The organism is Mucilaginibacter sp. 22184, assembly GCF_052045695.1.
Classification (GTDB): Bacteria; Bacteroidota; Bacteroidia; order Sphingobacteriales; family Sphingobacteriaceae; genus Mucilaginibacter.
Window position 1 is genome coordinate 1 of sequence record NZ_JBQEPI010000004.1, and the last position, 115,343, is coordinate 115,343.

The 115,343-nt window shown below is 42.7% G+C and carries 76 protein-coding genes and 1 pseudogene (1 of these 77 running past the window's edge); 46 read left to right on the forward strand and 31 right to left on the reverse strand.

Annotated features, from left to right (window positions below; translation table 11 throughout):
* On the forward strand, window positions 1-257 hold a 257-nt coding region (locus ACTJKG_RS10055), incomplete at its 5' end, for a hypothetical protein (RefSeq protein WP_440739109.1).
* A 74-nt stretch (window positions 258-331) separates the two neighbouring features.
* Here the strand turns inward: ACTJKG_RS10055 and ACTJKG_RS10060 are convergent.
* Window positions 332-1,111 carry an HNH endonuclease gene (locus ACTJKG_RS10060; protein WP_440739110.1) on the reverse strand — a complete coding sequence of 260 codons (780 nt, stop codon included), beginning with the start codon at window positions 1,109-1,111 and terminating at the stop codon, window positions 332-334.
* A gap of 104 nt (window positions 1,112-1,215) precedes the next feature.
* Here ACTJKG_RS10060 and ACTJKG_RS10065 point away from each other — a divergent pair, with 104 nt between their 5' ends.
* The 8 genes from ACTJKG_RS10065 to ACTJKG_RS10100 all read left to right on the forward strand — a co-directional run bounded on the left by ACTJKG_RS10065 (window position 1,216) and on the right by ACTJKG_RS10100 (window position 12,562).
* Window positions 1,216-2,394, forward strand: coding sequence for a HEPN/Toprim-associated domain-containing protein (locus ACTJKG_RS10065; protein ID WP_440739111.1), 1,179 nt, complete (start codon window positions 1,216-1,218; stop codon window positions 2,392-2,394).
* Window positions 2,395-2,626: 232 nt separating this feature from the next.
* Complete coding sequence (locus ACTJKG_RS10070) at window positions 2,627-3,448, forward strand: type IV toxin-antitoxin system AbiEi family antitoxin domain-containing protein (RefSeq protein WP_440739112.1); 822 nt, start codon at window positions 2,627-2,629, stop codon at window positions 3,446-3,448.
* Complete coding sequence (locus ACTJKG_RS10075; RefSeq protein ID WP_440739113.1) at window positions 3,445-4,248, forward strand: nucleotidyl transferase AbiEii/AbiGii toxin family protein; 804 nt, start codon at window positions 3,445-3,447, stop codon at window positions 4,246-4,248. Before ACTJKG_RS10070 ends, ACTJKG_RS10075 begins: the two co-directional genes overlap by 4 nt.
* Before the next feature lie 777 nt (window positions 4,249-5,025).
* Entirely contained in the window at window positions 5,026-5,256 is a 231-nt protein-coding gene (locus ACTJKG_RS10080) for a hypothetical protein (protein ID WP_440739114.1), read from the forward strand.
* A gap of 806 nt (window positions 5,257-6,062) precedes the next feature.
* A complete protein-coding gene (locus ACTJKG_RS10085) occupies window positions 6,063-9,215 on the forward strand; it encodes a SusC/RagA family TonB-linked outer membrane protein (RefSeq protein ID WP_172336573.1) in 3,153 nt (1,050 codons plus the stop codon).
* 18 nt (window positions 9,216-9,233) lie between these two features.
* Window positions 9,234-10,757 carry a RagB/SusD family nutrient uptake outer membrane protein gene (locus ACTJKG_RS10090; protein ID WP_440739115.1) on the forward strand — a complete coding sequence of 508 codons (1,524 nt, stop codon included), beginning with the start codon at window positions 9,234-9,236 and terminating at the stop codon, window positions 10,755-10,757.
* Window positions 10,758-10,781: 24 nt separating this feature from the next.
* A complete protein-coding gene (locus ACTJKG_RS10095) occupies window positions 10,782-11,483 on the forward strand; it encodes a hypothetical protein (protein WP_172336571.1) in 702 nt (233 codons plus the stop codon).
* A gap of 23 nt (window positions 11,484-11,506) precedes the next feature.
* The gene (locus ACTJKG_RS10100) at window positions 11,507-12,562 is read left to right on the forward strand and encodes a DUF5007 domain-containing protein (protein WP_172336570.1); all 1,056 of its coding nucleotides are present in this window, start codon (window positions 11,507-11,509) and stop codon (window positions 12,560-12,562) included.
* A 254-nt stretch (window positions 12,563-12,816) separates the two neighbouring features.
* Here ACTJKG_RS10100 and ACTJKG_RS10105 read toward each other — a convergent pair whose 3' ends face one another.
* Genes ACTJKG_RS10105 through ACTJKG_RS10115 form a run of 3 tightly spaced genes read right to left on the reverse strand, consistent with a single transcriptional unit; the run spans window position 12,817 to window position 18,251 of the window.
* Window positions 12,817-16,017 carry an error-prone DNA polymerase gene (locus ACTJKG_RS10105; protein ID WP_440739116.1) on the reverse strand — a complete coding sequence of 1,067 codons (3,201 nt, stop codon included), beginning with the start codon at window positions 16,015-16,017 and terminating at the stop codon, window positions 12,817-12,819.
* A gap of 11 nt (window positions 16,018-16,028) precedes the next feature.
* Window positions 16,029-17,525 carry a Y-family DNA polymerase gene (locus ACTJKG_RS10110; RefSeq protein WP_172336568.1) on the reverse strand — a complete coding sequence of 499 codons (1,497 nt, stop codon included), beginning with the start codon at window positions 17,523-17,525 and terminating at the stop codon, window positions 16,029-16,031.
* A 3-nt stretch (window positions 17,526-17,528) separates the two neighbouring features.
* Window positions 17,529-18,251 (reverse strand): ImuA family protein, encoded by a 723-nt coding sequence (locus ACTJKG_RS10115; RefSeq protein ID WP_172336567.1) that lies wholly within the window; start codon window positions 18,249-18,251, stop codon window positions 17,529-17,531.
* Between the two features lie 306 nt (window positions 18,252-18,557).
* On the opposite strand from ACTJKG_RS10115, the gene ACTJKG_RS10120 reads away from it, so the two are divergent.
* Complete coding sequence (locus ACTJKG_RS10120; RefSeq protein WP_172336566.1) at window positions 18,558-19,166, forward strand: alpha-ketoglutarate-dependent dioxygenase AlkB family protein; 609 nt, start codon at window positions 18,558-18,560, stop codon at window positions 19,164-19,166.
* Window positions 19,167-19,380: 214 nt separating this feature from the next.
* On the opposite strand, the gene ACTJKG_RS10125 is transcribed toward ACTJKG_RS10120, so the two are convergent.
* The 9 genes from ACTJKG_RS10125 to ACTJKG_RS10165 form a co-directional block, all read right to left on the reverse strand.
* A complete protein-coding gene (locus ACTJKG_RS10125; protein WP_440739117.1) occupies window positions 19,381-28,833 on the reverse strand; it encodes an amino acid adenylation domain-containing protein in 9,453 nt (3,150 codons plus the stop codon).
* Window positions 28,834-28,870: 37 nt separating this feature from the next.
* Complete coding sequence (locus ACTJKG_RS10130; RefSeq protein ID WP_440739118.1) at window positions 28,871-32,698, reverse strand: condensation domain-containing protein; 3,828 nt, start codon at window positions 32,696-32,698, stop codon at window positions 28,871-28,873.
* On the reverse strand, window positions 32,695-33,771 hold the full coding sequence (locus ACTJKG_RS10135) for an HAD-IIIC family phosphatase (RefSeq protein WP_440739119.1): 1,077 nt from the start codon (window positions 33,769-33,771) through the stop codon (window positions 32,695-32,697). Before ACTJKG_RS10135 ends, ACTJKG_RS10130 begins: the two co-directional genes overlap by 4 nt.
* Window positions 33,772-33,774: 3 nt before the next feature.
* A complete protein-coding gene (locus ACTJKG_RS10140; RefSeq protein ID WP_440739120.1) occupies window positions 33,775-34,743 on the reverse strand; it encodes a 3-oxoacyl-[acyl-carrier-protein] synthase III C-terminal domain-containing protein in 969 nt (322 codons plus the stop codon).
* Window positions 34,744-34,751: 8 nt separating this feature from the next.
* Complete coding sequence (locus tag ACTJKG_RS10145; protein WP_440739121.1) at window positions 34,752-35,900, reverse strand: acyl-CoA dehydrogenase family protein; 1,149 nt, start codon at window positions 35,898-35,900, stop codon at window positions 34,752-34,754.
* 14 nt (window positions 35,901-35,914) lie between these two features.
* The gene (locus tag ACTJKG_RS10150; RefSeq protein ID WP_440739122.1) at window positions 35,915-36,169 is read right to left on the reverse strand and encodes an acyl carrier protein; all 255 of its coding nucleotides are present in this window, start codon (window positions 36,167-36,169) and stop codon (window positions 35,915-35,917) included.
* Between the two features lie 22 nt (window positions 36,170-36,191).
* The gene (locus ACTJKG_RS10155; RefSeq protein WP_440739123.1) at window positions 36,192-37,037 is read right to left on the reverse strand and encodes a 3-hydroxyacyl-CoA dehydrogenase family protein; all 846 of its coding nucleotides are present in this window, start codon (window positions 37,035-37,037) and stop codon (window positions 36,192-36,194) included.
* 21 nt (window positions 37,038-37,058) lie between these two features.
* Window positions 37,059-50,852 (reverse strand): amino acid adenylation domain-containing protein, encoded by a 13,794-nt coding sequence (locus tag ACTJKG_RS10160; RefSeq protein ID WP_440739124.1) that lies wholly within the window; start codon window positions 50,850-50,852, stop codon window positions 37,059-37,061.
* Window positions 50,853-51,070: 218 nt separating this feature from the next.
* Complete coding sequence (locus ACTJKG_RS10165; RefSeq protein WP_440739125.1) at window positions 51,071-51,727, reverse strand: 4'-phosphopantetheinyl transferase family protein; 657 nt, start codon at window positions 51,725-51,727, stop codon at window positions 51,071-51,073.
* Window positions 51,728-52,490: 763 nt separating this feature from the next.
* Here ACTJKG_RS10165 and ACTJKG_RS10170 point away from each other — a divergent pair.
* Entirely contained in the window at window positions 52,491-55,511 is a 3,021-nt protein-coding gene (locus ACTJKG_RS10170; RefSeq protein WP_440739126.1) for a PAS domain-containing sensor histidine kinase, read from the forward strand.
* Window positions 55,512-55,532: 21 nt separating this feature from the next.
* Window positions 55,533-55,892 carry a response regulator gene (locus ACTJKG_RS10175; protein WP_440739127.1) on the forward strand — a complete coding sequence of 120 codons (360 nt, stop codon included), beginning with the start codon at window positions 55,533-55,535 and terminating at the stop codon, window positions 55,890-55,892.
* A 136-nt stretch (window positions 55,893-56,028) separates the two neighbouring features.
* On the opposite strand, the gene ACTJKG_RS10180 is transcribed toward ACTJKG_RS10175, so the two are convergent.
* From ACTJKG_RS10180 to ACTJKG_RS10195, 4 genes and pseudogenes are all read right to left on the reverse strand, one after another.
* Complete coding sequence (locus ACTJKG_RS10180) at window positions 56,029-56,193, reverse strand: PCC domain-containing protein (protein ID WP_371742468.1); 165 nt, start codon at window positions 56,191-56,193, stop codon at window positions 56,029-56,031.
* 20 nt (window positions 56,194-56,213) lie between these two features.
* Window positions 56,214-56,444: pseudogene (locus ACTJKG_RS10185) on the reverse strand (PPC domain-containing DNA-binding protein); the annotation flags it as partial.
* Window positions 56,445-56,543: 99 nt separating this feature from the next.
* The gene (locus ACTJKG_RS10190) at window positions 56,544-57,260 is read right to left on the reverse strand and encodes a DUF3307 domain-containing protein (RefSeq protein ID WP_172336556.1); all 717 of its coding nucleotides are present in this window, start codon (window positions 57,258-57,260) and stop codon (window positions 56,544-56,546) included.
* Window positions 57,260-57,907, reverse strand: coding sequence for a hypothetical protein (locus ACTJKG_RS10195; RefSeq protein ID WP_440739128.1), 648 nt, complete (start codon window positions 57,905-57,907; stop codon window positions 57,260-57,262). The genes ACTJKG_RS10190 and ACTJKG_RS10195 overlap by 1 nt, the downstream gene beginning before the upstream one ends.
* Before the next feature lie 191 nt (window positions 57,908-58,098).
* Between ACTJKG_RS10195 and ACTJKG_RS10200 the strand changes: the two genes are divergently transcribed.
* The 4 genes from ACTJKG_RS10200 to ACTJKG_RS10215 all read left to right on the forward strand — a co-directional run bounded on the left by ACTJKG_RS10200 (window position 58,099) and on the right by ACTJKG_RS10215 (window position 62,097).
* The gene (locus tag ACTJKG_RS10200) at window positions 58,099-58,785 is read left to right on the forward strand and encodes an NUDIX hydrolase (protein WP_172336554.1); all 687 of its coding nucleotides are present in this window, start codon (window positions 58,099-58,101) and stop codon (window positions 58,783-58,785) included.
* Between the two features lie 85 nt (window positions 58,786-58,870).
* Window positions 58,871-59,767, forward strand: a complete 897-nt coding sequence (locus tag ACTJKG_RS10205; RefSeq protein ID WP_172336553.1) for an NUDIX domain-containing protein — start codon at window positions 58,871-58,873, stop codon at window positions 59,765-59,767.
* Between the two features lie 4 nt (window positions 59,768-59,771).
* Window positions 59,772-61,184 carry a nicotinate phosphoribosyltransferase gene (locus tag ACTJKG_RS10210; protein WP_440739129.1) on the forward strand — a complete coding sequence of 471 codons (1,413 nt, stop codon included), beginning with the start codon at window positions 59,772-59,774 and terminating at the stop codon, window positions 61,182-61,184.
* Between the two features lie 7 nt (window positions 61,185-61,191).
* Complete coding sequence (locus tag ACTJKG_RS10215; RefSeq protein ID WP_440739130.1) at window positions 61,192-62,097, forward strand: ribose-phosphate diphosphokinase; 906 nt, start codon at window positions 61,192-61,194, stop codon at window positions 62,095-62,097.
* A gap of 49 nt (window positions 62,098-62,146) precedes the next feature.
* Here ACTJKG_RS10215 and ACTJKG_RS10220 read toward each other — a convergent pair whose 3' ends face one another.
* Window positions 62,147-62,806: an NAD(P)-dependent oxidoreductase gene (locus tag ACTJKG_RS10220; protein ID WP_440739131.1), complete on the reverse strand. Its 660-nt coding sequence runs from the start codon at window positions 62,804-62,806 to the stop codon at window positions 62,147-62,149.
* A gap of 26 nt (window positions 62,807-62,832) precedes the next feature.
* Window positions 62,833-63,309, reverse strand: coding sequence for a hypothetical protein (locus ACTJKG_RS10225; protein ID WP_440739132.1), 477 nt, complete (start codon window positions 63,307-63,309; stop codon window positions 62,833-62,835).
* A gap of 182 nt (window positions 63,310-63,491) precedes the next feature.
* Here ACTJKG_RS10225 and ACTJKG_RS10230 point away from each other — a divergent pair, with 182 nt between their 5' ends.
* From ACTJKG_RS10230 to ACTJKG_RS10350, 25 genes are all read left to right on the forward strand, one after another.
* Entirely contained in the window at window positions 63,492-64,118 is a 627-nt protein-coding gene (locus ACTJKG_RS10230) for a MarR family winged helix-turn-helix transcriptional regulator (protein ID WP_440739133.1), read from the forward strand.
* Window positions 64,119-64,183: 65 nt separating this feature from the next.
* Window positions 64,184-64,978 (forward strand): DUF5995 family protein, encoded by a 795-nt coding sequence (locus ACTJKG_RS10235; protein WP_172336547.1) that lies wholly within the window; start codon window positions 64,184-64,186, stop codon window positions 64,976-64,978.
* 161 nt (window positions 64,979-65,139) lie between these two features.
* Entirely contained in the window at window positions 65,140-66,003 is an 864-nt protein-coding gene (locus tag ACTJKG_RS10240; protein WP_216650621.1) for an alpha/beta fold hydrolase, read from the forward strand.
* Window positions 66,004-66,109: 106 nt separating this feature from the next.
* Window positions 66,110-66,334, forward strand: coding sequence for a DUF4287 domain-containing protein (locus ACTJKG_RS10245; RefSeq protein WP_172336546.1), 225 nt, complete (start codon window positions 66,110-66,112; stop codon window positions 66,332-66,334).
* A 921-nt stretch (window positions 66,335-67,255) separates the two neighbouring features.
* Window positions 67,256-69,124, forward strand: coding sequence for a DNA topoisomerase 3 (locus ACTJKG_RS10250; protein WP_440739134.1), 1,869 nt, complete (start codon window positions 67,256-67,258; stop codon window positions 69,122-69,124).
* A 132-nt stretch (window positions 69,125-69,256) separates the two neighbouring features.
* Window positions 69,257-70,435 carry an alpha/beta hydrolase-fold protein gene (locus tag ACTJKG_RS10255; RefSeq protein WP_440739135.1) on the forward strand — a complete coding sequence of 393 codons (1,179 nt, stop codon included), beginning with the start codon at window positions 69,257-69,259 and terminating at the stop codon, window positions 70,433-70,435.
* A 343-nt stretch (window positions 70,436-70,778) separates the two neighbouring features.
* A complete protein-coding gene (locus ACTJKG_RS10260) occupies window positions 70,779-72,110 on the forward strand; it encodes a hypothetical protein (protein WP_440739136.1) in 1,332 nt (443 codons plus the stop codon).
* A 490-nt stretch (window positions 72,111-72,600) separates the two neighbouring features.
* Window positions 72,601-73,203 (forward strand): phosphatase PAP2 family protein, encoded by a 603-nt coding sequence (locus ACTJKG_RS10265; RefSeq protein ID WP_172334458.1) that lies wholly within the window; start codon window positions 72,601-72,603, stop codon window positions 73,201-73,203.
* A gap of 143 nt (window positions 73,204-73,346) precedes the next feature.
* Window positions 73,347-73,832 (forward strand): hypothetical protein, encoded by a 486-nt coding sequence (locus ACTJKG_RS10270; protein WP_172334459.1) that lies wholly within the window; start codon window positions 73,347-73,349, stop codon window positions 73,830-73,832.
* 21 nt (window positions 73,833-73,853) lie between these two features.
* Window positions 73,854-74,519: a hypothetical protein gene (locus ACTJKG_RS10275; RefSeq protein ID WP_172334460.1), complete on the forward strand. Its 666-nt coding sequence runs from the start codon at window positions 73,854-73,856 to the stop codon at window positions 74,517-74,519.
* Window positions 74,500-75,297, forward strand: coding sequence for a sensor histidine kinase (locus ACTJKG_RS10280; RefSeq protein ID WP_440739137.1), 798 nt, complete (start codon window positions 74,500-74,502; stop codon window positions 75,295-75,297). The genes ACTJKG_RS10275 and ACTJKG_RS10280 overlap by 20 nt, the downstream gene beginning before the upstream one ends.
* A gap of 170 nt (window positions 75,298-75,467) precedes the next feature.
* Window positions 75,468-75,632 (forward strand): hypothetical protein, encoded by a 165-nt coding sequence (locus ACTJKG_RS10285; RefSeq protein ID WP_172334462.1) that lies wholly within the window; start codon window positions 75,468-75,470, stop codon window positions 75,630-75,632.
* Window positions 75,632-75,919 (forward strand): response regulator, encoded by a 288-nt coding sequence (locus ACTJKG_RS10290; protein ID WP_440739334.1) that lies wholly within the window; start codon window positions 75,632-75,634, stop codon window positions 75,917-75,919. The genes ACTJKG_RS10285 and ACTJKG_RS10290 overlap by 1 nt, the downstream gene beginning before the upstream one ends.
* 137 nt (window positions 75,920-76,056) lie before the next feature.
* Entirely contained in the window at window positions 76,057-76,704 is a 648-nt protein-coding gene (locus tag ACTJKG_RS10295) for a response regulator transcription factor (protein ID WP_172334464.1), read from the forward strand.
* Between the two features lie 359 nt (window positions 76,705-77,063).
* The gene (locus tag ACTJKG_RS10300; RefSeq protein WP_440739138.1) at window positions 77,064-77,378 is read left to right on the forward strand and encodes a hypothetical protein; all 315 of its coding nucleotides are present in this window, start codon (window positions 77,064-77,066) and stop codon (window positions 77,376-77,378) included.
* A gap of 69 nt (window positions 77,379-77,447) precedes the next feature.
* Window positions 77,448-77,999, forward strand: a complete 552-nt coding sequence (locus ACTJKG_RS10305) for a hypothetical protein (protein WP_440739139.1) — start codon at window positions 77,448-77,450, stop codon at window positions 77,997-77,999.
* Between the two features lie 7 nt (window positions 78,000-78,006).
* Window positions 78,007-78,828 (forward strand): hypothetical protein, encoded by an 822-nt coding sequence (locus ACTJKG_RS10310; RefSeq protein ID WP_440739140.1) that lies wholly within the window; start codon window positions 78,007-78,009, stop codon window positions 78,826-78,828.
* Complete coding sequence (locus ACTJKG_RS10315; protein WP_172334468.1) at window positions 78,813-79,232, forward strand: thiol-disulfide oxidoreductase DCC family protein; 420 nt, start codon at window positions 78,813-78,815, stop codon at window positions 79,230-79,232. The genes ACTJKG_RS10310 and ACTJKG_RS10315 overlap by 16 nt, the downstream gene beginning before the upstream one ends.
* A 48-nt stretch (window positions 79,233-79,280) precedes the next feature.
* A complete protein-coding gene (locus tag ACTJKG_RS10320) occupies window positions 79,281-80,105 on the forward strand; it encodes a lipase family protein (RefSeq protein WP_440739141.1) in 825 nt (274 codons plus the stop codon).
* Between the two features lie 133 nt (window positions 80,106-80,238).
* Window positions 80,239-81,093, forward strand: coding sequence for a lipase family protein (locus ACTJKG_RS10325; protein ID WP_440739142.1), 855 nt, complete (start codon window positions 80,239-80,241; stop codon window positions 81,091-81,093).
* A 39-nt stretch (window positions 81,094-81,132) separates the two neighbouring features.
* A complete protein-coding gene (locus ACTJKG_RS10330) occupies window positions 81,133-81,981 on the forward strand; it encodes a lipase family protein (protein ID WP_440739143.1) in 849 nt (282 codons plus the stop codon).
* Window positions 81,982-82,125: 144 nt separating this feature from the next.
* Window positions 82,126-82,380 carry a hypothetical protein gene (locus ACTJKG_RS10335; RefSeq protein WP_440739144.1) on the forward strand — a complete coding sequence of 85 codons (255 nt, stop codon included), beginning with the start codon at window positions 82,126-82,128 and terminating at the stop codon, window positions 82,378-82,380.
* 200 nt (window positions 82,381-82,580) lie between these two features.
* Entirely contained in the window at window positions 82,581-83,399 is an 819-nt protein-coding gene (locus tag ACTJKG_RS10340; protein WP_172334473.1) for a helix-turn-helix domain-containing protein, read from the forward strand.
* A gap of 513 nt (window positions 83,400-83,912) precedes the next feature.
* Entirely contained in the window at window positions 83,913-84,293 is a 381-nt protein-coding gene (locus tag ACTJKG_RS10345; protein WP_172334474.1) for a YybH family protein, read from the forward strand.
* A 132-nt stretch (window positions 84,294-84,425) separates the two neighbouring features.
* Window positions 84,426-85,199 carry an isocitrate lyase/PEP mutase family protein gene (locus tag ACTJKG_RS10350; RefSeq protein ID WP_172334475.1) on the forward strand — a complete coding sequence of 258 codons (774 nt, stop codon included), beginning with the start codon at window positions 84,426-84,428 and terminating at the stop codon, window positions 85,197-85,199.
* Window positions 85,200-85,519: 320 nt separating this feature from the next.
* Here ACTJKG_RS10350 and ACTJKG_RS10355 read toward each other — a convergent pair whose 3' ends face one another.
* Window positions 85,520-86,116, reverse strand: coding sequence for an RNA polymerase sigma factor (locus ACTJKG_RS10355; RefSeq protein WP_371742435.1), 597 nt, complete (start codon window positions 86,114-86,116; stop codon window positions 85,520-85,522).
* A 228-nt stretch (window positions 86,117-86,344) separates the two neighbouring features.
* Between ACTJKG_RS10355 and ACTJKG_RS10360 the strand changes: the two genes are divergently transcribed.
* From ACTJKG_RS10360 to ACTJKG_RS10370, 3 genes are all read left to right on the forward strand, one after another.
* A complete protein-coding gene (locus ACTJKG_RS10360) occupies window positions 86,345-87,349 on the forward strand; it encodes a FecR family protein (RefSeq protein WP_440739145.1) in 1,005 nt (334 codons plus the stop codon).
* 289 nt (window positions 87,350-87,638) lie between these two features.
* Entirely contained in the window at window positions 87,639-90,887 is a 3,249-nt protein-coding gene (locus ACTJKG_RS10365) for a SusC/RagA family TonB-linked outer membrane protein (RefSeq protein WP_440739146.1), read from the forward strand.
* Between the two features lie 10 nt (window positions 90,888-90,897).
* Complete coding sequence (locus ACTJKG_RS10370) at window positions 90,898-92,568, forward strand: RagB/SusD family nutrient uptake outer membrane protein (RefSeq protein ID WP_440739147.1); 1,671 nt, start codon at window positions 90,898-90,900, stop codon at window positions 92,566-92,568.
* A 72-nt stretch (window positions 92,569-92,640) separates the two neighbouring features.
* Here the strand turns inward: ACTJKG_RS10370 and ACTJKG_RS10375 are convergent, their stop codons facing one another.
* Window positions 92,641-95,067, reverse strand: a complete 2,427-nt coding sequence (locus tag ACTJKG_RS10375; RefSeq protein WP_440739148.1) for a TonB-dependent receptor domain-containing protein — start codon at window positions 95,065-95,067, stop codon at window positions 92,641-92,643.
* Window positions 95,068-95,291: 224 nt separating this feature from the next.
* On the opposite strand from ACTJKG_RS10375, the gene ACTJKG_RS10380 reads away from it, so the two are divergent.
* Both ACTJKG_RS10380 and ACTJKG_RS10385 read left to right on the forward strand, forming a co-directional pair.
* Window positions 95,292-96,320 (forward strand): aldo/keto reductase, encoded by a 1,029-nt coding sequence (locus ACTJKG_RS10380; protein ID WP_440739149.1) that lies wholly within the window; start codon window positions 95,292-95,294, stop codon window positions 96,318-96,320.
* 65 nt (window positions 96,321-96,385) lie between these two features.
* Window positions 96,386-97,372 carry a 3-keto-disaccharide hydrolase gene (locus ACTJKG_RS10385; protein WP_172334481.1) on the forward strand — a complete coding sequence of 329 codons (987 nt, stop codon included), beginning with the start codon at window positions 96,386-96,388 and terminating at the stop codon, window positions 97,370-97,372.
* A gap of 91 nt (window positions 97,373-97,463) precedes the next feature.
* Here the strand turns inward: ACTJKG_RS10385 and ACTJKG_RS10390 are convergent, their stop codons facing one another.
* The 10 genes from ACTJKG_RS10390 to ACTJKG_RS10435 all read right to left on the reverse strand — a co-directional run.
* On the reverse strand, window positions 97,464-97,868 hold the full coding sequence (locus ACTJKG_RS10390; RefSeq protein ID WP_440739150.1) for a DoxX family protein: 405 nt from the start codon (window positions 97,866-97,868) through the stop codon (window positions 97,464-97,466).
* A gap of 184 nt (window positions 97,869-98,052) precedes the next feature.
* A complete protein-coding gene (locus ACTJKG_RS10395; RefSeq protein ID WP_172334483.1) occupies window positions 98,053-99,573 on the reverse strand; it encodes a glycoside hydrolase in 1,521 nt (506 codons plus the stop codon).
* A gap of 50 nt (window positions 99,574-99,623) precedes the next feature.
* Window positions 99,624-101,078, reverse strand: coding sequence for an RICIN domain-containing protein (locus ACTJKG_RS10400; protein WP_440739151.1), 1,455 nt, complete (start codon window positions 101,076-101,078; stop codon window positions 99,624-99,626).
* Between the two features lie 176 nt (window positions 101,079-101,254).
* Complete coding sequence (locus ACTJKG_RS10405) at window positions 101,255-101,575, reverse strand: hypothetical protein (RefSeq protein WP_440739152.1); 321 nt, start codon at window positions 101,573-101,575, stop codon at window positions 101,255-101,257.
* Between the two features lie 146 nt (window positions 101,576-101,721).
* Window positions 101,722-103,401 (reverse strand): RagB/SusD family nutrient uptake outer membrane protein, encoded by a 1,680-nt coding sequence (locus tag ACTJKG_RS10410; RefSeq protein ID WP_440739153.1) that lies wholly within the window; start codon window positions 103,399-103,401, stop codon window positions 101,722-101,724.
* A gap of 11 nt (window positions 103,402-103,412) precedes the next feature.
* Entirely contained in the window at window positions 103,413-106,631 is a 3,219-nt protein-coding gene (locus tag ACTJKG_RS10415) for a SusC/RagA family TonB-linked outer membrane protein (protein ID WP_216650513.1), read from the reverse strand.
* Window positions 106,632-107,542: 911 nt separating this feature from the next.
* Window positions 107,543-111,724, reverse strand: coding sequence for a hybrid sensor histidine kinase/response regulator transcription factor (locus ACTJKG_RS10420; protein ID WP_440739154.1), 4,182 nt, complete (start codon window positions 111,722-111,724; stop codon window positions 107,543-107,545).
* Between the two features lie 198 nt (window positions 111,725-111,922).
* Window positions 111,923-112,681, reverse strand: coding sequence for a DUF6515 family protein (locus ACTJKG_RS10425; RefSeq protein ID WP_440739155.1), 759 nt, complete (start codon window positions 112,679-112,681; stop codon window positions 111,923-111,925).
* A gap of 203 nt (window positions 112,682-112,884) precedes the next feature.
* On the reverse strand, window positions 112,885-114,114 hold the full coding sequence (locus ACTJKG_RS10430; protein ID WP_440739156.1) for an alkaline phosphatase family protein: 1,230 nt from the start codon (window positions 114,112-114,114) through the stop codon (window positions 112,885-112,887).
* A 62-nt stretch (window positions 114,115-114,176) separates the two neighbouring features.
* Window positions 114,177-115,343 carry the 3' portion of a SusD/RagB family nutrient-binding outer membrane lipoprotein gene (locus tag ACTJKG_RS10435; RefSeq protein ID WP_172334489.1) on the reverse strand. The gene runs 291 nt beyond the window's last position, so only the last 1,167 of its 1,458 coding nucleotides appear in the window; its start codon lies off the right edge, out of view; the stop codon is at window positions 114,177-114,179.

Sequence of the window (115,343 nt, forward strand, 5' to 3'; positions counted from 1 at the left end):
GACAAAAACATCCGCTCCCAGGAGCCTATCTGTACAACAACTTTACTCTCTTTCAAACCCTAACTCAGAGGGGTCACTTTAGATTGGCGAAGAGGGGTCAATATCATTGGTATATCCACAGAAAGAACAAGAAACTGAAAAATCATCATTTTGCCTACATGTGGGATATTTTGAATAATAAAACCCCATTGGGCGAACAGGCAAAAAAATATGTCAGAATGAATCTTGACTTTCTAAAAAGAATGGGTTTTAAATAAGGAGAATTGCCGTCGCCGAAACCGGCGTTTTAAGATTGCGACAAGTAAATACCAGAAAGTAATCAGGGAACAGCTTATATCCGTTCCCATTTTTTGAATTTTTTGTTCATTTTCGCCCTCAACTCCGCTATCGTTAAGGTTATACCTTTTTTCCGGTGGATCATCCGGTGACAGTTCGGACATAAGACAATCAGATCGGTTTCAGGATTGATGAGTTTTTTCACACCGCCTGACTCGGATATTGGTACAAGATGATGAACCTCGGCAAAATCCCTGCCCCACTCACCATAGGTTTCTCCAAAATTGAAATTGCATACGCCGCAACTGTAACCGTGGATCTTAAAAGCATCGTTCCGGTTTTTAAGACTTCTTTCATACCTGACTGAAATAAAAACCTTTTTTCCACCTTCAGTCCTGGAGGTTTTTTCCTCACCGGATTCCATATTCTGGATAGCAGCCAAGTCATCAATTATCTCCTGCCTGTTCAGGGTTTCCGGATCTGAAAATCGACTAATCATTTTCCATACATCCGCCCTGCCCGTTTTGTCCAGTGTTTTAAACACAGAGGAAGCAACCGGATTGAGCATGTTAGGTTTCCCATTCTTAGCAAGCCAGCCAACTCTTTTCGAATCTTTCAGGTGGCTGTCAAAAGCATCTCTTGCATTTTTCAAACTGTGTTCAAAGGATTCAATGGTCCGTCCACCCCCAAGGGACTCATAAAACATCCTGTAGGCTGCATTCCATTTGGCGGTGTTTAATTCGGCAGGTGGGGTGGTGGTGTTTTTACCTTCATCCTGCCCAAATTTGGAGAAGAAAAAAGCAACCATCCAGAATTCTTTTGATCTGGCAATCATAATTATTCAGGTCAGTTAAATAATATTATTCAGGTTTTAATGACCGGCAATTTAACTTATTATTTAATACCTCTACCTTTGATTTTTCCATAACCGGCATTATTATGAAAGACGAATATTTTTCACTCGGAATAGGTTTATTTGAAATAGACTGGCCCAAAAATATCATGAATACCAGCCATGATTTTTCAAATTTATTTACACCGGCGGATTATAAAGATATTACTTACTACACGGAAGACTGGGACGTGCTTTTACCTGTAAAAGCTAAGGGTTATGGAAAAAAGGTAAAAGAAGTTATTCCCCGGCTGAATATGCTGGGTTACAGTTTTCAGAATTTAGCCGGCTATCTGGAGGGCTATATCAGCGAAATCCCTGACTATCTCGAATTACCGCAGGTTGACTGGGATAAATTCCTCCGGTTACTCTCAGGACTGGATATAAAAAAGATAAAATGGCTGAAACACGAAGGAGATGCAGATCCCGGTGAATTTTTGCAGCGTCGTATTCTGCCCATTCCGCAGCTGACAAAAATGGCAGCAGTCCTGGGCACCACCCGAAAAGATGATCTGATGATCTTCGAGCAGATTGATCCCTTCATCATTCTGGCAGCAGTTGCACACAATCCGCTCAACCATGAGCTTGAGCTGGAATGGCGTTATGACGGGGAATTGGGCAGCGGGCTTTCGGTTAATGAAAAATACCTTATCGTTACAGAAGGGAAGACTGACACCCGGATACTGAAAAAGGCCGTAGAAATTTTATACCCCGATCTGAGTGACTTCTTTGACTTCATAGAAATGAATGACGATTACCCCTTTGCGGGTGCAGGAAATCTGGCCAACTTTTTTAAAGGGCTTTTAAAAGTCAGGACAGGAAGGCAGATGGTTTTTTTATTTGATAATGATCCAGCCGGCAGATTTGAATACGGCAGATTGCAAAAACTTAAATACCCGGCAAATTTCAAGTTGCTTCTGTTACCTGATCTCGCTGATTTCGACAATTTCAAAACCGTAGACGACGCGGGTTCGCAGTATGAAAATATTAATGGTTCAGCGGTAGCCATTGAATTGTTTTTAGATCTTAGTTATAAAACGGCTGGAGAACCTTTTGTTGAATGGGGCGGACAACACACTACGACCCGCGAAAGGCAGGGTGCGCTCGCTGATAAAAATAAATATGTACAACTTTTTTCAAAACTGAAAAAAGAAGATTTTCACTCCTATAACTTTTCTAAACTCAAAAACCTGACAGATTTAATTATCGGAATACTTACTTCTTAACTTTATCCGAATAAATTTTTATCCGGTAGCCGTAAAGGCTTACGGGCTGTTGAAAAATGTTTATTTCATGCCCTTTTTACCATTTTCGCCATTTATATATATGTTTTATATCACAATAACCAGGTTATACCTGGTTATATACCTATAAAACGTATGTTTTAACGTAAATTTTCTTTAATTTATTATATATATTTTGTATCATTACAACCAGGTCAAACCTGGTTATAACGATATGAAACATAAATATATTTCCACACAATCCAGTGAATTGCTTACTTATTTCAACGGTAAACGGAAAAATTATTTTTTATATAAAGAAGCGTTTCAGGCATTGCCTGATTCAAAAGAAAGTACAGTACAGGAGTTGCTGAGTGATATGACGAAGCGCGGCCTTCTGATGCGTCTGAAATCCGAAGTCTATTATATCATTCCATATGATCAGGATGCGGCCACTTTTATGCCCGACTGGCACCTTATCCCTGAAGCAATTTTTCCGGATACCAGACACTATATAGGCTACTATTCAGCGCTTCAGATTCATAACCTGATTACCCAGCCGTCACTGAAAGAGCAAGTCGTTGTTGCCAGACAGATACGGCCTGCAACGATATCGATCAAAGACATCACGTTTCAGTTTATCTACCATAATCCTTCGCATTTCTTCGGATTTAAAAAGAAATGGATTGATAATTTTCATAAAGTATTATGTTCTGATCTGGAAAAGACGATTATTGATTGTTTATTTAAACCCGGCTACGCCGGCGGCATCTCGGAGGTCGCCCGCGCATTACATGCCTCCCGCACTGAACTGAATTATGTCAGGCTGCTGGAATATGCCCGAAAATTCGGATCGCAGGCAGTAATTAAACGGCTCGGATTTCTTATAGAATTACTGGACATGTCGAATGAAATCGTTCCTCAGCTTGCAAAGGAACGGACTGCATCTGTCATTCCCCTTGACCCGGAGCTGCTAAAAGAGGGCAAAATAAACAGCCGATGGAGCACTCTGATAAACCTCGACACTGAAACTATTAAATCCGCTATCTACACATGATCAGGCCGGGTGAAATACAGCAGAAAGCCCGTGAGGTAAAGGTACGGGATCAGCAGATTGAGAAAGATTATATTCTTTCCTGGATATTATGGGGCATCTCTCAGCATGAAGAACTTTCCAAAGCAATAGCTTTTAAGGGTGGAACAGTCCTGAAGAAGGTTTATTTTGACAATTATCGATTTTCGGAGGATCTGGATTTTACGTTACTCGACGGCAGCGCAAAAAATGAAAAAATTTTCGCCTGGTTCAGCGAAAGCTTTGAACTCGTCCGGGAAGAAACTAATATACCGCTGACCATTATTGATAATAATGAACACGAAGACGGAGGGATAAATTTTTATATAGGGTATGTCGGCCCGCTCGGTGGGCAAGGGGCCAACAAAAAAGTCAAAGTGGATATTTCGCGTAGTGAAAAACTACAATTTGCGCCGGAGATAATGCCGGTTTATCTTGGTTACAGTGACCAGGAAGACTATAAATTGCTGTGCTATCCGCTGGAGGAAGTACTGGTAGAGAAACTGAGAACAATAATGCAGCGGATGCAGGCGAGGGATTTTTACGACATCTGGTATCTGCTTGAACATCATGATATGGAAGTAATGCACTTACTAAACGAATTCCGTGCAAAATGTGCTGATAAAGGCATTAACTCATCCGAATTTCCCAAACGGCTTGCCGAACGCCTGCCTCAGTATAAAAGCCGCTGGACATCTGCCATGAGTGAACAAATTCATGACCTGCCGGATTTCGATCAGACCGTCAGGGAAGTTATTCGCCATCTAAAAAAGGTACAATTTTAACGGTTTGGGAACTAACAGGGTGACAACAAAACGCGAAAATTTATACTGAGGATTAGGTTTTTGTTGTAAAAACAATTCGTATATTTGGATAACAAACGTTCTCATTCAACATCAAATTGATCTAAAGAATTCGGTATACGTCGAGGTATACTTCTTAAATTTTATTACCTAACATACTGATAACAAGAGCTTTATCCAGCAGGGGTTCCATCCCCAGCGGGATCACAAAGACCACCCAACAGGTCGATCGCTTTGAAAAAAGAGCCTCTTGAAAAAGAGGCTCTTTTTTGTTTAAACGCGATTTTTGAGCTAAAAATCAACTTTTTTCAAAGTCACAGCTCCTCTTTTAAAAAAAATTCAATGTAAGTTAGTTCAATGTAATTCAAAGTAATCGGTGACCTTTTCATTCTTCCGAAATTAGGTCACCGAATTTGTACGAGCGACGTGTACCGGTTTGATTTTCAGTTTAAAAACCTATGGTTTCATTTTTTAAACAAAACTCATGAAAGTAAATGAAGATCATGAAATATGTAAAAACTTTGAAGCAAATTATTGACCGTACTATCGAAATTTGAAGACTTATTAAATAGTTATTTCCTTCAGACAATCCTGCTCATATTAATTTACCCTCCGTTGCATATTGCGCCGATGAGTTGCACTTGTCAGCTAATTATTTTGGCGATTTAATCAAAACAGAAAAATGTGTATAGGAGTATATTCAGAACAAAATCATTGATATTTCTAAAAACAAGATTTCCGACAGCAATAAAACGATCAATGAAATTGAGTTTGAATTGGGTTTTAAACGATGTTAATGAGATTAAGCCATTAACGCTTTACTATGATAAAATAAATATAGTTGATGATGCTACGTATTCACCAAGTTTCGATAACCCAGCCATCTCTTTTGAAAATACATTTTTACCATCAAAAAAATCAGCACGCTATAAAACATTTCTGGTCCGAGTTTATTTAGATATCCCGGCTGAGCATCGAATTGGTCCTTAATGAATGTTCAGCTAATTTACACCTGTCTTATATGATGCAGTATAGCCGTATTTTGATATACTTTTGGTTCAATGTACAGTAAGTATACATAAGGATTCTGATATTTGAGCATTATTGAAACTTCTTTTTATAAGATATAGAAAGTCTAATATGATTGGAGATTCCGCGTTGATAGATCATCACATTCTACGCTTTTTGATAACCAACAAAACATTAAAGACAATCTTTGGCAGACTAATAAGTAATTACTTAAAATGATCAATTTTCAACAGAATAATTTGATCTGATTTTCAGAACAAAGTAATCTTAAGTTCCAGAACCTCCAATTAAATTACCAAAGAGTACATTTTAACAGTTTTCCTTCCATTAATTTATGTTCAATTGTGCGTTTGCAATAGCTTAACTGCCCAAATTTCTTAGTCGCAAACGTTTGTGTCAAACTTACTTAAAGTTTTACGAAATTTTGGATATCAAACTGTTATAGGCCATGGTTGAACGACAAAATTGATATTTTATTGTATCAAAAAGGCCGGTAACAAAAATAATATATGTCCATAGCCCGCAATCGTTTGTGTTTAGATATTTCTCCTAATTGAAATTAACTCCACATACATTAGGATTAACCTAAGCTTAACCAAAAGGGTAAAGCTATAGTTAACCGCGATCACACGTCAACTTCAAAAATCATGAATAGGCTAAGGACATCTAAATAGATGCACAGTGTCGCTTTATAATTCATTACTAAAATCTCATGAAAATATTTAATCAAACTTCAATTAACCAAATCACTACTCAACTAATTAATTATGAATGTAAAACGCTACAAAAAATCCTATGGAGTAAAGTGGGTACTTTTGATGGCTCTCCTGCTATCATTTACAACCGCCTTAGCGCAGGTTAAGGTAACCGGAAAGGTAACTGATCAAAATGGCCCATTACCGGGTGTCACCGTACAAATAAAAACCAAGCCCGGTACTGGAACAATTACAAATGTGGATGGTGAGTATCATTTAACCGCATCCGATAATGATATCCTGGTGTTCCGGATGGTCGGTTATCAAATAAAAGAGCTACCCTTAAATGGAAAAACCCAGCTAAATGTAAAACTGGTTGGATCAGAAAGCGGTCTTAATGAAGTTATTGTTACCGGATATAAAAATATTGACCGCCGTAAAAACACTTCGGCCATATCAAGCATAACCAGTAAGGATATTGAAAATTTGCCTGCAGCTAGTCTGGATGTTTTGTTACAGGGAAAACTATCTGGCGTTAACGTTCAGAACTTTAGCGGACAGCCGGGTGTAAAAACATCACTTGTGGTGCGGGGAAATACAAAAATTTCAGCTTCAGCTTCCGGGTTCGACGGCGATAATTTGTATAGCAATCCGCTATACGTGATAGATGGAGTCCCGATCTCTGACGATGAGGTTAGAGCATTTGATCAAACAGGTACAAATTTCCTTGCAAGCCTGAACCCCAATGATGTAGAATCGGTGGATATATTGAAAGACGCGGCAGCAGCGGCCCTTTATGGCTCAAGAGCGGCAAATGGAGTGGTATTAATTAAAACTAAAAGAGGTAAAGTAGGTGCTCCTCGCTTTAGTTTCAACACGTACCAGGGTATTACGCCCAGACCCAGCAAAGTATCAACATTGATTGGTGCAGCTGAACGCAGCCAAAAACTTGACCTGATATACAATTATGGGAATGCCACCCAAATACGGGACAATATCCCCCAAATGCTTACCGATAGCTTAAATCCCGCATTTAATAACCATAATGATTACCAGGGGCTTTTTTATCAAACTGGCTCCATTCATAACTATGACATCTCCGCGTCAGGAGGGTCAGAAGCGGTAAATTACCGTATTGGAACCGGATTATATGACGAAAAGGGTGTAGTTATTAATACCGGGTACCGGAGGTATTCGTTAAACAGTAATGTGGGCATCAACTTTTCTAAATCGCTGGAATTGCTTACCAGTATCAGGGCATCAACAGGCAAAAGATTAGCAGGTAAAGGAGGTGGCTATCGTGATGTTTTCGCTATAAACCCCATCAGTATGCCCTCCTCCTTATTGCAAATGAGCGAGCAGGACCTGAAAAGTGTGGTCGATCCCTACTCTTTTCAACGCAATGATAATATCAATACAGATATCAGCGCTAATGGAGAACTGCGCTATAGTTTCTTAAACGATTTCAGGTTCAGTACCCGTGCAGCGGTAAATTATTCTACGCAAAAAAATGATTATGCCTCCCCTTCTACTTTAAATACGGATGGATTGGCTTACGCCAGGTCAAACTATAGTCAATACACCAAATATGTGTTTACCAATAACCTGCTCTGGATAAAAACCATAGCCAAAAAGCATAATGTAAATATTACTGCGGTTCAAGAGTTTGAAAGCCGGCGCAATGAAGCTATTTATTTAGAGGGTGTTGGAATACCCAATGATAATATACAGGTGGTAAAGGGAGTAAGCAATACCAACTTAAAAGGCTCTTCTGATCTTTCTACTTACTCCAAGCTATCCTTCCTGGGTGCTGTTCATTATGATTTTGAAAATAAATATTTACTAGATGGTGTTTGGCGGGCCGATGCTTCATCAAGATTCGGAAAGAACAACAAATGGGGTTATTTTCCATCTGTATCAGTAGGCTGGTTAGCATCTGAAGAAGAATTTATAAAAAAGATCAGCTGGATAAATGAGTTAAAAGTACGGGGAAGCTGGGGCCGCGCAGGCGACGAAAGCAGTATAGGAGATGAAGACCGTTACAATGCCTATATAGCAGGAAATGCGAATTATCCCGGGTCAAGCGCAACCACATATGGTGGAGGTACTGCAATAATCCCTAACTATAACGGCATAACTAATGATAATATCAGCTGGGAAAGATCAGAAGAATGGAATATTGGGGTTGACGCGGCATTATTCAGGGGCAGGTTAAATTTTTCGATAGATGCCTATACCCGGAATACCACGGGGCAAATGCTGCGGATCACTATTCCGGAATATACCGGTTATACCAGCACTTTTACAAATGCCGCCGGGGTACGTAACTCGGGTCTGGAGTTTACCTTTAACGGGAAAATACTTTCAGAAAAGAGTGCTTTTCAATGGAACCCATCAATAAATATCTCTTTTAACAGAAACAAAGTAACCGCCTTACCTAACGGCAACCGCGATCTGTACTACGACAGAGCGGTTTATATTGTTGGCAAGCCTTTAAATATGTTTTATGGTTATATTGTTGATGGTGTAATTAATTCACCAAGCGACCTGATCGTTAATCCATATACTGGCGCGGTAGGTGCTACCAAATGGGGAACCCTAAAACTAGGTTACCCAAAATGGCGGGATGTTAACGGCGATTATTACATATCTGATAATATTGGCCAAAATGACGTTACTTTTTTTGGTGACCCCAATCCCTTCGTAACCGGTGGTTTTACAAACTACTTTAGCTATAAAGGTTTTTCTGTACAAATTTTGACCACATTCACTTTTGGGCGCGATATCATTAACAATACACTGGCGCAACGTCTTTCAAACGGTTTGTTTTACGGAAACCCTAAGGATTTTGCCAAGGCATCAATAACTGATATCAGCAAATATAATTACTGGCGCCAGCCGGGCGATAATGCTACCCTGCCAGCTTTAAATCCCTTTATGGGCTTGTATGCGTGGCGCTCCGGACAATCCATATTTAAAGAACCAGGATGGTATGTACGTATCAAGAATATTAACCTGGGCTACCGGTTTAACGCGCAAAACAATAAGTGGATGCAGCGTGCCAAGATCACAAGCTTAAGGTTATACAGCACCATTGACAATGTGCATATGTTTCAAAAATTCACAGGCATTGATGCGGAACGCGTTGACGGACAGGGCTATGATTACGGAGATGGTTATCCATTACCAACCAAGTACACTTTTGGCTTACAGATAGAATTTTAACTTATTGACTTACAGATCATGAAATATTATAGCATACATAAAACCATAGTTTTTACACTGCTCCTGCTTGTTTTAACAGGATCTACCTTTTCCTGTAAAAAAGCGCTGGAGAATAAACTGACCAATGATACTTATGCCGATACTTTTTGGAAATCAGCAGGCGACGTAAACGGGGCTCTATTGGGCGCATATGGCCTGTTCAGAAAAAGCATGAACCAAAATAGCTGCTTTTTTATATGGGGTGATGCGCCGGTTGGCCTCTTCAATTCAGATGAAGGTTCAAACTTAAACAGGGTATATTTAGAAGGATTTTTTGGGGTACCCTACCGCGAAGAAGGCGCCCATAACTGGACCAACTGGTACAGGGTTGTTGATGTAAGTAACCTGGTTATTGAACATGTCACTAAAATGCCCGACGATAAATTTACAGGTGATCAGAAGAAGCTGTTTTTAGGCGAGGCCTATTTTCTGCGCGCCCTATCCTATTTTTACATGACCAGGGTGTGGGGCGATTTACCCTTGCAGCTTACTGCCACCACTACTGCCGATCAGGCAAAATATATTGGAAGAACGGATGCCGCCACTATATTAAAACAAATTATTGCCGACGCGCAAAAAGCATCATCGCTACTTAGCTGGGAAAGTTTGACTAATTATGCACGGCGCAGGGCAAGTAAAGGCGCTGCACTGGCATTACTGGCGCATGCCACGGCCTGGCAAAATGACTACGCTAATACGGTACGCTATACAGATTCATTGATCAGCAGGACCGATCTGCTTCATTTGCAGCCTCGGGGTTCCATACGGCTGGTGTTTAAAAATACCGATGAGCCCGAAAATATTTTTGTCATCTCTTCAAAAAATTCAGAAAATGAGGCAAGTGAATGGACAGAGTTTTCATTTTCGGCAACTATTGCTTTTATCACGGTTAGTAATGGTTACATCGCAAATATGCCTATGAGTGTACCTCAGTATTATCCCCCAAAATCAAAGATAGATATCTTATATGGGGCCGATACTACTGATACCCGTAAAGGTGAATTTTTTAAAGCAAGCCCTTTTGGTGATATAAATAAGCCTTCGTTGGTTAAATACTCCGATATAGCTTATCAAAACCCTTCAACCAAGTCCGATCCGCGTTCTGAAAGCAATTTGATCGTATTCAGACTGGCCGATATGATCTTATTAAAAGCCGAAGCTTTAAATGCGCTAAGCAGAGATGGAGAGGCCCTTACATCTGTAAATACGGTAAGGGCCAGGGCCGGTGCAGCTCCTTTAGCAAGTTCAGGGTTGGCACTGAAAAAAAACATTCTGGAAGAGAGACAGCGGGAGCTAATCGGAGAGGGCCATAATTATTTTGATATCATAAGGAACAGTTTTCAAATGGATAAAGGCGGTCCTAATTATTTTACTCAATTAACACCTTGGGCAATGTCTGTTGAGCGGTTTAAACAAAAAGGGTACCTGTGGCCAATTCACAATAGTATTTTAAATGCCAACCGCTTAATTAATCAGAATCCATGGTGGATGGGAAAATATTAATTCAATACTCAAAACTAACACAACATGAAAAAAATGATATATATACCTATTGCCTCACTTATAATGATGCTGGCGATCAATTCCTGTAAAAAGGATCCTGTTATTGATGGAGGCCTTTCCGTTGCAAAGGTAAATATGAGCACTTATGACTTTCTGAAATCAAACAACAAGAATATGTTTGATACCACATTACTGATCATTGATAAAGCCGGGATGAAAGATATAATCAATGGACCGGGTACCTTCTTTGTTCCGGATGATTATTCCATTGCTAATTATTTATCGTCTAAACAAACCGAAATACGAAAAATTGATGAAAGGAATAATTTCACACTTGATACCTTATTTAAGTATTACTCAGCCCAAATGCTTAAAGATTCTATGGGCATTTATTTCTTCCCGACCAAACTTTCCAGGGATGAACTTTCTGCAACCGGGGCCTTGTATCAAACCAGTACACCTAATATCAAATTGATGATTTCATTAGAGGAGAATGCTGACGATTACCAAGTGGGAGGTGTTATATCAACCAAACCAAAATACATTTATTTAACAAAAATCAGGGGAGAAAAGGACCTGGTAAACAGTAATGGAACTGCCTCTGATCCGTCAGGCAATCCACAAAAACTGGATATTAAGGTTTTATGCCAAACAACCGGTATTATAACCAATAATGGTATTGTGCATGTATTATCCAACCAGCACATCTGGACATTTAAACAATAATTTCTCTTTAATTCTTAAATATAATGAAGAAATATATAAAACTATTAAACCTGGTACTGTTTGCGGTAGCCGGTATATTAAGCTGTAAAAAAACAGCCCCTGGTTTTTTAAGTGACAATGTGCGCTATTCTGCTGACCCTCTTGTAGTTAACCAGGGCGTATTCCTCATTTCAAACGGAATAATACCAGATAACTCTACTCCGCCTTTTAAAATCACTTTATTAAACGTACGTAATATGACCACGGGTGCAAGAGAAGAAACCTTTTTTAAGGAATACGATGTACCTGTTTGGAAAACAGCTTATGATCCGATAACTGACACAACCTTAGATCTGATCAACAAAAAAAGGGCCTTTGAAAAGAAAGTTCCATTCTCTGTTTTGGAAAAAAGTGGACAATTCCTGTTTACACAAGCAACAGAGAACGTGCCTCCGGGTCAATACCTGATTGATATAAAAATTGAAAACCCGCATGGTACTAAAACTTATATGGGGGTATGCAAGGTGATTCTCAATCCTATTGTACAATATGAATATGTGAATACACCTTATTTTATTGCCCTGCCTGCAAATAGTGAAACAGGTATACGATTTGCATATGACGATCAATGGATTGATGCAGACAAAGGACAATCAACAACCATTACACTTAATATTAAAAGAGTTGCGGCGAGCCCAAATCAGATAGTTTTAAAAGTTCTGGATAAAAATGGGGCCGTTTTCCCGGGCGCTGCATTGGAAAGAAGGCCCAGCGGTAACAGCTTTTTAAAAACCCTATCAACATTTGCTTATAAAACAACGGTAACCGATACCGCGGTATTATATGATTATGCGCAAACAAGATTTCCTGATGTCTATTGGGATTCACAAAGCAATGGATTGAACTGCTATTACCGCATATATGATAAATACATTGCCTCAATCGATACTGCCGACAGTAAAAATTGGAATCCTCCGGGTCAAATTCCTTATGGTACCTGGAATAAACAACCTGTTAAACTAAATATCAGATTTAACACTAAAATAAATCAGCCGGGTAAGTACATCTATGAGCTACGGTTAAAGGCTACAAAAAAGTAAATTACAAAATGATAAGGGTGCCTTTAACCGGGCACCCTTTCATACAGAGGCTAGGTGTTCAAAGTATTCCCGCTCATAGGTGCATTCACTCGCGCAAACACATTACTTATACTTCAATCACTTGCAGCCAATCAGTATAGTTACAAATAATAACAGCTAATCGATACGGGAACTCCCAAGGTCCGGCACTCTTCGGAAGTTATCGTCAACAGTTGTATAGAACAGCGTATTTATAAATGCTCACCTTTTCCGGTTTAATGAAAATTTCGACCTTTATGAAAAGCACCTTCGGTAGTTATCGCCGGAGCCTTGAAGCGCCCATCATAATTGATAGGCTGGGTAGTCTCGTCACTACGCATCAGGGTTTGCGGCAGATCGATTTCGGTTAAACTACGCAACAAGATAGTTAGATTAAAACATTGGCGTACAACCAGGTGAGTTACCCCATCAGCTATTTGGAGTTTACCCGCCACCATTAATAATTTAGACTGGATGATCTCCTTACGATATTGATCAAACAACGTCTGCCAGACCACCAGGTTAGCCGAGCCCGTTTCATCTTCAAGTGTCATAAACAGTATACCCTTAGCTGTTCCCGGCCTTTGCCGAACGGTAATTAATCCTGCGAGTCGTACAAAATCACCGTCTTTATACCGCACCAAATCCCTTATTCTTACATTATGCAGATTGCTTAACTGTTTCCGCAATAACCCTACCGGATGATGTTTTAAGGAAAGTCCTGTCGAAATATAATCCTGCACCACATGTTCCCCGCGTGTCAGCAGCGGTAAGGGAACTTTATCCTCCAGCGCTGTTTCTGAAACCTGCCCATCAAATAAGCCAACAGGCCGGTCAGCCAGGGCAGATACTTCCCAAAGTGCCATACGGCGGTCTGCGCCAATGGAGCGGAATGCATCGGCGTCGGCCAGTTTTTCCAAAGCGGCTTCCGGCACACCCACCGCCCGTAATTGGTCAACATGCCGGTAACCCGCTTTACGCATACCTACCAATAACATCATATCCTCTTCCCGTAATCCTTTAACCTGTCTGAAACCCAGACGAACGGCATGGTATTTACTACCCTTACTTTCCAGGGTATTATCCCATTCGGAAAAGTTGATATCTACGGGTAAGACCTGCACCTGATGATTGCGGGCATCCTGTACAATCTGCGCCGGTTGATAAAACCCCATCGGTTGGCTATTGAGTAGCGCCGCGCAAAATACGTCCGGGTAATAACACTTCAACCAGGAGGAGATATAAACTAACAAAGCGAAGGAAGCAGCATGACTTTCAGGAAAACCATACCCTTCAAAGCCCTGCAGCTGCTTAAATATCCTCCGAGAGAAATCCTCTTCGTAGCCCCTCGCCATCATACCCTCCACCAATTTCTTTTCATATAAATGCAGCTTGCCATTGGCTTTAAAAGAAGCCATACTACGACGCAGCTGATCAGCCTCGGCTGGCGTAAAACCTCCGGCTACAATGGCTATCTCCATCGCCTGCTCCTGAAAAAGCGGAACACCCAGCGTACGTTTTAAAATTTCTTCCAATTCTGGTTTAGGATATTCTGGTAACTCTTCTTTGTTACGCCGCCGCAGGTATGGATGCACCATATCGCCTTGAATAGGCCCAGGCCGCACGATGGCGACTTCGATCACCAGGTCATAGAACTCCCGCGGCTTAAGGCGGGGAAGCATAGACATCTGCGCACGGCTTTCGATCTGAAACACGCCAATCGTATCTGCCCGGCAGATCATATCGTAAACCAGGGGATCATCCTGTGGTACGTTAGCTAAAGTAAGTTTACGGCTGTAATGCTTTAATACCAGGTCAAATGCCTTACGGATCATAGTCAGCATCCCCAAACCCAACACATCAACCTTCAGGATCTGCAGGTCCTCCAGATCATCTTTGTTCCATTCCACTTGCGTCCTGTTCTCCATCCGGGCATTGAGGACAGGACAAAGGTCAGATAAACGTCCTTCAGTGATCACAAACCCACCTGTATGCTGGCCTAATTGCCGGGGAAAGCCAATCAGTTCACTAGTAAGCTGCAATACTTTCAGTATCAGTGGATCTTTGGGGTTCAGTCCCTGCTCACGAAGCCGGTTTTCATCAAAACCTTCTTCGCTGAAACTCCAGATCGTTCCGCCAATACGTTTGATGGTATCCTCCGATAAGCCCATGGCTTTCCCCACATCGCGTATGGCGCCCTTATGTCTTTCCTGCGTAACCGTCGCTACGATAGCTGCCCGGTCCCGCCCGTAATCGTTATAGATAAACTGGATAATTTCTTCCCGCCGTTCATGCTCAAAGTCTACATCGATATCGGGCCATTCATCACGCGCATCCGACATAAAACGGGAGAACAGTAAGCGGGATTTGGCCGGATTTACCGCTGTAATACCCAAACAAAAACAAACCGTAGAATTCGCGGCCGAACCTCGTCCCTGGTGTAGGATACCCAGATCTTCTGCTTCCTGGGTGTAATGATACACGCGCAGGAAATACCAGGCCAGCCGGCGTTTCTCAATAAAGTCTAGTTCAAACGCGATCTGTTGTCTATGTTTTTCAGGAACAGGTTCCCCAAACCGTTCTTTAGCGCCGTCCCAGGTCAGTTTAGCCAGCCGCTGTTGTGAACTTAGCCCTTCTACTACCTGGTCCTCCGGCGTGATATATTTGAGTTCATCCAATGAAAAATTGCAGGCATCCGAGATCACACGGGTATTTTCCAGCGCCTGTGGATAAACCCGGAATAAGCGGGTGATTTCTTGCTTTTCCTTCAAAAAGCGCTCTGCATTGGGATACAATTTAAAGCCTGCTGTATGGATAGTACATTTTTTGCGGATGCAAGTCAACACATCCTGTAACTCCCGCCGCGCCGGAGTATGATAAAACACATCACCGGTAGCCACCAGGGGTACACCTGTTTCCGCCAGTCGGAATAGCCGTTTGGCATCCTGCCCCTGGTAATTAAAAGAAGCGGCCAAATACAGGGATCCACCAAAATGTTTCCTGTATTCTGACAAATCAGCCAGAAAGCCGGCATCCAGTTCAAAATTACTATTTAAGCTGTCCGGTGGTACCACCACCCATAAAATACCCTCACGGTATTGATAGATATCAGCTTTATACAATTCACATTGTCCTTTTTCTGTCCGCAGGTTGCCCAATGTTAATAATGCAGACAACCGGCCGTAAGCTGCTATATCAGTGGGATAAGCCAGTAAACTGGCGCCATCCATCAAATCCAGCCGACTGGCGGGAATAAAACGGATACCGGCTGCTTTCGCCGCCACATGCGCCCGAACGATGCCAGCCAATGAGTTCCGGTCGGTAACCGCGATAGCCGAATAGCCTAGAACTGCTGCCTGTTCTATCAATTCATGCGGGTGCGAACCTCCGCGCAGGAAGCTAAAATTCGAGGTAACCTGTAATTCCGCATAAATCATGTTTATTCATTTTAAGCAAAATAGCCATGTAAATACCATTGCGCATCACCACCATCATAATGTCCCGAGCGGAACAGCCAGTAACGCTGCCCTTCACTGTCTTCTACCACATAATAATCCCGGTGCTCTCCGCTGTCCTGCCACCATTCCCTCCCTATCCGTTCCGGGCCATCGGCTTTGGTGATACTATGCCTTTTGCCTTTATGAATAAACCATTTGGGAGGATTGTCCGGCACCAGCGCCATCACCTCAATCATTTCGGGTGGCGTCAGTAAGCGCATGGGCCGCATTTGCCTGGGCCAGGCAATTTGCGGCTCTTCGGTTATGGAGGTGGCTAATCTGACGGAGCGTTCCGGCCAGTAATGTTCCGCAGGTAAAAATCGCTGGATGGCCTGCGCACCTATTCGGCAAGCTACCCGGTCAAGCAATTCCACCAATGCCGTATCTGCCAGGCCTTTATCCAAAGCCCAGAGCTGCTCCTGCGGGGCATCCATTTCTTCTACTTGAGGTACCTCCAGCACAAACAGCTCGATTCCCAAGGCCGGCTCAATCCTGGCGACCTGCAGCTGAAACAGTTTTAACAAATGCGAAACGCTGTGCGAGCCACGGTTTGTACTGATATCCGTTTGAACCATTTTACCATCAACCCGGACACACTTCAGCACGGCCTTGCGCACGCCTTTACCTTCCGCCTTTAGGCGCTGACAGATCTCGGTCAATAATTTTTCGATAGCGATCTCAATACCCGACGCGTTACGGATCGGCTCCAGGCAAGGTAGCCGTTCGACATAAGGTACTGGTGGCACCAACGGATTCAGGTATTCATCTGCCCTGCCCAGGGCCTGATCCAATCTTAACAACAAACTTTTTCCAAAACGCCGCCTCAAAGCCGAAACCGGCAAGTCCAGTAAGGGTCCGATGGTACGGAAACCTAATTTTTGCAGCCGTTCCAATATTTCAGGCTCTAATCGTAATGCTGCGGAAGGCAAACCAGCTATCGCTCTTCCCTGCATTTCGGACAGAACGATTGGTGAAACCCGTGCAAACCGCGATACAGCCCAGGCTGCACCGGCCGTGTCGGCAATTGCCGCACGCGCATCAAAGCCCGCATTGCGCAGTTTCAAAATCACCTCTTTCAGGTAACCACGTTCATCTTCCCAAAGATGGGTACAGCCTGAAATATCCAGTAGTAATCCGTCCGGCAGATCAACAGAAACGATGGGTGTATAACGAATACACCATAAACCCAGCAGTCGTAATAATTTAGCGGCTTTCCCGGGAGTGTCATCAACGGCCAACAACTCAGGAACCGCGGCCCGCGCGTCCGCTACCGCCATGCCCCGGAAAGCACCTTGTTGCTCCGCCAAAGGACTGACCCCGGTAATAACCATCCGGTTCTTGACCGGCGTAACCAATACGAAGGGCAATTCTTTTAACTCAGGCCGACGGAGCGCCAACCAGTCCGTCAGTAAATGCCGGAACCAGATTGCCATAAAACGTTTTTGCATCGCTCACCCCACCTGCCTTTCTGCTAAAACCATATTTTCTTCAATTGTATTAAATCGCCCGTTTTTCCATTCCAGTACCCAGCTTCCAGTTTGCCCATTACGTACTTTTAAAAGTTCTACCCGCCAACGCAAAAAACCCACGCCGGGCAAGCCATTCAAATCAGCGCTGGGCAGGGGCTTCACCCGCCAGCGTGCAGCACAGGCTGTTGAACCCAATTGATCGGCGGCATTACGCAGCACAAAACCCGATACCCGGCTTTGTTCCACCGCCAGCTGCAACCGCCGCGACTGCTTGAAGTTCAATTCGCGAACCTCACAGATCACCGCTTTCAGTCCTGAACATTTCAACGCTTCTTCCATCACCCAAAGCGCCTCCTTATCTTTAGTCAGACTGATAAAGATGACACGGTCTGGTTCTACGCCGAAGATCGTCAGCGCAGGCGCGAACAAATGCCTGGCCCTGCCGATCCAGACACTCACCCCGCCCTGCCTCAGCAGAACGGATAAAATACCCGTCACTAAACCACCTCCAGCCGCGGCCTGCTCGCTGCTGCCGCAAACTAACTCATGCACCGCCCCCATTGGGAACACACCATTGGGAAAGGCCGCTTCGACGGGACCCAAACCGACCAGATCGCCCGCTCCCACCGATGGCGGTTTATAACCTTCCCATTGCAAAATATCTTTCTGCAGCCTTTCGATCAGCTCTTTTTTCGCGACGTACATATCCTGTAATTTGGAACAACAAAGCTATGCTAATATTTTTAGCATTTCATAGAAAACTTTTATATTTGTTTTATGAATGCCCGGATTACCCGAAAACGACAGCCTGATCAGTCGGTCATGCCCTTTTCGAATATGCCATGTGTCAATACGATCCTGATGTATCATTTATATATGACTTATGACAATGGTTCCTGGGTAGAATTTATTAGAGAAACAGGCTCACCAGGCCTTATGATAACCATGGATTGATCGTCAAAGAACGCAGATAGCAATCCGGCAAATCTATTTAATACAGTATGGGGTTTTATGGAACAGTTGAGTTTTTTTACTGAGGCAGGTCAGAGTAAGGGGCTGCCTGATGAATTATTGGAATACAGGGCAGGGTTTATTGATCCGATCGCCAGCGACGAACTGCTGCAAAAGTTCATTACGGAAATACCCTGGAAGCAAAGTAGGCAAAAAATGTGGGATAAGGAGTATCTCACACCTAGGTTAACTTCCTGGCATGGGGATGTAGGTACTGATTATTCGGTATCAGGGAGAATTTCCAATCCCAATCCCTGGACACCGGAGCTCCGTTATATTAAATCATTAGTCGAACCATTAGCTGGCATTCAGTTTAACAGTGTGTTGTTAAATTATTATCGCGATGGTAATGATTCCGTAGCCTGGCATAGCGACCGGGAAAGCGTTTTAGGAAAGCATCCTATTATTGCCTCCGTAAGTTTCGGGCAGGTGCGCAGCTTTGACATCCGAAACAAGACAGATCATGCCGAGCATTATTCCGTAAGGCTGGAGCATGGCTCTTTCCTGCTGATGAAAGCCGGTTTACAGGAACAATGGGAACATCGTATCGCTAAATCAATTAAACCAATGAAGGCACGCATCAATTTAACTTTTAGAGTAGTGATCTGAGATCTTAATTATATTTACCGTATGAACGAACTGCTTAACAGAAAGAGCCTCTGCGCATATATTCCCCTAATTGTCGGTATCTTATAATCTTAAATTATTTCACTGTTACGTATTCGTAACGCATTTGATCTTGCATCACCATGGTTATGTACAAAGGGTTGTAAAGCGACCTGATTATCCCAAACCAGGGAGCAGGCCGCTGTTATTTTTCTGCTCAATATTTATACTCTAACCGAACCAACTGCATTATTTCCTGAAGATGTGCTGCATTGGCAGATACATAGTCGGGGTTCAACATTACAGGGTGCGCTCCTTTACCCTGATAAATTAAATAACCATTATGAGTACTGTCTTCCCAGTTCCTGTTTTTGGAGGCGGTATCAAGCGTTTCCTCACACTTGACCTGATGGATCCGTGTGTTGATCAATCCTTCATCCATTTTATCATTCATGAATTTCGAATAATTAAACATTTTGTCCAGCGCTCTTTCCCGAATCGTTTTAAGATATTCTCCATCTATCCCAAACATCGACAGATCAATATTCTGCAATTGCAGATCGGCTGAACTTTTCAGTTCCTCATCTGTTTTATTATCCGCATCCCATCGTTTATAGCTATCAATTAAAATCAGGTCTGATACTTCCAGTTCTTTTGTTTCCAGGTATTTAGCTACTTCAAAAGCAAAATTACCGCCTACGGAATAACCCAGTAAAACAAAAGGTTGATTGGGCTGCAGTTCATTCATTATTTGAAGATATTGTTCCATTCTGTCGTCGCGTTCTATAAAATGAAAACAGCATAGCGTATAGTCTGGCAGGTAGTCTGCAAGAACAGTATATAAAAAAGAATACCCAATAAATGGCGGGAAGCAAAAGATAATCTGTTGGCATCCAGGGTTTATTACAGAATAAGGCAATTCCTCTTCCATTTTGTCGAGTGCTTCGCTTACCCGGATGTGTTCCGCCAGTTCTTTTACAGAGGCATATTTAAAAGCAGTTGCCAGGGGAAGATCAATATTTAATTCCCGTTTAACCTTGTTTAATACCTGGATCAGTTTAATAGAATTGCCACCCAGTTCAAAAAAATTATCAGATACTCCGATACGATCCACATTTAAAACGTCTTCCCAAATGCTTACCAGGCTTTTTTGAATAGCGCCAATCGCCTCTTCATAGATGCGTACGGGCATAAATTGATTTGGGGCCAATGACTCTAATGCTTTTCTATCTATCTTACCGCTGCTTGTAAGAGGTATAGCAGGCAGATGAATACAAAAGTCGGGTATCATATAATTGGGCAGGTAGTTGGCAAGGAAAGCCTTTAATTCTGCGTTATGATGCTCTTTGTCGGCATTATAGAAAACAACCAGTTGCTTTTCCCTGTTGGCTTCGGTCAAAATAGCGGCTGCCATTTTAACTCCCTCCAATTTGAGTAAGGTATTTTCAATCTCACCTAACTCAACACGATAGCCTCTTAATTTTACCTGGTTATCCATCCGTCCTATATACTCGATACGGCCATCCGGTAACCACCGGCCCAGATCTCCTGTTTTATAAATCCGATCAGCCGAAAACCGCGGATCCCTGAAAAACTTTTCAGCAGTTAGCCCTTCATTATTAAAATAACCCCGCCCAACACCCGGGCCCGAAATGCATATCTCTCCCGGGATATTTATGGGTTGCAGATTGCCATGTGGGCTTAAAATGAGGATCTGTTCGTCGACCAAAGGTTTACCAATGGTGATCCTATCGTTTATTATTTCTGCCGCGGTGCTCCAGATACAGGTTTCTGTAGGACCGTAAACATTGAATATCCGGGTTTTATCAAAGTTTTTCAGCGTTTGGAATAGCTCCATAGGCATAGCCTCGCCGCCAATTAACAAAGTTTTAATGCCCGATATAAATCCAGTCCCGAGGGTATGCTGCAAGAGTAAAAAACGGGAAGGAGTTAATTGTAACACATTTATTTGCTGCTGTTTGATCAGGTGGCCTATCTTTTCAAAATCGTTAACCTCCATATCATCTGCAAGCACCACGCTTACCCCTGCAAGCAAGCTGCATAATATTTCCAGTACAGCAATATCAAAAGTGATATTGGTAACAGCCAGAATTTTATCACCAGGTATTATCCCGAAAACGGGTTCAAGATTTTGTGTAAACGAAACCACATTGCCTTGTTCTATCATCACTCCTTTTGGAGCGCCCGTTGAACCCGAAGTATAGGTTATATAAGCCAGATCCGAAGAGGTGATCGCAACATCGTTGATCTGAAAATGACCTGCCTCTACTTTTTCTTTAAGAGTGTTAAATACGGGTATATCATAATCCGATTGCTGATCAGTAACGATCAAACTGCACTCACTGTTATCAAGGATATAATTGATGCGTTGTTGCGGAAAAAATGGGTCAATTGGAATATAAGCGCCCCCTGCTTTTAGTATGGCCAGCAAGGTTACCGGCAGGTTTAATGTCCGTTGTAACATAACGGCCACTTTGCTGCCTGCTTTTATGGTATAAGTATTTTGCAAATGAGCGGCTAATGCCGAAGCCCGCTGATCCAGTTCTTCAAATGTTAAATGCTCATTAGCTGTTTCTATGGCAATGCGTGTTTTATATCGCAATACCTGATCACTCCACAAGCCATGAATGGTTTGGGGTGTACTTTTACCGGCGATGCCGCCGAATTGGGTTAATACCCGTGTCTCTTGTTGATCAGGCAAACGAATCTGCTGTAAAGGAATTTCCGGGTTTACTAAAACCTGATTTATAATATTGATAAAGTGTACGGCCAATCGCTGTATATGGGCTGCGGTAAACAAGGCGGTATTATAATTAATCAGGAACCGGATATTTTCCTGTAGTTGAATAGTTTCAAATGTAAGATCAAATTTGGCAACGGCAACATTTAACGGATAAGCACTAAACTTTAATTCCTGCTCTTCGGGCTCTGGTTTAGGGCCCATAAATAAAAACATGGTATCAAATAATGGGTTGCGGCTGGTGTCTCTTTTCAATTGAAGAGATTCAACCAGCTCCTCAAATGGATAATCCTGGTTTTCATAGGCAGCCAGCGCATTTTCTTTTACATCGTTAAGGAATGTTTCAAATTTTTTTTCGGCTTCAGGGTAATTTCTGAGTGCCAATGTGTTTACAAACATACCCATCAGTGGTTCCAGATCGGCATGGGTACGACCCGCTACCGGAGAACCAACAATGATATCTTCCTGCGAGGTATATTTTGAAAGCAGAATATTATATACCGCAAGCATAAACATATTAAGGGTAACCTTTTTTTCGCTGATAAAAGCAGATATGCGCCCTACGGTATTGATATCAAGGTCAAACTGATAGTTCCTTCCTTCAAAGGTTTGAACTAATGGACGGGGGAAATCAGCAGGCAGATCCAACTGAGGCAGGGCACCTTCAAATTGCTTCTTCCAGAAATGTTTTTGTTGTTCAATAGCAGCGGTATTAAAAAATGATTGCTGCCAAGCTGCATAGTCTTTATATTGTATAATAAGTTCAGGAAATTGGTGGCCATAATATATCTGCCATAATTCGCTGAAAAAGATATCTAATGAAACCCCATCAGCAATAATATGGTGCATATCAAACATCACCAGATGTCTGTCGTCAGATACTTTAACTACCTGCGCCCGGAATAAGGGAGCCTGGTCAAGCTCAAATTTCCTGATGAAGCTTTTGACCAATTCTTCAGCATCTTCTTCAATACCTTGCATATACTTTAACCGAAAAACAATCTCGTCATGCACAATTTGCACCGGTTCATCATTCACCATACGGAATGAGGTTCTTAAAGTTTCGTGCCTGTTTACTAGGATTTGAAAACTATGTTCCAGTTTTTGCACATTAAGGTCACCCTCAACCCAAAATGCGGCGTACATGTTATAGCTTATTTCAGCTCCCTGAAAATGGCTCATCACAAAGATCCTTTTCTGGGCTGATGAAAGAGGGTAATGTGGCTGTTTGGCTATTGGGTTAATCGAAATGAACCGTAAGCCCGATGCGCTGCTTAGATATCCAGCCAACGTTTTTACTGTGGGGTTATTGAAAACATCTTTTAAGGAAACCTCTATATGAAATGCCTTTTGTATCCGTGAAACCAGTACCAGCGCCTTTAAGGAATGTCCGCCTGATTCAAAGAAATTTTGAGTTATGCCCATTTCATCTACTTCCAGCACATCTTTCCATATCTTCAATAGTGCTTCTTCCATTTCACTTTCGGGGGCAACCATAGCTGCATCTGTAACTGATGCAATTGGCTGTGGCAATGCCTTTTTATCGATTTTGCCGTTATTGGTGAGCGAAAAGCGATCCATTTGGATCAAATAGGCCGGTATCATGAATGAAGGCAACCGGGCTGTTAAAAATGCTTTTAGCTCAACAATATTAATGGATTGGGGGGATGTAAAATAAGCTGCTAAAGCTTGGGTTCCGGACTTACTTTCTATAACAACGGTTACTGCTTCTTTGATGTCCGGGTGATCAAGCAGTATGACTTCTATTTCGCCCGGTTCTATGCGGTAGCCGTTAATTTTCAGCTGTTCATCCTTGCGTCCATAAAAGATCATATTACCATCGGGCTGCCACTTGCCCATATCCCCGGATCTGTATATCCGTTCATTTGAAAGCGAGGCTACGGTACAGAATTTTTGGTCAGTGAGTTCCGGCTGATTCGAATAACCGGTAGCCAGGCCTGCACCAGCAATACATATCTCGCCCATGATGCCCGGTGGGCAAAGCTGGTTGTCATTATCCAGCAGATAGATCCTGGTATTATCAATAGGTTTACCGATAGGTACCGTTGTAAATGGATCTTGCGGATCAAATGGATAGATCATACAGCCCACTGTGGCTTCGGTTGGCCCGTATTCGTTAAAGAGGGTGATTTCACCGCCGAACTTTTGATAGATATCTGCAGATATCCGGCTATCCAGAGTCTCGCCGCCCACTATCAATGCTCTGAGCCTGTTATTAGGTTGCCTGGGAAAAGGTTCTATATTGTTCAGGATATTTAAATGCGCGGGGGTGAGTTTTATAACATCAACCCGGTTATCGGCAATGACCTTTTCAATCAGTAAGCCTTCTTCCCCCCCGTTGTAAATCACAATTTCATTACCGGTGCTCAAGGGCATAAATATCGAGGTTAAGGTAAGATCAAATGAAAGGGAAGTAAACAAAGGCATAGCGCCAGGTTGTCCTTTCAGATAATATGAATTGGCCCAGCTGATATAGTTTACGATGGAACCATGGTCAATCATAACCCCTTTGGGTTTTCCGGTTGATCCAGAGGTGTAGATGATATAGGCATGGTCATTTGCAGAAACCTTAGGCAATTCAGGATTTTTACTGATCAGTTTTGTATTTGGATCTATTATCCTGATTTGTTTTTTTGCGATCAGTGCGGCTACAGGTTCGGTAATATCCGTGGTTTGCAAAAGATAAGCGCAGGCAGTGTCTTCCAGCACAAAAGCTATACGTTCAAGTGGATAGTTGGGATCAACCGGTAAGTACACGCCACCGGCCTTTAATATGGCCAGTAGGTTAATGATCAATTGCTCATTTCGTGTTGCAAGCACGGCAACCACGTCTCCTTTTTGTAAACCGCTGTTTATTAAAATAACGGCCAACTCATTTGATTTTTTATTTAACTCCGTATATGAGGAGGTATAACCATTACAAGAAACGGCGATAGCATCTGGTACTATGGCAGCCTGTTCTTCAAACATTTGATGAATGGTATGGTAGGTAACCGCCTTTTGCGTGTTGTTAATTGCAGATAACAGCTGCTTTTGGTCACTGTTATCCATTAAACAAATGCTGCCAATAGATTTTCCGGGCGACTGGACTGCTTCTGTTAAAATATGAAGATAATGCCTGCCCATTTGTTCGATGGTTGATCTTTTAAACAGGTCTTTGGAAAAGTTAAAAGCCACTATCAATTCGTCACCGGCTTCCTGTACCTCTACGGAAAGATCAAACTTGGCGCCGCTATTATTGATATTTAGGGCCTTTACAATAAATCCGGGCATTTGTAGTTCCTCCAAGCCAATGTTCTGATAGGCAAACAGGGTATCAAAAAGGGGATTTCGGTTAGGCGTTCTTTCTGCCTCAATACTTTCTATTATTTCCTCCAAAGGATATAACTGATTATCCAGGGCCTTAAAAAAGCTGTCTTTAAGCTGAAGCAATAAATCAGCGAATGACCATTCCGGCTCTAACTGGTTTCTTATCGGAAGGGGGTTCACAAACATGCCAATGATGCTATCAAGATCAGGATGTACGCGTCCGGCCACGGGTGTGCCCACTATTATATTCTTTTGTCCGGAATATTTATACAGCAGTATTTTATACGCGGCAAAAGTTAGCAGAAAAAGCGTGCTTGCCTGGTCATTAGCCGTTTTTCGCAAAGTAGATACCTTGGCTTTATCAATAGTAAAGAAAACATTTTCCCCATCAAACGTTGGTTCGTTTGGCCGCGGATAGTCGGAAGGAAATTCGGCAGATTTCTGCTTGTCGGCAAAAGTATTAAGCCAGTAATTTTTTTGCTGTTCAAAGGCCGATGTTTTCCGGTACTGGTCAAGCCAGTAAGCGTAATCTTTATATTGAATTTTTAACGGCGACAACGATTGTCCTCGGTGCACATTAGCAAATTCAGTTAAAAACAAGCCTATGGACATGCCATCGGATATGATATGGTGCATATCCATAAGCAGAACGAACTCGTCAACCGCTTTCTGTATAAAAAATGCCCTTAACAGTGGCGCATGGCTCAAATCAAAGTGACGGATCAGATTGAGTATCTGCCGCTCAGGATTGTTATCAACGGCTTGTATGACTGATAGTTCAAACGGAACTTCTTTGTATATTTCCTGAACAACAGCCCCATCAATAACCGTAAAGCTGGTTCTGAATGCTTCCTGGTGTTCGATGATCTCTTTAAAAACTTTTTCAAGCTTGTTTACATCAACAGTACCCTTAAACTCGAATGCCAGGGGCATATTGTAATTGGTTACTTCTTTATTTAAAAGATAACTCAGGTATAATCTTCTTTGAGCCGATGAGGCAGGATAGCGATCTGACACCGGAGCCTGATGGATCTGAAATTGAACCGATCTTTCTGCTTTTTCAATATATGCGGCGAGGCGTTTGATGGACCCACAGGTAAATATTTGCCTGAAGGGAACTTCTACATGAAACTCCTGCAGAATAATGGAAATAAGCCTGGCCACTTTCAAGGAATGACCACCTAATTCAAAAAAGTTTTCATGCACACCAATTCGGCGAACATTTAACAGTTCTTGCCATATGGATACCAGTTTCTCTTCTGTCTCGTTGGAGGATAAGTCATGGGCCCCAATAACTTTTTCCACACTTTCCGGGCGGGGTAGTTTTCTCCTGTCGGTTTTTCCATTGGCGGTAACGGGAATCTGTTCAATGGCCACAAACCGGGGAGGCACCATATACTCGGGTAACAGTTTTGATAAATAACTTCGAAGTTCGGATGTCGCGACTTCTGATAATGGCACAAAATAGGCGCATAAATATTTGCTTCCCATCTCATCGTCAAAGGCGCATACAACAGCTTCTTTTATTTGGGGATGGTTTACCAGAACAGATTCTATTTCGCCAAGTTCTACCCGATAGCCGCGTATCTTGACCTGGTTATCTTTTCGGCCAATAAAAATGATATTGCCTTCCGGCGTCCATTTAGCTAAATCGCCGGTTTTAAACATTTTTTCGCCCTTGTGAAAAGGATCATCTATAAATTTGAGCGTATTTAATTCACTGTTATTTAGATAACCGTGCGATACGCCATCCCCTGCAACACACACCTCCCCCGGTACCCCTGCCGGAAGGGGTTCAAGGGCATTATTCAATATGTATATCCGGTAATTGGGAATGGGAGTTCCGATAGAAACATTTTCACCTACAGGGATTTGTGGTTTATAATTTAATGCGCTGCAGATAACGGTTGTTTCTGTTGGCCCGTAGGCATTAACAATATCAATGTCCTTTATTAATGTACAGTAATCATAAAGCAAAGTATCCTTAATGGCTTCAACGCCAACAAATAATTTATTGAGTTTAATTGCAGAACCAAAGGGCTTTAAATCACGATGAAGATCTTTTAATAATACAGGAGGTACATAAGCAAACGTAATGTTTTCCTGTACAATAAAAGTGGCCAGTTTGGTGGTATCAAAAAGATATTCCGTATCCAGGATAACCAGTGTTGATCCGCTTGTTAAGGCCATATAGATCTCGCCCACGCTTGCGTCAAAGGCAATATTGGCCAGGGTCAGGCAGCGGTCATTTGTATTAAAGCCGGTGGCATATAAGTTTTTGAATGCCAGCACCAGGTTAACAAAGCCCTTGTGCAAAATAGTAATGCCTTTCGGCCTGCCGGTTGAGCCTGATGTGTAGATGATGTACGCCCGATCGTCGGGCGTATTTTTTATACTAAAATCAGCAACAGCTGTTGAGCCGGCTATATCATCCAACAGAATGATCTTATTTGCATGATCGACAAATAACTGGGGTTTTGAGGCCAGCACGTCTTTGGTGGTCAGGATGGTTTGAGCGGAGCTATCTTTCAAAATATAATCAATGCGTTCATCGGGAATATCTGCATCAATAGGTAAATAAGCAGCACCCGCTTTTAACACACCCAGCATTCCGGTGATCATATGTTCCGACCGGTTGCAGATCAATGCTACTACGTTATTGGTTTGAATGCCGTTGTCCCTTAATAGCTTGGCCAGCTGTAATGACCGTGATTGCAATCCTTGATAGGATATCTCAGTTCCGTTGAACCGAATTGCTGTTTGCTCCGGATTTTGCAATACCTGTTTTTCAAACATTTCTATAACAGACATATCCCTCTCTGCAAATTCGACCTCGGTACTATTGAACGTTTTTAGAATATTTCGCCTTTCATCTGTAGATAAAAGCGGAACTACGGCTATTTCTTCTGTGGGATTGTTGGCTATAAAAAACACAATATGCATCAGATGATTGCCCAGTTGGGAAATAAACCAATCAGCATAATTACCAGTGTATCCGATCTTTATTTCAAATGATTCGCCCGTTTTGTCAATAGCAAAGGAAAGCCTTGATTGTTCTTCAAATTCATTTTTACCGGTAAAAGGGATATAAGTAAATGAACAATTAAACAATGAAGATGTTGAGCCGTTATTGATGCTGAATTTTTCTTTGAACTTTTCAAAGGGATATATTTTATGATGGTTGGCTTCTTTTAGTTCCTTTTGTAAAGTAGAAAGTAAATGCCTGATATCGGCCTTTGCATCAATGTTCGTCTCTAAAAACAACGGGGCTATTATCGCTGACTCACCTGCCAATACAGGCGCCGGGCTTGCTATCAGCACATGTGCAGCATCTGTATATTGATGAATAAGAATATTTAATGCAGCAAGTAAAAACACATAGATTCCGGCATCCTTATCGTTACTTATTTTTTTTAAGATAGCAGCTGTTTCCCCGGGAAGTATGAACGACTGAAAATGTCTGGCCTGAGTGGAGCCAAGCATTGTTGTAGCTGCAATTTCTGAAGGTTCATATCGTCCGGTTTTTTCCAGCCAATAATCAATTGCAATTTTATGTTGGAGGGCGTTATCGTTATTCATTTCGGTAGATGGCGTTAGGGGGCTTTTTTAAATTCATTTAAAAATTGAACGAAATATCCAGATCATCAGGCTCGCTAACCATATCAGCGGCTATTTTAACAGATAGTTCATCAATTGTTTTATCAGGGCCTGCAAAAACACTATGCAATAAGGCGATGAATCTTTCTTTCATCAGCAAAATACTTTCTGCCTCAAACAGCGCAGTGTTATATTCAATTTTTACGGGCCAATTGTCTCTGCTTTCATTGATTTCCATCAGCAGATCAAATTGCGCTATCCCGGTATTGATGGGGTGGTCGGTGATGGTTACCTTATCCAGTCTGATCTCTGGTGAAGCAATATTCTGAAGTACGAACATCACATCGAATAATGAATTTCGTGAAGGGTCTTTTTTCAGGTTCAGTTTCTCAACCAATAAAACAAAAGGATAATCCTGATGCTCATACGCATTTAATGCGCCGGTTTTTACCTCATCCAGAAACTGTACAAATGTTTTTTCTTTGGCCGGGTTATTTCTTAATACCAGGGTATTTACAAACATGCCTACAACATTGTCCAGGCCATTATGTGAGCGGCCGGCAATAGGCGAACCTACCACAATATCTTCCTGATACGTGTATTTATATAGCAGGATATTATAAACCGCCAGTAAAAACATAAATGGCGTTACACCTGCTGCGGACGACATGGTCTGGATGTTTTTTACCTCATCGGCAGAAAGTTCGAAAAGTAATTTATCACCGTTAAAGGATTGGGTAGCTGGCCGGGGTTTGTCGGTTTGTAATTCTAATACTGGCACTCCTGTAGCAAACTGTTGCAGCCAAAACTGCTCATGCTGCCGCATAAAACCGTTTGCAAATAATTCCTGCTGCCATACCACAAAATCCTTGTATTGGATCTTCAATTCCGGGAGTTCCTCATGGTGATAAAGCTTCACCAATTCAGAGGTGATAACGGCGGATGAAACACCATCTGAAATAATGTGATGAATATCCAGCAGCAATAAATACTTGTTGGGTTTAATGGTTAACAGACCGACCCGAAGCAAGGGCGCTTGTGTCAGATCAAATGGTTGAAGAAACGCTTTGAATGCTTCATTCAGATCTCCGCTGCCCGTGACCGTTTGTATAGAGAAGGTAACTTCCTGATGCACCATTTGTACAGGCTGGGCATTTTCCTCGTGAAAGCTGGTTCGCATGCTTTCGTGTCGGCTGATCAATGTACGGAAAGCATTTTCTAATCGATCCACATCAAGTTGGCCTTCGAGCATCAGCGCAGTTGGCAAATTATAGGCCGTTGTATCCTCACTCATCTGGGCTATCAGCCATAAGCGTAGTTGTGCTTCGGATAAAGGATAATAAGCCTGTACAGGGGCGGGTTGTATTTCCTGATAAGACGCCTTTTGCGTACCATTAGCTATGAGCTCTTCTACACCCTTGGCCAGGCTCTTTACAGTAGCAAAAGTGAAAATATCTTTAAATACCAGCTTAATTCCAAACTCTTTTTCAATGATGGAAATAACTTTAGTTGCCATTAAAGAATGGCCACCCAGTTTAAAGAAATCGTCATCCAGGGAAAGCTCTTCCAGTTTTAAGGCATCTATCCAGATAGCTGCAATCCGTTTCTCCATAGCCGACCATCCCTCGTGAATAACAGCCTGATTTTTCTGAATGTTGATGGTGGTTTCAGGTTCTGTTTCAGAAATATGTTTTGGCACATCAAGAGAATCAAAATTTTCCGGTTTTAAAGGTTCTTTTAACCAACACCTTATTTTTTCAAAATGATAATAAGGCAAGGCCACTTTCTTGCTATTTGCTGGAGTGTAACAGGCATTCCAGTTGATAGGGAATTGTAACAAATACAGCGCTTGTATGATTTCGAGCGGGGAGTTTTCCAGATGAATAACGGAGTAAAGAAATTCTTTATCCGGATAATTTAACTGAAGCAAACCTCCCGATAAAGCACCTATTGGACCTAATTCAACAAATGCTACTTTACCGTCCTCTGCCTCCCTTTCAACCAGACTGATGAGTCTTTTATCCATGTCATTGGCCAGCGGTTCATCATCAGTGCATTGTTTGATGGCATCTTCCAGCGATAGTTCATTCAAAATGGTTGCTACTACCAGATCCCCTGTTCCAATGCCTAACAAATTCTCGGTGGTTATTCCCATTTTTTCTAAAAACCGGAACAATGCATATTGAAGTACAAACCGGTTGATAGCAGCATTTGCGACGGTGTAGTGTACTGCACATTCCTTAATGTATCTATTTAATTCGGGATGATTGTTTGACAGGGTTGTTAAAAGCAGATCACTTATGATAGAGTCACCGGAGAATATAAAGATCAATTTTTTTAGCGGTTTCCCTGCGATGATTTCCGGCCGTGTTTTAATTTTTTGGACTAATTCTTCCCGTGAAGAAGCAAGTATAGAAACCCGGTGTTGATAATGTTTGCGCCCCGTATTCAGCGTATAACTGATATCGGCCAATGCCTTATCCTCATTTTGGATCACATATTTTGAAAAGTCATCCAGATAAGCATTTAAACTATTGGCCGACTTTGCCGAGAAATTGAAAAGAAGCTCTCCGGGAAGATTATTTTTTAAATGAATAGCTGGTGCCTCCTCTAACAATACATGACAATTGGTTCCGCTAAGGCCGAAGGAACTTACACCCACTTTTCTCGGAAATGGAGCATCCCAGGTTTTATAGCCGGTATTAATATAGGTAACCGAGTTTTTAAAATCGATAAATGGGTTGGGTTTTTCAAAATGAACCGAGGGATATAGTTCCTGATATTGAAGGGATAATACCGCCTTGATTAAACCAGAAATACCGGCGGCTCCACCGGTATGCCCAATATTGCTTTTAATAGAAGATACTGCACAAAAATGTTTGTTGCCGGTAATGCCTTTGAATGCCTGGTCTATCCCGGCAATTTCAATGGGATCGCCCAATTTGGTACCACTACCATGGGCTTCTATATAGGTGATCGTAGCCGGATCGACCTTGCTCTTTTTCCATGCTTTTTGAATAACCTCGGCCTGGGCCTGGCTGCTGGGAGCAGTCAAACTTCCGGATAGCTGCGCATCCTGGTTCACTGCTGATCCTTTGATAACGGCATAAATAATATCATTATCTATCAGTGCTTTATCCAGCGGTTTTAATAGCACGCAACCTACAGCTTCGCCCGCTCCGGAGCCATCTGCATCAGCCGAAAAGCTCCTGGTTTTACCATCGGCCGACATGATCCCCAGATCAACAGTTCCGTTTTTTTCATCAGGGAATAAAATAAACCGAACACCGCATGCCAAAGCATAATCTGCATCGCCCATAAAAAGCTCATTGCAAGCCATGTGCACAGCCACCAGAGAGGATGAACAGGCCGTATCCACCATGGCAGCACTGCCTCTTAAATTAAAGAAACGGGATATCCTGCCTGCGGTAGTGGCGCTGGTTGTTCCGGTTACCAATGTGGGATCAAAGCGCTCGGCCAGTTGATAATAGTCCTGTACAGTGTCTCCTATGAACACAGCGGTTTCCGAGCCATTAAAAAAGTCAATATCATAACCGGCACTTTCCATGGCTTCATAAACAACCTCCATCAGTATGCGCTGGTGTGGGTCCATATTTTCGGCTTCGCCTTTTGAGATGTTGAAAAATTTATGATCAAATTTGTCTATATCTTCTATAAAGCCAATTCCCATAAACTCTTTGTTTAAGGTGATGGAGGTCGCCGATTTTCTTTCAAAAGAGATCAGCCGTACGCTGTCCTTCCCCTGAATCAGATTTTGCCGAAACTCAGTTAAATTATTGGCTTCCGGAAACCTTCCTGAAATGCCTATGATCGCGATATCTTTCATTTTCCTATGGTAACTTTTGTATACTCGGGGTATGCGATAAAATCAGTTAAAGGATGCACCAACAGCACACCACCATTCTCCAGCTTTCCCGCTTCTGCAAATCCTGCAAACTTGTAGGTAACGTACATCAGCCGGTTCCTGTCGGTTGGTAAAAACTCAGCGTGTAATTTTTTTTCGTTTTCTTTAGCCAGGTTCATGATGTAGTTTAACAATACACCACCTACGCCCCTTGACATTACCCTGCACGACATCAGTAGTAATTTCAACGTCCATATATCATTTTCACAGGCTACCATGGCTACGCCTATTTTGCCGTATGAGCCATATTTGTCTGTCAGTTCGGCCACAAAAAGATGATGATTTGCCGACTTGATCAATTGCTCCAGTTCGTCATAGGTATAGGCATAACCCGTGGCATTTAACTGATTGGTGCGCAGGGTGAGCTCCTCCACTCTCCGCAAGTCGTTTATTGATGCCGGTTGGATCAGAAAATCAAGCTGTAAGGATTCTAAAAACTGCCGATTGTTACCAATCTCCTGCTCTTCCTGGTTACGGATATCATCATCCTGATACATTTTACGACGCAAGGCCGATTCTTCAGTGATAAAACGAGGTTTAAACATCTCAGGAATGTTATCGATTTGATCAATGTCAAGGCAGGTAACCTGATCATAAACAAAGGATACTTCATCTCTTTCAAAAGGCTGGTCGTCTATAAATGCAATGGCATCCATGCCGATGTTCAGCTTTTCTTTTATTTTACCGATCGCATTTGATTTTAAGCCCCAGCCAATTTGCGGATACAAAAAGTACTCCCTGATACCGAAGCTTTCCAGCATATGAATAGCATCCTCAGGGTTGTTTTTACTGGCGATGGAATTGATGATGCCCCAGCTATCCAATGTTTTAATGATATCAACAATGCCCTGGCGCAATTCAAGCCGGTCGCCTTCCAAAAGAATGCCATGCCATATGGTATGGTCAAGATCCCATACCACGCATTTGATCACCTTCTTTTTCGGTGTTTTTTTTAATTCGGCTACTTCGCTTTTCATAATTGTTTTTTCATCCATATTTTAAACCTCCATTAACAAAGTGCTCCATGCGGCTACCGGACTGTTGTTCATGATCAATATCTTTTCCCCTTTTTGAAATATTCCCGATTCCATACCGGTTTGATAGTTCAGAAAAATATCCCCGGCTCCCAGGTGCCCATACTGGGTAAGATTCATAGCGCATATCGGGGAAATCCGGATATCAAAGGCCGATTGATAATATTCATATGCTCTTGATGAGATATTCTGTAACATAAAATGGCTGATGTCCTGTACCGAAAGTCCGTTGCGTTTTAAGATAGAATCGTTGATCTCCTTGAAGCGATTTTTACTTTCAATGGCCAGTTCAAAGCCATACTTTCTGATATCGCTGCACTCTTCTTTATATTGATCAAAGCTTTTACCACGATATTCCAGTTTAAACAGGTCCCAGTAATGCCCGTTTGTCTCTATATGCAGGTCTGTGATCTGGTGGTCATCTGTTCTGGAAATCAATGCTGCTACGCCACCGTCGCCCATAATGGTAACCGGGTAACGAAAACGGTAATTGGAAAATAACTTATTGCCATAACAGATCAGCACATTTGTGGCTTTACGGTTGGCAATCAAAAAATCTTTAGCAAGTTTTAAGGCCATCGAGCTATCTGCGCAACCCAGGTTGGATATGGCAAAGCTAAGTGCCTTATGTGCTTTGATATCATATTGTAAACGGGTTGCTTCTGAGCTGATAAAATGCTCGGGCATCCGGCTTTGTAAATAAATGATCAGGTCAATAGATGAGGCTTCTGTTCCGGTTTCCTGTAAGAGTTTTTCGCAGGCGCCTTTGGCTAATTCATAGCTGGTAATATCCCCGGAATCATAAATAGTATTTATGCCGCAGGTGTTAAAATAAGCCAACTCACTCTCGCTCAGTGATTCCTTTTCCTGTAGCGTATTGATGGGCAACGGAGTGCCGGGTGTATATGTTTTGATAGATTGAATGCCTGTCATGCTGTTGATTATAAAATGGAGCTTAAACTTGCTATGCCATGATCGGCAATGAGTATCTGTTGAATCTCTGTTGAGCCTTCAATAATTTCCATAATGCGGGCATCACGGAAATAGCGCTGGATAGAAAGACTGTCATGACACCCTATGGCACCATGTAACTGTACCGCGTCTGCTGCAATAGTATTAGCTATTCGTGATGCATAATATTTAGCTACATTGGTTTGTATAATGCTATCCGGATCTTTTTTATCACGCAGATAACCGGCATTGCGGCACAAAAGACTGGCTGCTTTTACTTCGATTATCATATTGGTGATTTTTTGCTTAATGAGTTGATGATCTTTCAAAAGGTGACCAAACTGGCTTCGTGTTTTAGTGTAATGGATACTGTCTTCGAGACAAGCCCTGGCTATACCTAATGAGCCGCAAGCCACACTATACCGCCCGTTATCCAAAGCGGTACTTACTATTTGCTGTAATCCCCAACCAATTTTGCCCAATATGTTTTCGGCAGGCACCTCGCAGTTTTTTAAGTATATTTCACCTAACATCGAAGCCCGGGTTCCTAAAATTCCATCCAAGGGCTTTATGGTTAGGCCGGGCGTATCACGGTCTACTACGAATGCGGTTATGCCATTTATCCCTTGTGCAATGATCACAAACAAATCTGCTATCTGCGAAAAGGTGATCCATTTTTTATGACCGTTCAATACATAGCCCGAACCTTGCTCCTGGTATGCTGTTTTGATGCTTGCCGCATCGCTGCCTGCTTCAGGTTCTGACAGGCCGAAAGCCGCCAGTTTTGTGCCGCTGGCAAGCAAGGGTAACCATTTTTCTTTTTGTGCTTTTGTTCCCCAGCGAAGTATGGTTTCGGCGGTGAGCGAGGAGTGTACGGTTATTAAACTCCGTGTTGATGAACAGGCCCGGCCTATTTCTTCATTCAGAATGCCATAGCTGATCTGATCTATCCCCCGCCCACCGAATTGCGCCGGGATGGTAGCTCCGAGATAACCGCTTGCGCCAAGTTTTTGAATAAGCTCCTGGGGAATAAAACCCTGCTTATCATATTCATTAGCCTGATGGAGCAATTCCTTATCCACAAAGGCTTTAAATTCAGCTTTTAGTTCTTTTTGTATGGCGGTTAGTTCCAGATCCATGAGTCAGGATATTATTAGTTTTTCTTTTTTTGAATAAACTGTTCCAGGTTATTCAATGTGCTGAAGTTGTTCAGGTTTAGGTCTTCATTTTCAACGGTTATGTTGAATGTGTTTTCCAGAAACACCACCAGTTCAAGAGCGAACAGCGAGTTGACAAGGCCAAGTTTAAAAATGTCGTCCTCGTTGGTAAAACTTACTTCAGAGCCTATCCTTTTTTGAAGAAAATCCCTGATCGTTGATTTGGTGTTTGTTTGGGCTGATGATGTCATTTTTTAGATTTTTTGGATGTATTTAGTTGTATTTATAAAAGCCTTCGCCACTTTTTCTGCCATGCAAGCCGGCATCGACCATTTTGGTAAGTAGGGGTGCCGGTCGGAATTTGGTATCGTTATAACTGCTTAACAATACATGAAGGGTATACAGAATAGTATCCAGCCCGATCAGGTCGGCTGTTTCCAGCGGTCCCATTTTATGACCAAAGCATTCCCTGAATATCTTGTCGATGTCTGCTGCTCCCGCTACGCCATCCTGTAAGGCAAAAACAGCTTCATTTACGGTGAGCATCAGCACCCGGTTGGAAATAAATCCCGGCATATCATTTACTACAACGCCGGTCATATTAACGGCTTGTAAAAGCTCTTGCGTGGCATCAATGGTTTCAGAAGTAGTGTGATATCCTTTAATCACTTCAACGGTGGGCTTTAGATGCACCGGATTCATAAAATGAATACCCATTACATTTTGCGGATGCTTTAAAAAGGAGGCCAACCGAGTTATAGACACCGCCGACGTATTTACAGCCAACAAAGCATGATCGGCTATATGCGCCTTTATTTTCTGGTACAGCGTTTCTTTGAGCGTTATATTTTCGGTAATGTTTTCAATAATGAAATCTGCTGTGGAAAGGGTAGAGAGATCTGATGTAAAAGTTATCTTATCCAACACATTGACATTGCTTGTTGATTTGTGCAACATTTTGTCAAGGCGTTCAATATTCCGGATGTTTTTTCTGGCATTTTCCAGGGCGCTGTCGGCAATATCAATCAGTGTAATGTTATAGTTATACTTTGCAAATTGATAGGATACGCCCTGTCCCATTACGCCGGCACCTATTATCGCGATGTTTTTGATGATCATTATTGATTTTATTTTTAGGGGTTAAAACTCTACTCTTCTTGCTTTTTTGGTGTTTTCTATACTATTTACATGATTTTTTAACATGACAGAAGCCTGCTCCCGGATGGTGGGTTTATCAAACAGATCATTTACTTTTAAGACCTCCCCCATCGAATCTTTGACCAATCTGAGCATATTGATCACTTTCAGGCTGTTGCCACCGAGTTCAAAAAAGTTGTCGATAACGCTTATGCGATCAAGTTCCAATACGGTTTTCCAGATCTCCAATAACGTTCTTTCGGCCGCATTGGCCGGCACCACCAATTCATGATTAAGCGATTTGGTTTCTGTATCAGGCATTGGAAGTGCGTTACGATCAATTTTTTCGCTTTTGGTTAATGGGAAGCGTTCCAACGTAATAAAGTGAGCCGGTATCATGTAAACTGGCAATTCCCTGCTCAGGTAAGTGCGGTATTCTGTCGATGGTAAACGTTGAGTACTGACAATGTAGGCACAAAGAAACTTGTTTCCGCTGTTGTCTGTTTTATCTATGACCAGTACCTGCTTTACTTCGGGATGAGCCATCAGCTTTGCTTCTATCTCACCCAGTTCTATCCGGAAGCCACGGATCTTTACCTGTTGGTCTTTTCTCCCGATGAAATCGATATTTCCGTCGGGCAGCCATTTAACTAGGTCGCCGGTTTTGTATAGTTTTTGTCCGGGTTCAAACGGGTTGTCAATAAATTTTTCTTTGGTTAATTCGGAATTGTTCAAATAGCCCCTAGCCAGTCCTACTCCTGCAATGCAAAGCTCTCCCGGCACACCCACCGGCTGCAGTTTCATGTATTCATTTACCACATAAAGGCGTACATTATGAATAGGTTTGCCAATCGGCACGTTACCACCTGGCATATTTGCTAAGGTGTATGGATAACAGGCGCTAACTATAGCAGCTTCGGTAGGGCCATAGCTATTTACGATTTGCAAATCCCTCTTCAGACCGGCATAATCACGCAAAATATCATCCTTTACAGATTCGGCGCCTACATCTAATTTATTGAGGTGCAATGTCTCTTTGTTTTTTAAAACCTGGTAAAGCGGGCGAAGCAAAGATGGTGGAACAAAGCTGAAGGTAACCTGTTTTTCAACCAGGATATCTGCCAAAGTATGAACATCATATACATCTTTCCGGGGAACGATAACCAGCTTAGCGCCAAAGGCCAATGGAATAAATATTTCCAATACACTGGCATCAAATGAAACGGAACTGAAAGCAGTACAGATATCATTACTGCTAAACCCGTTGTTATATATTGCTGCGTTAGAAAAAATGAAATTATATAACGACCGGTGTTCGATCTGTACCCCTTTGGGTTTACCGGTTGAGCCGGAGGTGTATATCACATAAGCAACGTCACTAGGCGATCGGTCGACACGTTTTACTGCTTCGGACGATCCATGTAAATCATCCAGGAAAAGTTGATTAACAGCGGATGGAAGATTTTGGCTTAGCTCGCTTTGAGTGATCACTAAAACGGCAGCGCTGTCTTCCAGCATGTATTTAATTCGATCCTGCGGATAATCCGGGTCAATAGGCAAATAGGCCGCTCCTGACCGGAGGATAGCGAGAATGCCGGCTATCATATCAACAGAGCGATCAGTATATAGTCCCACTATTTTATCCGGGGCGCAGCCTTTACTAATTAAAATATCCGCCAGCTGAATTACGCGTTCACCCAAAATCTTGTAAGTGATGGTATCAGCCCCTGCTTCAACGGCTACGTTATCAGGATAACGGGCAGCGATCTCCTCAAACAGATCATACATATGTCTGGCGTCCTCAATTTTAGGGCCACCGGTTTGATAATTAAACTGATGAATGAGCTGCTCTTTTTCTTCTGCGGTAACTAATTCAATGTCTTTTAACTTGATGTGAGGATTGATGACGATCTGTTCCAGTACCTGGTTGAAATGCAGGGCCAGTCTTTTTATGGTTTGCGGCTTGAAGAGCGTGGTAGCGTATTCTATGACGGCGAAAAGACTGCCTTGCTCCTCTTCCACTATTTCTAATGACAGATCCATTTTGGCGACATGCTGCGGCGCCGGGATATTTTTTAAACGAAGGTCGGCTACTTGTAACTCCTTGATATTGTCTGTACGGTAAGTGAATAGGTGATCAAAAAGCGGGTTACGGCTCACGTCGCGTTTGATCTCCAGGTCGTCAAGCAATTGCTCGAACGGATAATCCTGATTTTCCAATGATTTTAAGACGTTTTCTTTTACTTCAAGTACGAAGTCTGTAAAGCTTTTATCACCGGCCGGAAAGTTTCGTAAAGGAAGCGTGTTCACAAACATGCCGATCAGATCCTGAACATCAGCATGGGAACGACCGGAAACCGGGGTACCAACAATGATGTCCTCCTGGCTACTATACTTGGAAAGAAGGACATTATAGGCGGCCAGCATCACCATGAAGGGGGTTGCGCCGTTTGCCTTACAGATGTTCTTTATATCCGCAATAAGTTGTTCAGGGATCTGAAAACTAAACACATCCCCTGCATATGATTTGGTAAGTGGCCGGTTAAAGTCGGCCGACATATTTACAGGTTGTATCTCGTCTGCAAATTGCGATTGCCAGAATGCTTTTTGCGCACCTGCACCTGCCGAGGATAGCCAGTTTTTTTGCCAAACCGCAAAATCCTTATACTGTATGTTTAATGGAGATAACGCCTCCCCACTATACATAGCAGAAAGCTCACGAATGAAATTATCTACAGAAACTCCATCCGCGATGATATGATGCATATCGATCATGAAAAAATTTTGTCCGGAATTTGTTGTTAACAAGCTCGCCCTTATTAAAGGAGCTTTGGAAAGATCAAAAGGCTCGATAAATGTGTTGATAGCAGTTGTAAGCGCGTCATCGTCGCCATTAATGAGCGCCACATCAAAATGGATATCCCCCTTTATCTTCCGCACTACCTCCTTGTTTTCGATAACAAAACAGGTTCTCAAAATTTCATGTCTGTTCGTGATGGCTAATACTGCCTGCCGGAATTTTTCGATGTCGATATTGCCATCAATGGCATATACTCCCGGAACGTTGTAAGAGACGCCGGAGTTATCGATCTGATTCAGGATAAACAACCTCTTTTCTGATGATGATGCCGGATAGCTCAATTGTACCGGTGCCTGCTCAATGGTATGGTACAATGACTGGGTTCCATCGCTGATCAATGCAGCCAGGTCGCGGAAATAAGGCGTAGTAAATATATTTTTGATGGATACCTCTACCTGAAAATGTTTATGGATAAGAGCTACTAACTGAGCCGCCTTTAACGACTGCCCCCCCAGCTCAAAAAAATGATCATTTAAACCCACCCGTGATACGTTCAATACTTTCAGCCAAAGTTCGGCCAGTTTTTGTTCTACTGCGGTCACAGGGGCTTCATAAACTGCAGCGGATTGATCTGTTCCTTCAGGTAGCGGCAGGCGCTTTCTGTCGATTTTTCCATTGCCTGTCAAAGGAAAACTTTCCATGATCACAAAAAAGGCCGGGATCATGTAGTCGGGGAGAAAAGTCGCCAGGTGCTTTCTTAATTCAATACTCATCAGCGGCCCGCTTTTTACGATATAGGCGCATAAATATTTAGTACCGGTATCATCGTCTTTGTCAATAACAAGTGTATCATTTACTTGCTGGTGCAACAATAACTTGTTTTCTATCTCGCCAAGCTCAATCCTGAAACCGCGTATTTTTACCTGGTGATCTATACGGCCCAGGTATTCAAAATCGCCGTTGGGAAGCATTTTGGCCAGATCGCCGGTACGGTACAATTTTTCACCGGAAATGTAAGGATGGTCAATAAATCGCTCCGTGGTTAACTCAGGCCGGTTAAGATAGCCCCGGGCCAGACCGGCGCCGCTAACATGGAGTTCTCCGGCTACGCCTCCAGGAACCAGCTTGGCATCACGATCCAATATCACCAATGAAAGCGTTGGGATCGGTTTGCCGATGTTACTGGTGTTGCGCGCAATTTCCCGGCTGGTTATTTCTTTATAAGTTACATGTACCGTAGTTTCGGTAATGCCGTACATATTGATCAGCCTGCAATTTGGATATCTTTCATTCCAAGGCTTTAACTTTCCGGGCTTTAAGGCCTCACCACCGAATATCACATAGCGTATATCGATAGCTGATTCGGGTTGATCCATCTCTTCCTCGATAATATTATAAAAAGAGCCGGGTGTTTGGTTCAGTATGGTGACTCTTTGATCTTTCAATAGGCGCAAGAACTCTTTGGGGCTTTGTGCTACGATTTTTGGAACAATAACCAGCTTGCCTCCAAACAATAAAGCGCCGTACATTTCCCAAACAGAAAAATCAAAACAATAGGAATGGAAAAGTGTCCAGGTATCTTTTTCTGTAAAATCAAATAGATTTTTATCGTTGAATAACAACCGTACCACATTCCGGTGTTCGATCATAACTCCCTTGGGCTTGCCCGTAGAGCCCGATGTATAAATGATGTACGCCAGATCATCCGGCATAACCGTAACGCCAGTATAAGACCCGAAACTTTCTAACCGATCTATTTGTATGATCGTACCATTGTAATTAAAAACGGAGTTAATGGCCGAATGGGTGATCAGTACAGGGGCTGTACTATCATCCAGCATATATTGGATACGCTCCGCCGGGTAATCGGGGTCGATCGGCAGATAAGCACCACCGGCTTTCAGGATACCCAGCAGAGCTACGATGATCTCCGGGCCCCTATCCAGAAGAACGGCAATGATGGGATTTTTTGCCGATGGTAAAGCAGATCGTATGGCGGCGGCAACGCAGTCAGCTTCTGTATGGAGTTCTGAATAACTGATCTCCTGCCCATTCCACACTAACGCCGTTTTTTGGAGAAACCTGGAAACCTGTTCTTCAAATAGCTGATGCAGGCATTTATCCGCAGGGTAATTAGCAGCGGTATTGTTAAGATTGGTCAGGATCTGTTTTTCCTCTGCGGGTGTAAGGATGTTGATCTCGCCAATGGTTTTGTTAAGATTGGGCATGATCTCCCCGAGCAGATGCTCATAATGATCAAGGAGCTGCGAAGCGGTATGATCACTGAAAAGATCGGTGCTGTACTCCAGTATCAGATCAATTCCCTTATCGGTTTTAGTAGCCTGTAAAAGCAGGTCGAACTTACTGCTTTCATCAATATTGCTGATCGGTTCAAAACGGGCATCCCCCAGGCGAAGCTCTGCTTGCTCTTCATGAAAAAAGGAAAACATGACATCAAACAAAGGGTTGCGGCTCATGTCCCTCTTGATATCCAGTTTATCAATCAGCAACTCAAACGGGTAATCCTGATTTTTCAGAGCTTCAATACTGGTTTGTTTTACCCCGGCTAAAAAATCTTTAAAAACTTTACCGCCCGAAATGGATGATCTTAGGGCAAGCGTATTTACAAACATACCCAGTGTATGATCCAGCTCGGCCCGGGTACGCCCGGCTACGGGTGTACCCACAACAATATCCTCGTTACCCGAATATTTATAAAGCAGAACCTTAAATATAGTTAACAGTAATTGGTTAATGGTATACCCCGATTGATTACTCATTTTTTCCAGGTCGGCGCAAATAGCATCGGCCAATTGGCGGTATTTTTTCCTGCCACGGAAGGCCTTTAGGGTTGGCCTTGCAAAATCTGTTTCCAGGTTGAGCACCGGCACTTCATCTGAAAATCGTTCCAGCCAATATTTTTCCTGTTCTTTTATTGTTTCGGATGTCAGGAACTGATTTTGCCATACCGCAAAGTCTTTATACTGGATATGAGGGATTTCCGGTTTTTCGCCGTTATACAGCCTGATCAATTCCCCAGTCAATAAATTTGCAGAAACACCATCCGAAATAATATGGTGCATATCCAGCAGGAACAGTTTTCGCTGATCTTCAAAATCATATAAATGGGTACGCAGTAAGGGTGGTGCAGACAGGTCAAAAGTTTGCACAAAGGAGCTGATGATACGATCTATATCTCTATCAGATGGGGTTGTGCGTTCGATCCTAAAAGACACCTGATCTTTAACGATCTGTACTGGCTCCCCATCCCGCATGGTAAAAGCCGTTCTTAATATCTCATGTCGCGCAATCAGATCAATAAAACATTGTTCTAACCTATCCGCATCGATATCTCCCTGTATCCAGAAAGCATTGGGCAAGTTATAACTATTTTCTGAGCCCTCTATCTGATGCAGGAGGTATAATCTTTTTTGGGAAGACGATAAAGGATAATAACTTTTGCCCTGTACTGGTTTGATCAGTTCCCGGGTTTCCTTTTGTTGCCGGTCAATATATGCTGCTTGAGCCTGTATAGTTGGGTTGTTAAAGAAAATATTCAATGGCAGGCTAACCTGAAAGGCCTTGAATATGCGGGCAACGGCATTGGTGGCTTTTAAGGAATGACCACCCAATGTAAAAAAGCTATCCTTTGTACCGATATGAATTCTTTTTAAAATATCCTGCCATATGGCCAATAGTAAATGCTCCGTTTCGGTTTCCGGGGTATCCGTTACCTGGATATCACCATCTATATATGCCAATGGATCGGGCAATGCTTTCTTGTCGATCTTACCATTGGGTGTTAAAGGGAGCTTATCGAGCAAAATAAAATGTGCAGGCACCATGTACTCCGGCAAATGCTGCTTTATACTCCCCTTTAGATTGGTAATAGGATTGCCCGTTTTGCTGGTATACCAGCCTATCAATTCTTTCTCGTTTTCGGTTCCGTGAATTGTAACGATCGCCTCCTTTATACCTGGTTGTGATAAAACAATACTTTCAATTTCCTGTAGCTCGATACGGTAACCGCGTAGTTTTACCTGGTCGTCTTTACGACCCGCAAATTCGAGGTTGCCATCGGGAAGCCAGCGTACTACGTCTCCTGTTTTATAAATTCTTTGATGATCATGGGGGGCTGTTATAAATTTTTCGGCTGTTAAAACCTCTTTACCTAAGTATCCGCGCGCAATGCCATCGCCTCCTATCAGCAACTCCCCAGGTACACCAATTGGCACCATTTGCTGTGTGCTGTTACAAACCCGGTAGGTATAATTTTCAAGCGGTTTGCCAATAGGCGTATTGCCTGATGTGGGCAATGCATCTGCGCTGGCCTCATAAAAACCCGAATCAATACAAGCCTCGGTAACACCATAGCTGTTGATGACCCTGATCGCTGGGGCATACCTTTCTACCAGCTTTCTGAAGTGAGCTATAGGGCAGATATCTGAGCCCAGGATCAGTAATTTTAAAAAGCTGATGTCTTTGCTGTGCGCATCAATATAATCCATCAGCGGTATGATCAAAGCGGGTGTAGATTCCAAGATATTTACCTGGTGTTCATGGATAAGTTCATATAATGATGCTGGCTCCAAACGGGTCTCCGACGGACTAATAACCAGTTTGCCGCCGTTGGTGAGTGCCCGTATAACATCGCCGGTAAATACGTCAAAGGAAAAGCTCGCCATTTGTAGCAGCGACACCTTAAACGTGTTTAAGCCATACGCCTGTGTCCAGGCACGGGCTATGTTATTCAGGGACTGATGCTCAACCATTACCCCCTTGGGTTGCCCGGTTGTTCCCGAAGTATAGATGACGTAGGCGAGCTGGTGCGGTTTCACCGGTCTTTTTTCAGGGAGACGATCTGCCTTGATATCTTCAATGATGACCACTTTTGTGTCAGCGTCTGATCGTTCCTGCCATGTGGCATGTGTTAATAATACGGACGCTTTACTGTCGCTTAATAGGTAAGCTATTCGTTCCTGTGGATACTCATGATCAATGGGTAAATATGCGGCGCCTGCTTTTAAAACACCCAGTAACGCTATGATCATCCACGCCGAGCGCTCCACCATTATGGCAACAATATCTTCGTTTACAATACCCAGCTTTTGCAGATGTGCCGCCACCATATCTGATCGGGCATCGAGATCAGCATAACTTATTGTTTTATTCCGGAAAACAATGGCTGTGTTATCAGGGTGTACCCTAACCTGATCTTCAAAAAGCTCCAGAATATTCTTCTCTGCTTTTTGACCGGCGTGGTGACCAAAAGCTTTGAGTTCTGACAACTCATCGGCAATTAAAAACTGAATCCTGTTTAGCGGAAGGTCATCATGTATAATTTGTGTTAAAATATGGCGGATACGCGCCAGGAAATTCGTTCCGTTAAAAATGCGTTCATTATAATCGAGCTTGAGTTCAAATGTATCCGGCATTTCGGCAATCCTTAGCTCCAATTGATTATCCATCAGGTGGTAAACCTGTTGCAGCGGACTTATAGCCGACTGTGTGTCCGGTGCGCTGAAATATTGGTAATTATAAAAGAACGATAACTTTTCGTCGCCAATAATACGGTTTTGTAGAGACAGGGAAATATGCTGAAACTCGTTAGCAGAGTTTTTTTGTTGTTTCAGATATTGACATAGCTCAGGAAATGAAAGCGTGTTTTTAACGATGTCATGTTCAATAAGCAATGGGAAACAATGAGATAAGCTCCCAATCATAGCTGATTGCCGTCTGCTGCGGCCGGCCAGGTTTTCGCGGATGCAGAAATCATGATCGGCATTACAGTAATATCTGACAAGCAATGCATAGATCGCCTTAAAAAAAAGCGGCGGTCTTAGTTTATGATTACTGCAATAATTGCTAATCTGCAGCATTTCATCATCGGAAAGATACAGTACATCTGATACGATCTGGTCATCTGCTGCCAATGCCCCCGCGTAAGATAAGGGCTGCGTATTTGATAATTGTTGTTGCCAGAATTGTTCGGTTACATGGGTGTCAAATTTGGTTAGATGATTAAAAACATATTCCCGATAAGGAACTATCGGCTGAATTTCAAAAGCTTTCTCTGCTTTAATCAAATGGTATTCCGCATCTATTTTTTCAACCAGCAATTTGAACGAAACGCCATCCGTGAAAATATGATGCGCGCTTGTTGCCGTTATAAAATGCTGTTCATTTATTTTGAATAAATAATGCTTGAAAAAAGGTTTGTTCAGATCCTGGTTATCATCGCAGTATTTTTTTACCAACAGATTAAGATCATCAATTTTTTGATCGCTCACATCAAAAAAATCAAAGCTGATTTCGGCTTCTTTTTTTACTCCCTGAAATACTTCGGTATCCTTAATGATCAGAGCGGAGCGTAAACTATCCTCCCGCTTTGTTACCCTTTCAATGGCCCTTTTCCAATCGTTTTCATCAATATAACCTGGGATCTCAAAGTAAGCCAATAGGCGTAAACCACCACCCTGCGGATCAAGTACGCTGGTTAAATAAATATCGCGCTGAGATGTTGTAAGCGGATAGGTTGATTCAAATACGGCCCCGGAAACGTCCAGGTGGTCAAAAAGTTCCGGCTCGTTGCCAAATGAAAGTGCATAATGATCAATATTACTTGCTGTATTGGCGGTCACCTGTGTGGCCAGGTTATCAAAATACCGGCCTATAAGTTTGATATAACTGCTGGCAAACAAGCTGGTATCATATAGTATCCGGAGTTCTAAACCCTGTTCACTGGTGTCAAAGCTAAAGATGATATTGAACTTGGTTACATTATAAACATCGTTTAACAAATCGAGGATAGGATCTGTTGTGCTGAAAATATCATTGCTGCTTTGCAGTTTTTGGTCATCCACAGAGATCATCACATCAAACAGCGCGTTTGTTTCCGGTTGAACCAATTCAACAACTTTATCAAATGGCAGCAATTGATTTTCCAATCCTTCCAAGGCCGTGGCTTTAGCCTGTTGCAGAAACGCAGCAAAAGTTTCATGCCCTTCAACCTGGTCATATAACGCAAGTGTGTTGATCAACAAGCCTGCTATTTTTTCCGTTTCCTCTTTTGTTCGGCCGGATACGGCAGTACCAATGATAATGTCGCGTTGCCTGGTAAGCTTAAAGAGCAGAATTTTCAATAAGACCTGTAGAATTATAAACAGGGTACTTCCTGATTGCTCTGCAATTTGTTTGAGCCCGTGTTTTATCTCAGGCGAATAATTGACCGTATAAATGGCACCTTCTTTTTGCCCCTCCGTATTATTACCGGCGTAGCGGGCCAAAGAAAACGGTTGAGTGTTTTTCAGTTTGTTTTGCCAGTAGCTTTTTTGTTTTTCGCCTTCCGGCCCATCAATCATTTTCTGAAGCCATGCGGCATAATCTTTATATTGAAATTGTTGGGCGTTGTTGATCGGTTTTCCCTGAATCAGCAATTGATAGCTTTCCGTTAGTTCGTCAAGTAATAACTGTGTAGTCCAGCCATCGGCAATAATATGGTGAAGGGTGAATACCACAAGTGATTTTTCATTACTCAAATACGCCAGACTAACCCTGAAAAGAGGTCCGTTTACCAGGTCAAACCGGGTATGCAGGTGTAAGGCTAACAGATTAGCAACCTGGTTATTTATATCTTTATTAAAATGACTGATCTCAATTTGGGGCTTTATTTCTGCTTGTATGTTTTGATATGGAAGCCCGCCAATTTCCGTAAAAGAGGTACGCAAAGCTTCATGCTTGTTAATAAGGGCATCAAATGCTTTTTGTAATGCGTTAAAATCAAGCTTGTTTTTTACTATAAAGGCGAGCGGGATATTGTAAAGTATTTCATGTCCACTGAGTTGCGAAGTAAGCCAGATGCCATTTTGCGATGGCGATAAGGGATAATGATCACGCTGGGGAACCTTTACAAATTCGGTCAAAACTGTTTTTTGTCCGGCATCGATCAGTCGCGCCACATCTTTTAACACAGGTGATTGAAAAACCGCTTTAAATACCAGCTTAATACCCGTTTGTTTATACACCCTGTTGATAAACCGGCCAACCTTTAAACTATGGCCACCCAACTGAAAAAAGTCGTCTGTGGTGCTGATTTGTTCAACAGCAAGTAATTCCTGCCAGATGGCAGAAACCAAAACCTCGCTTGGAGTTGCCGGTTTTACAAATTCTTTGGTTGATCCCGATACGATATTACTTAACAACGCCTTTTTATCTATCTTGCCATTTATAGTAAGCGGAATTTGGGGTACAATAAAAAGCCTGTCGGGAATCATGTAATGCGGGAGGCTCTTTTTCAAAAAGGCATGCAATGCGTCAGCTGTCACATCACTTAGTGTAACGATAAAGGCATACAAACTCTTTTCGTTTTCAGGAGATTCGTTTATCACAACAGCAACGTTTTGTACCGCCGCATGAAGTTTTAAAGCTACTTCAATCTCTCCGGGCTCAATCCGGTGCCCCCTTATCTTTACCTGATCGTCTTTTCTTCCTGAATATTCGATGTTGCCATCGGCCAGCCACCTACCAATATCTCCAGTTCTGTATAACAGTTTACCCTGTTCAAAAGGCGATGGGATAAACTTTTCGGCAGTTAACTCCGGGTTATTCAGATAGCCCCTGGCCAAACCTATTCCCGTAAAGAAAATTTCGCCGGGAACGCCGTATGGCAATAATTGCAGATTGTTATCCAGTATAAATGCCTGTATATTACTGATGGGCTTGCCAATAGGCACATTGATATTTGTATTATCTGTTTCTTTATAAAGGGTAACACATATAGAGCATTCTGTCGGACCATAACCATTGTAATATTCCTGATCGTCGCGGAGTTGTAATTCTTCCCGGGGGATTGCGGCTTCCCCGGCAGTAATTAATACTCGGACCTTTGACAAACATGCCTTGTTCAAATTTCGGAGGTAAGAAGGAGGCAATACTAATACATCGATGCTGTTTTCCTTAATGAAGGTAGCAAAGCTGTTAAAATCAGCAATAATATCTTTTGATACCGGGAATAAGGCTGCCCCTGAAAATAAGGTCATGAAAATATCCAGCACCGAAACATCAAACGATAAGGAGGCAAATTGCAAACATCGTTCTGTTGGTTGAATATGAAACGCCCTCATATAATCGAGCACGATATTCACCACGCCTTCATGTTTAACCACTACGCCTTTGGGTTTACCGGTGGAGCCACTTGTGTAAATTATATAGCAAGGATCAGTCAGGCCATGGAGCGGTAAAAGATCAGTTTTACTTTCAGTAAGGTATTCCTGTTGATCCACAAATAAAGTTTTGCCTTTGAATGAGAGAATCCCGGTATCACTTTGAGCGAGTAATAAGGAGGCTCCTGAATCTTCCAGCATGTATAGTTTCCTGTCTTCGGGATAAGCGGGGTCGATTGGCAGGTAGGCTGCACCCGATTTCAGTATGCCCAAAATAGTGATGATAGCCCTGTTTGATTTTGGAATACTGAACGCGATAATCTGCCCCGATGATACTTTAAATTGATTGCGCAGGTAATGTGCCAAAGCGTTTGATTGCTTATTCAATTCAGCATAGCTCAGTTTTTCACCCTCAAATTCCAGGGCCAGGTTGTTACCATAGTCTTTGACTGCCTTTTCAAATTGTGCTGTTAATGTACCGGGGGATATTTTGGTTACAGGCCCGGGCCTGAGTAATAAAGCTTTTGTTTGTTCCGGAATGATCTGCACTAACCCGATAGCCTGTTCCGGATTGTTGATCAGGGTTTCTAATAAAAAAAGGAATTGTTCTAAAAATTGTTCGATGTAAAACCCATCCCAATGAATGGAGTTAAAGTCAAGATCAATATAAATATGCTCATCATCAGCGTTTTCTCGTACTGCAACGGCGAGTGACATTTTTTTTGCATTGCATTGTAAATCAATTATTTCTGTCACATATCCGTTAAAAAGAATATCCTTCGCTTGTTTTTCAACAGACAAGGAAATAGCAAATAAGGCAGAGGGATCGGAGCCCGCAGCTTTTACTATATTTAAGATCTCACCCGCCGGGAATTGCTGATGTGCAGTAGTTTCTGAAAGCACATTTTTAATGAAGGAAAGCAGCTCAGTAAAAGTAGTTGTAGCTCCGTAATCCATTCGCACCGGCAAGGTGCGGTAAAAACAACCCAATGTGTTTTTAAATGCGGGATTATCAAACAAAGAGGCCCCTATAACCAGATCGGTTATTTGGTTTATCCTGGCGAAATAAGTATAAAGTAAACCAAGAAAAAAGTGAAACGTGGTGACTCCCTGCTGTGCGGTCAAGTGCTGTAATTTTTTATAATAAGGCCTGCTGATAGACAACTGCTTTCTTATGTTCTGAGATTGAACCTGGTCTTTTTTTTGATCCCGGATACCTACTGAAATGGCTTTGGGAGCGGCTGAAAATTTTGCTGTCCAGTATTTTTTATCCTGCTCAAACTTCACCGAATTGAAGTAATCCTGTTCTTCCTGAATATACGCAGTATAAGATGCCGTTGTTATTTCTGCAATACGCTCATCCCTGATCAGTGACTCATATATAGAGGCCAGTTTGCTAATCATCAGGCCAACGCTATAAGCATCAGCGATAAGTTGATGGATCTGCAGATACCAGTAATATTCGTTATCAGCCTTTTTAAGTAATACGAAGGAATAGAACTCATTTTTTGCAAACGACAAGGGTTGGTAGGACTTTTCAATCATCCAGGCCATGCAAAACTGTTCGCTGTTTTCCCGACCTGAAAAATCCTGAAAATTTAAATTGAAAGCTACGCCAACTGCCCGGATGCGGACATGCAGTATACCCTCCACTTCGCAAAACTCGGAGCGTAGTACATCATTCTGTGCTATAAGTATATTTATAGCCCGTTCAAATAAAGTTGTATCAATATTTCCCTTAATGCGCACCCCTATATTGATATTATATGAGTTGGCATCAGGAAACAGTTTTTGATCAAACCAAATGATTTTCTGGTTAGACGGAATGGGGAACATAACAGGTATCGATGTAATCGGTTATATTAAATCATTAACTTTATTGAGTACAACTCCCGTGCATATCGTTGTTCAACGAGGGTTTGCTCAGATTAACAGGCATCCAGGCAGAAATAAATTCCTGTTTAAACTTTATCGGTCACGGTATCTTATCCAGCGGTTTCATTTTATGAATTTTAGTTAATTGAGTAATATTCAAATGAGTATTTAATATCACCTCAGCACATTAAACCTTCATCTATAAATTCGGGAATCAGCTTGTCTTTTTGAATTTCGTAGGGCCTGGTTGTAGTAGCCATTATACAGCAATATGTCGGATCGATCTCTATTTCAGTTAAGAAAAACAGCTCCTGCCGGTATAACCAAACACCTTTGTGCAGTATTTCAAAACCGGTCATATCACGTTGTATGCCCAGGCCTTTTGCTTTTAAAATGGCCTCTTTGGCTGTCCATATTTTAAAAAACTCAAAATTTTTGCGCTGCGACTTTTTAACATAGGCGAGCTCGCTTGGCGATAACGCACATGAAAGTTTATCAGGATCGATCTCTACAATTTTTTCAATATCAATCCCGATCTGCTGCTCGTTGGCCACGGCGCAAACAACATAATCGCCGGAATGACTAATGTTGAATGATACACCGGCGCCATTAAGTAATGGTTTGCCATTTGCCGAATAAGTAAACGCTGACAGATTCTTTTCGACGCCCTCAAATTCGTTAAGCGACTGAAATAAAAGCAACTTACCCAACAGTGATGCCTGTTTGTCTTTTAACCGGTAAAAACTTTCAATTTTCTGCCTTTCCTGATCCGGTATTATAGAAAACAGGTATGCTATTGCCGCTGCTGACAGCTGGGCCCTGTTTTCAGCATACATCAATTTAATCATATACAATTTTCTTCTGTATTCATAGAGAATCCCTAATAGTTTGTCGGTACCTATATCTCTTAAAAGCTCATCAATAATTGTTTTGATCAACTTGGGCGCATACAATATTTTTATACTTCATAGTGTCAGATGTTATGAATGGTTTGTTTTAGTCAGAATGATCGGCATAGTCAGTTGCAAACAGGTTATCTCATAGCTTTAAAAGCCGGCGGCAGGATTCAGATAATCTCTTTTTTTAATGCAGTTAATAGAAAAAGCGGTTTTAGTAAAGGTTAAGTATTGAAAAAATATCTTCGCTTTAGCTTTCCTTCTTTTTATAAAAGTGAAACTTATTTACGTATTGAGCAATCCGTGTTTTCACTGAATTTGATACCGTGAAAACACAGGTTGTTAACGTTCGCTCATTCGCATAATTAAGTACCTTCTTTAATACCATGTTTCCATTTCTATCTTTATATTCTTTCACTATCTTTTCAGCATCGTAATGGGTGATCTTTCCTAACCGGGTAAAAGGTATTCCCGTTATCGCAAAGGGTCTGCAATTTACCGTATGAAATAGTTTAAGTTTAGTCTGTATTTCTATTAAGATAAAAAAGGCACCTTAAAAAACACCCGGTTCGATTGATTTATCCTCAAATACTTCCCGCAAATCATTTAACATTATCAATATGATGAGATGATACTGTGACATAACCCTGAACCAAATTTTTCAGCTCAAACTATTTGTTGTTTTTGGGGTTTTAAACTATCGATGACTTCGCTATCCAATCAGCTCCATCCTTCAACACGATCTATTGCAGAACGCGATGGACGTTTTCGCGCCTTGGTCACTGCTATTTCTGATATAGTTTATGTAATGAGTCCGGATTGGCGTGTTATGTATCAATTAGATGGCCGCGGCTTTTTACCCGATACACCAGAGCCGAGCGATGACTGGATGCAAAAATATATTTTAGCAGATGACATGGCCATCGTGCAGGCCGCTATTGTGGATGCCATTGAAAACAAAAGGATGTTTCAGCTTGAACATCGTGTATTGCGCGCGGATGGTTCACCTGGCTGGACTTTATCAAGAGCCGTACCTATTCTAAACGAAGAAGGCGAAATCATTGAATGGTTTGGAGCCGCCAGTGACATCACTGAGCGCCATCAGATACAAGAAGAGCTGCGTACGAGTATCGATCATGCGGAACAACAAAAACGTTTATACGAAACGATCACCAGCAGCACACCTGACCTGATCTATGTCTTCGACCTGAGTTACCGCTTTACTTATGTTAATCGGGCATTGCTCAATATGTGGGGCAAGACCTGGGATACGGCCATCGGCAAAGGGCTTCGTGAAAACGGTTATGAAGAATGGCATGCCCAAATGCATGAAAGGGAGATCGACCACATCAGGCTAACTAAACAACCAATCCGCGGCGAGGTCTCTTTCCCCCATGTTGAATTGGGAAGCCGTATTTATGATTATATCTTAACCCCTGTTCTAAATGAGGAAGGCGAGGTTACTGCCATTGCAGGCACCACGCGCGATATTACCGATATCCGCAAGGCCGAGGCCAAATCACTGGCGCTTAATCAGGAATTGAATGCTGCCCAGGACCAATTAAACTTTGCCCTGACAGCTGCGGGCATTGGTACCTGGGATTTGAATATTGCCACACAAGTAGTTCTTTGGGACGATCGCTGCCGGGAATTATTTGGTTTCCCACCGGATTGCGAAACAAGATACCGTGAAGTATTGCGATACATACATGATGACGACCGCCGTCGCATCGACAAGGCGGTACAAGCAGCGTTGGAACCGAATTCGAATGGTTATTATGATGTACGTTACCGCACCGTCGGTGCGACAGACAAACGTCTGCGCTGGGTGCACTGCAAGGGCCGGGCATTTTTTGACGCAGAGAATCAGCCTTACCGCTTTGCAGGAACTGTGCAGGACGTAACCGATGAGGTTATCGCCAGGCGACGAGAACAGCAACTGCTTAGCCTGGTCAGTCATAACAGTGATCACATGTCCATTGCAGATATGGAAGGGCGGATGATCTATATGAATGAATCTGCAAAGCAACTTTTAGGTGTAGATCCAGATGAAGATTACACGCTGCTCCATACGAAAGACTTTTATGAGCCAAAAGAGCTGGTCCGCATACAGCATTTACTCTTGCCGGGCATCGATCCGGAAAAAAGCTGGAAAGGCATCACCCGGCTGAAAAACAAAACCACCGGCGAGGTAATTCCCTGCGAGGTAAGCTATATGCAGGTCACCGATCCAGATACCGGCGAGGTGATCGGGCACGGAGCAACGGTAAGAGATCTTCGTCCGGAGCTCAAAGCACGCGCTGAACTACAACGCCTGGCAACTATGGTAGATGTTAGCGAAGATTTTTCCAACTACTGCGATACTGAAGGCCGGACGCTTTACCTGAATCAGTCAGGTAAAGAATTGATCAGTTTGAATGAACATGAATTTAAGGATGTGCCGCTATATGATTATCATAGCGAGGCCTCTAATCACCTTATCCGCCAAACCGTGATCCCCACCATCTACCAGGAAGGTCGTTGGTCGGGGCGTTTGGAACTGGTGAATCAAAAAACCGGCGAAATCATCCCGATCCATAAACAGATGTACCTCATCCGGGAAGATATCACCAATGAGCCGGTGGCCATCGCTGGTATCGCCCGTGACCTTCGTCCTGAAATCCAGGCGCGGGAGGCTTTAAATAAAGTCATCCGAGAGATGGCCTTTCTGGCAGATGCTATCCCGGCAGTAGTTTGGACAAGCACGCCCGAAGGACAATTGGATTACGTCAACAAGCGTTGGCATGACCTGCACCCGGGACAGAAAGATAACCCATTGGGTGATGCCTGGTTAAGCAATTTACATCCAGATGATGCGCAACGTGCCCAAATAGCCTGGACACAGGCGATCAATACTGGTGAACCCTATCATATTGAGTTTCGTATACGTGAAGGAGAAGAATATCGATGGTATCTTGTTCAGGCTTTACCGCTGCATGATGATGAAGGCAGGATCGTCAAATGGTATGGTACGAATACAGATATCCAGTTCCAGAAAGAATTACAGGCGCAAAAGGACAATTTCCTGGGCGTGGCCAGTCATGAGCTAAAAACCCCCGTTACCAGCATCAAGGCTTATGCGCAGGTTCTCGAGCGGATTTTTCAAAATAATGGTGACGCAAAAAGCGCCGAACTTGTCGGTAAAATGGATCGGCAGATCAACCGCCTGAACAGTCTTATCAGCGACCTGCTGGATGTGACCAAGATTAACAGCGGCCGGATGCAATTCAATGAATCAGTCTTTTCCTTCAGCGAACTTGTCGCGGAGATGGTGGAGGATATCCAGCGTACGGCGGTCAACCATATCATTAAGCGGGAGCTGAATTTTGATGGTGAAATTACGGGCGATCGGGACCGGCTGGGTCAGGTGATTACAAACCTTCTCACTAACGCGATCAAATATTCACCAGACTCGGGCCGCATTATGGTTTACACACATCGGGAAAATAACGAAATCCAGTTATTTGTCCAAGATTTTGGCATAGGGATCAGCCCGGAAAAGCAGGACAAAGTATTCGAACAGTTTTATCGGGTCAGCGGGACGCGCGAGCACACGTTTCCAGGTCTGGGACTGGGACTTTACATCTCAGCCGAAATTGTCCATCGTATGGGTGGCCGTATCTGGGTAAACTCTACGGAAGGCAAAGGATCGACCTTTTGTGTCGCGTTGCCTGTAACTAATTGATCAATTAAAAAAAGCGAGATATTGAAACGAATTTTATTAGCAGATGATGATGAAGGAATTGTAGACGCCACCATAATGATGCTGGAAATGGAAAATTATGAGGTGATGCCCACTCTGTCCGGGCAGCGTGTAATTGAATTGGCCCGGCAACAAATACCGGACCTGATCGTCATGGATATCTGGATGTCGGGCATCGATGGACGCGACGTTTGCCGTGCATTGAAAAACATACCGGCATTAAAAAATATTCCCGTATTGATGATCTCCGCCAGCCGGGAAACCCGACAATCCGCGCTGGATGCCGGTGCTGCCGATTTCATCGAAAAACCCTTTGATATAGATCACCTCCTCAATAAAGTGGGTATACTCATGGCGAGTTAACAGGAACGATAATTGAATATTTCGTACATCACCCTAAAGATTCGCTATGAAATATCTGAAAATCATGACAGAAATAACCAGGTTTCCATACATTCAGATGAGCAGTATGCGGACCGCTGAACAAGTCAGCATGTTTTTATACTTTTATTAAGGGAATACAAAAGTTCTTATCCATTTCCCGTTTCAGGTGAGCCGGGACTTCTGTGATTATAACTTCCAGTGTCGGGTGAATAATACTCTCAAGTAAATGCCCTCCATGGGCGGCACCATCGCATTTGCCGAGTACGGCATTAGCATGAATCTGTGCCGGTCTTTGTACATAGAGATATCGCCGGTAATGCTAAACACTTCCATTTGTTCATTAAAATCGATTTTCTCATGGTCCTTTTTCTCAAAGTTGAAAAAACCGACCGTAGTTTCACTGAACGCACCGATAAAAGTAAAGGAAGCGGCGGGTAGTTTTTGTTTGGTAGCGAATGTTTTCAGACAGGCCATGACCTCATCATCCGTTTCGAGTATTAGTGCGAAAGTTTGCTGAGGATTATTGTTCAATAGTTTTCAATTTCGCCAACAAAATACGATCCCATCGAGATCACAAAGAGCCTCACAAATGTGAGGCTCTTTGTATTTATAGCATGTTTAACCCGCCAATCAGGCCTTTAAAATATAGCTCACTATTACCCCAACAATTGCGGCCGATGAAAAACTAATCAAAGTGCCTACCAAAATATATTCCGTTTTCTTTTGCTCCCGGTCATCCTTATCACCAAAACGCAATATAGATTTAGCCGCCATTAAAAAACCTAAAGCGGTATATTGATTACTTATAATAAATGTCAATATCAAAACCCGTTCACATCTACCAATCCACATACCGGCTTTGCTCAATCCTCCGGCATTCATGCCGGCCTCTCTTTGCCATTTTTCTGTTGCTTTACCAATAGCGATTCCCAACGGGCCAATTACCAAATAATAGGACAATATTAATATCCAGAAATGCGATGAGTTTAAGTACTTAATTGCCCATTCCACTATCACATGGCTATTAAAATAAACAGTTATCCAGATCAGAAAAATAACAGCCAGGTGCAGTAACTGATCAAACAAAAAATAAATAAAGTTATTAAGACGATGACTTTTCCAGATATCTATCGCCAAATGACTCACCATTACAATCAATGGGATATACCACTTGCTCCAATCCCACAAAAGCACATAGGTTAATATGGTTATTACCAACACATGGTAATACATTTGCGGCGCTTTTCCCTTTTTCCTTTCTTTAGCTTTCACCCAACCCTGGGGCTGAAACAGAAAATCACCCAATAGATGCGCCAATAGTAACCGTAATAAAATACCCAATTCCATTATGTAAAATATTGCTTGTTTAGTTCACTATTTATATAACTGATGCCCTTTTCAACTTCCTTCCACCTTGCTGCTCTTAAACTTTTGGCAACAGCAGGCTGACTCATTTTTAGCGCCTTCGCTATTTTGTCCTGCGTGCTATCTTCTATACTTAATAACTGATATATAGTTTCCGCCTGGCTTATCGTCCAACCCTTTATAATCAGGTTAATATACATTAGTATCACCTGGTAGGTATTAGTTTTAGCCTCATCAAATATAGTGAGCCTCATGATCTCCTCTTTATCCATCTTATCAAAGTTTCTCCCCGAAAGATGAAACGCTTCTCCATCAGAATCCAGAACATTTTTACCAAGATACGCTATTTCACCAATTCCAATCGAAAGCCTGGTACCTAAACGGGTAAGACTATCTTTTCCAGAATTCAGCCTAAACCAACATATCAATCGGATACATTTGTTTAAAACCTCATTGATATCATCTACTATAAATTGATAACTATCGCCCCTAAATATCGCCGCATCCGAGGGGTGCTTAACCATCGATCTTAATAGGTGCTCGGTATCGCTAACTAATTTACCACGTTTTTGATCTGATAACCTGGTAAAGTTTTTAATATCCCCCGTAACCACTCCATATATCTTCATAATTCTAATATTAGCATATACTAAATTATAACTAATTTTAGTTATATCAAAATATAATAACCTTTTTTAGTTATAATTATAAAAAACAACCAAATTAAGTTATATTAAACAATTATAACTTCTCAGGCAAAGTCCCAATATAAGCCCCAGGCTACGCTTGATTGCTTTACGCATATTGATAACTTTGTAACATGTCAGCCTCTCAAAACATTAAGGTAGCCGTTGACGCGGTTGTATTTGGATATACTTCAAAAGAAGGATTATCGGTACTATTGATCAAGCGAAATATCAAACCCTATAAAGACAACTGGGCCTTACCAGGCGGATTGGTTAGCGATAATGAATCGCTCGAAGACGCCATTCAGCGCGAACTAAAGGAAGAAACAGGTATCAGCATCAATTACCTGGAACAACTATATAGCTTTGGCAAACCAGATCGCGATCCGCGCAACAGGGTAATATCCATTACGTATTATGGCCTGGTAAAACCGGATGCATTTGAAATTAAAGCCGATACCGACGCCAGCGATGTGGCTTGGTTCAATATCAAAAACCTGCCTCCTTTGGCTTTTGATCATGACCAGATAGTTAATGTGGCCCATGACCGCCTTAAAAGCAAAATGCTTTACCAACCCGTGGGTTTTGAGCTACTGGAAGAAAAGTTCCCTTTTTCTGAACTGGAAAAATTATATATGGCCGTTCTCGACCGCCCAATCGACCGTCGTAATTTCAAAAAAAAGATCAGCAAATTTGGTTTCCTGGAAGAAACCAATGAAAAGCAAGCGCTCGATGGTGCTGGCCGGCCAGGAAATCTCTTCCGTTTTAACGAAAAGAAATACTACCAGCTGCAAAAACAAGGCATCAACTTTGAAGTTTAAACACTCAGGATTAAATAAAAAGTAAAAAATAATTTGCGTATTAAAAACGCATATTTATATTTGCGTATAATTAACGCAATTAGTTATGAAAACAGGAGTAATAATAGCACGTTTCCAAACCCCATATTTACATGAGGGGCATCGCCAGTTAATAAAACAGGTAAGTGATAACCATAACAAATTGATCATCCTGCTGGGTGTTAGTCCGGTAGCTGGTAGTCGCAAAAACCCTTATGATTATCATACCCGAGAAAAAATGATCAAAAAGGATTATCCCGAGATCATTGTATTACCGGTAAGCGATCATCCGAGCGACAGGGTTTGGTCCGAGACATTGGATAATCTATTAAAAAGTGTTTTCCCATCAGAGCATTTTTGCTTGTATGGCAGCAGAGACAGCTTTATTCCCTATTACTCAGGCAGGTTTGAAACCGTAGAGTTACCTGAACATGGCGATTATAATGCCACCGAACTTCGTAAACAATACGCCGATAAAGTATTTGATTCCAATGACTTTCGGGCAGGTATATTATACGCCTACTATAATCAATATACTAAGGTTTACCCTACGGTTGATATAGCCATGTTTCGCAATGACAAAACCGAAATACTGCTTGGCAAAAAAGCGGTTAACAACAAATGGCGCTTTATCGGCGGTTTCTCAGACCCGGAAGATGCCGACTATGAAAGCGCGGCCAAACGCGAGCTAATGGAGGAATGCGGCAAAATGGAAATCACTGAAATGACCTACGAAACTTCCCGCAAAATAAACGATTGGCGCTACCGCAACGAAGCCGACAAGATCATAACCCTATTATTCAGCTGCGATTACATAGCTGGCTCGCCAGCAGCACAGGATGATATTATCGACCTTAACTGGTTTAATATATCCGATCTGCCGCAGATGCTTACCGATGGATTTATCAGCGATGAGCACCATGAGTTATTTACCTTCATCATCAACAAATACCTAAAACACTAAAGCCATGAAACGTGAAAATCTGATTCTTCTGGCCGACGCATATAAATACGCCCACCATAAATTTTACTACCCCGGCACCACTCAAATATACAGTTACCTGGAAAGCCGCGGCGGACTTTTTGACGAAACCATTTTTTTTGGTTTACAATATTTTCTAAAAGAATACATTCAAGGACAAGCATTTACACAACAGGATATTGATGAAGCCGATGGCTTTTTACAACAGGTGTTTAGCCGGGGTGATGTATTTAACCGTGCCAAATTTCAATACATCCTGGATAAATATAACGGCCATCTGCCCATCAAAATAAAGGCAGTAGCAGAGGGTACAGCCGTACCCACCGGCAATGTATTGATGACTATCGAAAACACCGACCCGGAATGTTACTGGCTCACCAACTTTTTAGAAACCTTGCTCATGCAGGTATGGTATCCATGCACTGTAGCCACGCTAAGCAACCAAATCAGGAAAGTGATCACTCAATACTTCCAGGAAACCGCTACCGACGGCACGGAAGCAGGTATTGATTTTGTACTGAACGATTTCGGTTTCCGGGGTGTGAGCAGCGTAGAGAGCGCCAAACTAGGTGGAGCCGCACATCTCATCAACTTCAGCGGAAGCGATAACCTGGCCGGCAGCAGTATGGCCATCAGTTATTATGATGCTCAAAAAGTTTATGGATTGAGTATCCCAGCAACTGAACACAGCATTTGTACCCTGCTGGGTAAAGAGGGTGAGCTGGAGGTTTTCAGGCATGTATTGAAAAGCTTCCCTACGGGTACTATTGCCTGCGTGTCTGACAGCTACAACATTTTCAGGGCTTGCGAGGAATACTGGGGTACAGAACTGCGTGACGAGATCCTGAACCGTGAGGGCACGCTGGTTATCCGTCCTGATAGCGGCGATCCAATTAGGACCTTGCAGGAGATATTTGAAATACTTTTTTGCAAATTCGGATACACCGTTAATGCCAAAGGTTACAAAGTTTTACCCCCACAATTGCGGGTAATCCAGGGTGATGGTGTTAATTACGCCGAGATCAAAAACATTTACAAAACACTAAAAGAAAACGGCATCAGCGCCGAAAACCTGGTATTGGGCATGGGTGGAGCCTTATTGCAAAAAGTTGACCGCGACACCCAAAAATTCGCCCTCAAATGCAGCAGCGCCGTAATCAATGGTAAAGAAGTGGCTGTAGAAAAAAGTCCGACTGAAATGGATGCACAGGGCAACATTACCGAAAGCTACAAAAAAAGCAAGGGCGGCCGTTTAAAACTGGTAAAAATAAACGGCACATTTAAAACCGTTAAAGAACAAGAACATACCGACCTCAACGATCATCTGCAAACTATTTTTGAGAATGGCAACCTAATAAATACTATTACTTTTGAGCAGGTAAGAGCAAATGCCAATTGATATATCCATGAAGAAGTTACTATTTAATATAACCGACTACGACTACCTGGCCGAAAGAGTATTAACTTCCGGCTTGTTTGAAAAAGGCGAACTGGAAGTAAGCCATTTTACCGATGGAGAACGCTATCAGCGCATCATCTGCAATGTAGAAAATCGCGATGTGGTACTGCTTGGTGGTACCGTATCTGACCAGGCTACGCTTGAACTGTATGACCTGGCATCATCATTGGTAAGCTATGGCGCTAACTCACTAACCCTGGTAATACCCTACTTTGGCTACTCAACCATGGAACGCGCGGTATTAAGCGGCGAAATTGTAACCGCCAAAACCAGGGCAAGGCTTTTATCATGCATCCCCCGCTCTAATCGGGGTAATAAAGTTTTATTGTTCGATCTTCATTCCGAAGGTATCCAATACTATTTTGAACACGGCTTGTATCCTGTGCACGTTTACTGCAAAGATATCGTAATAGCCGCAGCCCGTGAATATGGTGGCAACAATTTTGTAATGGCCAGCACCGATGCAGGCCGCGCCAAATGGGTGGAGTCGCTGGCCAACGATATGGGCGTAAACGCGGCCTTTATCCTCAAACGCAGACTCAAGGGCGATCATACCGAAGTGAGCGCCATCAACGCAGATGTATCGGGCAAAACCGTGATCATTTACGACGATATGATCCGCTCTGGCGGCAGTATCATCAACGCCGCGCAAACCTATAAAAATGCCGGTGCAGGCGACATCTACGTGATCACCACGCACGGGCTTTTTGTGAACGACGGTATCAACAAGCTCAAAAATTCCGGACTGATTAAGAAATTGATCTGTACCGACTCACACGTCAATACCCAATACATTGCTGATGATTTCACTGAGATACGAAGTATAGCGGGACTCATCAGTTCCAATCTATAAAGCTTAGCAGAGACGCGAATATGCGTCTCTGCAACCTATGACCATTACATCAATAAGCTATTTCAACTGTAGTTCTGATAATTGCAGGGTTATTGATGTTGTGAACAACAAAATGTGCCACATCTGCACGCGATATTTTCAGGCAGTTCTTTAGCCAGTCATTAATAGCCGTACGGTAATGCCCTGTTGCCCGTTGATCACTGAGCTGAGGGGGCCTGATGATCGTCCATTTTGCCTCGCTTGCTTTAACAATGATCTCCATCCGGTGCAGATCGGCATACATATATTTTAAGAGTTTCTGGATAATGTATTTGGCTATAAATTGAACAAAGCGCGGTATTACCGGACTTATTTCAATAGCCGAGGCCGATATAAAGAAAGCCCGTTTAACTCCCACATTTTCCATCGCGTGCAAAAGGTTCGCGTTTCCCTCAGAGTACAAAGTAGTAGGTTTATCACCAAACATTCCTCCCTTAACACCAATGGCCGATACAACAGCATCTTTGTCTATAAGGTATTTTTCAAATGTGCCGGGTTTCAGCAGATCGCCCTGAACCACCTCCAGGTTCGGGTGCTTGAGCGGCAGGTTAGCCCGGTTGCGAACCAGGGCGGTAACGCGGTGCCCCGCATCCAGGGCCAATTCAACGCATTGCCTGCCAATGCCGCCATTAGCTCCTATAATCAATAATTTGTACAGTTGATTTTCCATTCAGATATGGGTGGTTGTTTTGATGATCAGTTGAATTTAAATACACTCAGAAAAACGATGAGCAAAAAAAGACATAATTGCAGCAGGAAAAAGCGGTTTAACCGCTCCCGCAAAACAAATGCTTCCGCTATCAGTATGGCGCCCGAATTGGCTACTGCGTTTCTGAGTTTGGTTCCTTGTCGACGGCCGGTAAGTATCCCGTTAAGTATCAGAATAATCACCAGGCCAAATTTTATCCTGAACCATAGCTGTTCGCCAAAAACACCATGAGTTATAGCCATCATGCCTATACCCGTTAGTACAAGCAGGGCCGCTCCAATACCAATCAACCTGGATGAATTGGAGGTTGATTCCATCAATCCGGCAGGGTTAGAATTGCCCTGGTCAATTTGTTTCCAAAAGGTTTTAAATACCGAGTAATCAACAACGGTGGTACCGGCCATCATAACCAGGCCCGAAAGATGCAGCACAAGCAAAGTTTGAAGAAGGATCTGTAAGTTCATAAAAATGAGTTAAGTTTTAATGATAAAACCAGAAAACAAATACGATCAGTTGAATAGATGCTTAGTTCAAAATACTTTCTTTTGGTTGTATTTTGAAATCAAATTTATACCTTTTAGCACTAATAAAGATAAAATATTATGCCATTTTTATGTAAATTTGCTACCAAAAGGAAGTAATTACATTGAATAAGACGGTAGAATTAGTTAAGCTATGGGGCGCCTATGAGGAGCAAAACCCAAATGCTACATTAGATAATTTTTTCAGACATCAACTATCGCTGATCGCAACAGCACCCGAAAAAACCGATCAGCCTGAAAAACTAATACCGGACATCAATGGCCGCCTGATGATCCTGCTGCGGAGGATAGCGAAATACCACATCACTTACTCCAACAAAGCGCTGGAAGGCACCGGCTTTGACCAGATAGAAGAATTTGGCCTGCTGGTGACCATTTATAACGAGGTAAACCCCATCAAATCCGAAGCTATTTATAACAACATCATTGAGCTTTCAAGCGGTACCAATATGCTTAACCGCCTCAAAAAAAGGGGGCTGGTAAGTGAGTACGCCGATACCGAAGATAAACGTGTAAAAAGGCTCCAGGTAACCGAAAAAGGCAAGCAAGCCTTAATGGTAGCCAAGGACAAAGTACAGCGGGTAGCCAGGATGATGACACACGGTTTATCAGACGAAGACAAGCAAATGTGCATCCAACTGCTTACCCCAGCCAATGATCGCTTCAACGGTATGTTCCAGAAACAAAAGAGCAAATCATTTGACGAAATATTTAAGGAGATGACCTCCTGATATAGCATTGGAGTTTAGCGGGTATTGTTTAACTTTATGGCAGTACCACTTAAACCTGAACATCTATGCCCGCCAACACCATTAATGAGGTCATTAACGCCCTGCAAACCATTATTACCGATAGTATTGCCACCAACAACCGTTTAGGATACTTCGCTGCGTTGTATTATAAAGTTACTGCCGCCGTGCGCGATGGTATTGCTAAAGGCCAGTTTGAAAATGGCCCCCGCATGGAAAGATTCGACGTCATTTTTGCCAACCGTTATTTGAATGCGCTGGACGCATGGAAAAAAAAGAAGCCCCTGAGCGATTCCTGGCGAGTAGCTTTTGAAACCGCCGAAAGATCATCACCCCTTGTATTACAACAATTACTACTAGGGATGAATGCCCATATCAACCTCGACCTGGGTATTGCCGCGGTTGAAGTATCCAATGGCAATATGGATGGTGTACAAAAGGATTTTGACGCTATCAATACCATTATTTCGGCGTTAACTTACGAGGTGATCAGCGAAATCAACCGCATATCGCCCCTTATTTCTTTACTGGGCCTGCACTCCTCCAATTATTCTATCATTATCCAGTTTAGTATTAGTAATGCTCGCGATGGCGCCTGGTGCTTTGCCGAGGACCTGCTCGGCAAAACAGGCTCTGCTTATACCGATTGCATCAACGCCCGCGATAAAACCATTACCCAATTGGGCGTTGGACTTGCCCATGCCACCGGACTTATGCGCATTACCCTTTGGCTCATCCATGTTTTTGAATGGAAAAATCCGGCAAAGATCATTAAGGAACTGCATGAGTATCAGAAAGAAAAAATAACCGTAAACCCTGTTACAACAGCCCCTGCCGTGTAAGCTATCTTGCTTTCATTGTAGCAATTCCGTAGTTTTATTGATCTATTACAGTAGTATTCTGGTTAGTATTCTCATTTGTCGCAAAGAGCCCTTTAATTGTCGGATATGCCCATTTAGCAATCAGATTAGTGGCTGTACATTTGGATATGAAATTTACAACGATGAAGAACGCAATCAGTAATAAACTCACTCACATCCCATTAATGATTATGGCCATGATGACAGCCGGCAGCGCCACACAAGCCCAAACAATAGCACCAGGTAAATACGCCAACGTAAACGGCATCAAAATGTATTATGAGATACACGGGACCGGGAAACCACTGGTATTGATACATGGTGGTGGTTCAACCCTGAGCACATCTTTTGCCCGCATCATCCCTATACTGTCCAAAACTCACCAGGTAATTGCTGTCGAAATGCAGGCCCACGGTCATACCAGCGATCGCGACGCTCCTGAAACTTTTACCCAGGATGCCGATGACGTTGCCGAACTGCTACGCCAGCTTAACATTACCAAAACCGATGTACTTGGTTTCAGCAATGGCGGCCAAACAACGCTTGAAATAGCCTTGAGGCATCCCAAACTGGTCGACAGGCTCATCATAGCTTCGGCGTTTTATAGCCGCGATGCCGTACCGGCAGCTTTCTGGGAAGGTTTCAAAAACCCAAAATACAGCGATATGCCGCAGATTTACAAGGACGAGTACCTGAAAATAGGCAACCAGGCTGGGCTCACTAATATGTTTAATAAAGACGTTCAGCGTATGAGCGTTTTTAAAGGCTGGACCAAAGAACAAATAGCATCTATCCAGGCACCAACCCTGGTAGTCATCGGCGATCATGATCTGGCCACTCCTGAGCACGCCGCCGAAATGTCCCGCCTTTTACCTCACGGTCAGCTGGCTATATTGCCGGGGCACCATGGCGAGTATTTTGGCGAAGCCTTTTTCCCGAACGCCAGCAACAAAAAGGTCGAAAGTTTTAGCATGATAGTTGAGGATTTCCTTACAACATCTAATTAAGGAAATATTGAACACCAAACAGGGAATACTGAATAATGAAGTAAAAAATCGGTGTTGGGCATTTAAAATACAAAATTAAACCACTCTAAATCAAAGCTATAACAACATGTCATTTCAAGGATACCTGACCACCATCAAAGCCAAGACCGGCAAAGATGCCGCGGATTTCAGAAAACTGGCCGAAGAAAAAGGCTTTACCAAAAACGGCGAGCTCAAAGCCAAAGCCGGCGATATTACCAACTGGCTTAAAGCTGATTTTGAGCTGGGCCACGGTCATGCCATGGCCATCTACGCATTGCTCAAAGGCATCAAGAACGAGAGCAGCCAATAAAACGGCGACCAACATATACATCCTGCCACCATGCCCGTTTTTTCACGGGCATTTTTGTTGCTGAAAAACTTTTTAAACCTTAAATTTTAACACTTTTCTGGCCAAAAACGCGGTAAAAACGGGTCAAAATTCACTCAAAAACATCGATTTTAACACTTTTTAACAAATTTCAACGCGATTTTGAGCTGTTTTAAAAACTTTAAAAAGTATTAATTTATTGGCTTTCAAATAAACACATACAGATCGATTTTTGGGCCTAATTTCCCTTAATCAAGCAGCCCGGTTTTCTCTTCTTTTTGGGAAGAAAGAACCGGGCTGAGTATAGGTATAAAGATACCGAAAATTGGGGAGAATAAAAAATCAACTCTAAGGTCATGCCGAATTTATTTCGGCATCCCATAAGCCTGAGGGATCCTGAAACAAGTTCAGGATGACGGATTTAATTATTGAATTAGTGAGTTAGTGAATTATTGAATTGGGTTTTAATTAAACAAGTCTCCTTTTTCTTCCCAGTCAGCAGATAAGCTTCGGGCGAAAGCGGGCAGAACAATGCTGGGTGATGCGGCTGTAAGGGCATTGCGAACCTTACCTGAAGCGCGGGATAATGAGCGAACGTAGTGGAGGTAAGGTTTAGCAGCCCGCGGTTCTGTCCGGTTTGCGCGGCAAAGGTTATGAGCGCAAAGAAGCATTTCTGCTGAAGCGTTTTTGGTTACTTTTGTCGCGACAAAAGTGACTGGCTCTCCCGCAGCCAAGAGCGGGTATACGCCATGTCCTTAAGCTCTACAAATCGGGGATTGCCACGCTATCGCTCGCAATGACGTAATATAGAGATTAAGCTCCCATTTTTCCACATTCATTGTACCAACCGCCCCATTTATCTAACTTTCACCCCTCAAATTAATTTTGAGCGCCATCCTGTACATGAAAGTTATCATTGCCGAAAAACCATCCGTAGCCCGCGAAATTGCCAAAGTATTTGGCGCTACCACCAAAAAGGATGGGTATATGGAAGGCAAGGGTTATACCTTTACCTGGGCTTTTGGTCACCTTTTGCAGCTGGCCCCCCCGCAGGAGTACGGCTTTTACGGCTGGAGCGTTCAAAACCTGCCTATGCTGCCGCCCAAGTTTAAGCTCAGCATCCGCAAAGTTAAAACCAAGGATGGCATTGTTGATGATCCATCGGTAAAAAAACAATTAGATACCATCAAGGCCCTGTTTGACGAAGCTACCGAGATCATCGTAGCAACGGATGCCGGGCGCGAAGGTGAGCTCATCTTCCGCTACATTTATTATTACCTCAAATGCAAGAAGCCTTTTAAAAGGCTCTGGATCTCATCGCAAACAGATGAAGCGATTAAAGAGGGTTTCCGCAACCTGAAACCTGGCTCTGATTATGATACCCTGTTCAATTCGGCACATTGCCGCTCGCAGTCGGATTGGCTGGTGGGCATGAACGCCACGCAGGCGCTCAGTATTTCGGCCGGTACAAGGGCCGTGCTTTCGCTGGGCAGGGTGCAAACGCCTACACTGGCCATGATCTGCTCGCGATACCTCGAAAACAAGAACTTTGTGCCGCAACTGTATTACCAGGTGAGCATCCAGGTAGATAAGGACGGCCAGATCTTCAGGGCCATATCTACCGAAAGCTTTAAAACCACCGAAGAGGCCCAGGCCGTGGTGGATAAGGTGGAGGATGTGCCCTCGGGTTTCCCTAATGGTGGGCACATTGTAAGTGTGGAGGCCAAACCCCGCAAGGAACCACCGCCGCTGCTGCACGATTTGAGCAGCCTGCAGCAGGAAGCCAATAAACGCAAAGGTTTTACGGCCGATCAAACGCTTGGTCTGCTGCAAACGCTATATGAGGGCAAGCTGGTTACCTATCCGCGTACCGGCAGCCGCTATATTGGCGATGATGTATTTGCCACCGTACCGGCATTGATCGAAAAATTTAACGAACACCCCGAGTTTGGCAAACAGGCTGCTTTTTTGGCTACCGTAAAACTCAACAAACGCAGCGTGAACGCCAAAAAGGTAACGGATCACCACGCTATACTGCCTACCGGCGAAAAGCCATACCAACTCTCGGGCGATCTGCAGGCCATTTACGACCTGGTGGCCGCACGTATGCTGGAGGCCTTTCACCAGGAATGTATCAAGGAGATCACCAAGATCACCGTACAGTCGGGCTCGTTGTTTACCGCCAGCGGCACGGTGATCAGCTCGGCAGGCTGGCGATCAGTGCTGAACGACCCTGACGAGGAAAAGAAGGACGAAGAAAACGCGAGTCTGCCCAAAGTACAACAGGACGAGCGCCTGCCTATCCCCGAAAAAGCATTATTGGAGAAACAAACCAAGCCCAAACCACTGTACAACGAAGCATCGCTGTTAAAAGCGCTGGAAACCGCGGGTAAGGAAATTGAGGACGAAGAGCTGCGCTACGCCATGAAGGATAGCGGCCTGGGTACACCTGCCACCCGTGCATCCATCATCGAAACCCTCATCAAACGCGATTACATCACCCGCGAAAAAAAGAACCTGGTTCCTACAACAACCGGGCTCAGCGTATACAACGTAGTTAAAGATCAAAAAATAGCCCAGGCCGAACTGACCGGCAACTGGGAAAAACGGTTGGAAGAGATCCGCTCCGGTGCTTCTGTTGATGATTTTCAACAGGAGATCAAAACCTATACCCGCAACATTACCCAGGAACTGCTGCAAGCCGGCAAAAGCCTGATGGCGGCTCGCAAAGAAGTCGCCCCGACCCAGCCTGCTCCAAGGGAGAATGCATAAGAAAACCTGAGCTCCTCTATGCAGTCGCTCGGCTCCAGCCGAGTGACTGCGGATAACGTGATGTTTTTACTTTTTATGATCGACAAACAATTACCCCTAATTTTTATTTTCTTTGTTTAAAGTATATTAATAATGATACCCTGTTATAAACCCATCCGCATCACATTTATCCTGTTTCTGCTATTGATCTGTAGTAAAAACCTATTTGCCCAAATAGACAGTGTTACGGTGAATAACGACAAAACAGTGGTATTAACCTCCAAAGCATTAGGCGAGAAACGGGGCATCTGGATACACTTGCCTGCCGATTATAACACTACCTCAACTACCTACCCTGTGTTATATCTGCTTGATGGCGACAGTCATTTTAAATACGTTTCGGAGGCGGTTGAATTTCTGTCGGATTACGACCGTAACCGGATGCCGCAAATGATTGTAGTGGCTATTTTAAATGTGGATCGCACCCGCGATTTTACGCCCATTCATTCCCTGCTTTTTGATGGCAAAGTAGATACTACAAGGATGGGCAAAACAGGCGGTGGACCTAAATTTCTGCAATTCATCAAGAACGAGCTGGTGCCTTATATCGACAAAAATTATCGTACCGAGCCTTATCGTATCCTTTCGGCACACTCTTTAGGCGGCATATTTGCCCTCTATGCCAAGGAGGCCGCTCCCGATCTTTTTCAGGCCAATATTTTGATCAGTCCGGCAATTTACGGTGGCAATACAAAAATTCTGACCGATTTTGCTCCGTTCCTGCAAAGTCACCAGCAGTTGAAGGGAAAAACCTTTATTACCATCGGGAACGAGGACAGGCAAAAGGTAGATTCGCTGATGCTGGTATTAAAAACCACCGCCCCAGCCTCCTTTACCTGGAAATTTGAGCAGTACCCTGAAGAAAACCATTTTTCGGTTACCTATAAAAGCGTTTATGATGGACTGCGCTTCATTTATAAAAACTGGTTTATTGACTATTACAGCAATGTTAAAATGTCCATGGCAGATATAAATAGCCATTTCGGCAGGTTATCCGACGAGTTTGGCTATACGATGAGCCCGAGCGAAGGTTTCCTGAACAGCTGCGGTTACCAGCAATTGAATTTAAAAAACATAGAAGAAGCCATTGACATATTTAAGGAAAATACACAAAGGCACCCCACATCTTTCAATACCTATGATAGCCTGGGCGAAGCTTATATGAAACATGGTGATAAAGCCCTGGCTATCAAAAACTACAAAAAATCGATCGAACTGAACCCTAACAACACTGGCGGAAAAGAGATGTTAAAGCAGCTGGAGGGTAAATAGTTGATGAAACGACAGCTATCTTAAAAAGGGTGTCATACTGATGTTTTTCAAGTTCCCTCCCCACGGGAGGGGTGCGGTTGGTTGTGCAGTGGCAGGGAGGGGTTTATGCGAGCGACAGATTTACGACACGACGAAACCCCTTCCTCCCCTTCCCGAGGGAAGGAATCGCACACGCCCCGACTTTTAAAATAAAGCAAAATCTTCGCACTCGTTCAGCTATTTTTCAGTTGCCAATTGCCCGGGTAAGTCGCTTTATCTTGTGTTAGTATGTTACCAATTGGGTATTCCCCCTAATTTTGAGTTTCTTTGTTCAAAGCAAATGCAGGCTATTCAGTAATTAAAAATGGAAGCAACCAAACCAATTGCCGTTAATGGCCTGTTCAAAAACAAAAGTTGGGGAAGCATTACCTTTTTTATCATCGTTATCCTTTTGCTTTTGCCCAATCTTTTTACACCCTTAAGATTAAATACCGATGGCATCCGGTACCTGAAAATCATAGAATATCTTACTGGCAACCTCGGCCCCAACAGTGATGCCGCTCATGATTTTTTCCCGCATGGATACCCTCTATTCTTATTAGCACTTAGCAGGCTGCATCTGTTAAGCCCGCTATCCATCACTTTGATCAATATGGTATCGATGCTGCTGGCGTCATACCTGTTGGCCATACTTCTGAAAATAGAAAATCGCCTGGTTTTTATGGCACTAACCATGCTCTCGGCCATCAATGTAAAACAATTTACGCTACCTATAGCGGATGAACTTTTTACCCTGCTGTTTTTAGCCAGTATTTACCTGTGGACAAGCGTTTTTAAAAAACACTGGTTGTACATTATTCCCGCATTAGCCGCAACCCTGGTTAGTTTATATGTGCGCACAGCAGGCATAGCATTGGTTATAGGAATATTACTATACCTGGTTTATTTAAATAAGGGCATATTATTCGGACAAAAAAAATTACTGTGGATATGGTTGTGCAGCGTTATTATTGTCCTGGCTGCTTTTGTATCTCAACTTCCGCTGATTGAAAAAAGAGTGGCTTATATCCGTCAGCTAAACCTGGGCATGATGGCTCATCACCCGGCATCCATATTTGACCGCCTGGCCATACATTTTAAAGAGCTTGGCGAAATCATGACCAACATACCATACAGTAAGCTATCAACGGTAATAAATCCTGCCGCGAGCAACTATTTATTGATAGCGACAGGTTTGCTGATGTGTTTTATCCTTTACAAAGTAGTTGTAAACCGCCAATTAGTGAATACTCCTGCATTTTGGGTATTTACGGTTTACCTGTTGATGATTTTTCTTTGGCCCTTTTATGACGCGCGTTTTTTTACACCGTTAGTCCCCATACTCATTTACTCGGTATTTTGTTACTTCGGCAGCATGCTTAAACCGGTATATATCAAATATGGTTATGCCTGCATTTTTGTGTTGTTCGGATTTTTGAGCCTTGTCTATTCCGCTGCCTTATCATTAAGTAATACGTTTTTTTTAAAACATTATGGCTCCGATGCATCATTAACAGATAAATACAGGATACATTTTAGCAAGCAGCAAAAAAACACACCCAACCCGCCACATTATAGTATCGATACAGATGAGGTTCTGTTTTTGTTAGAAAAATATGATGGCAAACCCTTGCTACCGAAGATTGATGGCAATTAAATGCGGTGTTATCAATTAAATGATTAAAAACCGTCGTCTTAAAACCGGATATATAATGGTCTTAGCAAAAATGCCGGCGTTAACCAACCATGTGGATGGTTTAAAAAATGAATAAAATTGAACAAATGGCATTTTTTGCCATTTGATTTCTACTAAATCGTTATAGTTGGTAATTTTTTTATCAAAAAGATAATTACCGCCTATTGTACTATAAATTTTTTTTATATACTTGCGCCATCTATAAGGTAAGCATCCTGCTTACTTATTGTGATAAGGTTTAGGTTGAAAGTCCCCGGCGGCGAGCGCTTTGGGGACTTTCGTTTTAAACAGTGTTTCAAAAATATTGCATACATACTTTACGGGTATTATCTCAGTGTTAAGTTTTAACTTATCTTGATAAATATTAACACCGGGGCCTAATAATGCCTTAAACTCCCTACATTTGAAATAAGTATCCTATATTTATGGTAATACTAAACCTGCTATACCTATGACGCTGGTCTTAAAAACGTATCTTTTTTATTTCCTTTTATTATTCAGTTTATTATTTAGTATCTCATCACGGGCGCAATCGGGCCTTCAGCAACTGGACGATCGGATCATGATCGATCTGCAAGATCACCGCACACCAGAGCAAACCGGTGTATTCATGTTCCTGTCGCGCACACATTTATATGGTGATATTGGCGTTCCTGTAGGCTTGCTGGCGGCAGGTGTGATCAGCAATGATAAACAAATGCGGCAAAACTCTTTATATGTGGCCAGCAGTACGGCATTATCGGCCGGGCTCACGTATTTGATCAAACACATTGTTAAGAGGCCGCGCCCTTTTATACAAAATATTAATATTGTGCCGGTTTACCGGGCGGGCAGTACCTCTTTTCCCTCGGGGCATACGTCCAGCAGTTTTGCTACTGCTACTGCCCTTTCCAGGGCTTATCCAAAGTGGTATGTGATTGCGCCCGCATTTTTGTGGGCGGGCTCGGTAAGTTATTCGCGTATGTACCTCGGAGTACATTACCCTACCGATGTTGCAGCAGGAGCCGCTTTGGGCGTGGGATCGACTTTTATGTTGCAATCGTTAAAAAAATAACACCCAGTTACAAGAAATTTAACCATAAAGCAACAACACCATTGCCAACTACGTAGAAATACGGTATAAAAAATTCAGGTACTTATACGCTTACCCACTTCAATGCCATCCTATAAATTTGTTATATAAAACTAAACACTACTATGGACGAGATTCAAACTCTAAAATTTTTCTGGTTAAAATACGAGACCAGCGCCATCCGGAATATGATAGCTAACTCCCCCGGTATTGATAATTTTGTGTTCTCTTATTTTTTTTCCAGCACTACCGATGATAGTAAACCACTGCAGTTGATCGCATACGGACATATGTCGCCGGCCAATCAATACAGCAGCTATTATGATACATTGGAAGATTATAACAACAACGCTTTAGAGTTGAGCGGTCCGCTTGTTATGAGTAATAACGTAATATCACTTGCTGCTATGCTATTGCTTATCGATACCACTGACCCCGATGGCGATAAACCAGATTACCTGGTATTTATACCGGATGTTAACGATAGCCATCATGTTTATTATGATGTTGACCGTTATAAGAGAACCGGCTCAGGTGATATCGTATTGCCTGGTAACCCGGTAACCGATCCGATCAACACGAATCCGTCTCCACCCGCAACCTTTAACTAAACTACCTGACCATATTCCCGAATGTTTAAAGTATTTCAGATCGTTATTGACTGGTCAGAAGTTTGGGCGCTCTTAATACCTATATCCTTATTACTATTTAGAAAACAGCCGGCTTTACTTAAGCCGGTTGTTTTTTACGTTTGTATAGCGCTTTTTATTAACCTGGCCATCGACTTAACCTGGAAGATCCGGACCATTTTACCTGCCAAATACAATTCCAATAACTATCTGTACAATCTGCATTCCATTATACGTTTCTTTTTATTCAGCACATTTTTTATACGGCTAAAACAACCCTTTTTAACAACTATAAAAAAAATTATTCCGTTTTGTTTCCTGGCCTTTGTGATCATCAATTTTTGTTTTTACGAAAACTTTTTTGATTACTGGAAACTAAGCAGCCGCCTGCTATCGGTTGAGGCCATTTTGCTTTTGTTTTACACCTTACAATACTATTTATTTAAGATAAATGACAGTCCGGAGGTTAACATTTTTAATTCCGACTTCTGGATAGTTACCGGTTTAGGCATTTATGTTACTATTAATTTCTTTATATTTCTTTTATACAACGAGTTAACCATACGTATGGAGCATTTTGCCATTAGCTTATGGAATGCGCATAACATTTCGTACGTAATTTTTAACTTGTTTATAGCCAAAGGTTTTTATGAATCAAGGGAGCACTGATATTCGATTGTTACTGGTAGTGGGGATTGCCGCCATGTTGATGCTTTTTATAAGCCTGTTACTCATTTTTATATTTACGCAACGTAAAAAACTACAGTTTCAAAATGAGCTGCAGGCTATGCAAAACGCGCAGAAAAACCAGCTGATAGAAGCGGCTGTAAGAAGCGAAGAAATTGAACGCCACCGCATTGCCGAAGAACTGCATGACGAGGTAGGTGCCATACTCGGGGCATCAAGCCTCCATTTTAACAGTGTCAGGATAGAAGACCCCGACGAAAGCAATCAAGGCATTTATCAAAAAGGCAAAGATCTGCTTGACGAGGGCATCAACAAAATCAGGGGCTTGTCGCACAGTCTGCATTCCAACATATTGCAGGAGTTTGGTTTAAATGAGGCCCTGAGCCACTTTTGCGGTAAAATATCTCATGAATCTGTTGTTGAGATCAGCGTAACCCTCGATCCCAGTTACCCAACCCAGGTAGGGCAAAATGACATCAGCATTTACCGCATAGTACAGGAGCTTATCAACAATATAAATAAACACGCCAAAGCCACAAAAATATTTGTGCGCTCTATTTATTTAAATAAAACGTTGATGATTACCTTAACACATAACGGGAAGGGGCTTACACAATCGCATTTTGAGGAACTTCGGTTTAAAAAAGATGGTCTGGGCTTAAAAAATATACAAAACCGGATAATTCTGCTCAAAGCCGATCTTAAGTTTTCCCATCATGCCGGAGGGTATGCTATCGATATTTCCGTACCGGTCGACTAGAATAAACCTTTAGTTAATCAGATTAGTCTTTTTTTTAATCATTGCAAAAAAAAGTATTCAGACTATTCATTTTTTTAATTAAAAGCGCAAATACAGCGTTTACAGCCGTTAATAACATTCCATGCTTTTTTTTCGTAAAAGTTTAATTATTTTTACGGCATACCCCTATTATGATGCCCAAAATAAAAATAGCCATAGCTGATGATTATACTATATTCAGAGATGGGCTAAAAGTAGGATTTGATCAGGATGAAAATCTGGAGGTTGTACTTGAAGCAGAGAATGGCGAAGAGCTGCTGGAGCAAATAAACTTATACAACCAGATGTTATTTTGATGGATCTGAAAATGCCCATTATGGGTGGAATAGAAGCCACCAGGTATATACGCAAAAAATATAAGCACATTAAAATATTAATAGTAACCATGTATGATGAGGCCAGGTTTATTATACACCTGATGGAAAACGGAGCCAATGGCTACCTGCTTAAAAATGCCGAATCAAAAGAGATACGCAGGGCCATTTATCTGGTTCATGAGGATGGATATTATTTTAATGATATTGTAAGCAAAGCGTTGTTAAAAAAATTGACATCATTATCCCGGTCAATTCATTTAAACTAGCTGATTATTATTAAAATAACATTTTTTAACCTTATTAAACATACCTGATATAATACCGGCATACAGCTCTCGGAATATTTTTTTTACTATTTTTTACAGAAAATTAATTATTTTTAAGGCCTTCAACCTAAACAATAATGCAAAAAATAAAAGTAGCTATAGCCGATGATTATGCCATATTCAGAGATGGGTTAAAAGTAGGCCTTAACCGGGATAAAAACCTGGAAGTAGTACTTGAAGCAGATAATGGCGAAGAATTATTACAACAGATTGAACTTATACAACCTGATGTTATTTTAATGGACCTGAAGATGCCCATTATGGATGGCATGGAAGCTACCCGGCACATTCGCAAAAAATATGATAACATTAAAATTCTGATCGTAACCATGTACGATGAGGCCAAGTTTATCATCCACCTGATGGAAAACGGCGCCAACGGCTACCTGCTCAAAAATGCCGACCCCAAGGAGATCCGCAAGGCTATCTACTCTGTTCATGAAGATGGTTATTACTTTAACGATATTGTTAACAAGGCCTTATTAAAAAAGCTGGTGATCAAAGGCAATGTTAAACCATCATTTAACCAGGACATTGAATTTTCTGAACGCGAACTGGATGTTTTGAAAATGATATGTAACGAAAAAACGGCTACAGAAATAGGTACAGAGCTATTTTTAAGCCCGCGCTCTGTTGAAGGCATCAGGCAACGCATTATTGAAAAGGTTGGTGTGCGTAACACGGCCGGCCTGGTGATGTTTGCCGTTAAAAATGGTGTGATATAACACCTTCTGTTATTCCAATAATTTTCATCACAAAATACATTTAGGCGGTTATGCTCCTGTAACCGCTTTAATTTACCTGCGTTTTTGCCGCATTTTCCGAAGTATTAATCTAGTAATCCTATAGTTTTTAAAGTTTAATCCTATCCAAAACAGGCTATTTCAGGCTAAAAAAGACAACTATCTGCAAAACAGGCCATTGCTTACAACTTATAATACTACGTGAAAATACCCGATATCACGAATAAGTATTTCTACTGTGGCAAAACGCGCCGCCGCTCCCGTACTTTATGTTGTGCAATGAAGCTTCAAAGAAGGCACAAAAATTAAATTATTTACATCTAATCAAAAAAAACAACAAAATGGCAAAGTTAAGTTTAACCCAGGCAGAATTAGCTGCCCTTGACGCATTAATCGCTGAATTAAAAGGCGAAAACAAAACAGTAGAAGCAGAAGTTGGTTCAGCTGCATTTATCGCTGCTATAGCCAGAACAGCTGTTGCAGCTACTAAAGTAGCTGTTAAAGCAACTCCGGTTGTTGCTGATGTTGCCCAGGTAGCTACAGCTATTATTGGCGCTAATGCAGCTAACGACGAAGTTAGCAAATCACTGGATGCTCATGCAAAAGAAGGTTTATCATTAGATAAGCTAATTGAGCTTCGTAAAAAATTCAACTAATTAAAACCTATAAAGGAGAGCATCGGCCAATGCTCTCCTTTCTTTTTTAATCATTAAATAAATAACATTATGATGGCAAAATTAGATGCAGCTGTTATCTATGAAACCATAGTAACAGTTTTCCTGGCCTTTTGGTTTTTGATAACCATCGTTTGCCAGTTTAGAGATAGCGTATTATCAAACTTTTTTAAACATAAGGTAGATATATTCGGTTTGATCCCCTTATGGACATTTTTTGCCCCGCATCCTGGTAAAAGGGATTATCACCTGCTGTATCGTGATAAAATTACCGAAGATAGCTATAGTGAATGGCACGAGATCGACATCACCGAAGAACGCAGCTTTTGGTCGTGGTTATGGAACCCCGAAAAGCGCGACAAAAAAATATTATCAGATGTAGTGCAAAGCCTGGTAACCATGATACCGCTTTACCGCAAAGAAGAGCTGGGCCTTAACCTGCTCATGTTTTCGATGCCCTATATCATTGTATTACACGCTGTAAGTCAGCGTCAAAAAGAGTCAAATGAAGTTTCCCGTCAGTTTATGCTGGCCGAAACATCGGGCTACCAAAAAGAAACAGATCCCGCCCTGGTATTACTATCCGTTTTTCACCAAATATAAAACTGCCATGATATCATTTAACAATACCACACAGCTTATACTCCTTATCCTGAGCGTTGGCGTATTCATATCGGCCCTGGAGTATATTAAAAAAATTCAGGTGTTTTCATCAAATGGTTTGCTCTCGTGGAACGTGATGCAGCTCAGATGGACACAACAAGAGCAAAAACCAATATTAAAACCGCTTTCCAAATTATTTAACGAACGCGGACTGGCAACCTTATTTATTATCCGTTGCCTGCTCCTCATCTCCCTTTTATTTTACCCGCTGCAATCAACCATGGGTTGGGTACTACTAAGCTTGTTGGGGTTAAGCTTGCTGATGAGTTCGCTGATCACCTATTACGGCAGCGACGGATCTGACCAGATGACCATTCTAATTGTTATTACTCTGGTTGCATGCAATTTGCCGGGCCTCGGTACACCCAAACTTGCCGAAATTGGCTTGTGGTTTATCGGCCTGCAAGCCTGCCTGTCATACACCGTAGCGGGTATTGCCAAACTGGTATCGGCCGAGTGGCGCGCCGGAACAGCCGTTAAGGACGTATTTTCGACAAAAACCTATGGCTCCAAGAAAGCTACCCTATTTCTTCAAAAGTATCCGGCGGCTAATGGCTTTCTGTGCGGGAACGTGATGATCATGGAAACCTTATTTCCGCTGTGCTTGTTTTTACCCTGGCAGTATGCGATGATCTTCCTGATATGGGGTTTTACATTCCATTTCCTTACCGCGCTTATTATGGGTCTTAATTCCTTTTTCTGGGCATTTATGGCTACTTATCCGGCGCTTTACTTTATTAATCATCAAATGCCATGGCACCTGTTTTAGATAACCGTAAGGATATCATTCTGTTTGATGGGGTGTGCAATTTCTGCAACAGCTATATCAACTATGTAATAGCCCATGATAAGGCCGACAGGTTTGCATTTGCCCCCTTACAGAGCTATACGGCGGTACGCATGGCGGCCAGGTTTGGGATTGATTTCCAGGAATTGAACAGCGTTGTGGTGATCCATGGCGATGAGGTTTATACCGAAGCCGCCGCCGTGATCCATATTATTAAAAAACTGAGTAGCATTTGGCTGCCGCTGGCCTACCTGGCCCAACTGGTACCCACATCCATCGGCAACCGGATCTACCGGTCATTCGCGCAGAAACGGTACAATTTGTTTGGGCAGTCGGCAACCTGTATGGTGCCTACTGCACAGGTAAAACATAAATTTTTAAGCTAGATACACCTATTATTTAAATCATCAACCACCATTAAAATTCATTTAAGTATGAAAGATCAAAACGCCAGTGTGCAATCAGATGCATATGAGTATGCATGGAAATTTTTAAAAGTAGCAATTGAATTTCATAAAGATCCTAAAAACGCAGATATATTGAGTCCTACACAGAATCAATATACAAACTTCCCGGCAGGGTATAAATTAGTAGCAAACATCGTGATGAACGATACTATATATGCCAATTTACCCATTCCAGCTTATTATGGTTTTATAGCTGCTGAAACTGCTAACAGTAAGAACATTGTTGTTGCTATCCGTGGAACTCAAACCAATCTGGAATGGGACATCGATGCCAAAACCGCGCTTGTAGATTTGCAACCTGAAAACCCAAAGGCAGGCAAAGTAGAAAAGGGCTTTTTAAAACTATACAACAGTCTCCAACTTTGGGCTCCGGGAACGAATGTTGAGACTAATCTGGGGAACCTAGGATACAATAATATAACCATGATTGGCCACAGCTTGGGATCGGGCATAGTAACTTTATATGGCGCGCACCTGGCTGCAGTTAAAAAAAGCAATGTAATTATTCATACCCTGGCTTCGCCACACGTCGGCAATAAGGATTTTGTTGATTATTACAGCTCTGTTGTCAAAGACAGCAACAGTCATCGCTTTTACAACATACTGGATAAAGTTCCTAACCAGCCTCAAGATAAAGATCAAAATTATAAGCACGTTCCGGGAGGCTATCCGCTTAAGCCTGATTTCCATGTAAACAATACCGACAAATGCAACCATTCGTTTGATACCTATTTGTATCTGCTGGAGGGCAATTCTAAAACAGCCATATTGGATCTGGAATGTCGTGCTTAATAAGATCTACATAAATTAAAAACAACACATGATAAGCTGACAGATCTGCTTTGCACGCGGTGGCAAATTATACCACCACGCGCATGGCAGAACTGCACAATAAGAAAATCACTTCTATCAAAAAAATTAAACCATGAAAAATCAAAACCTTAGCGCTACCATACCACCAAGCGCGCTCCAGTATGGCTTTTTTGTAAAAGCAGCCATTGACGTTTATACCCTTTATCCAACGGTACTAAGCCCTACCCAGGATCAATACCCAAGCTTTCCGAGTGGGTACACCTTATTAGCCAACATCCAGATGAACGATTTTTTCGGGACCGATAAAACCACCGTTTATTTTGGTTTTATAGCCGTTGATAATGCCAACCCAACAAGCATCGTTGTTGCCATCCGCGGAACAAAAAGCATCATGGAATGGTGGGATGATTTCCAGGTTTTACCAACACCCTGCCCATTTGCACCCAACTCGGGTAAAGTAGAAAGTGGCTTTTTAGAGCTTTATAGCAGCCTCCAGGTTTCTACTCCGGGAAGTACAGGCAACACCATTGCCCTGAGGGAAACCGTACTTACAGGCCTAAATAGCGAATTTGACCTGGGTAAATACAAACAGGTAACCATGGTTGGTCATAGCCTGGGATCGAGCCTGGCAACTTTATATGGTGTAGACATGGCTGCCAAAAACCCAGACAAGGCAGTATCCATTTACACCTTCGCCTCGCCATGTGTTGGTGATCAGGATTTTGTTAATTATTACAATACCATCATTCACGAAAGCTACCGAATTTACAACGAACCGGATATCGTTCCTAAATCGTTGTTATTACTGGGCTATAGCCACGTTCCAGTAGGTATCGAGGTAAACTCTCTGCTATTTCCATGGATAAAACAAACCATAGGCTGCTTCCATTCATTGGGCACCTATTTATTCCTGGTGGGTGGCCAGGCAAGCCTTGTAGGTGCTCCATGCACAGTTACTGCACCATAACAACTACATTAATAATGTAACAGCACAAAAATTTCAACCATGAAAAATCAAAAATTTGGCGTTATGCCCCCATCCGCTTTGGATTATGGGTATTTTGTAAAGGCCGCTTATGACGTTTACAATGCTTTGCCTGATGTATTGAGCCCTACCCAGGATCAGTATCCTGAATTCCCGAGCGGCTATCGTTTGCTTTTCAACATCCAGATGAGCAATTTCTTCGGACCTGTCTTAAAGCCGGTTTATTTTGGATTTGCCGCTATCAACCTGTCAAACCCCTCCAGCATTGTTATTGCCATACGCGGTACTATAGGCTGGATGGAATGGTGGGACAACCTGCATGCCTATCCGGTGCCATGCCCGTTTGCACCTAACTCAGGTAATGTTGTAGCAGGCTTTTTAGATCTGTATAACAGTTTGCAGATCCTGATACCCGGGGCCTCGTCATCTGAAAAAGCCATCGCCTTGAGCGAAACCGTGGTTCCGGGTTTGAAAAGCGTATTTAACCTGGACAATTATACCCAGGTAACCGTAGCCGGACACAGCCTTGGAGCAAGCCTGGCAACTTTATATGGGTTACATATGGCAGCTGCTAATAACAAACGGTCGGTTGCTATTTATACCTACGCGTCGCCATGTACCGGCAATGCCGATTTTGTAAAATATTACAATACCGTTATTTCTGAAAGCTACCGTATTTATAACGAGCCCGACGTGGTGCCTAAAATTTTGCTATGGCTGGGATATAGTGCCGTACCTGTAGGTTTCGAGCTCAATTCTTTGCTCGATCCGAACGTAAAACAATCTATAGGGTGCTACCATTACCTCACCACTTATCTATACCTGTTAGGCGCGCCGGCCAATATTCTGGGTACCTGCGCAACAACCTAAGCCCTTAATTTATCTATATATAATACCTACCCGTGAAAAGCAAAAGCCCGTAAATGGAAACATTTATGGGCTTTGTTATTAACACACAATTCATGATGGCTTAAACCTGAGTTTGCAGTGTAATGCTATTATTAGATCAAAAAGATGCGTATCTCCTTCCCCAAAAAAATGTTCCAGCATTTTTATACCTGTCCGCTTGATCTGTTGGAAGAAGAACTATCCCGTTCATCTATCCGGATGAAGTTGCAGGAAGGCCCTAAAACCGACCAGGACCGCGCACTGTATCAAAACGAGCTTGACCGCCTGAGCGTGCTGAAATACATCAACCAGTTACGTAAAGGCAAGCTAAGCCGTGAAGACTTTGGCCAGAAGGTGGAATTGGCTGATAACCCAGCGTAAAAGATTCCAAAATTTCCAAACACTTCCGTTTTATACAATTCCGTCGGTTTTATTCTTCATTTATTTGTATTGCTTATTTAAAAGTTAACTGAATGTAATAAGACATGTATTTAACAGTCAAACAGTTATTTTGCTTAACTTTATAATAGATTGTTTGGGACAGATAAATCATCCTTCGGGATATATTGCATAAACAATAGATGATATTTAAAGAATTTGCACCGGCCGAGCGGCTTAAGCCATATATTAAATGCTTGTATTTTTACGAGTCGGATTCGGCTGTGAACTATGACGATATCGTATTCCCAAGCGGTAATACTGAAATAATTTTTAACCTGGGGCAAGGCCATTGGCAGGCCAAAAAGGATGGCGCTTTTTATACCACCCCTCCTATTGAGCTCTGGGGACAGATCACCAAACCATTATCCATCAAATCAATTGGCCAAAATACCATGATGGGTGTACGCTTCTATCCCCACTCGGCCGCTTATTTTTTTAATGAAAGCGTTGCCGAATTTAACAACGAGGTTGTTGATGCCACCGACCTGATGGGAGCCTCCTTAAAAACCCTTTATGCCCGCCTGCTCGACCTTAACGATCTGGACAAAAGATTAGCTCTAATAGAAGAGTATTTATGGAGCAGATTGGTTCTGTTTGAAAAAAAGCACAGCAAGATCAACTTCATTGGCCAAATTGTGCATAGTTTATATAAAGGCAATTCCGGCAACGAAAAAATAGAGGATATCTCCTATCGTAACAATATATCGGCACGTTACCTCAATATGTTGTTTTCGCAATACACCGGGCTGCCGCCTAAATTATTCTGCAAAATAAACCGCTTTCAGCACAGCCTGAACCTGGTGAATAACAACGGACAAAACCTAACCAATATAGCCTATGAGTCGGGGTATTTTGACCAGTCGCACTTTATAAGGGAATTTAAATCGTTCACGGGTATAACACCCAATTCTTTTGCCGCGCAGGCATCGCCTATTAACCAGGTACTGGCTGGTAATTAATATTCATTTGCTATTTGATAGTCGGGCTTCCCATCCACAAGAAAGGTATGGTAAACTCGTGCAATGACAGAATTAAGTTTAAAAGCATGGGATATGCGCGATTCTCTCCATTTGGAAAGAGTAGAGCGGGGTTTTATACAGGCTATCTGACGAATATCTATTCCGTTCCCACTGCATGACGTCATTATTTAGGAATACTCCGTAGGAGTAAAAGCTTTGTAGCAAACAAATAATAAGCATTTAACATGCCGTAGGTATGCAACCTGAGTATAGTACCTACGGCACTGAGTGTGAATTGGCTTTTTCCTACAAAGCTTTAACCCCGATAGGGTTTGCAAAATCGCTTGCTTAATAACATTATCCCTTTCCAGTGAAGGAACGGCACAATCAATATCTTTCAATTTAATGGTTTCTGAAGTTCATTCTAAAAAGCATTCATTGCCGATTTGTACAATTTCCGGGGCTCAGCACCTCATAATTTTGTATCAAACAACAATTAAAAAATCAACAAAAATGAAATTAGCAAAAAACCCAGAAGAAGTGCACGCTACATTGGCGAACGCTTTTAACACCGGAGATGTAAACACTGTATTAAGTATGTATGATGTTAGCGGCATTATTGTACCTGAACCAGGCAAACCTGTTTCGGGAAAACAAAACTTTGAAGAAGCCATCAAAGGCATATTATCCATTAAAGGTACAATGGATATCAAAACCGTTTACTGCATCCAAACCGGCGATACGGCTTTGGGCCGCTCTGAATGGAGCATTACCGATAATGGCGAGGTTAAAATAAGCGCCAAAGGAATTGAAGTAATGAAACAACAAGCTGACGGCAGCTGGAAAATTTTATTCGACCATGCCTTCGGCGCCGAAACTGATCTTGTAGCCTGATATCAGCAGCAATTACAAAAAAGGCCGGCAAATTTGCCGGCCTTTTTTGTTTTAATGATAGCACTTCCGATTTGTACAATTTCCGGATAGCCAGCTACCCTAAATTTGTATCAACAACAATAAAATAAGATCATGAAAAATAAATTTGAAGCCTTTGTAGCCCTTCATCAGCAAGCAGAACCGCTATTAATAGGCAACGCCTGGAATGTACAAAGTGCCAGGGTATTTGAGCAAAAAAATTTTAAAGCGATAGCCACATCCAGTTTATCTGTAGCAGAAACTTTGGGTTATGAGGACGGGCAGGATATGCCTTTTGAGGATTACCTGTTTGTAGCGAAACATATCGCGGCATCGGTATCACTACCTTTCTCTGTCGACCTGGAAGGCGGTTATGGTGATACTCCGGAGCAGATAGCCGGTAATATCATTCAGTTATACAATTCGGGTGTATCGGGTATCAATATCGAGGACTCGGTGGTGGTTAAGGGACAAAGAAGTATTGAGAAAGCGGAAATCTTTGCCGAAAAACTCAGGCAGATATGCGCGCTGTTACATGCCGAAAACATAAAGATGTTTATCAATGTCCGGTCCGATTCATTTCTGCTCGGTTTGTCCAATGCTTTAGAAGATGCGCTAAACCGGATAAGCCAATATCAAAATACGGGCGTGCATGGTTTATTTTTCCCCTGCGTAAGCCAGGTATCCGACATGCAAAAGCTTACCCAAAGCTCAAAGCTGCCCATTAATGTGATGTGCGTGCCGGGTCTGCCCAATTTTAAGCAGTTACAAAGCGCCGGTGTAAAAAGGATAAGCATAGGGCCATTTTTGAACAAAGCGATATATCAAAAAATGGGCACTGGCATTGATCAAATGGTTGAGGAAGGTAGTTTTGACAGCCTTTTTTAACCAATGCTTAAAAGCTGGTAAGTCCCGCCAAACCCTCCCCAAGGGAGAGTAATAGCCCATCATTGGCGGTTATTCTCAAACGGGTGTTATACTGATCTCCGTCGAAGCATGGTGGGCAGGCCTTTGTGCTCTACCCTTCGACGGAGCAGGGTGACAGCCCCCTTTTGGGGTTATTTTGTTAAAAAAGTGGGTTTACATGGTTTACACTTTTCATGGTTAACATTGATTTATACAATTGATTATCAACTAAATATGAAAAAAATACAATCAATTTGTGTAAACCCACTTTTTTACTCATTTAAGTACCCCTCGCGTACTGTTTAATTCATATAGTATATGGATAAGCACAATAGCATAAAATACCCCACATCTGATTGTGCAAACTGGCCTTTCAGATTTTTGAGCGCGGCAACCAAATGGTTTTTTACCGTGTTCCTGGATATCTGCAGGCGCTCAGCTATCTGCTCATAGGAAAGCCCCTCTTCCCTGCTCAGCCTAAAAACTAATTGTTGCTGTGGAGGTAAATTATTCAACGCCGATGCTGCAAATTCCTGTAAACTATTTAGTGTGATCTGCTCTTCGGCTTCATTATGCAATTCGGTTATAGATGCCCACAAACGTTCCAGGCCCTCTTTTGACGCGGCTGTTTTTTTGATAGAGTTAAGCGTTAACCGGCGACCAATGGTAAACAGGTAAGGGCCTATAGGATACTCTTCTTTTAACTTTTCGCGGTTTATCCAAAGACTTAAAAACGATTCCTGCACCATCTCTTCACTTTGCTCTTTACTTTTTAAAAACCGGTAAGTAAAATTATAAAGCCGTTTACCATATATGTTGTACAATTCGCGAAAAGCTGCCTGATCTGAGTTTTTCAGACGGCTTACATAGTTCGCGGCAGGGGTCTCCAATAGCTTCACAAAATCGGGTTGATGGGTCTACGATAAATCAAATCTAAAAAATATTAGCAATAAACTATATATAATAAAAACGGCTTTTTAAGCTAATGTAAAACGTTTTTTCTTTATGCCATGAATTTAGGGATACCTGCAATAAATAAAAAAATATTTTTTTGAAATCGCACTAGTCCTTAAGCAATCTCTGGTTGTATTACGCCATATATTACCCCTCTGATATTAGCTAATACTATGAATAATAAAAGCATCAATAACCTGCTTAAACAATACCTCAATAACACCATCACTAAAGATGACCTGGAGCAGCTGATGCATTACATTTCTCAGGCATCAACAGATGATGACCTTTCGCGATCAATGAAAGAACAATGGGAATTGGACGAAAACAGTTACCCGTTTGATGATCTGCAAAATGAACTTCTCTATCAAAAAATAGTGGCCGATCCCCGGTTTAGCGGTGATGGGTCTACTACTCCTAAGCCTGTTTTTCCATTCAGGCGGTTTATTTCCATAGCCGCCGGTTTATTACTTTTTTTAGGGATAGGCTTTGCTGGCTACCGTTATTTAAAGCCCGCCGCTCACCCACAAGAGATAGCTTACGAAGAGAAAATAGTCCCCTTCGGTCAAAAGATACAGATACAACTGGCTGACGGTACCGTTGTTTGGATCAACTCGGGCAGCAAACTAAGATTCCCAGCAAAATTTACCGGGGAAAAAAGAGAACTGTACCTGGACGGCGAAGCTTATTTTGATGTAGCGCATGACCCATCAAGGCCTTTTATTATTCATACGGGCAAAGTGGCCACGCAGGTATTGGGCACCGCCTTTGATATTAAAGCTTACGGATCAAATGAATTTGATGTAACAGTAGCACGCGGCAAAGTAAGCGTAGGGCTTATAGATCAGCAATTAGGCGTATTAACCGCCCAGGAGGGTTTAAGTTATAACAGCATCAGTAAACTATCAAAAAAATACCCGGTAACGCTCTCTAAATTAAGATGGATGTTCGGCGATCTCATTTTTGATAATATGAAGATGAGCGATGCCGTGGAAACCCTGCAGAGATGGTATGATGTTAAAATAACATTGACCGATCCGCAGATCCGCTCGCGCCGGTTTAGCGCCTCGTTTTTAAAACACGAACATATAGGCCAGGTGTTAGACGTGCTGAGCGCAATAGCGCATTTTACCTATAAGCAGCAAGGGAAAAACTTTATTATCCAAAAACAACAATAATCCAATAATTAACCATACCCCATTAACCTAAATAGCAGAAAAGCATGAAAAAAACCTAACTCCCACCAAGCCGCCGCTTACCAATGGCGCACTTTTATAAAAAAACCGCTGTGGCGCCAACCACAACGGCTTTTAGTTGATAGCAGAGCTGATATCTCTGCTTATCTGATTGAGTTTAAACAAGTTTGTGAACCGCTTAAATCAAAGTAAAATTATGAAATTTTTACTGTTAAAATTTTTTTCTCCTCCCCAAAGGGATTCTTTATCAATCTCAATTTTCCTAAATGTCATGAGGTATACCACCGTAACCTTAACTGTTTTGACTATTTGCTGCAGCACATTGCTGGCCAGTGAAATAAAAGGGCAAACTATAAGGGATATTAATGTTAACCTGGGTGTTAACAATAACAACCTGGAATACGCGATAAAGCAAATTGAAAAGCAAACAGATTTTCGGTTTGCCTTTAAGCGTAGTGAAATGAAAGATTATAAGCACATCGTACTATCTAAGGCAACCCGCACGGTAGAAGAAACGCTTTTGTTATTACTTAGCCGTACCGACTTGATGTACAAGCAATGGAATAACTACATCTTATTGGTACCTAAACCGGCACCGGTCAGCAAACTACCAGGAGCCAAGGCTCCGGTAGTGGCCGATGATATTACGGTAAGAGGAAAGGTAACCGATAAGACAACCGGCGAACCACTTATCGGTGTATCTATCCGGGTAAAAGGCGGTACTCTGGGCGTGGTGACGGATGCCAGTGGTTCTTATAGTATTTTAGTACCTGATAATGGTATACTGGTAGCCTCCTATATTGGTTATCAAACTGCAGAAGTTCCTGTTAATAAAGGCCGTCTGCTCAACATATCGCTACAACCCGCAGCCAATAACCTCAATGAGATCGTAGTAGTAGGTTATGGCTCGCAAAAGAAAGGCGAGATCACATCGGCCACAGCCCATACCGATACAGCCGATTTCAGGCAGAGCGGTTCGCGCAACGCGCTTGATCTGATACAAGGTAAAGTTGCAGGCTTACAAATTACCCGTACAGGCGGCTCAAACCCTAACTCAGGTGTGGCCATACAATTGCGGGGTGTGGTAACCGTAACCGGCGATTCGGGTCCGCTGATTGTAATTGATGGTATACCAGGCGGTAACCTTGATCTTTTACAACAGGACGATATTGAATCAATAGACGTATTGAAAGACGGATCTGGTGCCGCCATTTATGGTACAAGCGCCAATGCAGGTGTAATTTTGGTAACTACCAAAAAAGGAAAAGCAGGTCCGCCACAATATGCTTATTCCAACTACTTCAGAAGGGAGTACCTGTCTAAGCGCCCAGATTTTTTAACCGCGGCCGAATTTAGGGATAAGATCAATTCGAAACAGCTTGATGCTACCGATTATGGTCATACCTCCGATTTTTTTAACGACCTGGTACATAAAAATAACCTGTCGCAAAATCACAACTTTTCGTTGATGGGCGGAACCGACAAGACCAGCTATCGTGCCAGTCTCAATTATCGTAACCTGGAGGGCTTTGCCAAACAAAATGATCGCAGGGAATACACCCTTCGTTTAAATGTTAACCAAAAAGGCCTTAAAGACCGTTTAACTACACAAATAAACCTGGTTACCAACTTTAACAATGCCAATTTATTGGGCGGCGGCGGTTGGGAAGATCAGTTGAGCAAAAACCCTACACTATCTAACTATAATCCCGACGGCAGCTTTTATTTTGAAAACACCAGTACCAACCAGCTTGCCCGTTTAATGCAGGAAACCAATAAGCGTAAACAGCAAACTACCGCTGCCGACGCCAAAATGGATCTGCAGATTATTGATGGCTTAAAAGCTTCAATTTTTGGTTCGGTACAACGCGACAGCTATATTGATGGCGCCTACCGCGATCTGAAAAGTGAGTTTTCCATTGAGAATGATGTTTATAAAAATGGAGGTTATGCATCAAGGGCAACTGCTTTAAACCAGAACTTTGCAGTTGAGCCTACCATTCAGTATAACCGTACGTTTGCGCATGACCAAACCCTTACCGCCATATTTGGTTATAGTTACCGCTATAATGTTAGCGAAGGTCTTAACGCCAATAACTATGGTTTTGTAAACGACATTTTTGAAGAAAACAACCTCGGCGCCGGTAACCAACTATCTGCCGGTAAAGCAGGCATGGGCAGCTATAAGAACGATAATAAACTGATTGCCTTTTTTGGCAGGGTAAACTATTCGTTTCAAGATAAATACCTGGCTCAATTTATATTACGTAAAGAAGGCTCATCCAGATTTGGCGCCAACCACAAATGGGGTTATTTCCCGGCTGCTTCTGCCGGTTGGGCGGTTACGCGGGAGGATTTCATGAAGAATGTAAACTTCGTTAATTACCTTAAACTAAGGGTTGGTTATGGTATTACCGGTAACTCGGGCTTTAGTAATTATGCCTCACTGGTTACGCTTGGTACAGGTGGTATCTATCGCTTCCCCGATGGTGAATATCGCCAAACCTATGGCCCAGACCGTAACCCTAACCCCGATTTGCGTTATGAGAAAAAGAAAGAGCTGAACATCGGTGCCGACTTTACTATTTTTAACAACCGTATTACCGGTGCTATAGATGTGTACAACCGTAAAACACAGGATCTGCTGGATACCTATGTAACACCACAGCCTCCGTTCATCCGTTCAAGTATCTATGCCAACGTGGGTACCATATCGGCCAAGGGTATTGAGTTATCATTAAGTTTTGCTGCCATCAAAAACAAAAACTTTAAATGGAACATGGACTTAGCCGCCAGCACTACCAAAAATACGCTGGATTCCTATTCTAATTCTATTTACAAACAGGAGTATAAAACCTTTGGCGACATAGGTGGCTTTGGAGCTCTGGGTGATGCTATCCGTACATACGAAGGAGGTAAGCTTGGCGAATTCTGGGGTAAACGCTTCGCCGGCTTTGATGCTGATGGTAAATGGCTGTTTTACAAACGCGACGGCTCAAAAGTACATAACGACCAGATCAATAACTCCTTTGATCGTAACGTTACGGATTATGCGCCTATTGGTAATGCCATACCCAAATATTACGCATCATGGACCAATACTTTTAATTACAAAGGCTTTGACCTGAGGGTGTTTTTAAGGGGCAAGTTTGACTACGACATCCTGAATACTACCGCTATATCCTACGGTAACAAGGTAAGCAAAAGCAACCTGTTAAGAACTGCCTTTACCAAGTATTCCCAAATCAATGATACCTATATGTACTCTGATTACTACCTGGAAAGCGGATCATTTGTAAAGCTTGACGAGGTAACGTTTGGTTATACTTTTAAGTTAAAAACCAATTACATACGTAATCTGCGTGTTTATGTATCCGGGCAAAACCTGGCTACCATGACCAAATACACCGGTAACGACCCAGATTTTATTGCTGATACCGGCTTAGGCCCAGGTATTGACGGCCGTGGCCCGTACCCAAGCACCCGTACTTTTTTACTTGGATTAAATGTTGGTTTCTAATCTGTATAACATGAAAAAATTAAATTATCTGATAAAATACAGTTTGCTGATAACTGTATTGATATGCGGGAATGCTTGTACGAAGCTTGATGAAAAAGCTTATGACACCCTGCTCACAAACAACTTTTATAATAATAAGAACGAAGTTCTTTCGGCTGTTTTGCGGCCATACACCCATGCCAATGCCTGGGTTACCCCATCGGGCCAGGATGGCTGGTGGCGCCCCAGCGAACTCTCGGCCGATCAGCTTGCCTGGCCAACTAAAGGCCGCCACGGCGAAGATGGCGGTAAGTGGAAAAGGCTGCACTACCATACCTGGACCAATGACGAAGGTGGAATAAACAACGCCTGGTCATTAATGTACTGGGGCATGGGCCTGTGTAATGACCCAATCGAGAACATTACTAAATTAGACCTGAACCGATTGGGCATCACTCAAGCAGAAAAAGATGCTTATATAGCCGAACTAAAACTGCTCCGTGCTTTTCACTACTTAAAACTGATGGACCTGTTTGGCAACATACCTATTGTAACCCAGGTAGGTATACCTGCAAAACCCCCAACCGCAGCGCGCAAAGATGTTTTTGCCTTTGTTGAAAAAGAGATCAAAGACAATATTGATAAAGCACCCAAACTTTCGCGCGATATGCTTGGCCGGATGACACAGGCCGGTGGATATGCCATGCTGGTAGAATTATACCTCAATGCCGAAAAATGGTCGGGCACACCCAGATGGGACGATTGTATAGCTGCCGCTAATAAATTGATCAATGGCGAAGCCGGCGGTCAGAATGGCGCCATGGCCCTTGACCCAAATATCAATGATCAATTTAAACCTACAAATGATCAGTCGAAAGAGGTTATTTTTTCTATCACGTATGAATTCCAGAAGGCTAATTTCCAACCCTCGTGGACAGGTGAGTTTTATCACTTCCAGCAGCAATTCATCTACGGTGGCAGCCGTAACGGTAACGACGGTGTTGTTTTAATACCTGGTGTATATACCACATTTGATGATAAGGACCTCCGGAAAAAAGGATGGTTGCTACAAGGCCCAATGCTCCGTTTTGACAACAATCAACCGGTAATAGCAACGGGTGGTAATGAGTATGATGGTCAGCCCCTTGTATTTGTAGATAATATACGTAAAAACAAAGTTGCCGCGCAAAACGGCACCGATCCTAACGCTTTACCATCTACCATGAGCGAAGGTGAAGAAAACAGTGGTGTACGGTTCAATAAATATAAACTGGGTAACCAGGTAGCCGGTTTTGGTGGTATAGCGCCAGATCCTAACTATAACAACACCGACTGGAACATTTACCGCTTAACCTGGATATACTTTGCCAAAGCCGAAGCTATTATGCGTAAAAATGGCGGTGCAGCCACAGCCGAAGCCGTGCAATTGATCAATGATTGTAAAAAACGGGCTTATAACCCTGCCGACTGGGCAGCCGTTGCTTACACACCCACTACTTTAACGCTTAACGAGCTACTGGCAGAAAGAGGCAGGGAGTTTATTTTTGAAGGTTTCCGCAGGGATGACCTGATCCGCTTTGGTAAGTTTATCACTGCAAGCTGGTGGGATCATCAGCCCAGCAATTCCAACAAAGAGTTGTTCCCTATACCACAACAACAAAGAGCGCTTAATTCGGCGCTGACACAAAACCCGGGTTATTAATAAAACCTCCATAAAAAAAGCGCGATCGGTAATCGATCGCGCTTTTTTTATGGATATACCTTTCTTACTTAGTTAAAACTTATATGCCAGGCTTAAAGTAAAATTTCTTTGCGCTTGCGGGGTTATTGAGTATGTGCCAACATAATACTGTTTGTTGGTAATGTTGTTTAAGTTAAACGTAACCCTATAGCTATCGGCGGTATAAAATAAACTGGTGTTGATCAGTACATAACTTGGCAGGTAAAATATACCGGTTACACTGTTATCTATTGTTTTTTGTTCGCTGGCATAGTTACCGCCAACACCAAAACCAAAGTTTTTTAAATTCCCCCTGGTAAATTTGTAGGTAGCCCAAAAATTGGCCATATCCGGAGCACCCTGGCCGCCTGGAGTTCTGCCGGGTTGATTATAAAAATCATCGGCAAAACCTTTTACTATTTTGATGGAGTTGTGGCTGTACGCCGCTATAAGATTTAATCCAGGGGCCGGATTAGCATTCACATCCAATTCAAAACCTTTACTGCTTACTGTACCACCTTGCAGGTAAGCATTTGGATTATCCGGATTGGGATATACCCTGTCAGAAACCCGGATATCATAGTATGACGCGATAACATTTAACTTATCTGAAAGCAGGTTGGTTTTTACACCAGCCTCCCACTGGTTAGCATGTTCTGGTTTAAATGATTGCGTACCGTTTGGATCCCCATCTTTAGTGTAACTGGCTCTCGGATCTACATTGACAAACGCGTTCATATAGTTGGCAAAAATCGAAACCTTATCCATAACCGGCTGATAAACCAATCCAAATTTTGGCGACAGATATGTTTGATTGTAGTTTGTAGTGTTGTCGCCGCCGGCACTCTTTGATACATAATGATCAACCCTTAAACTGGCCATACCAGCTAAAGCGGGTGTAAAATTAATTACGTCCGAAACATAAGCGCTGTAGGCACTATTGGTAACATTGGTTCTGCTCCCGGGCTTGGTTGCCAAAATATTATCAACCAGGGCTTGGGACAGATATACAGGAGGTATGGTATCCGTTTTCCCAGGAACAGGGTATGCCACTTCGCCGCTTTGCGGTGTTACATGCCTCACTAAAGCGTATCCCGATCCATTACTAATGGCATTACGACTAAAATAATCTAAGCCGATCAGTAAACGGTTCCGCATGTTGCCTACCTTGAAATCACCATTAAAGTTTTGCTGCACATCGGTTGTACTGGTGGTTTGCTGGTCTTTATGAAAGGTTTGCCCAAAATACTGATCAGTTGGTACCGCGTCCTCATAAATATAGTTGTAGTAACCATTTGATTTTACCGTTGAGCGCGAAAGCACCGTTTGTGATGTCCACTGATTGGATATTTTATATAGCATTTGCGCCTGTAAATTAAACCTGGGGTTTTTCATCGTCAGATCATTGCTCATGAATGATTCGTTGTAATTCAGGTTTAAATCCTTCACATTTTTAAAAGGCAATGGGCTATACCTGTCCGATGGATAAAAAATCGGTGCTACAGCCCTTTCTTCCTGAAATATCTCTGTCAGCACATGAAAGGAAAGCTTATCATTCACTTCATACACCAATGACGGCGCAATAAAAAAAGATTTTTGAAAGCCCGCGTTCTGAAAATTATTCTGGTCGGTATATGCCGTATTTACCCGCAATGCTATTTTTTCTGTTTTGCTCAATGGGGTGTTCACATCCGCGCTTACCCGGTTTAGGCCAAAGCTGCCCAAGTTATAGGTAATCTCGCCACCGGTTGTAAAATAGGGCTTTTTGGTGATGGTATTGATCAAACCACCATAGTTTAAATACGCCCCGCCGAACAAAGTACCCGACGGACCTTTGATCACTTGTACCTCTTCCACATCGGCCAAATCAAGATCGCCGTTGGTTATGCCAGGTAAACCATTGATTAATACTGCCTGGGCTTGAAAACCGCGTATCGCAAAAAAGGTAGCACCATCACCACCCCTGCCTGTTGATCCCCAGGTTTTCATAACTCCCGGTACATTCCGCAACGCGTCATCATAAGAGGTAATGCCCTGTTGTTTTATAATTTCTGACGAAACCGAGTTATAAACCTGCGGGTTCTCCAGGTTCTTTAAGGGCATTTTGGCCACAATAGCGTTTACCTTATTTGTTTTTTTTGTTGAAATTACAATCTCCTGCAACTGGGTGGAGTTTTCTTTCAAAATGAAGTTAACAATTAGAGTTTCACCTGACCGTGTCTCAATTGTTTGTTCCTTTTTCTCCAATCCTACAAAAGATGCCACTACCGTATATGATCCCGGTGTTACCCGTTTAATCTGGTAACGTCCGTTTCCATCGGTTAAAGTTGCTTTGTTAGTACCTTTTATAGCTATGCTCACCAGGTCGGCTGGTTTTCCGTCGGCTGTTTTCACAGAGCCGGTAATGGTTGCCGTCTGTGCTAATAAGGTTAGCGAAGGCAGCAGGAGCAAGATTAAAGAATAAGTAAGTTTTTTTATCATAGTTGGTGTTATTGATATGTGGCAAAAGTATCGTTTAAATCGCTCCCAAACAATATTGCTTATGTCGGTTCTGTACCAGAATTTGGGATTCATTTTTTAGTGTATCGGCATACTTCTTACAGATGATATTTTTTGCGTATAAGGTTAGTTTTCACCTATATAATAAAATACATTTTTAATAAATTAGGCCGTCTTTTAATACCAAAAACCAAACCGTTAAACCTATGAAATATGGCAAATTAGGCAATACAGGCCTTATTGTATCGAAACTATCTTTTGGAGCTATGACTTTCGGCGACGATCCCTCGATCTCATCCATCTATAAAGTTAATGAGCAAACCGCGCAGGAAATGGTTGATAAGGCACTAAATGCTGGTATCAACTTTTTTGATACCGCTGACGGCTACGCCGGCGGACAATCAGAAATTATGCTGGGAAAAGTGCTCGCCGCACACCGTAAAAATGTGATTATTGCCACTAAAGCCGGTTTCAGAACCGGCGATCCCATCACTCAGGCCGGCTTATCCAAAAGGCATCTTTTGTTTTCATGCGAAAAAAGCTTAAAGCAGCTAAACACCGACTATATCGACCTTTATATTTTGCATAAGGAAGATCCCTTTACCCCATTAGAAGAAACCCTCGAAGCGCTTAACAGCCTGGTTGTGGCCGGTAAAGTAAGGTACGTTGGTTTCTCTAACTGGTCGGCCTGGCGATCGGCCCTGGCTTACCAGATGCAAAAAGATAATGGATGGGAGCCTTTTTGCAATGGCCAAATGAATTACTCCTTAGTAGGGCGTGATGTGGAGCATGATATTGTTCCGTTTATGGAATACGCTAAGATAGGGATGACGGTTTGGAGCCCGCTTGCCAGTGGCTTTTTAAGCGGTAAATACACCCGTGAAAATTTGAAAGACCCCGAAAACCGCCTTTCAGGGTTCGACCTGCTGCCATTTGATAAGGAATTTGGCTTTAAAGTAGTAGATGCCCTAAAAGTTATTGCCGCTGAACACCAGGCCAGTGTAGCCCAGGTGGCACTGGCCTGGCTGCTAACCAAGCCAGTTGTATCAAGCATCATCGTGGGCGCCAGTAAAATGCATCAATTGGAAGATAACCTGCAGGCTATTGACCTGGAACTTAAACAAGCGGAAATAGATTTATTGAATGACCTAACAAAACCAACAATTATGTATCCTCATTGGTTTAATCAACAATTGATAGATCCTAAACACCAGGAAATATTCGCGCGGCATTAATTTTTAATTGCCGGATATTGCCTGCTTTGATCAAATATTGAATGTTAGTTTGTAATTTAGAGATTATGAAAAATCCACCAGTTTTAAACCACAAGGGAATTTTCCGTTTTATACGGGTACAGATCATTTTGTCATTGTTCGTTTTTTTGGCGATCAGTGCTTCAGCTGCTTCATTAAAAAAAGCTGCTGATCCGGCAGTCATCGGGCGATGGGACATAACGATAGACAAAGCGGGTAAAAGTCTGCCGTCATGGTTGGAGGTGCAAAAATCCGGCACACACATCCTCATTGGCCGTTTTACCTATGCTTTTGGAAGCGCCAGACCTATATCAGAAATTAAACCGCATGATGGTAAGTACAGCTTCTCTATTCCACCTCAATGGGAAGAAGGAAACCGGAATATGGACTTTGAATTTGAGCTCAAGGGCGAGGAATTAGTAGGCACCATGGTGTATACCGATGGGGTAACCTATCATTTTACCGGGGTACGGGCGCCATCATTAATAAGAGCCAAAGACCCTGTTTGGGGTACACCCATCAAATTGTTTAATGGTAAGGATACCAAAGGCTGGCACACCGATGGCAAAAACCAGTGGACTGTAGAGTCGGGCATTTTGCGCAGCCTGCACTCCGGCGCCAACCTCATCACCGATAAAACTTTTAACGATTTTAAATTGCATATCGAATTCCGCTACCAAAAAGGCAGCAACAGCGGTGTTTACCTGAGGGGCAGATACGAAGTGCAGGTGATGGATGTTAAAACCGGCGAACCTGAACCTATAAACAACCAGTTCAGCGCTATTTACGGCTTCCTGCCCCCAAACAAAATGATGGCGAAGGACGCGGGACAATGGCAATCATACGATATTACACTGGTAGGCAGGTTGGTTACTATAGTAGCTAACGGCACCACCGTTATAAGCAGACAGGAGATCCCAGGCATTACTGGCGGGGCCATCAACAGTAAAGAAGGCGAACCAGGCCCTATTTTGATCCAGGGAGATCACGGACCGATAGATTACCGGAACATTGTGATCACACCTGCAAAATAAAGCTGGTGATGATTCTAAATAAAACAAAAAGGCCTGAGCACTCACTCAGGCCTTTTTGTTTTAAAGCGCCATTCTACTTTAAACATGGCTATTAATTCATGGCATAGTTAACCGGTTTAACGTAGGTAGCAGGATATACTTTCCGGAACATGGTATAAGTTACCGTTACCATAATAAACGCGATAATGGCATCTACGGCACTGGCCAGCCCCAGCACACTTACCTTGGAGGCAAAAGCGAAGATGATATCGAAGTAAACACCCGCGAACACCCACTCTTTTAACCGGAGCAGTTTACCGGGTATTAAAAGAACAGCAATACCTATTACTTTGGCAACACCTAATATGTAAATAAAGTGAGGCGGGTAACCCAATTTTAAGGTAATGTCCCAAACGAGCTTGTTGGTAGTGAGCTCACAAATTCCGCTTGTGCCAAACCATAAAGAGGTAAGCGCGGTTCCTATCCAATAGATTGTTTTTGTTGTTTTAGTTGTCATGATTTCTTGTTTTTAATTTGTTTGTTGATTCAAAAATGGGCTTTACTTACTGTATAACAGAGTAGTTTTAAAGCGAACCGGACAAAACGCACGACGGGAAAGACATTTTAATTAGTAAACTATAAATTAAGCCCCGTACCAATAGCTGGCACGGGGCTTAATTTATAGATATGGGATACGCTTTTTATTTAATCGCTCCCGTAAGGGTAATAACAGAACGTGCCGGGATAGTTATTTTTGAACCATCAATTTTACGGGCTTTAAGTTCATCCGCCTGCGACGTTAGGTACGAGGTAGTAAACCGAACCTGAGTATTGAACCCCGTAATTACTTCATCAGTATTAGGGTTGATGATAACAGCAACTATATTTTTTCCATCCTTAAAAGCCGAAACAAGCAGAGGTTTACTTGTGATAGATGAAATTGTCGCATCAACTCTTACTGCGCCTGGTTTGATGAACCGGCTATAGTTCCCCATGGCCCAAAGCATTTTGCTGGTGTAAAAATTACCATCGGTTTTGTTTTTATCTATGTAAATAAGACCATCTTTATAATCATAGGCAGAAATGGCCGTCCACCATTGCCATGCCGAAGCATTAGCCACCGTAAGATCGGTATGGATCACCGAAGCCAGGTACAGCGCTGCGTCTATACCGAGATCGCGTTTGTTGCCATCCATCTCACCCGCGTTATCACCCAAAATACAATACTCCGATTGCCAGTAATCAAGCCCTTTTATGGCGGCTACACTATCGGCCAGGGTCTTACGCGCCTTCACAGCCGTTGCCATTGGCGATGTGGTAAAATAACTATGTGCCGCTATGGTTTTGCTAACCCCTGGCAGATCGCCAATGTAATTTGCCGATCCGGGCTTAAAAAAGTCATTTACTTGACTACCCTTCCCTGGTTTATCGCCTCTGGTAAATAAATAATTAATGCTCCCGGCTTCGCCTACAAGAATTTTTGAATCGATTTTTTCGGTCATAAACACTTTATTGATAGATTTTATGACCCCGGCAATTTCCTTGTTGTTATAAGGGCATCCCTCCTGCCCGCCATCACTCCAATCCCATTGGGGTTCGTTGATAGGGCTTATATAATCAAATTTAACGTTACTCACCTGCTCCACGCCTTTCACTACCCTTGACAGGTAGGCAGCGAAATTGTCATATTGATCGGCCGCAATATTTACTTTACCACCGCTGGCATAAGCCCTTTTATTTATGGTAAACTGCACTGGCGGACTATTCGTAAAACCCAAAAACTGCTTTACACCGCGTTTTTTCGCTGCTTTTAAAAACCACACCTGCCCGGCCTGATTTTGCCAATTGTAGCTACCGTCGGTATTTAAAAATGATTCGGCCCGGCGCCACTCATCTTTAATACCACTCTCTTCGCCCTGTTGGGCGCTGCCTGCACCTATATTGAAGCGCCACAGTGATAAACCGATTCCTTTGGGCGAGCCATCGGCACCAATATCATGGCTAAAAAGCAGGTCGGCTATTTTGTTTCGCTTAGCATCGGGCCAGTTACTCACAAACTGGCATGACCAGGCATCAGATGCACCAAAATTGCTGATAGTTTGGTAGGTTTTCGTAAAATCAATGTCAATGGTAGCCTCTTTATGCTGACCATTGGCCATCGAAATATTAAGCGCTAAGGCAATACCTGCCAGAAGGATTTTTTTTATTGTAGATATCATCATTATTCAGATCAACAATAAAGCAGGACCATCCGATCCTGCTTTATTATAATTTATTGTTGTACGATTTGCCATTGCTGGTTGTTGCCGCCGCCCCATGTCCATTGGATGATGCCCGCACCATTGGCAGTTGAAGCACCATTAACATCAAGCGCCAAACCACTGTTACGGTTGATAGCTTTATAAATGCCATCGCTGGTGGCGGTAAGCTGCCATTGCTGGTTGTTACCGCCGTTCCATGGCCATTGGATAATACCCGCACCGTTGGCAGTTGAACTCATATTAACATCGAGCGCTTGCCCACTATTGCGGTTAGTAATTTTATAATATCCGCCTCCATTATCAGCAATTTGCCACTGCTGATTGTTACCACCATTTTGCGGCCATTGTATAATACCTGCGCCATTTGCGGTTGAACCGCCGTTAACATCAAGCGCCTGCCCGCTGTTGAGGTTCAGGAAGCGATAATAGGCTCCAGTATAAAAGGTATCGGTACCTCCAGCGCCAACACCCCAGGCATATTTTAAACGGCTTAAGCCCGACGCATTGGTGGTTGATACGGTTGGACTGGCAGCACTGCCTCCTAATTGCTGTATGGCATAGCCATCGCCGTTACGGATGCCTGGCCAGTAAACACCGCCCATACCCAACGCCCTGATCACATTGGTTAGCCCCTGTATGTAGGCTATATCCACACTGCCGCCAATAGCACCGGTGTAACTGATGCCGCTGTTCATGGTATCGCCAAACTCCGTAAATACCGCACGGCTTCCATAGCTTCCAATATTGGCTTTAGCCCTGTTTTCCCATTGCGCCGCTGTGGTAAGTCCGCCGCTACTAAAAAAGGTATAATCGTGGATAGATAATAAGCAACCCGAGAACCGGCTGTCGGCACCCACCCCGGTAATATCCTGTGAATAAGAGGTTCCGCTGATGAGGATCCGGCCTTGTGGTATAGATGGATAATTGCTTAGCCATTGCGCGCAAATGGTTGTCCAATCGGCCAGTGAATAACCATGCGGCTCATTAAATATCTCGAAGTATACATGTGAGTTACTACCGTATTTGTTCACAATGGTTTGCCACATGGACCAAAATTGGGTAGTGTTATCGATTTTGCCGTCTTCGGATGATTTGGCTTCCCAGTAACCCAGTATCACGTTCATTCCTTTACTCAGGGCCTTATCAATAACACCGGTATAGGAGTTCCACCAGGTTTGTGAAACGGTGGAGTAATTTACGGGCAACCGAACAGTATTGGCGCCTGTATTGGTTTGGATGCCTGATAATACCGCATCAGCTTTGCTGGATACAGTAGCATAACTATCGGCCGAAGTGAGTCCACTTAACACCAGTATGCCATCGCTAAAGTTATCGCCATCGGCCGCCCAGTTAACGCCCTTGAGCGCGCTTGCCGGTGTGGCATTAACTTTTATTGTTTTTGTGTTTACTTCATCCGGAGATGATGATCCTTTTACTGCGGTGATATCCTTTTTACATCCTGCCATCAAACAACACCCCGCTAATAATAAAATGCTTTGGTTTTTCATAATTTGGTATAGGTTAGTATGAGGTTAAAAAAAGGGGGACGAAAACATGTTTCCCTCCCCCCGAATAATTTTATCAGCTACCGGCACTTTGAGCTTGATTCAACCACCGGGAACTGAAAGTAAAAAGCTTACTGCTAATTAGTAATGCCTACTGTAAGGTTGTTCTGCGCGTTTATGGTGTAAACAGCCCCGTGACCATTGGCATTATTGATGAACGTTGGTGTGCTCCCGCCACCATCTAAACGATAATTGTAAGTACCCGGGCCGGTGGTATAAATGCCTACGGTATACTGTCCCGGAGTGATAGGGCCATAGCTACCGCTGGTTCCGGGGGCAACCGTGATGGTATGGGTGGTTGGACCGCTTAATTCAATAGTACACGTGTACGACGTTGTATTATAGTAATTAACACCGATAGTGAACGGGCGGCCCGCGGCATGTTTTTCAATTGTCATAGACTGAGAAAAGAAAAACGAAGAAAAACACAGGAAGAGAACGAACATTTTTGTTTTCATAATTGTATGGTTTTAATTGATTTGAAATGCGGTTTTAGAAGGAGGCCCAGTTGGGCCTCCATGATTGATATAGAGATTTGGGATTGTTAATTTGTGTAGCCGTCGTTTTGCTTTAACTGCCCGTTTGATGCTTGTATCTCGGCCAAAGGTATTGGCAACCAATAGTGCTGTGAATGAAAGGCCCGGCCGGTTAGCGCCACCTTTTGCGCATAGCTATAGCCGGAAGGATTGGCAGCATTGATACCCACCGCAACACCGTAAGCCGGAACATTTTCTGTTTGATCGGCAATTTGCCATCTACGCACATCGTAAAAGCGGTGTTCCTCAAAAGCAAGCTCAATCCGTCTTTCATTTCTAATGGCGGTACGCATATCATCTTTTGATAAACCAGATAGGGCTGGCATATTTACAGATGCGCGCTGCCTGATAGTGTTAATGGCCTGGTAAACGCTCGCGTCGGGCCCTGCGGCTTCATTTTGTGCCTCGGCATAGTTAAGCAGGATCTCGGCATACCTGAAATAGATCCATGGCTGTGCACCCGCCTCGCTCGAATTGGTGATGGAATAATTATCGTTCGCAAATTTCCTCAGGTAATAACCTGTTTTACTCGCGTTTTGAGGATTCGGTCCCTGGTTGCTGTCTTTACCGCCAGGCAAAAATACCTGCACAACATTGCCTCTGTAGGGCGCCCCGTTGTAAAGAATAGTGGCGTAAAACCGTGGATCGCGGTTAACGTATGGATTTTGTGAATCATAGCCTGATGTTGGATCAGTGATGGCTTTGCCATTACTCATGGGATAGGCATCTACCATATTTTGCAATGGTACATTACCACCGTAGCCACCATAGCTGTTAGGCCCATTATCCAACTCTATAGGCAAGTGGGCCGCTGTAACCGGGTAGAATAGCCTTTCAAATATAATTTCGTTACTATTAGGGGTTAAAAATAACTGGCCATAACCACCCTGGAACAAACTGTATTTGCCCAGATCCATAACCGCCTTAGCTGCCGCGGCGGCAGCCTGCCAGGAACCTGCATTATACAATGGGCTGGCGGCATAGAGCAATAGTCTTGATTTTAGTGCCAAAGCTGCTCCTTTTGTTGCCCTTCCTAAGGCCCATGATGTGCCGTTATCTACCGGAAGTCTCGAAGCGGCGTCGTCCAACTGAGTACTGGCATAAGTAATAGACTCCGTAATAGAAGCGCGGTTGAAAAGACTTGGGTCCTGCAGGTTATCTGTTAGCTCAGTTACCTTATCGCCCATTAATACAACACCGCCATAGTTACGGATGAGATCCTGGTACCTGAACGCCCTGATAAATTCAAGCTCGCCAATCAGTTTGTTTTTATGTCCGGCACTTAATGGTAAACCGTTTATTACACTCAAAGCATAATTACACTCCCGGATACTGCGGTAACTGCGTCCCCAGATCGTTCCGGCATCACCCAGGTTATTAGGAGCCAGCTGCCCCTGCTGGATCACCCAGGTGTTATCATTGTTGTTGTATATCGATTCGTCTGTTAATGAGCTCCAGAGCGCCCATTGAAAGCCACGACCAAAACCGGTATCATCATCTTCTTTATCCTGTAATTTAACACCGATATACCTGTTGATCACATAAGCTTCAAAAAGTGAGGTATCTGATAAAATAGAAGCGTTACTAATTCTATCTGTAGGCGGTGTGGACAGGAAATCTTTTTTACAGGATGTCATCAGTGCAACGCAAAGCGCCAGGCAGCCTGTTATATATTTTATACTTTTCATAATGCTGGATATTAAAATTTAATGTTTGCGCCCAGGTTAATTATCTTTTGTTGCGGATAGAACTGGCCACTGCCATACTGAGCACCGCCGAATTGGCCACTGCCATTGGTTCCTTCAGGGTCGTAATCTTTCACTTTGGTAAACGTTAACAGGTTGAAACCGCTTACGAAAACCCTAACGCCCTTAATATGAAGCCTTGATAATGCTTGCGATGACAGTGTATAACCCAGCTGAACATTTTTCAGCCTCAAAAATGAAGCATCGTTAAGCCAGAAGGTATTGTTATAGGAACCACCGCTTACCGCGTTTGAAGCCCTGTCTGATACTTTGGGATATGATCCGTTTGGATTGCTTGGGCTCCAGGCGTTATTGGCCCATGAACTGTAAAAATTACCGATAACCCCTGATTCGGGCAGTACATACTGGCTTACCTGGGCCTGCCCTGCGAATAAAACCGACAGGTCGAAGTTTTTGTACCCGGCATTAAAACTAAAACCATAAACTATTTGCGGGATATTGCCATATTTTGAGCGCTCCTGGTCAGCAGCCGTTATTTGCCCATCATGGTTAACATCGGCATAAATAAGGTCGCCTACTTGCGCGCCGGCCACATGTGGCGTATTATCCAATTGCGCCTGGTTTCTGAAAATACCAGTTGCCTGGTATAACAAATAGGTGTTTAAAGGATTACCTGTTTGACGCTGGTAAGGTAATATGCCGGCGGCCTCGTCAATATAAATGATCTTGCTTTTGGCATAGGTAAAGTTGCCAGATACACCCCAGGAGAATGTTCCCGGGTGATTATAACCCAATGTTGCCTCGAAACCGGCGCTGTTAACCTTGCCAATATTTTCTGCAGGCACCAATGGATTGCCATCAGATGGGTTCACTATGCCGGAAGTGCCGGGAAGAGAGCCGTTACGGTAGGCCAGGATATCCGACCGCACCTGGCGGAAATAGATGGCCTCCAGTGTAAAGTTCTTTAAGAATACGGCGTTGATACCAATGTCTGTCTTTTTGGCCTTTTCCCAGGTAATATTAGGGTTTGCAAGTTTAGTTTGATCGATACCGGGTTGTGGTGACGCGCCTGAGCCATTATCCAAAACCACCGCATTATTAAAGGCGTAATTATCGATATACTGGTAAGGAGCGATATTATCATCACCCAAAACACCGTAAGAAGCTCTGATCTTCAGATCGTCGATAAACTTAACTTTGTCCTGAAACCAGCGCTCTTTGGATATGCGGTAACCGGCAGATATAGATGGAAAATATCCCCATTGGTGACCCGGCGCAAAAAGCGATGAGCCATCCGCACGAAACTGAGCCTCTACCAAATATTTTTCGTCATAGTTATAGGCCAGCCTGCTGATCACACTACGGCGGTTATAGTTGTAGTTACCGTTGTTATCGCTGCTGCTGCCGCCATTGGTAGCATCGCTGGGGGCGCTGCCGCCTTGCGAAAGCTCAGGTGTAGTAGCCGTTGGAAAATTGTTCCGTTGGGCCCAGAAGAAATTGTAGGTGTTTTTGCTTTGTTCATAAGCAACAAAAGCATTGATATTATTTTTACCTAACTGCCTTACAAAGTTTAGCTTAATATTGGATGTAATAAGCGACTGATTAAGCTGCGACTCATACAAATAGGGACGACCGTTTGAGCCACCCTGCGTGCTTGGCGTGTAAATATTGGTAGCGCTGTTATAGGTATAAACCGTGTACGGTGTATTAAATGTTTTGTTAAACACACCTGTTTTATCGGCCGAGAAGAAACCATCAAGCGAAAGCCCTTGTACGCCCGGGATATCATAACTTGCTTTAAGGATACCATTAAAAGTTTGCGTAGGGTTATTGATGGTACCGCCAATGCTTGTTGGCGTAAGGGCCGGGTTGGTATTATCGAAACCTGAGGTAGGCAAACCGTTGGGATAAAAAGCGGCAACGGTTGGATATCCCCGGTAAATACCCCGGAAATTATTAGCGGCCGAGGTAGTTGGAAATTGGCGGTCTTCCTCTCTGCCCTGTAAAGATAGTCCTACTTTAAACCCCTTGGCAACCGTAGCATCAATGTTCGATCTGAAGTTATATTGATTGTACTTTGCAGCACCATTTTTATAAAGGCCGCCTTGTGAGGTGATGCCAACAGAAGTGTAATATTTAATATCCTCGGAACCACCTGCAACCGTTACGTTCTGTTGGTTCTGCAACGCATAATTCTTTAATGTTAGTTTTTCCCAGTCGGTGTTTGGGTAATTAAGCGGGTCTGAACCATCTTTGAATTTCTGGATCTGAGCCGCGCTGTAAACCTGGTTAAAACCGCCGGTCGGGCTATCATAATAACTGATGTCATTCAATATCTGCGCGTATGTTGGCGCGTCGGCCAGTTTAGGTAAACGTGTTGGCGAGCTGAACCCTTCATTAAAGTTATAGGAGATGGCAGCCTTACCTGTTTTACCATGTTTGGTTGTTATTAAAATAACACCGTTTGCCGCGCGATTACCGTACACCGCCGCGGACGCATCCTTCAATACCGAAACGCTTTCTATATCATTTGGATCAAGACGCTCCAGGCCACCTATCTGGCCGGGGATACCATCCACAACAATCAGCACCGAATTGCTGCCGGTTGTAGCCAGGCCCCTGATCGAGATGTTTGAACCATCATACCCCGGTTCACCAGATCCGTTGCTGGCAATAACGCCAGGTACACGACCCGCGAATGAACTTGAAACGTTAGGCTGAGGACTTTTAACCAGGTCACCTCCCTTTACCACGGAGATTGAGCCGGTGAGGGTTGCTTTTTTCTGCGTACCATAACCTACAACCACTACCTCATTCAATGATTTTGAATCGGCCTGTAGCTGTACATTGATGGTGGTTTGTCCGTTTAGGGGAACTTCATGAGTAGCATAACCGATATAGGTAAACACCAGCGTTCCAGATGAAGCATCGGGAACACTAAGCGAAAACTTACCATTAATATCCGTAACAACACCTGTTGATGTTCCTTTTAAGGTAACGCTTACACCGGGTAACGTTTCGCCTTTTTCGTCGGTAACCTTACCGCTTATTTTTACATCCTGTGCGTGGAGCACCTTGCCGCTGTTGGCAAAAGCCACCGAAGGTGCCTGGCAGATGATAAAACAGGTAATTGCCATACTTACCATGAACAGGAAAAAGCGGGGTGATCTTTTCCAATGAGGGGAATCCTTTACATGTAAATTTAGTTCCATATATTTTTAATTGGGGTTTAATAGGTTTAAACTTTACAGCGTAAAGGACACAGCTACGGGCAAACGGTTAAAGCTGGTGAATTGCCTTTCCAGCATCCGCGTCAGATCAGTGCCATGTACAGAAGTTCGGTTTAAACCATGGTTATTGGTAAGGCTAAAATGCGGGTAAATTACCCCAGGAAGTGAGGGGCAAATTCGGATTTAAAACGGGATAGAATCATCAAAAAAGGCCGTAGGAAGTATTTTTAGGCCTTTTTGCTGAGGGGGTAAACTCATATCATCAACTATTTGTGGACATATTTTCAATCCCCGCAGGGACTAAAAAAGTGGGTTTACATGGTTTACACTTTTTAGGATTTACATCTACATAATTAATTGATAATCAATAAATTAAATAAAAAAATCTATCAAAAAGTGGGTTTACATGTAAACCCACTTTTTGGTCTCCTGAAAGGTACATTGAGTTTGCTCCCGATCCAGTTTTATACCTCATGGTCCTCTGCGAGAGATCCTGAGGGGACAGGAAACCCCATCGGGGTTAAATAAAGCTTTGTAGAAAAAGATCTGACCTTAAAGCTAGTGCAATAGGTACTGCACTCAGGTTGCATACCTACGGCATGCTAATGTCTATATTTTTGCTCACTACAAAGCTTTCACTCCTACGGAGTAACCTTAGATCCCCAGGGTCTCCTGGAAGGGACCCTGGGGGGACCGGAAACCTCACCGGGGTTAAAGCTTTGTAGAAAAATCCCGATTCAAATCCAGTGCCGTAGGTACTGCACTCAGGTTGCATACCTACGGCATGCTAATGTCTATATTTTTGTTCACTACAAAGCTTTTACTCCTACGGAGTAACCTTAAACAATGACATTGGGGACGGCTTAAATAGTGGCTTTGAGCAAACTCATTTGTCAATTATCCTTAACCATATCGCGGTTAACGTTATAGTTATTATGGAAAGGCTTGCGATATTTTTTTACGTATTCGGAAGGGTTGATACCGAAAAGCTTATTGAATTGTTCCCTGAAATATTTAAGGTCGTTTATACCAACCATTGAGGCGGTTTCATATACCGTGCTATCCGTAGTTAACAGGATCTCGGCCGCCCTCCTTAACCTGATAAAACGGATAAACCCGTTGGCCGATTGGCCCGAAATGGATTTGATCCGTTTATACAAATTGGAATGACTCATACCGATCTCCGAAGCCAGGGTCTTTATACTAAACTCAGGATCGGTTAAATGCTGCTCTACAATTTTGAGGCATTTTTCCAGGAACTCTTTGTACTCAGGCGAGATCTTTAAATCGTTTGATTTGTTGAGCGTGATCTCGTTATAAAAATACTTTTGCAGGTTGTTCCTGCTTTTCAGGATGCCGTTGACACGGGCTACCAGTATCTCTTTTTCAAAAGGTTTGCTGATGTAATCATCGGCCCCGCCTTCAATGCCTTTGAGTTTAATTTCGGGTGATGAACTGGCCGTTAGCAATATCACCGGGATATGATTTAACAGCGGATCTTCCTTGATACGACTGCATAGTTCAATGCCGCTTAATCCCTGCATCATCACATCACTGATCACAATATCGGGCACCAGTTGGCAAACCAATTCAAGTCCCGTGGTGCCATTATCCGCTTCAAATAGTTCAAACTCCCCGGCAAATATCTGTTTAAGGTAAACGCGGATCTGCTCATTGTCATCTATCAGCAGCATCGTTTTGGTATCTGAACTTAAAGCTTCAGAATTTTTGGTGGTGGCTACTATTTCGTCCCTGCCCAATTCACCCTTGTTTTCTATCAGCTCATCTAAAAACACGGAAGTTTCGGCTACATCCTCAAAAACAAATTGTTCGCCAAAATGATCCCTTCCTTTTAATAATGAAACATGGAACAAAGTACCTTGCCCCGGCTGGCTCGTATAGTTGATATTACCTTTATGGCTTTCAATAAATACCTTAACCAGATAAAGCCCTATGCCAAAGCCACCAGCCAGCGGTGCCGCGTTTTGCAACTGGTAAAACTTGTTGAATAGCTGATCGCCCACATCGCCGGCTATCCCGCAACCGCTATCTTTTATCCGGATACTGATCTGGGCATCATTATCGGTTATCGTGCAGCTTACCAGGCCATGTTCCGGGGTAAATTTTAAAGCGTTTGATATCAGGTTAAATAAGGCTATCTCCAATTTTTCCCTATCGGCAAATATCTCGATAGTTTCTTTTTCGCTCGAAAAATCAAATTGTATATGTTTGGTACGGGCCTGGTGGTTAAAACAAAGGAACACCTCACGGCAAAGCGCCACTATGTTCAATCTTACTATTTTAAGCTTATCCGTATCACTTTCGGCTTTTCTAAAAAGCAATAACTGATCAACCAGGCTCAGCAAGCGGCGCGCGTTACGGTAAACGATGTGCAAATTACCGGGGTCACTGCCCTCCCCTCCTTTGCCAAACAACATATCCTTAACCGGGTTAATAATCAGCGTTAACGGAGTACGAAACTCATGCGAAATATTGGTAAAAAAAGAAAGCTTGCGTTCATTAAGCTCCTTATCCTTTTCGGCGGATAGCTGGGCAACCTTTATTTCGTATTTAAGTTTGGTTTGCCTGGCTTTGTACAGCAGGTAGTAATAAATGATCAATCCTGCAATGGCGATATAGATCAAATAAGCCCACCATGTTTTATACCAAGGCGGCATGATCCTGATTTGGATGACAGCGCAATTTTTAAACCATATCCCATCCTGGTTAGCGGCTTTTACCTTAAAGGTATAGTCACCAGGTTCCAGGTACCGGTAAGTCGCCAGGCGTTGGTTGCCTACATAATTCCATGATTTATCGAGCCCTTCCAGTTTATAGGCAAAATTACCTTTTTGCGGATAGGTATAATTTAGCGAGGCATATTGAATAGAAAACACCGACTGATCTGGCTGTAAGGTAATCTGCCGGATTTCGCTGATGGCCTCGGGTAATACTGTACGATTTCCATCCAAAGCGCCAACTTCAACCTGTTTACCAAAAATTTGCAACCCGGTGATCATCACTTTGGGCTGATAATTACTTTGTGTTACTTTTTCAGGGTCAAAAAAGTTGAGGCCTTCTGTACCCCCAAAATACAGCAACCCGTTACTGGAATCGCGCAAAACCGATCCGGCATTAAATTGTCCTGCCTGCAAACCATCGGACTGGTCGTAGTTTACTATTTTGTTGGTGAGGATATTAATGTTCGAAATCCCTTTATTGGTGCTTAACCATAAGGAGTTATTGTCAGATGCTTTGATGGCCGATACGGTGTTGTTCGCCAGACCATTGGTTTCGTTAAATTTCTTAAAAATGGCTTTTTTAAGATCGTAGCAGATCAGGCCATCGCCCTCGGTTCCTAACCATAAATGGTGTTGATTATCAGCATAAATTGAAAAAATTACCTGGCTGGGTAAATTATTCTTTTCATCGGCTGTTTTAAAGTACCGGCTAAACCTGTTTTGTTTAAGGTCATAAAAATCCAGCCCTCCGCCGTAAGTACCTATCCATAAATTCCCGTTTTCATCTTCGGCAATGGAGCGTACGTCATATGAGGTAAGCCCGCTATTGGCCGGGGTATAATTGGTGAACGTTTTTGACGTGGCATCAAACAAACCTAAACCACCGCCATTTGTCCCAACCCATAAATTTTTGTGGCTATCCTGAAAGATCACCCTCACATCATTACCACCTAAACTTTTTTTATTATTCGGATCGTGCGCGTAATTGATGAAGGAATCTGTATTTTTTTGATACAGAAAAAGTCCCTTTGCATAGGTACCCAACCAGGTGTTCCCGTTTTTATCGCTGTAGCCATATAAAATAGCATTATCGGTAATGCTCCCGGGTTTACCGTCGGCTTTATATTGTTTGATCAGGTTGCCGTTTGAATTGGTTTTAAATATGCCTTCGCCATCGGTACCGAACCATAAAAATCCATCCTTATCCTGGCACATCCCATAAAATCTTATCAAACTTTCGCCGCTGGGTTCAATGCGTTTCCGGGTAATTTTGGAGAATTTATCCTTGATATTGCTCACCATATAAATACCATCACCGTAAGTACCCACCCAGGTATTTTTGTCTTTATCTATATAAAGCGCCTGCACAGAACGATGTGTAAGATAATAGCCATCATCGCCGGTTACCGGTTGCAGTAAAAAGCTTGCCGTATTATAATTGGGGTTGCTACCGAGGTTAATTTTATACAAGCCACCGTCCTGTAAGCCAACAAGCAATTGCTTATCGCTATCCTCAATAACCGAAATGTACCGCTTACTTTTTATACCGGGCTGATTGGTTTGCAGTAAAGTAAATTGATTTGATTGCCTGTTATAGTATAAAAGCCCGTTCCCGGTAGCTATCCAGATGTTGTGGAAATGGTCTTCAAAAATGTCATTGATGCGTGCGGTAGGGAGATTTTTTGTTGAGGGGATAGAGATACTTGTGTTGGTGATTATGCCATTTTTGTGGCTAAATATGTTGATACCACTTTCCTGTGTACCTACCCATAGCAGGCCCTTTGAATCTTCAAACAAACTGATAACCCGGTTACTTGATAGCCTGGGTAAATTGGTTTGCGTATAGTTAACAAACTTGACCGATTTAATATTAAAGTAGGAAAAACCTAAACCATAGGAGGTTACCCATAAATTACCACCGCGACTTTGTATAATATTACCAATATCGTTTTTAACTGTGCGGTTTGAAGTTAATCTGTAATGGCTAAATTTCTCGGTACGGGTATCCAGTTTACTGAGCCCATTGCGCGACGATACCCAAATGTTTCCATGCACATCGCAAAAAACCTTCTGAACATAGTTACTGGCCAAACTTGCAGAGTCACCCTGCCGCGATTTAAAAACTTTAAATGTAGCTCCGTCAAAACGGTTAAGCCCATCGTTTGTGGCAAACCACATAAAGCCCTTATCGTCCTGGGTAATGCTGTTTACAATACCAAAAGAAAGACCACTTTTTAAAGAATAGTTGAGGATCTTATTTTTTATGGGCGATTGGGCATAGCCCAGGGAAACGGCTAAAAAAAGAAAAAAACAAAGGGGGTATTTTTTTTCCATGAAAATAATTTCAGGTTAGCAAACATTATAATTGGGGATTAAAGCTAATTATTAATTGTTTAAAATACAATAATTATCAAAACATCTGTAATTTAAATACAAATGAGTGAAACCATATCATGTTTGTGATTGCCTGTAAAAAGATAATGGGAATAAGCAGAAGCACCTATTCCCATTATCTTTTTAGTTTCCTGTTATTTAAAGTTCGCCGCTTTTTTGAACCGGTGCGGCATCCTGCGATTCGTTGTCAACTTTCTCTGGGATGCTGATCACCCGATAGCTGGTTTGGTTATCATGTACTACCTCCTCCAGGTAAATATCATCGGGTGTTACCCAATATTTTTTACCTTTTAAATTCACTTTATGAGCGCCTGCCGGCAGCTGATCGGTGATATCGCCAACTGAAGGCATTTGCGTATTGGTTGAGTCGGCTGTAGTTGTTGTATTCTGATCGGTATTCAACACGCCATCTTTCCCGGCTACAACATAGGTGGTTTTACCGTCATCCTTAGTTATTTGCTGATAGTATACGCCATTGTATTCATAATACTGTATACCATTTATGGCAATAGATTGGGCACCTTCTGGTAACGACGGCACTTCGGCGCCTACAGGAGGAGCGGCAACCTCATAACCGCCATTGGCACCTGGCTGGTAAAATGTACCGCCATAGTAATAATATTGATTGGGTCCCCAGAAAAATGGATAGTAACCAAATGGCAGGACATTCACAAAAAGCCCGACATTGGCATATACATGCGGACGATAATACCCCCGGAAACCTGCATGAACGACTGGGCTCCGGTAACCGAAACCACCACCAAAATGGGCACGGCCAAACCCGCCTCTAAAACCACCAAAATGCCCACCCCGTTGAGCCTGGGCGGTAGTTGCCACACCAAATACCAATAAACCTGCCAGTGACAGATTTATAAAGGACCTATTTAACGCTTTCATGACACTATTAATTAAAAATTGTATGAACCTAAAATTGCTTTCCCTCTCCTTAAAAAGCTATTATTTAGATGTGCAAACACCTTTTAAGTTTAAAGCCGAAATGTTAAAATTTGTTAATTTTTTAGAACAAAGCCAGTATTACAACCCACAAAAAAAGCACCTTTTACCAGGTGCTTTTTTTAATTAAATATTAGCAAGAAATTTTACTTTTTTGGAGTGATTACCACCCATTTATTGGTGGTATTATCTGGGGCTTCCAGTACTACTTTATAAAAATCAGAAGGCAGATCTTTTACATTCAGCAGCGCGTGCCGTTGTGCTATGGGATATTCGCCCATGAGCTTGTAATTATCCAAACCACCGGTTTTGAAGTTGTTGGTAGGCGTAACATAAACCTTAACATTTCCTTTGGTATCCAATGCTTTCCAGGATACATCGATGCTGTTTTGAAAGTAATTTAATTTAACATCACTTACGGAAACGGCTCCGATCAAAGGCGTACCGTCAACTTCCCTGCCTGCATCTCCGGTTAGTTTCACATTCATGAACCTCGCTAAAGTAGGCATAATATCTACAATGCCCGGATCGGCAACATTGGCGTACTGATTTAGATTAGGGTAATTAGTCACCAACCAAGTATTGCGCTGACGATCTGACTGCCCGCCGTGGCCCCTGCCGTTGGCTTCGCTTCTGCCATGATCGGTGGTGATGATCAGCAGCCAGTCTTCGTTAAATTTTTTCTTGCGATAATTGATAGCCTCATAAACTTTTCCAACCTGCGCATCCATCATCTTTACCGCATCATAAAATTCCGGACTGTCGCCATGCGCATGGCCCATATCATCGGTGTATTCCAGGTAGATCCAGGACAGATCAGGCGCCACAGTTTTTATGCTGTTGCTGGCCTGAGCCACCACTTCCTCGTCAATGCGGTGCATATAGTCGCCTTTGTGCTTAAAATGAACCGTATCTAACTCAAAACCATCAGCTTTATAATCCATCTTAAGATTGCCGGTTTGTTTTAAGCCTTCGCCTATCAATTTGGTGCGGTTGTCTGTCCAGCTGGAATATACCCCAATTTTTTTCGCGGGATACTGCTCTTTAAAAAGCCTAAAAATAGTTTGATAATTATAATTCGGATCCTTGATATCGTTATCAGGTACGTTGTGCTTGTTAAGCCAGGTTCCGGTTAACAGACTATTGTAACCCACTGCCGAAATGGTAGGCGTTTCGTTATAAGTCCCTTTGTCACCACCCACATGTATCCGGAGGTATTTGCCATCTTTGATCACATTTTTGAGGTTCGGCAGATCCAGTTTTTCAATAACATCAGCCGGTATGCCATCTGCAATAATATATACCGCCTTTTTAACCTTTTGGGCATGTGCCGAAAGGGTTAGTGCCGAACACAGTATCAGCAATGTTTTTTTCATATTAACGATCATTTGCAATAGTTTTTAATTTTCTAAGATAATATAATCAGGTTACCTGGATATTATGGTTGTATGATCCAGGTTGTTGCATTGATGTCATCCCCACCTGGGAACTGCCGTTTAATGGCATCGTTTACGTTTTGCTGATTTAATTGCAACTCTGTTTGCGGATACAGGAAACGCTTAGGTACCCGTTTGTTGTTCAATACACCATCGCCAGAAACATCAAACGTTGGGAAACTGGTACGGCGGTTTTCAAAAAATGGCTGCCAGCCGCTGTTCATAAATGAAGCGATATACTTTTGAGTGATGATCTTTTGAATATCATCCGTCCCACTCAATTGCACCGCAGCCTGGGCAAGGTAACTGTTAATACCTGCCTGATCGATGCCATAAAAGGTCATGGAGGCCTGGATACCTTTCTGATAGTAATCGTTTGCGCTTCCGCTTATCCAACCCCGGGCAGCAGCTTCTGCTAAAATAAATTGCAGCTCTCCGTAACCCATGGCTATACTTGGCTCGTTGGTTGGATTGCTGTAAAAACGGGGATTGATCCTGGATATCTCACCGCTTACCTGTCTTTTCGCATTCACATCTACCGGGTCGCTGCCTTTGATGCCGCCGTAAGCTGTAAAGTCGTTATCTGCCGCGGAGGAATGATTTGGGGCCTTTTGAGCAAAGCTAAACAAGCGTGGATCTTTCAGTTGTTTAAGCATATCAACAAAAGTTTCTTCCATATAGTAAGCAGTCTGGATACTATTGTCATTATAATAAGGATAACGGTCATTGTCCAGGTCATAAAACTTTAACTGCGCGTTATCGGCATTACTACCAAAAATTGGGTATTGCGCGGGATTGTTTACAATATCGGCAAAGCGTTGTTTAAAGTTATAAGCGGAGTTATTTGCCTTAATAGAAAGACTCATCAGTACCCTCAGCGATAAAGTATTGATAGCTTTTTTCCACTGCTGCATATTGCCGCCATAAATGATATCACCCTGAACAGATGGAGTGCCCGAGGTGATAAGCCCATTGGCCGCTTTCAGATCATCAAGGATAGCCAGGTAAATACTTTCCTGCTTATCATATACAGGAGTGGTTTGATTTTGCTCTCCCTGTAAAGCCTGGCTGTAAGGAATGTCACCAAAATTTTGGGTCAGCTGCAGGAAATACCAGGCCCTGAAAAATTTGCTGATGGGTAAATACTCGGGCTTGTTGATCGTAGTTGC

Excerpts from the sequence above, each read along its gene's own strand:
- ACTJKG_RS10060 (WP_440739110.1), bottom strand. The coding sequence starts at position 1,111 with ATGATTGCCAGATCAAAAGAATTCTGGATGGTTGCTTTTTTCTTCTCC.
- ACTJKG_RS10065 (WP_440739111.1), top strand. The coding sequence starts at position 1,216 with ATGAAAGACGAATATTTTTCACTCGGAATAGGTTTATTTGAAATAGAC.
- ACTJKG_RS10070 (WP_440739112.1), top strand. The coding sequence starts at position 2,627 with ATGAAACATAAATATATTTCCACACAATCCAGTGAATTGCTTACTTAT.
- ACTJKG_RS10075 (WP_440739113.1), top strand. The coding sequence starts at position 3,445 with ATGATCAGGCCGGGTGAAATACAGCAGAAAGCCCGTGAGGTAAAGGTA.
- ACTJKG_RS10080 (WP_440739114.1), top strand. The coding sequence starts at position 5,026 with ATGAAATTGAGTTTGAATTGGGTTTTAAACGATGTTAATGAGATTAAG.
- ACTJKG_RS10085 (WP_172336573.1), top strand. The coding sequence starts at position 6,063 with ATGAATGTAAAACGCTACAAAAAATCCTATGGAGTAAAGTGGGTACTT.
- ACTJKG_RS10090 (WP_440739115.1), top strand. The coding sequence starts at position 9,234 with ATGAAATATTATAGCATACATAAAACCATAGTTTTTACACTGCTCCTG.
- ACTJKG_RS10095 (WP_172336571.1), top strand. The coding sequence starts at position 10,782 with ATGAAAAAAATGATATATATACCTATTGCCTCACTTATAATGATGCTG.
- ACTJKG_RS10100 (WP_172336570.1), top strand. The coding sequence starts at position 11,507 with ATGAAGAAATATATAAAACTATTAAACCTGGTACTGTTTGCGGTAGCC.
- ACTJKG_RS10105 (WP_440739116.1), bottom strand. The coding sequence starts at position 16,017 with ATGATTTATGCGGAATTACAGGTTACCTCGAATTTTAGCTTCCTGCGC.
- ACTJKG_RS10110 (WP_172336568.1), bottom strand. The coding sequence starts at position 17,525 with ATGCAAAAACGTTTTATGGCAATCTGGTTCCGGCATTTACTGACGGAC.
- ACTJKG_RS10115 (WP_172336567.1), bottom strand. The coding sequence starts at position 18,251 with ATGTACGTCGCGAAAAAAGAGCTGATCGAAAGGCTGCAGAAAGATATT.
- ACTJKG_RS10120 (WP_172336566.1), top strand. The coding sequence starts at position 18,558 with ATGGAACAGTTGAGTTTTTTTACTGAGGCAGGTCAGAGTAAGGGGCTG.
- ACTJKG_RS10125 (WP_440739117.1), bottom strand. The coding sequence starts at position 28,833 with ATGAATAACGATAACGCCCTCCAACATAAAATTGCAATTGATTATTGG.
- ACTJKG_RS10130 (WP_440739118.1), bottom strand. The coding sequence starts at position 32,698 with ATGAAAGATATCGCGATCATAGGCATTTCAGGAAGGTTTCCGGAAGCC.
- ACTJKG_RS10135 (WP_440739119.1), bottom strand. The coding sequence starts at position 33,771 with ATGGATGAAAAAACAATTATGAAAAGCGAAGTAGCCGAATTAAAAAAA.
- ACTJKG_RS10140 (WP_440739120.1), bottom strand. The coding sequence starts at position 34,743 with ATGACAGGCATTCAATCTATCAAAACATATACACCCGGCACTCCGTTG.
- ACTJKG_RS10145 (WP_440739121.1), bottom strand. The coding sequence starts at position 35,900 with ATGGATCTGGAACTAACCGCCATACAAAAAGAACTAAAAGCTGAATTT.
- ACTJKG_RS10150 (WP_440739122.1), bottom strand. The coding sequence starts at position 36,169 with ATGACATCATCAGCCCAAACAAACACCAAATCAACGATCAGGGATTTT.
- ACTJKG_RS10155 (WP_440739123.1), bottom strand. The coding sequence starts at position 37,037 with ATGATCATCAAAAACATCGCGATAATAGGTGCCGGCGTAATGGGACAG.
- ACTJKG_RS10160 (WP_440739124.1), bottom strand. The coding sequence starts at position 50,852 with ATGTTCCCCATTCCGTCTAACCAGAAAATCATTTGGTTTGATCAAAAA.
- ACTJKG_RS10165 (WP_440739125.1), bottom strand. The coding sequence starts at position 51,727 with ATGTATGCTGAAAACAGGGCCCAGCTGTCAGCAGCGGCAATAGCATAC.
- ACTJKG_RS10170 (WP_440739126.1), top strand. The coding sequence starts at position 52,491 with ATGACTTCGCTATCCAATCAGCTCCATCCTTCAACACGATCTATTGCA.
- ACTJKG_RS10190 (WP_172336556.1), bottom strand. The coding sequence starts at position 57,260 with ATGGAATTGGGTATTTTATTACGGTTACTATTGGCGCATCTATTGGGT.
- ACTJKG_RS10195 (WP_440739128.1), bottom strand. The coding sequence starts at position 57,907 with ATGAAGATATATGGAGTGGTTACGGGGGATATTAAAAACTTTACCAGG.
- ACTJKG_RS10200 (WP_172336554.1), top strand. The coding sequence starts at position 58,099 with ATGTCAGCCTCTCAAAACATTAAGGTAGCCGTTGACGCGGTTGTATTT.
- ACTJKG_RS10205 (WP_172336553.1), top strand. The coding sequence starts at position 58,871 with ATGAAAACAGGAGTAATAATAGCACGTTTCCAAACCCCATATTTACAT.
- ACTJKG_RS10210 (WP_440739129.1), top strand. The coding sequence starts at position 59,772 with ATGAAACGTGAAAATCTGATTCTTCTGGCCGACGCATATAAATACGCC.
- ACTJKG_RS10215 (WP_440739130.1), top strand. The coding sequence starts at position 61,192 with ATGAAGAAGTTACTATTTAATATAACCGACTACGACTACCTGGCCGAA.
- ACTJKG_RS10220 (WP_440739131.1), bottom strand. The coding sequence starts at position 62,806 with ATGGAAAATCAACTGTACAAATTATTGATTATAGGAGCTAATGGCGGC.
- ACTJKG_RS10225 (WP_440739132.1), bottom strand. The coding sequence starts at position 63,309 with ATGAACTTACAGATCCTTCTTCAAACTTTGCTTGTGCTGCATCTTTCG.
- ACTJKG_RS10235 (WP_172336547.1), top strand. The coding sequence starts at position 64,184 with ATGCCCGCCAACACCATTAATGAGGTCATTAACGCCCTGCAAACCATT.
- ACTJKG_RS10240 (WP_216650621.1), top strand. The coding sequence starts at position 65,140 with ATGAAGAACGCAATCAGTAATAAACTCACTCACATCCCATTAATGATT.
- ACTJKG_RS10245 (WP_172336546.1), top strand. The coding sequence starts at position 66,110 with ATGTCATTTCAAGGATACCTGACCACCATCAAAGCCAAGACCGGCAAA.
- ACTJKG_RS10250 (WP_440739134.1), top strand. The coding sequence starts at position 67,256 with ATGAAAGTTATCATTGCCGAAAAACCATCCGTAGCCCGCGAAATTGCC.
- ACTJKG_RS10255 (WP_440739135.1), top strand. The coding sequence starts at position 69,257 with ATGATACCCTGTTATAAACCCATCCGCATCACATTTATCCTGTTTCTG.
- ACTJKG_RS10260 (WP_440739136.1), top strand. The coding sequence starts at position 70,779 with ATGGAAGCAACCAAACCAATTGCCGTTAATGGCCTGTTCAAAAACAAA.
- ACTJKG_RS10265 (WP_172334458.1), top strand. The coding sequence starts at position 72,601 with ATGACGCTGGTCTTAAAAACGTATCTTTTTTATTTCCTTTTATTATTC.
- ACTJKG_RS10270 (WP_172334459.1), top strand. The coding sequence starts at position 73,347 with ATGGACGAGATTCAAACTCTAAAATTTTTCTGGTTAAAATACGAGACC.
- ACTJKG_RS10275 (WP_172334460.1), top strand. The coding sequence starts at position 73,854 with ATGTTTAAAGTATTTCAGATCGTTATTGACTGGTCAGAAGTTTGGGCG.
- ACTJKG_RS10280 (WP_440739137.1), top strand. The coding sequence starts at position 74,500 with ATGAATCAAGGGAGCACTGATATTCGATTGTTACTGGTAGTGGGGATT.
- ACTJKG_RS10285 (WP_172334462.1), top strand. The coding sequence starts at position 75,468 with ATGATGCCCAAAATAAAAATAGCCATAGCTGATGATTATACTATATTC.
- ACTJKG_RS10290 (WP_440739334.1), top strand. The coding sequence starts at position 75,632 with ATGGATCTGAAAATGCCCATTATGGGTGGAATAGAAGCCACCAGGTAT.
- ACTJKG_RS10295 (WP_172334464.1), top strand. The coding sequence starts at position 76,057 with ATGCAAAAAATAAAAGTAGCTATAGCCGATGATTATGCCATATTCAGA.
- ACTJKG_RS10300 (WP_440739138.1), top strand. The coding sequence starts at position 77,064 with ATGGCAAAGTTAAGTTTAACCCAGGCAGAATTAGCTGCCCTTGACGCA.
- ACTJKG_RS10305 (WP_440739139.1), top strand. The coding sequence starts at position 77,448 with ATGATGGCAAAATTAGATGCAGCTGTTATCTATGAAACCATAGTAACA.
- ACTJKG_RS10310 (WP_440739140.1), top strand. The coding sequence starts at position 78,007 with ATGATATCATTTAACAATACCACACAGCTTATACTCCTTATCCTGAGC.
- ACTJKG_RS10315 (WP_172334468.1), top strand. The coding sequence starts at position 78,813 with ATGGCACCTGTTTTAGATAACCGTAAGGATATCATTCTGTTTGATGGG.
- ACTJKG_RS10320 (WP_440739141.1), top strand. The coding sequence starts at position 79,281 with ATGAAAGATCAAAACGCCAGTGTGCAATCAGATGCATATGAGTATGCA.
- ACTJKG_RS10325 (WP_440739142.1), top strand. The coding sequence starts at position 80,239 with ATGAAAAATCAAAACCTTAGCGCTACCATACCACCAAGCGCGCTCCAG.
- ACTJKG_RS10330 (WP_440739143.1), top strand. The coding sequence starts at position 81,133 with ATGAAAAATCAAAAATTTGGCGTTATGCCCCCATCCGCTTTGGATTAT.
- ACTJKG_RS10335 (WP_440739144.1), top strand. The coding sequence starts at position 82,126 with ATGCGTATCTCCTTCCCCAAAAAAATGTTCCAGCATTTTTATACCTGT.
- ACTJKG_RS10340 (WP_172334473.1), top strand. The coding sequence starts at position 82,581 with ATGATATTTAAAGAATTTGCACCGGCCGAGCGGCTTAAGCCATATATT.
- ACTJKG_RS10345 (WP_172334474.1), top strand. The coding sequence starts at position 83,913 with ATGAAATTAGCAAAAAACCCAGAAGAAGTGCACGCTACATTGGCGAAC.
- ACTJKG_RS10350 (WP_172334475.1), top strand. The coding sequence starts at position 84,426 with ATGAAAAATAAATTTGAAGCCTTTGTAGCCCTTCATCAGCAAGCAGAA.
- ACTJKG_RS10360 (WP_440739145.1), top strand. The coding sequence starts at position 86,345 with ATGAATAATAAAAGCATCAATAACCTGCTTAAACAATACCTCAATAAC.
- ACTJKG_RS10365 (WP_440739146.1), top strand. The coding sequence starts at position 87,639 with ATGAGGTATACCACCGTAACCTTAACTGTTTTGACTATTTGCTGCAGC.
- ACTJKG_RS10370 (WP_440739147.1), top strand. The coding sequence starts at position 90,898 with ATGAAAAAATTAAATTATCTGATAAAATACAGTTTGCTGATAACTGTA.
- ACTJKG_RS10375 (WP_440739148.1), bottom strand. The coding sequence starts at position 95,067 with ATGATAAAAAAACTTACTTATTCTTTAATCTTGCTCCTGCTGCCTTCG.
- ACTJKG_RS10380 (WP_440739149.1), top strand. The coding sequence starts at position 95,292 with ATGAAATATGGCAAATTAGGCAATACAGGCCTTATTGTATCGAAACTA.
- ACTJKG_RS10385 (WP_172334481.1), top strand. The coding sequence starts at position 96,386 with ATGAAAAATCCACCAGTTTTAAACCACAAGGGAATTTTCCGTTTTATA.
- ACTJKG_RS10390 (WP_440739150.1), bottom strand. The coding sequence starts at position 97,868 with ATGACAACTAAAACAACAAAAACAATCTATTGGATAGGAACCGCGCTT.
- ACTJKG_RS10395 (WP_172334483.1), bottom strand. The coding sequence starts at position 99,573 with ATGATGATATCTACAATAAAAAAAATCCTTCTGGCAGGTATTGCCTTA.
- ACTJKG_RS10400 (WP_440739151.1), bottom strand. The coding sequence starts at position 101,078 with ATGGCAGGATGTAAAAAGGATATCACCGCAGTAAAAGGATCATCATCT.
- ACTJKG_RS10405 (WP_440739152.1), bottom strand. The coding sequence starts at position 101,575 with ATGACAATTGAAAAACATGCCGCGGGCCGCCCGTTCACTATCGGTGTT.
- ACTJKG_RS10410 (WP_440739153.1), bottom strand. The coding sequence starts at position 103,401 with ATGAAAAGTATAAAATATATAACAGGCTGCCTGGCGCTTTGCGTTGCA.
- ACTJKG_RS10415 (WP_216650513.1), bottom strand. The coding sequence starts at position 106,631 with ATGGAACTAAATTTACATGTAAAGGATTCCCCTCATTGGAAAAGATCA.
- ACTJKG_RS10420 (WP_440739154.1), bottom strand. The coding sequence starts at position 111,724 with ATGGAAAAAAAATACCCCCTTTGTTTTTTTCTTTTTTTAGCCGTTTCC.
- ACTJKG_RS10425 (WP_440739155.1), bottom strand. The coding sequence starts at position 112,681 with ATGAAAGCGTTAAATAGGTCCTTTATAAATCTGTCACTGGCAGGTTTA.
- ACTJKG_RS10430 (WP_440739156.1), bottom strand. The coding sequence starts at position 114,114 with ATGAAAAAAACATTGCTGATACTGTGTTCGGCACTAACCCTTTCGGCA.